Annotated in this window: 106 protein-coding genes, 4 tRNA genes and 1 pseudogene (2 of these 111 cut by a window edge); 102 read left to right on the top strand and 9 right to left on the bottom strand. The window is 67.0% G+C overall.

Annotation, left to right across the window (positions count from 1 at the left end; translation table 11 throughout):
- The 5 genes from hutI to O9271_RS13915 all read left to right on the top strand — a co-directional run.
- A protein-coding gene (hutI, locus tag O9271_RS13935) for an imidazolonepropionase (RefSeq protein ID WP_298270821.1) crosses the window boundary here: on the top strand, positions 1 to 33 show its end. 1149 nt of this gene lie to the left of the window's left edge; 33 of the gene's 1182 nt are visible here — the last part of the coding sequence; the start codon falls outside the window, past its left edge; it ends in the stop codon at positions 31 to 33.
- Between the two features lie 81 nt (positions 34 to 114).
- A complete protein-coding gene (locus O9271_RS13930) occupies positions 115 to 2715 on the top strand; it encodes a tetratricopeptide repeat protein (protein WP_298270818.1) in 2601 nt (866 codons plus the stop codon).
- Positions 2712 to 3716, top strand: coding sequence for a polyprenyl synthetase family protein (locus O9271_RS13925; RefSeq protein ID WP_298270815.1), 1005 nt, complete (start codon positions 2712 to 2714; stop codon positions 3714 to 3716). The genes O9271_RS13930 and O9271_RS13925 overlap by 4 nt, the downstream gene beginning before the upstream one ends.
- Positions 3717 to 3757: 41 nt before the next feature.
- On the top strand, positions 3758 to 3994 hold the full coding sequence (locus O9271_RS13920; RefSeq protein WP_298270812.1) for a DUF4321 domain-containing protein: 237 nt from the start codon (positions 3758 to 3760) through the stop codon (positions 3992 to 3994).
- A gap of 11 nt (positions 3995 to 4005) precedes the next feature.
- Positions 4006 to 4260 carry a twin-arginine translocase TatA/TatE family subunit gene (locus O9271_RS13915; RefSeq protein ID WP_298270809.1) on the top strand — a complete coding sequence of 85 codons (255 nt, stop codon included), beginning with the start codon at positions 4006 to 4008 and terminating at the stop codon, positions 4258 to 4260.
- 153 nt (positions 4261 to 4413) lie between these two features.
- Here the strand turns inward: O9271_RS13915 and O9271_RS13910 are convergent, their stop codons facing one another.
- A complete protein-coding gene (locus tag O9271_RS13910; protein ID WP_298270807.1) occupies positions 4414 to 6246 on the bottom strand; it encodes a peptidyl-prolyl cis-trans isomerase in 1833 nt (610 codons plus the stop codon).
- Positions 6247 to 6522: 276 nt separating this feature from the next.
- Here O9271_RS13910 and O9271_RS13905 point away from each other — a divergent pair, with 276 nt between their 5' ends.
- The 23 genes from O9271_RS13905 to hflX all read left to right on the top strand — a co-directional run bounded on the left by O9271_RS13905 (position 6523) and on the right by hflX (position 33293).
- Positions 6523 to 8841: a tetratricopeptide repeat protein gene (locus tag O9271_RS13905; RefSeq protein ID WP_298270805.1), complete on the top strand. Its 2319-nt coding sequence runs from the start codon at positions 6523 to 6525 to the stop codon at positions 8839 to 8841.
- Positions 8838 to 9278, top strand: a complete 441-nt coding sequence (gene aroQ, locus O9271_RS13900; protein ID WP_298270802.1) for a type II 3-dehydroquinate dehydratase — start codon at positions 8838 to 8840, stop codon at positions 9276 to 9278. Before O9271_RS13905 ends, aroQ begins: the two co-directional genes overlap by 4 nt.
- A 17-nt stretch (positions 9279 to 9295) precedes the next feature.
- On the top strand, positions 9296 to 10405 hold the full coding sequence (locus O9271_RS13895; RefSeq protein ID WP_298270800.1) for an aminopeptidase P family protein: 1110 nt from the start codon (positions 9296 to 9298) through the stop codon (positions 10403 to 10405).
- Between the two features lie 51 nt (positions 10406 to 10456).
- Positions 10457 to 10960: an acetyl-CoA carboxylase biotin carboxyl carrier protein gene (gene accB / locus O9271_RS13890; protein ID WP_298270797.1), complete on the top strand. Its 504-nt coding sequence runs from the start codon at positions 10457 to 10459 to the stop codon at positions 10958 to 10960.
- A gap of 11 nt (positions 10961 to 10971) precedes the next feature.
- On the top strand, positions 10972 to 12150 hold the full coding sequence (locus tag O9271_RS13885) for a PilT/PilU family type 4a pilus ATPase (RefSeq protein ID WP_298270794.1): 1179 nt from the start codon (positions 10972 to 10974) through the stop codon (positions 12148 to 12150).
- A gap of 71 nt (positions 12151 to 12221) precedes the next feature.
- On the top strand, positions 12222 to 13580 hold the full coding sequence (gene accC, locus O9271_RS13880; protein WP_298270791.1) for an acetyl-CoA carboxylase biotin carboxylase subunit: 1359 nt from the start codon (positions 12222 to 12224) through the stop codon (positions 13578 to 13580).
- A gap of 46 nt (positions 13581 to 13626) precedes the next feature.
- Positions 13627 to 13866, top strand: a complete 240-nt coding sequence (locus tag O9271_RS13875) for a hypothetical protein (protein WP_298270788.1) — start codon at positions 13627 to 13629, stop codon at positions 13864 to 13866.
- 32 nt (positions 13867 to 13898) lie between these two features.
- The gene (locus O9271_RS13870; protein WP_298270785.1) at positions 13899 to 16238 is read left to right on the top strand and encodes a DNA translocase FtsK; all 2340 of its coding nucleotides are present in this window, start codon (positions 13899 to 13901) and stop codon (positions 16236 to 16238) included.
- 171 nt (positions 16239 to 16409) lie between these two features.
- The gene (locus O9271_RS13865) at positions 16410 to 19352 is read left to right on the top strand and encodes a TonB-dependent receptor (protein ID WP_298270783.1); all 2943 of its coding nucleotides are present in this window, start codon (positions 16410 to 16412) and stop codon (positions 19350 to 19352) included.
- Between the two features lie 149 nt (positions 19353 to 19501).
- Positions 19502 to 20275, top strand: a complete 774-nt coding sequence (locus O9271_RS13860; RefSeq protein ID WP_298270780.1) for a glycerophosphodiester phosphodiesterase family protein — start codon at positions 19502 to 19504, stop codon at positions 20273 to 20275.
- Positions 20276 to 20381: 106 nt separating this feature from the next.
- Positions 20382 to 20747, top strand: a complete 366-nt coding sequence (locus O9271_RS13855; RefSeq protein WP_298270777.1) for a YraN family protein — start codon at positions 20382 to 20384, stop codon at positions 20745 to 20747.
- A gap of 134 nt (positions 20748 to 20881) precedes the next feature.
- Positions 20882 to 21925: a recombinase RecA gene (gene recA / locus O9271_RS13850; RefSeq protein WP_291261803.1), complete on the top strand. Its 1044-nt coding sequence runs from the start codon at positions 20882 to 20884 to the stop codon at positions 21923 to 21925.
- Positions 21926 to 22045: 120 nt separating this feature from the next.
- The gene (locus O9271_RS13845; RefSeq protein ID WP_298270774.1) at positions 22046 to 22714 is read left to right on the top strand and encodes a regulatory protein RecX; all 669 of its coding nucleotides are present in this window, start codon (positions 22046 to 22048) and stop codon (positions 22712 to 22714) included.
- A 48-nt stretch (positions 22715 to 22762) separates the two neighbouring features.
- The gene (alaS, locus tag O9271_RS13840) at positions 22763 to 25546 is read left to right on the top strand and encodes an alanine--tRNA ligase (protein ID WP_298270771.1); all 2784 of its coding nucleotides are present in this window, start codon (positions 22763 to 22765) and stop codon (positions 25544 to 25546) included.
- Complete coding sequence (locus O9271_RS13835) at positions 25543 to 25920, top strand: hypothetical protein (RefSeq protein WP_298270769.1); 378 nt, start codon at positions 25543 to 25545, stop codon at positions 25918 to 25920. The genes alaS and O9271_RS13835 overlap by 4 nt, the downstream gene beginning before the upstream one ends.
- Before the next feature lie 30 nt (positions 25921 to 25950).
- Positions 25951 to 26694 carry a CpsB/CapC family capsule biosynthesis tyrosine phosphatase gene (locus O9271_RS13830; protein WP_298270767.1) on the top strand — a complete coding sequence of 248 codons (744 nt, stop codon included), beginning with the start codon at positions 25951 to 25953 and terminating at the stop codon, positions 26692 to 26694.
- A 20-nt stretch (positions 26695 to 26714) separates the two neighbouring features.
- Complete coding sequence (locus O9271_RS13825; RefSeq protein WP_298270765.1) at positions 26715 to 27302, top strand: SIS domain-containing protein; 588 nt, start codon at positions 26715 to 26717, stop codon at positions 27300 to 27302.
- Positions 27299 to 28054 carry a glucose 1-dehydrogenase gene (locus tag O9271_RS13820; RefSeq protein WP_298270762.1) on the top strand — a complete coding sequence of 252 codons (756 nt, stop codon included), beginning with the start codon at positions 27299 to 27301 and terminating at the stop codon, positions 28052 to 28054. The genes O9271_RS13825 and O9271_RS13820 overlap by 4 nt, the downstream gene beginning before the upstream one ends.
- The gene (locus O9271_RS13815; RefSeq protein ID WP_298270760.1) at positions 28051 to 29361 is read left to right on the top strand and encodes a hypothetical protein; all 1311 of its coding nucleotides are present in this window, start codon (positions 28051 to 28053) and stop codon (positions 29359 to 29361) included. The genes O9271_RS13820 and O9271_RS13815 overlap by 4 nt, the downstream gene beginning before the upstream one ends.
- Entirely contained in the window at positions 29358 to 29888 is a 531-nt protein-coding gene (locus O9271_RS13810) for a hypothetical protein (RefSeq protein WP_298270757.1), read from the top strand. The genes O9271_RS13815 and O9271_RS13810 overlap by 4 nt, the downstream gene beginning before the upstream one ends.
- Entirely contained in the window at positions 29885 to 31252 is a 1368-nt protein-coding gene (locus tag O9271_RS13805) for a replication-associated recombination protein A (RefSeq protein ID WP_298270756.1), read from the top strand. The genes O9271_RS13810 and O9271_RS13805 overlap by 4 nt, the downstream gene beginning before the upstream one ends.
- 207 nt (positions 31253 to 31459) lie before the next feature.
- Entirely contained in the window at positions 31460 to 31912 is a 453-nt protein-coding gene (locus O9271_RS13800; RefSeq protein ID WP_298270753.1) for an LEA type 2 family protein, read from the top strand.
- The gene (hflX, locus tag O9271_RS13795) at positions 31893 to 33293 is read left to right on the top strand and encodes a GTPase HflX (protein WP_298270750.1); all 1401 of its coding nucleotides are present in this window, start codon (positions 31893 to 31895) and stop codon (positions 33291 to 33293) included. The genes O9271_RS13800 and hflX overlap by 20 nt, the downstream gene beginning before the upstream one ends.
- 50 nt (positions 33294 to 33343) lie before the next feature.
- On the opposite strand, the gene O9271_RS13790 is transcribed toward hflX, so the two are convergent.
- The 3 genes from O9271_RS13790 to rfaE1 all read right to left on the bottom strand — a co-directional run bounded on the left by O9271_RS13790 (position 33344) and on the right by rfaE1 (position 34678).
- Positions 33344 to 33417, bottom strand: a tRNA-Val gene (locus O9271_RS13790).
- A 119-nt stretch (positions 33418 to 33536) separates the two neighbouring features.
- Positions 33537 to 33610: transfer RNA gene (locus O9271_RS13785), tRNA-Ile, on the bottom strand.
- A 72-nt stretch (positions 33611 to 33682) separates the two neighbouring features.
- Positions 33683 to 34678 carry a D-glycero-beta-D-manno-heptose-7-phosphate kinase gene (gene rfaE1 / locus O9271_RS13780; protein ID WP_298270748.1) on the bottom strand — a complete coding sequence of 332 codons (996 nt, stop codon included), beginning with the start codon at positions 34676 to 34678 and terminating at the stop codon, positions 33683 to 33685.
- A 47-nt stretch (positions 34679 to 34725) separates the two neighbouring features.
- On the opposite strand from rfaE1, the gene O9271_RS13775 reads away from it, so the two are divergent.
- From O9271_RS13775 to rsmA, 24 genes are all read left to right on the top strand, one after another.
- Complete coding sequence (locus tag O9271_RS13775; RefSeq protein ID WP_298270745.1) at positions 34726 to 35682, top strand: DMT family transporter; 957 nt, start codon at positions 34726 to 34728, stop codon at positions 35680 to 35682.
- A gap of 63 nt (positions 35683 to 35745) precedes the next feature.
- A complete protein-coding gene (locus tag O9271_RS13770; RefSeq protein ID WP_298270743.1) occupies positions 35746 to 36849 on the top strand; it encodes an asparaginase in 1104 nt (367 codons plus the stop codon).
- Between the two features lie 85 nt (positions 36850 to 36934).
- Positions 36935 to 37549 carry a carboxymuconolactone decarboxylase family protein gene (locus O9271_RS13765; protein ID WP_298270740.1) on the top strand — a complete coding sequence of 205 codons (615 nt, stop codon included), beginning with the start codon at positions 36935 to 36937 and terminating at the stop codon, positions 37547 to 37549.
- Between the two features lie 28 nt (positions 37550 to 37577).
- On the top strand, positions 37578 to 38600 hold the full coding sequence (gene obgE, locus O9271_RS13760) for a GTPase ObgE (protein WP_298270737.1): 1023 nt from the start codon (positions 37578 to 37580) through the stop codon (positions 38598 to 38600).
- A complete protein-coding gene (gene dprA / locus O9271_RS13755; protein WP_298270735.1) occupies positions 38581 to 39459 on the top strand; it encodes a DNA-processing protein DprA in 879 nt (292 codons plus the stop codon). The genes obgE and dprA overlap by 20 nt, the downstream gene beginning before the upstream one ends.
- On the top strand, positions 39456 to 40610 hold the full coding sequence (gene hemW, locus O9271_RS13750) for a radical SAM family heme chaperone HemW (protein WP_298270733.1): 1155 nt from the start codon (positions 39456 to 39458) through the stop codon (positions 40608 to 40610). The genes dprA and hemW overlap by 4 nt, the downstream gene beginning before the upstream one ends.
- Before the next feature lie 49 nt (positions 40611 to 40659).
- A complete protein-coding gene (gene hrcA / locus O9271_RS13745; RefSeq protein ID WP_298270731.1) occupies positions 40660 to 41706 on the top strand; it encodes a heat-inducible transcriptional repressor HrcA in 1047 nt (348 codons plus the stop codon).
- Positions 41707 to 41900: 194 nt separating this feature from the next.
- Entirely contained in the window at positions 41901 to 43034 is a 1134-nt protein-coding gene (gene dnaJ, locus O9271_RS13740) for a molecular chaperone DnaJ (RefSeq protein ID WP_298270729.1), read from the top strand.
- Entirely contained in the window at positions 43027 to 43887 is an 861-nt protein-coding gene (locus O9271_RS13735) for a 50S ribosomal protein L11 methyltransferase (RefSeq protein WP_298270728.1), read from the top strand. Before dnaJ ends, O9271_RS13735 begins: the two co-directional genes overlap by 8 nt.
- Complete coding sequence (locus O9271_RS13730; protein ID WP_298270726.1) at positions 43860 to 44657, top strand: RsmE family RNA methyltransferase; 798 nt, start codon at positions 43860 to 43862, stop codon at positions 44655 to 44657. Before O9271_RS13735 ends, O9271_RS13730 begins: the two co-directional genes overlap by 28 nt.
- Positions 44654 to 44995, top strand: a complete 342-nt coding sequence (locus tag O9271_RS13725) for a histidine triad nucleotide-binding protein (RefSeq protein ID WP_298270724.1) — start codon at positions 44654 to 44656, stop codon at positions 44993 to 44995. Before O9271_RS13730 ends, O9271_RS13725 begins: the two co-directional genes overlap by 4 nt.
- Positions 44996 to 45185: 190 nt before the next feature.
- A complete protein-coding gene (gene rpsU, locus O9271_RS13720; RefSeq protein ID WP_026850684.1) occupies positions 45186 to 45374 on the top strand; it encodes a 30S ribosomal protein S21 in 189 nt (62 codons plus the stop codon).
- Entirely contained in the window at positions 45371 to 45835 is a 465-nt protein-coding gene (locus O9271_RS13715; RefSeq protein ID WP_298270723.1) for a GatB/YqeY domain-containing protein, read from the top strand. Before rpsU ends, O9271_RS13715 begins: the two co-directional genes overlap by 4 nt.
- Before the next feature lie 33 nt (positions 45836 to 45868).
- Entirely contained in the window at positions 45869 to 48301 is a 2433-nt protein-coding gene (locus tag O9271_RS13710; protein WP_298270721.1) for an endonuclease MutS2, read from the top strand.
- Positions 48302 to 48349: 48 nt separating this feature from the next.
- Positions 48350 to 50317, top strand: a complete 1968-nt coding sequence (gene dnaG / locus O9271_RS13705; RefSeq protein WP_298270719.1) for a DNA primase — start codon at positions 48350 to 48352, stop codon at positions 50315 to 50317.
- Between the two features lie 3 nt (positions 50318 to 50320).
- Entirely contained in the window at positions 50321 to 51034 is a 714-nt protein-coding gene (locus tag O9271_RS13700) for a hypothetical protein (protein ID WP_298270717.1), read from the top strand.
- Positions 51035 to 51111: 77 nt separating this feature from the next.
- Positions 51112 to 52902, top strand: coding sequence for a single-stranded-DNA-specific exonuclease RecJ (gene recJ, locus O9271_RS13695; RefSeq protein ID WP_298270715.1), 1791 nt, complete (start codon positions 51112 to 51114; stop codon positions 52900 to 52902).
- 5 nt (positions 52903 to 52907) lie between these two features.
- Positions 52908 to 53429, top strand: coding sequence for a 16S rRNA (guanine(966)-N(2))-methyltransferase RsmD (rsmD, locus tag O9271_RS13690; protein WP_298270713.1), 522 nt, complete (start codon positions 52908 to 52910; stop codon positions 53427 to 53429).
- Positions 53426 to 54001, top strand: coding sequence for a pantetheine-phosphate adenylyltransferase (coaD, locus tag O9271_RS13685; protein ID WP_298270702.1), 576 nt, complete (start codon positions 53426 to 53428; stop codon positions 53999 to 54001). Before rsmD ends, coaD begins: the two co-directional genes overlap by 4 nt.
- Positions 53998 to 55023 (top strand): phosphate acyltransferase, encoded by a 1026-nt coding sequence (locus O9271_RS13680; protein WP_298270699.1) that lies wholly within the window; start codon positions 53998 to 54000, stop codon positions 55021 to 55023. Before coaD ends, O9271_RS13680 begins: the two co-directional genes overlap by 4 nt.
- A 21-nt stretch (positions 55024 to 55044) precedes the next feature.
- Positions 55045 to 55377, top strand: coding sequence for an STAS domain-containing protein (locus O9271_RS13675; RefSeq protein WP_298270696.1), 333 nt, complete (start codon positions 55045 to 55047; stop codon positions 55375 to 55377).
- 110 nt (positions 55378 to 55487) lie between these two features.
- The gene (locus tag O9271_RS13670) at positions 55488 to 55898 is read left to right on the top strand and encodes an ATP-binding protein (protein ID WP_298270693.1); all 411 of its coding nucleotides are present in this window, start codon (positions 55488 to 55490) and stop codon (positions 55896 to 55898) included.
- Complete coding sequence (locus O9271_RS13665) at positions 55895 to 57529, top strand: SpoIIE family protein phosphatase (RefSeq protein ID WP_298270690.1); 1635 nt, start codon at positions 55895 to 55897, stop codon at positions 57527 to 57529. The genes O9271_RS13670 and O9271_RS13665 overlap by 4 nt, the downstream gene beginning before the upstream one ends.
- Positions 57530 to 57536: 7 nt before the next feature.
- Positions 57537 to 58412 carry a 16S rRNA (adenine(1518)-N(6)/adenine(1519)-N(6))-dimethyltransferase RsmA gene (gene rsmA, locus O9271_RS13660; RefSeq protein ID WP_298270687.1) on the top strand — a complete coding sequence of 292 codons (876 nt, stop codon included), beginning with the start codon at positions 57537 to 57539 and terminating at the stop codon, positions 58410 to 58412.
- Here rsmA and O9271_RS13655 read toward each other — a convergent pair whose 3' ends face one another.
- Entirely contained in the window at positions 58413 to 59057 is a 645-nt protein-coding gene (locus tag O9271_RS13655) for a redox-sensing transcriptional repressor Rex (protein ID WP_298270685.1), read from the bottom strand. It abuts the gene before it with no gap.
- A 107-nt stretch (positions 59058 to 59164) separates the two neighbouring features.
- Between O9271_RS13655 and O9271_RS13650 the strand changes: the two genes are divergently transcribed.
- The 17 genes from O9271_RS13650 (at position 59165) to recN (ending at position 76418) form a co-directional block, all read left to right on the top strand.
- Entirely contained in the window at positions 59165 to 60088 is a 924-nt protein-coding gene (locus O9271_RS13650; RefSeq protein WP_298270683.1) for a 3'-5' exonuclease, read from the top strand.
- Positions 60085 to 60984 (top strand): MBL fold metallo-hydrolase, encoded by a 900-nt coding sequence (locus tag O9271_RS13645; protein WP_298270680.1) that lies wholly within the window; start codon positions 60085 to 60087, stop codon positions 60982 to 60984. Before O9271_RS13650 ends, O9271_RS13645 begins: the two co-directional genes overlap by 4 nt.
- A 228-nt stretch (positions 60985 to 61212) precedes the next feature.
- Positions 61213 to 61773, top strand: coding sequence for a translation initiation factor IF-3 (gene infC, locus O9271_RS13640; RefSeq protein WP_343213919.1), 561 nt, complete (start codon positions 61213 to 61215; stop codon positions 61771 to 61773).
- A gap of 79 nt (positions 61774 to 61852) precedes the next feature.
- Complete coding sequence (gene rpmI / locus O9271_RS13635; protein ID WP_291266561.1) at positions 61853 to 62050, top strand: 50S ribosomal protein L35; 198 nt, start codon at positions 61853 to 61855, stop codon at positions 62048 to 62050.
- Positions 62051 to 62062: 12 nt separating this feature from the next.
- The gene (gene rplT, locus O9271_RS13630) at positions 62063 to 62434 is read left to right on the top strand and encodes a 50S ribosomal protein L20 (RefSeq protein WP_291261044.1); all 372 of its coding nucleotides are present in this window, start codon (positions 62063 to 62065) and stop codon (positions 62432 to 62434) included.
- A gap of 108 nt (positions 62435 to 62542) precedes the next feature.
- A complete protein-coding gene (gene pheS, locus O9271_RS13625) occupies positions 62543 to 63553 on the top strand; it encodes a phenylalanine--tRNA ligase subunit alpha (RefSeq protein ID WP_298270677.1) in 1011 nt (336 codons plus the stop codon).
- Positions 63550 to 65985, top strand: coding sequence for a phenylalanine--tRNA ligase subunit beta (pheT, locus tag O9271_RS13620; protein ID WP_298270674.1), 2436 nt, complete (start codon positions 63550 to 63552; stop codon positions 65983 to 65985). The genes pheS and pheT overlap by 4 nt, the downstream gene beginning before the upstream one ends.
- Positions 65975 to 66415 carry a hypothetical protein gene (locus tag O9271_RS13615; protein ID WP_298270671.1) on the top strand — a complete coding sequence of 147 codons (441 nt, stop codon included), beginning with the start codon at positions 65975 to 65977 and terminating at the stop codon, positions 66413 to 66415. Before pheT ends, O9271_RS13615 begins: the two co-directional genes overlap by 11 nt.
- Entirely contained in the window at positions 66412 to 66723 is a 312-nt protein-coding gene (locus O9271_RS13610) for a cell division protein ZapA (protein ID WP_298270668.1), read from the top strand. The genes O9271_RS13615 and O9271_RS13610 overlap by 4 nt, the downstream gene beginning before the upstream one ends.
- A gap of 190 nt (positions 66724 to 66913) precedes the next feature.
- Entirely contained in the window at positions 66914 to 68500 is a 1587-nt protein-coding gene (gene rny, locus O9271_RS13605; RefSeq protein ID WP_298270666.1) for a ribonuclease Y, read from the top strand.
- Positions 68490 to 69386 (top strand): bifunctional 5,10-methylenetetrahydrofolate dehydrogenase/5,10-methenyltetrahydrofolate cyclohydrolase, encoded by an 897-nt coding sequence (locus tag O9271_RS13600; RefSeq protein WP_298270664.1) that lies wholly within the window; start codon positions 68490 to 68492, stop codon positions 69384 to 69386. The genes rny and O9271_RS13600 overlap by 11 nt, the downstream gene beginning before the upstream one ends.
- A 13-nt stretch (positions 69387 to 69399) precedes the next feature.
- A complete protein-coding gene (gene xseA, locus O9271_RS13595; protein WP_298270662.1) occupies positions 69400 to 70653 on the top strand; it encodes an exodeoxyribonuclease VII large subunit in 1254 nt (417 codons plus the stop codon).
- Positions 70650 to 70871 carry an exodeoxyribonuclease VII small subunit gene (gene xseB, locus O9271_RS13590; protein WP_298270658.1) on the top strand — a complete coding sequence of 74 codons (222 nt, stop codon included), beginning with the start codon at positions 70650 to 70652 and terminating at the stop codon, positions 70869 to 70871. Before xseA ends, xseB begins: the two co-directional genes overlap by 4 nt.
- A gap of 5 nt (positions 70872 to 70876) precedes the next feature.
- Positions 70877 to 71797 carry a polyprenyl synthetase family protein gene (locus O9271_RS13585; protein WP_298270888.1) on the top strand — a complete coding sequence of 307 codons (921 nt, stop codon included), beginning with the start codon at positions 70877 to 70879 and terminating at the stop codon, positions 71795 to 71797.
- Positions 71798 to 71870: 73 nt separating this feature from the next.
- Positions 71871 to 73763, top strand: a complete 1893-nt coding sequence (gene dxs, locus O9271_RS13580) for a 1-deoxy-D-xylulose-5-phosphate synthase (RefSeq protein WP_298270656.1) — start codon at positions 71871 to 71873, stop codon at positions 73761 to 73763.
- A complete protein-coding gene (locus tag O9271_RS13575) occupies positions 73763 to 74632 on the top strand; it encodes an NAD(+)/NADH kinase (RefSeq protein ID WP_298270653.1) in 870 nt (289 codons plus the stop codon). Before dxs ends, O9271_RS13575 begins: the two co-directional genes overlap by 1 nt.
- Before the next feature lie 28 nt (positions 74633 to 74660).
- On the top strand, positions 74661 to 76418 hold the full coding sequence (gene recN, locus O9271_RS13570) for a DNA repair protein RecN (protein ID WP_298270650.1): 1758 nt from the start codon (positions 74661 to 74663) through the stop codon (positions 76416 to 76418).
- Here recN and O9271_RS13565 read toward each other — a convergent pair.
- Positions 76394 to 77962 (bottom strand): hypothetical protein, encoded by a 1569-nt coding sequence (locus O9271_RS13565; RefSeq protein ID WP_298270647.1) that lies wholly within the window; start codon positions 77960 to 77962, stop codon positions 76394 to 76396. The genes recN and O9271_RS13565 overlap by 25 nt on opposite strands.
- 222 nt (positions 77963 to 78184) lie before the next feature.
- On the opposite strand from O9271_RS13565, the gene O9271_RS13560 reads away from it, so the two are divergent.
- From O9271_RS13560 to O9271_RS13505, 12 genes are all read left to right on the top strand, one after another.
- On the top strand, positions 78185 to 80032 hold the full coding sequence (locus O9271_RS13560) for a hypothetical protein (RefSeq protein WP_298270644.1): 1848 nt from the start codon (positions 78185 to 78187) through the stop codon (positions 80030 to 80032).
- Positions 80033 to 80101: 69 nt separating this feature from the next.
- Positions 80102 to 80174, top strand: a tRNA-Gly gene (locus tag O9271_RS13555).
- A gap of 125 nt (positions 80175 to 80299) precedes the next feature.
- Positions 80300 to 80383: transfer RNA gene (locus O9271_RS13550), tRNA-Leu, on the top strand.
- A gap of 235 nt (positions 80384 to 80618) precedes the next feature.
- Entirely contained in the window at positions 80619 to 80846 is a 228-nt protein-coding gene (locus tag O9271_RS13545) for a hypothetical protein (protein WP_298270642.1), read from the top strand.
- A 98-nt stretch (positions 80847 to 80944) separates the two neighbouring features.
- Positions 80945 to 81937: a M20/M25/M40 family metallo-hydrolase gene (locus tag O9271_RS13540; protein WP_298270639.1), complete on the top strand. Its 993-nt coding sequence runs from the start codon at positions 80945 to 80947 to the stop codon at positions 81935 to 81937.
- Entirely contained in the window at positions 81934 to 83010 is a 1077-nt protein-coding gene (gene asd / locus O9271_RS13535; RefSeq protein ID WP_298270638.1) for an aspartate-semialdehyde dehydrogenase, read from the top strand. The genes O9271_RS13540 and asd overlap by 4 nt, the downstream gene beginning before the upstream one ends.
- Positions 83007 to 84362: a lysine-sensitive aspartokinase 3 gene (gene lysC / locus O9271_RS13530; protein WP_298270636.1), complete on the top strand. Its 1356-nt coding sequence runs from the start codon at positions 83007 to 83009 to the stop codon at positions 84360 to 84362. The genes asd and lysC overlap by 4 nt, the downstream gene beginning before the upstream one ends.
- On the top strand, positions 84359 to 85084 hold the full coding sequence (locus tag O9271_RS13525; protein ID WP_298270634.1) for a dihydrodipicolinate reductase C-terminal domain-containing protein: 726 nt from the start codon (positions 84359 to 84361) through the stop codon (positions 85082 to 85084). The genes lysC and O9271_RS13525 overlap by 4 nt, the downstream gene beginning before the upstream one ends.
- Positions 85081 to 85983 (top strand): 4-hydroxy-tetrahydrodipicolinate synthase, encoded by a 903-nt coding sequence (gene dapA, locus O9271_RS13520; RefSeq protein ID WP_298270632.1) that lies wholly within the window; start codon positions 85081 to 85083, stop codon positions 85981 to 85983. Before O9271_RS13525 ends, dapA begins: the two co-directional genes overlap by 4 nt.
- A 39-nt stretch (positions 85984 to 86022) precedes the next feature.
- A complete protein-coding gene (locus O9271_RS13515; protein WP_298270630.1) occupies positions 86023 to 86874 on the top strand; it encodes a 2,3,4,5-tetrahydropyridine-2,6-dicarboxylate N-succinyltransferase in 852 nt (283 codons plus the stop codon).
- Entirely contained in the window at positions 86871 to 88862 is a 1992-nt protein-coding gene (gene aroA, locus O9271_RS13510; protein ID WP_298270628.1) for a 3-phosphoshikimate 1-carboxyvinyltransferase, read from the top strand. Before O9271_RS13515 ends, aroA begins: the two co-directional genes overlap by 4 nt.
- A gap of 178 nt (positions 88863 to 89040) precedes the next feature.
- Positions 89041 to 90855, top strand: coding sequence for a 30S ribosomal protein S1 (locus O9271_RS13505; protein ID WP_291261021.1), 1815 nt, complete (start codon positions 89041 to 89043; stop codon positions 90853 to 90855).
- Between the two features lie 307 nt (positions 90856 to 91162).
- On the opposite strand, the gene O9271_RS13500 is transcribed toward O9271_RS13505, so the two are convergent.
- The gene (locus O9271_RS13500; protein ID WP_298270626.1) at positions 91163 to 91702 is read right to left on the bottom strand and encodes a hypothetical protein; all 540 of its coding nucleotides are present in this window, start codon (positions 91700 to 91702) and stop codon (positions 91163 to 91165) included.
- A 463-nt stretch (positions 91703 to 92165) separates the two neighbouring features.
- Between O9271_RS13500 and O9271_RS13495 the strand changes: the two genes are divergently transcribed.
- The 4 genes from O9271_RS13495 to O9271_RS13480 all read left to right on the top strand — a co-directional run bounded on the left by O9271_RS13495 (position 92166) and on the right by O9271_RS13480 (position 97151).
- Entirely contained in the window at positions 92166 to 93704 is a 1539-nt protein-coding gene (locus O9271_RS13495; protein WP_343213918.1) for an acyl-CoA carboxylase subunit beta, read from the top strand.
- 8 nt (positions 93705 to 93712) lie between these two features.
- Positions 93713 to 95251, top strand: a complete 1539-nt coding sequence (gene accC / locus O9271_RS13490; protein WP_298270621.1) for an acetyl-CoA carboxylase biotin carboxylase subunit — start codon at positions 93713 to 93715, stop codon at positions 95249 to 95251.
- 62 nt (positions 95252 to 95313) lie between these two features.
- Positions 95314 to 96648, top strand: coding sequence for a TRAM domain-containing protein (locus O9271_RS13485; protein ID WP_298270619.1), 1335 nt, complete (start codon positions 95314 to 95316; stop codon positions 96646 to 96648).
- Positions 96645 to 97151, top strand: coding sequence for a biotin/lipoyl-containing protein (locus O9271_RS13480; RefSeq protein WP_298270617.1), 507 nt, complete (start codon positions 96645 to 96647; stop codon positions 97149 to 97151). The genes O9271_RS13485 and O9271_RS13480 overlap by 4 nt, the downstream gene beginning before the upstream one ends.
- Positions 97152 to 97199: 48 nt before the next feature.
- On the opposite strand, the pseudogene mscL reads toward O9271_RS13480, so the two are convergent.
- Positions 97200 to 97532, bottom strand: a pseudogene (gene mscL, locus O9271_RS13475) (large conductance mechanosensitive channel protein MscL); the annotation flags it as partial.
- A 316-nt stretch (positions 97533 to 97848) separates the two neighbouring features.
- On the opposite strand from mscL, the gene rplM reads away from it, so the two are divergent.
- The 11 genes from rplM (at position 97849) to O9271_RS13420 (ending at position 106638) form a co-directional block, all read left to right on the top strand.
- Complete coding sequence (gene rplM / locus O9271_RS13470) at positions 97849 to 98298, top strand: 50S ribosomal protein L13 (RefSeq protein WP_291261013.1); 450 nt, start codon at positions 97849 to 97851, stop codon at positions 98296 to 98298.
- Entirely contained in the window at positions 98298 to 98687 is a 390-nt protein-coding gene (rpsI, locus tag O9271_RS13465) for a 30S ribosomal protein S9 (RefSeq protein WP_298270612.1), read from the top strand. The genes rplM and rpsI overlap by 1 nt, the downstream gene beginning before the upstream one ends.
- A 147-nt stretch (positions 98688 to 98834) precedes the next feature.
- Complete coding sequence (rpsB, locus tag O9271_RS13460) at positions 98835 to 99785, top strand: 30S ribosomal protein S2 (protein ID WP_298270610.1); 951 nt, start codon at positions 98835 to 98837, stop codon at positions 99783 to 99785.
- Between the two features lie 165 nt (positions 99786 to 99950).
- Positions 99951 to 100832, top strand: a complete 882-nt coding sequence (tsf, locus tag O9271_RS13455) for a translation elongation factor Ts (protein ID WP_298270608.1) — start codon at positions 99951 to 99953, stop codon at positions 100830 to 100832.
- A gap of 6 nt (positions 100833 to 100838) precedes the next feature.
- Complete coding sequence (gene pyrH / locus O9271_RS13450; RefSeq protein WP_298270606.1) at positions 100839 to 101588, top strand: UMP kinase; 750 nt, start codon at positions 100839 to 100841, stop codon at positions 101586 to 101588.
- Positions 101585 to 102136, top strand: a complete 552-nt coding sequence (gene frr, locus O9271_RS13445) for a ribosome recycling factor (protein ID WP_298270604.1) — start codon at positions 101585 to 101587, stop codon at positions 102134 to 102136. Before pyrH ends, frr begins: the two co-directional genes overlap by 4 nt.
- 52 nt (positions 102137 to 102188) lie before the next feature.
- Complete coding sequence (locus tag O9271_RS13440; protein WP_298270602.1) at positions 102189 to 102941, top strand: isoprenyl transferase; 753 nt, start codon at positions 102189 to 102191, stop codon at positions 102939 to 102941.
- 13 nt (positions 102942 to 102954) lie between these two features.
- Positions 102955 to 103818, top strand: coding sequence for a phosphatidate cytidylyltransferase (locus O9271_RS13435; protein ID WP_298270600.1), 864 nt, complete (start codon positions 102955 to 102957; stop codon positions 103816 to 103818).
- 26 nt (positions 103819 to 103844) lie between these two features.
- On the top strand, positions 103845 to 105002 hold the full coding sequence (dxr, locus tag O9271_RS13430) for a 1-deoxy-D-xylulose-5-phosphate reductoisomerase (protein ID WP_343213917.1): 1158 nt from the start codon (positions 103845 to 103847) through the stop codon (positions 105000 to 105002).
- Positions 105003 to 105007: 5 nt separating this feature from the next.
- Entirely contained in the window at positions 105008 to 106195 is a 1188-nt protein-coding gene (rseP, locus tag O9271_RS13425; protein WP_298270595.1) for an RIP metalloprotease RseP, read from the top strand.
- On the top strand, positions 106192 to 106638 hold the full coding sequence (locus O9271_RS13420) for a hypothetical protein (RefSeq protein WP_298270593.1): 447 nt from the start codon (positions 106192 to 106194) through the stop codon (positions 106636 to 106638). Before rseP ends, O9271_RS13420 begins: the two co-directional genes overlap by 4 nt.
- Positions 106639 to 106868: 230 nt before the next feature.
- Here the strand turns inward: O9271_RS13420 and O9271_RS13415 are convergent, their stop codons facing one another.
- On the bottom strand, positions 106869 to 108464 hold the full coding sequence (locus O9271_RS13415) for a serine/threonine-protein kinase (RefSeq protein WP_298270591.1): 1596 nt from the start codon (positions 108462 to 108464) through the stop codon (positions 106869 to 106871).
- A gap of 137 nt (positions 108465 to 108601) precedes the next feature.
- Here O9271_RS13415 and rpsO point away from each other — a divergent pair, with 137 nt between their 5' ends.
- From rpsO to mreC, 6 genes are all read left to right on the top strand, one after another.
- Positions 108602 to 108862: a 30S ribosomal protein S15 gene (gene rpsO, locus O9271_RS13410; protein ID WP_026850731.1), complete on the top strand. Its 261-nt coding sequence runs from the start codon at positions 108602 to 108604 to the stop codon at positions 108860 to 108862.
- An 81-nt stretch (positions 108863 to 108943) separates the two neighbouring features.
- A complete protein-coding gene (locus tag O9271_RS13405) occupies positions 108944 to 111145 on the top strand; it encodes a polyribonucleotide nucleotidyltransferase (RefSeq protein WP_343213916.1) in 2202 nt (733 codons plus the stop codon).
- Positions 111063 to 112409 carry a pitrilysin family protein gene (locus O9271_RS13400; protein WP_298270587.1) on the top strand — a complete coding sequence of 449 codons (1347 nt, stop codon included), beginning with the start codon at positions 111063 to 111065 and terminating at the stop codon, positions 112407 to 112409. The genes O9271_RS13405 and O9271_RS13400 overlap by 83 nt, the downstream gene beginning before the upstream one ends.
- 27 nt (positions 112410 to 112436) lie before the next feature.
- Positions 112437 to 113549 (top strand): alanine dehydrogenase, encoded by a 1113-nt coding sequence (gene ald / locus O9271_RS13395; RefSeq protein WP_298270585.1) that lies wholly within the window; start codon positions 112437 to 112439, stop codon positions 113547 to 113549.
- A 206-nt stretch (positions 113550 to 113755) separates the two neighbouring features.
- The gene (locus tag O9271_RS13390; protein WP_291260999.1) at positions 113756 to 114793 is read left to right on the top strand and encodes a rod shape-determining protein; all 1038 of its coding nucleotides are present in this window, start codon (positions 113756 to 113758) and stop codon (positions 114791 to 114793) included.
- 40 nt (positions 114794 to 114833) lie between these two features.
- Positions 114834 to 115343, top strand: partial view of a rod shape-determining protein MreC gene (gene mreC / locus O9271_RS13385; protein WP_298270583.1) — the 5' portion only. The gene runs 573 nt beyond the window's last position; only the first 510 of its 1083 coding nucleotides appear in the window; its start codon is at positions 114834 to 114836; the stop codon falls past the right edge of the window.

Genomic DNA, 115343 nt, shown 5'->3' with positions numbered 1-115343 from the left:
ATGGACGGCCGTGCTTGTCACGTGACGCCCTGAGCCGTAGATAGCTCAGGATCGGCGCATCCCCACGGCGCTGTTTTGTGACCTTTCCCGCTACCTGGAGATCCACTCGAACTCATGTCCAACGCCGCGAAGCACCGAAAGAAGGCGGCTGAGTTCGAGCAGCTCAAGCAGATCGACCGCGCCATCGCCGCTTATGCGAAGGCGATCGAGGAGAGCGAAGCTGCCGGAGGAGAGGTCGATGTTGCTCTCTACAACAAGGTCGGCGATCTGGCCCTGCGACAGGGCCGTGTGCCTGACGCGCTGACGTATTACGAGCGCGCCGTTGAGCACTACGCCACGTCGGGGCTGTTCAACAACGCCATCGCGCTCTGCAACAAGATTCTCCGCAATGCGCCCGGCCGCGCCAACGTGTATTTCACACTTGGTCGCATTTCGGCACGCAAGGGGCTGCGCGGCGACGCCACGCGCAACTTCCTCGAGTACGCGACGCGCATGCAGCAGGACGGGAGAATCGAGGAGGGGATTCGCGCACTCGCCGAGGTCCTCGATCTCATGCCCGAACTCAATGACGTGCGCACGATGGTCGAGGAGCTGGCCTCGCGCTCGGGTATTGCCTTGCCAAGGCGCAAGACGCCCCTGCGAAACGAGCGGGTCGCAACGCCCGTGGCATCGCCCTCAGTCCGGGAGCAGAAGTCGCAGGATCTGGTCTTCCTTGACGTCGAGTACAGTGGCCCGAAGCATACGCCGCCGCGCGGGGCACGTGTGCCCACACCAGCGCTCATCAACGTGGTGCCACCGCCGGCGCCAACGGACAGCGTGCCGGCTGAGCCCCTTGGCACCCGAAGCCTGTTGCCGGCCCCCGGGCTCCCCTTGCTCGATACCAGTGAGCGCGTGCCTGTGCCGCCGGTCGTCGACGAACCGATCGAGACGCTCGAAGGGCTCGCGCCAACGGCCGAGAGTGAGCTGGAGTTCACCCCCCGTGGCACCGTAGAGCCGCCGGTGCCCGATGGTCTCGAGGCCAACGGCGACGTCGCGCAGGGCGCCGCGACGTCACTCCTCGATGGCTTCACGCTCGATGACGCGCTCGCGCCGTCCGGGTTCGACGCTGCCCCCGTGATCGAGACGGAGCCGACGATCGACATAACGTGGATCGTCCCACCGGAGCCGGAGTCCGAGGTGGCGCAGCTGGCCGGCGTGGTCAGCGATGACGTTGTTGATGCCGCGAACGACCCCGGGGTGGTCCAAACCATCTCCACGGAGTTCCCGCCGTACGTGGAGATGGTGGTGCCCGCAGCGGATCCCACGCCGCCGCCTCTCGTGGCGATCGAGCTGGAATTCATTCCGGAGCAGTTGCCCCCGGATCGCCCACCGTACCGCCTCGATCCGCACGACTTCATCCTTCCCGGGGAGCTGCCCCCGCTGCGCCTCGACGACACGGTCGTTGAGGCAGGACTTCAACAGGCGGTCTCGGCTTCACTCGCCGCCGCCGCTGACGCCCCGGTCGTGCCGTCTCCCGCGTCCGAGTCGGCGGTGGTTTCCCTCGACGTGCTGCCTCCCGCGGTAGAGCTCACGTCGCAGGCCGAGATGGCGAGCACGGCCGATATCGAGCGGGGACCCGCCTCGGAGCCCGCCGTCGAGATCGACGCGGAGGCGGAGGGGGAGCGCCCGGGCACCAGTCGTGGGGTCGGGGTGACACCGTCGCTGCCGATTGCGGCGGTCGCCGAAGCGGCGCAAACCGTTGCCTCCTCTCGGCGCGATTCATTGCGCGTGGCGGTCGGGCGTATGCCTAAGAACTGGCTGCTCCGTCGCCGGCTTGCTGAGGCGCTCTTCGAGTCGGGCGAGCGTGATGCCGCCCTGCACGAACTCGAGACGGCGCAGCAGGGCTTGTTTAACGACGGGGAGTTCGTGGCGGCCTCGGATATTGCCGAGGAACTCGTGCAGGTCAGTCCAGACCGCGTCGGGTACCACCAGAAACGGGTCGAGCTGGCGGTGCGCAGTCACGACCAGCAGTGGCTGCGCATCGCCTATCTTGACCTGGCTGATGCGCTGGTACGTCTGGGGGAGGAGGGACGGGCGCGCGCCGTATATGCGCGTGTGCTCGAAATCGACCCGTACGACGATCGAGCCCGCGCGGCGCTCGGTGCGGCGGCGCCCCCACCCCCCGCACCGGTGTCGCGGCCCGAAGCGCGGTTCGTGGATCTTGCCGACTGGCTGAGCGACGACGACGCGCCAGCCGACACCCGCATGCGGATGCGGGAGCCGGCGATCAGTGGCGACGAACAGGCCGATTTCGATGCGCTGCTCAGGCACTTCAAGGAGGGGGTCTCGCGTTCCCTCGGAGAGGACGATTTCGAGAGTCACTACGACCTTGGTGTGGCCTACAAGGAAATGGGGCTGCTCGACGATGCGATCGCGGAGTTCCAGAAGGCGCTCCGCAGTCGTGCGCACCGGTTGCCGGCATATGAAGCCCTCGGGCAGTGTTTCGTGGAGCAGGGCCGCTTTCAGGTGGCGGCTACGGTACTCTCCCGGGCGCTGTATGAGCCGGGGCTCACCGACGACCAGCGGGTGGGGGTCCTCTACCTGCTCGCATATTCCTGCGAGGCACTGCAGCGCAAGGACGAGGCCCGTAGTTATTTTCAACGCGTGTACGCGACCGATATCAACTTCCGTGACGTGGCCGCCCGCCTGGCGGCTCTCGAGCAGGCGCCCCGATGACGCTGAGTACGCGGACCCCGTCCGCGCTGGCGGCGGCGCTGCGCGACATCCAGGCGCCCGTGCGCCCCGATCTCGAAGCCGTGGGGCAGGAGCTGTGGCGCATCGTCTCTGCCGACGTGCCGCTCGTGCAGAATGTGCAGGAGCATCTCATGGGTATGAAGGGGAAGCTCTTCCGCCCCACCCTGCTGCTGCTCTCCTCCAGCGTCGACGGGGAATCGCCGCGGAAAGCCGTTACCTTCGCGGCCATCATCGAGCTCATACACCTCGCCACGCTCGTGCACGACGATGCGGTCGATCACTCTGTCCTGCGGCGAGGCATGCCGACGCTGAACGCACTGTTCAGCCACCAGGTCTCGGTCATCATGGGCGACTATCTGTACTTGCGTGCCCTGCGGGAACTCGTGACGATCGGTGACCTTGAGGCGATGCGGGCCATCACCTTCGCGTCCAACGAAATGACGCTCGGTGAGATTCGCCAGCTTGCGCAGTACGATGCGTTGTCGTTCAGCGAGAAAGACTATGAGACCCTCATTCGCGCCAAGACTGCCGCCCTGTTCATGGCGGCATGCGATGTGGGAGCCCAGTGTGGTGCGCCGCAGCATCGCGAGGCGCTTTCCCGCTTCGGTGAGCGCCTCGGCATGGCGTTTCAGGTGGCTGACGATCTGCTCGATTACACCGAGCAGCAGGAGATGACCGGTAAGCCCAGCGGGCTCGACCTCAAGGAACACAAAGTCACCCTGCCGCTGATTTCCGCCCTCCGCGAAATGCCCGCTTCGGCGCGCGCGCGCGTGGACGCCCTGTTCGAATGTGCGGAGCCCGAAGAGGAGGCCATCGCCGAAGTGGTGACCATCGTACGGGAGCACGGTGGCCTCGACTACGCGCGACGCCGTGCCGATCAATACTCGCGCGAGGCGGAGGAGGCCCTGGCGGAGCTGCCCGAGGGCCCCTCCAAAGCCTCACTGCTCGATGCCATCGGGTACGTCGTGGAGCGGCGCTGGTAATGGCCAAAGGACCGTCGAAGCACCGTCCGTTTTTTCATCTCATGGTGCTCGCCTCGGGCTTCGTCAGCGGAGGTCTGCTCACCCAGGTGGCCCGGCGCTTCCTCCCCGCCGGGGCTGTCAAGGAGTTCCTCACGACGGGGGTGACGCCGGCCGTTGGGCCACTTCCCGTGGATCTGATTATATTGAAGTTCGCGGTTGGACCAGTCGCCCTGGATGTCTCCCTGTTGAGCCTCCTCGGGGTATTGATCGCTTACCTCATCGCGCGGTCCCTCTTCTAGGAGCGTTTCCCATGGGTCTACAGAATTTCGGTTTCATGGAGATCATGATCATTCTGGTGATCGTGCTCCTCCTCTTCGGAGCGAAGCGCATTCCGGAGATCGCAGGGTCGCTCGGCAAGGGAATCAACGAGTTCAAGCGCAATCTCAGCGACGCGCAGCGCCAGATCACCGAGCCCCCCCGTGCGGAGCAGCAGATTGCTCCCGGTACGCCGGTGACGGCCGCGCGCGAGGAAGAGCGTCCGGAGCCCAAGCGCCTCATGCAGTAAGCCGCCGCACGGTCGGCGGATCGGAAAGGGCACCGCCTCGGCGGTGCCCTTTCTTGTTTCTTGGCAGTGGCTGTCAGGCAGTTGCGAGCACCCCAAACAACAGAACGCCCCCGCGAGCTCTGCTCGCGGGGGCGTTCGTTGCGTCAACGGAGGTCAGCTATCCGACTGCCGACGAAGCTGCGACAGCACCTCGGCGCGACGATCGTCCACCTTTACGCTTTCGCGCAGCCCGGTGAGGTATTCGTCAACTTTCTGCTGACGAAGCGACTGCAGGTATTGCTGGCGCTGCACGCTCTTCTCCGCTTCGAACGCTTGGCGGTTGGCGGTCGTACGGGCATCGACGCGCAGCACGACCATGGCATCGGGCGCCACGAACGGGCCGGCGACCTGACCAACGGGGGCGGCAAACGCCGCGCCAACCGCCGCCGAGAACTGGCCGAGCCCCGGTACGGCATCGAGCCGCGTGAAGGGAGACGACTTTTCCACCGTCAGGTTGCGCTGGGCCGCCGCCGCATCCAGCGTCAAGCTCCTGGCGGCCTGCAGGAGCTGCTCACCCATCGGCCGGAGCTTCTCAATCCGCTTGTCCCGGGCGAGGCGACGACGAATGTCCTCCTTCACGTCGGCGAGCGGCGCCTGGCCGCCCTTGGTGAGGGAGTCGAGGCGCGCGAGGTAGTACGCCTCAGGCGAGTCGAACAGATCGCTCGTTTCGCCGGGACGTACGCCAGAGAAGGCCCATGCGCTCACGCTCGGCACATACCGGCCGGCAAACGACAGCGGCTCCTTCTCCACCGCCACGACGCTGGCGGCGGTCAGCCCCAACTGCTTGGCCGCCTCATCGAACAGCTTCGGGTCTTCCTGGCTCCCGGCCTTGGCTGCCAGGGAGTCGGCCCGACGGTCGGTGCGCGTGGCGCTCGCATCGCTCTGCGCGATGTTGATGAGGATATGCCGGAGATCCAGCGTGTCCCCCTGTCGAGAGTCGACGCGGATGATGTGCCAGCCGAAGGGCGTGAGCACCGGCTGCGAAAGCTCCCCGGGCTTGAGCGCGTAGGCCGTCTCCTCGAACTTCGGCGTAAACCGGCCACGGCCCCCCTTGCCCAACACGCCACCGTTCGCGCCCGACACCGAGTCCGCCGACGAACGCTTGGCCACGTCCTCAAACTTGGCGCCCCCCACGATTTCGGCGCGCACTGCGTCGATGCGTGCCTTGGCATCGGCGGAATCGGCCGCCGTGACTGCGCGCGGTACCGTCAGCAGCGACACCACGGCACGCCCTGGGCGGTCGAAGCGCTTCTTGTTCCTTGCGTAGAACGACGAGATCTCGGCGTCTGTGACAGTGACGGCCGTGTCCGTGAGGCTGCCGGGGCTCAACGCCACATAACTCACGGTGGCGCTGTCATGCCGGTCCTGATACACCTGCCAGAGCCGTTCGTCGGAGATGTAGGCACCGCTGGCGATCTGGTCGAACAGCTTCTGCTTCGGGATCTCATTGCGGTAGTACGCCTCGAGACCAGCCAACGTCCCCGACTGGCGCGCCATGGGGCTCGACAGGAACCGTTGATACTTCTGCATGTCGAAGCGGCCGTCCGTCTGCAGGTCCGGCGACTGCAGGACCTGCGGCGGCGGAGCAACTCGTGCCGCCTGAAGGATTTCGTCGTCAGTAACGGAAATGCCCCGACGCTTGTACTCCTGCTGCAACAGCAGCTCCGTCACCAATTCGTTGAACGCCCGCTCCTCGAGCTGCTGGCGTTCGTCGAGCGTGATGGTACTGCCGGTCTGCTGCTGCCGCTCCTGCTCGAGCGCCGTGACGGCGTTCTGCCACGTGGTGAGGAGGATCTCCTCGCCGTTCACGGTGGCGATGGACGTGGTCGTGGTGACCGGTGCGCGACCAGCCAGCCCCGAGGTCTCGTACAGCAGGAAGCTGCCAACGAACGCCACGATCAGGATGATCCAGATGTACTTCGCGGCGCTCCGCATCGATTGCAGCACGGGGCGTGACTCCTTCGGTCGGGAAAAGCGGGCAAACGGAAAGGCACACGCACCTCCCTGGAGACAGGCGTGTGCCACAGAGTCCGGAAACCTAGCCAGCGCGTTCTCATAAAGGCAAGACACGCCAGCACTTCCCGTCACTGTTTCACGATTGACTTCCCAGGCCTCACGGGCGAAGAATTCCATCTTCGCCAACCCTGCGCAAAAGCACCGCGGCCATGCCGCCGGTGTGACAGGGGGCAGGCCGCGGGATACCACCATGAGGGCACCGCACGGATGAGCACCGCCGCCCGGATCGAAGAACTCCGGAAGAAGTTCGATGAAAACCCGCGTCGCTACTTCGCGCCGCTGGCGAACGAACTCCGGAAAGCTGGGGACCTGACGCAGGCCATCGCGCTGTGCCGCGAGCACCTGCCGAAGCAGCCCGGCCACATGAGTGGGTACATCGTTTTCGGGCAGGCCCTGTACGAAAGCGGCGCGCTCGACGAGTCGCGCGCGGTCTTCGAGCAGGCCCTGGCGCTCGATCCAGAGAACCTGATCGCGCTGCATCATCTCGGCCATATCGCCAAGCAGCAAGGGGACACCCCCGCCGCCCGCCGTTGGTACGAGCGCTCACTCGAGACCGATCCGTTCAGCGACGACATCGCCCTGCAGCTGGCGTCGCTGGCCACGCCCGTCCGCTCCCAGCCGGCCGTGCCGACGCCTGCCGTCGCGCCCCCGGCGGTGCCTGCCGAGTCTGGCCTACCGGGTGAGCGGGAGCCAGCCTTCCAGGACACGGGGGACGGTCAGCCCCAGCTCATCCTGGGGGGCAGACCCACGCCACCGATTGGCGACCAAGCCATCAGTGCGCTGCCGCCGGCCCCCACCTCCGACGTCTCGATGGGGGCAGTGGGCTTTGCCATGGTCAATGCCAGTCTGCGCCCACCCGAGAACCCGGAGCCCATCGATCTTGCTGACGACGCGGAGGTCCCGGGGCTGGCCGTTCCCGATGCGGCCCCGATGGCGCCGCCGGCCTCGGACGATCCGTTCCGCTTCGGCGAGGCCAGCGAGGTGGAGCAAACGCTCGACTCCGCATCGGTCGAACCGGTCGACTTGGAAGCGGCGTTCGAAGAGGGGCTGGTCGCGGCGGGATGGCCCGATGCCGACACGCTCGCCCCACGGTTGCCCACGCCGCGTTCCACGGCCGCGGTGCCGGTCGACGTGCCAGCGGCGGCGGCGGAGGCCTTCGGTCGCGAAGTCGGGGATCGCGTACCGGTGACGGTCCCGCAGCCTGAGCCCGATGTGTACCTCGGTGAGGCCGACCTGCAACCATCGGCGGCGGCCGACGCAACGTCCGAGCGGCCGGATTCACAAACCGTCGGGCTGGAGGCGCTGGCGGAGCCCGACCCCGCGGAGACGTTCGAGGTCGTTGCGGTGGTCGAGACGCTGGAGGTCGAAGCAACCGAGCTCGTCTGGGTGAGCACCGATGCGCCGGCTGAAGCCAGCCCGGTGGCGGCCGTCGATGAGGTTGACGACCTGACGGCCGAGGCGGATCTGCCAGGGGACCTCCCGTGGCTTACGGCGTCCCGCACGCCGGTGGCCGAGGTCTCCGCCATCATGCAGGCGCTTGAAGATGATGCGCGGGCCAGCGGGGAGTCCGAGGACGTATCGGTGTCGTTTTCGCGCCCTGCCGATTCGCTCCCCCTCCCGGTGGCCTCGCAATGCGAAAGCGAGGCGGAAACCAGCTTCGTGGGCGTGACCCCGGATACCGCAGGCGAGTTCGATCATGCTGTCCCGGAAGCCGGTCAGGGACCGACGGCCACACCGGCCGGTAGTGTCCCGGCGTTCGTGACCGAAACAATGGGGGAGCTGCTCGTCGCGCAGGGGTTCGTTGACCGTGCCGTCGAGGTATACGAGGAGCTGGTGCGTCGTCGCCCGTATGACCCGGTGCTGTCGGCGCGGCTTGCTGAGCTGCGTGAGCAGGAAGCGCATGCGTTGCCGCTGGCCCTGTATACGGCGCGTGAACGGTATGCAGCGCTCGCGACGCGTCGGGTGGTTCGTCGCACGCCGGTACCGGCGCCTGTGGCCGTCGCCTCGCCGGTCATGCCGCGCCGCACGCCATCTGTTGCCGCGCCGGCAGTGCCGACCCCCCGGTCGGTCCCGATATTCGTCGTCCCGTCGGCGTCCACTCCAGCCCAGGGTGCCGATGAGTCCCTCGCGTCGCTGTTCGGCGCCCCGACGGTGCTGGCCGATGACGCCGCCGCGCACACGTTGGCCAACGCTTTCGCGCCTCAGCCTTTGGAGGTCGAGTCCCCGGTGGGTCGCTTGTTCGGTCACAGTGACGCCCCCCGCGCGGCGACACCCGGGTACAGCGCGGCACGTGCGGTGACCCCTGCACGGCCAGCTACGCCGCTGTTGGCGGCACGTACCGACAGCGCGTCGTCGGATTTCAGCTTCGATCGGTTCTTTCCGGATCCTGCCCAGCCACGCGGGCACACCCAAGACAGTGGCCCCGCCTCAGGTGAGGGGACCAGCGCGGCAGCGCCTGGTGCGCCGGGCGCCGGCAGTGATCTCGCCCAGTTCTCCCAGTGGCTCAAGGGGTTGGGGGACGTGTGATCATCGGCGTACTGAACGGTCCCAATCTCAATCTGCTCGGCACCCGTGAACCGGCGATCTACGGCACCACGACCCTCGACGAGATCGTCGCGCGTTGCGGTACTGTGGCGGCCGACCTCGGTGCTGAGGTGCGGGCTTTTCAGTCGAATAGTGAAGGGGCGCTCATCGACCAGCTGCACGCGTGGCGCGGTGTTGCCCACGGTGTCGTGATCAATGCCGGGGCGTACACGCACACCAGCATCGCGCTCCGCGATGCACTGGCGGCCACGAATCTACCGTTCGTCGAGGTACACCTGTCGAACATTTATGCCCGTGAGCCGGAGCGACGGTACTCCGTCCTCGCGAGTGGTGCCATCGGCCTCGTCTGCGGCCTCGGTGCCAGTGGATACGAGTTCGCGCTCCGCGGACTCGTCCAAACGTTGCGAAGCCGGAGCTGACCCGATAGCATCGCGCGATGCGCGCTGATGCCGTTTCCCCCGTTGATCGTCGCCCGGCACGCGTGGCGGCCCTGCGCGATGCGCTCGCTCGCGCTGACCTCGACGCGCTGCTGGTGACGGCGCTGCCGAACATTCGCTATCTCACGGGGTTTGCGGGCAGCAGCGCGTTGCTGCTGGTTACCCCTCTGGAGTGCGTGCTCTTCACCGATTTCCGCTATGCGGCCCAGGTAGAGGAGGAAGTCGGTGGGTTCGCTTCCGTGCGCATCGAGTCCTCCAGCCTGTGGTCCGGGCTCTGGCCGGTGATCGCTGGCAGTGCGGGCGTCGAGCGCATCGGATTCGAATCGGCGAATCTCCTGCATCGGGACTTCGCCCGTCTTCTTGAACAGGGGGCCCGCTGGCACTGGCGCCCTACCACCGATGTGGTCGAAGCGCAGCGTGCCGTCAAGGATCGCGACGAGGTGGCAACCATTGTACGGGCCGTGGAGGTCGCGGAACGGGCGCTGGGGCGGACCCTCGAGCTGCTGCGCCCCGGCCTGCGCGAGACGGCCGTGGCCGGTCTCCTTGAACACCATCTCCGGGACCTTGGCAGCGAGGCGTTTCCCTTTCCATCGATCGTGGCCTCCGGCCCGCGCTCGGCACTTCCGCACGCGCGCGCCGGCGATCGGGTGCTCGAGACGGGCGATCTCGTACTCCTCGATTTTGGTGCCGTGCGCGACGGGTACTGCTCGGATATCACCCGCACGGTGGTGCTTGGCCCGGCCACCAGCGCACAGCGTGAGTTGTACGCGGTGGTGCAGGAGGCCAATGCGCGCGCTTCGGGTGCGATTCGGGCCGGAATGTCCGGGATGGCTGCAGATGCGATCGCGAGAGACTACATTGACGCCTGCGGATATGGCGAGGAATTCGGGCACTCGCTGGGCCATGGCATTGGCCTCGACGTGCATGAAGCCCCGCGCCTGTCCAGGACCGCAGACGCACCGTTGGCCGCCGGCATGGTGGTGACCATCGAACCGGGCATCTATGTGCCGGGGTGGGGTGGGGTGCGTATCGAAGACGACGTTGTGTTGACGGACGATGGCCGGGAGGTTCTCACGAGCTTTCCGCGCCATCTCATCGAAATCGCCTGATCTCTGCACGGCGGCCCCGGGTCGCTGTGCATTCTCCAGCCTTTCCCGCCCATGATCGACCTGCGCTACGTGAAGAAGCTGATCGAGATGCTCGACGGCTCCACGGTGGATTCCATCGAGATCTCCTCGGACAAGGGGATGAAGCTCCGCATCTCGAAGAGTCCGCACCAGCGTGCCGCGGTGGCCATGGCGCCGGCGCTCCCGGCCCCGGTCGCCGTCGCGGCCCCCGCCGTGTTGCCTGCCGTGGCGGCCGCGCGTCTTGCCGAGGAGGGGGGAACAGCGGTGCCGAAGGCCGAGGCGCCGAAGTCCGCGGCCCTCGAGATCAAGTCGCCCATGGTGGGGACGTTCTACGCGGCTCCTGAGCCGGGTGCAAAGCCGTACGTATCGGTCGGCGATCGCATCAGCAAGGGGCAGATCGTCTGCATTATTGAAGCGATGAAGATCATGAACGAGCTTGAGTCCGAATTCGACGGCGTCGTGCGCGAGATCGGTATCGCCGACACCCACGCCGTGGAGTACGGGCAGGTGCTCTTCCGCATCGATCCGACCGGCTGAGACACGATGACATGACGATGGTCTCCGGCGCGGCGCCCGCCGCCGTCACCAGTGCGGCCCCGGCAACCGGGCTCGACCTGAAGGCCGCGTTGCAGCGCATGGTTCGGGAAGGCGCGTCCGACTTGCATCTCAAGGTCGGACGGCCGCCCACACTGCGGTTGCACGGAGACCTCGTTGCACTCGAAATGCCGCCCATGCGGCCCGAAGAGTTGCGGGCCTTGGCCGAGCATCTCCTGCCGCCGGCCCAACTGCGCGAGTTCGTGGAGGCACGCGAAAGCGATTTCGCCATCAATGTGCCGGGGATCGGGCGCTTTCGTGTGAACGTCTATCAGCAGAAGGGCACCGTGGCGTTCGCCATGCGTGCCATCGCGCACGCCGCGTCGAGCATGCGCGACCTCAACCTGCCGCCGGTGCTCGAGCACATCGCAATGCGCCCGCGTGGCCTGGTGCTCGTGACCGGCGTGACCGGGTCGGGCAAGAGCACAGCGCTCGCCGCCATGATCCAGTACATCAACGAGCGCCGCGGCGCCAACGTCATCACGATCGAAGACCCGATCGAGTTCGTGCACCGCGATGTGCGCTGCCACATCAACCAGCGCGAAGTCGGCACCGATACCGCTTCCTTCTCCCAGGCGCTCCGACGGGTGTTGCGGCAGGACCCCGACGTGATCATGATCGGCGAAATCCGCGATCTGGAGACGCTCGAGGTGGCGCTCAAGGCGGCTGGCACGGGGCATCTGGTGTTCTCCACGCTGCACACCACCGACGCGACGCTGACGATCAATCGCGTCCTCTCGTTCTATCCGCCGCACCAGCAGAATGAGGTGCGATTCGCGCTGGCGAACGCCCTGTCGGCGGTCGTGTCGCTCCGCCTCGTGCCGCGCGCCGACCAGCCGGGGCGCGTTCCTGCCTGCGAAATCCTCGTGAATACCGAGGCGGTCCGTGATCAGATCCGCGACCTGTCGGCATCGCTCAATATTCCGGACCTGATCAAGGCAGGCAGCGTCGCGTACGGCATGCAGAGCTTCGACCAGTCGCTCATGAATTGGTACTCACGCGGGATCATTTCGTACGAGAACGCCCTGTTCAATGCCACCAACCCCGCCGAGTTCGCGTTGCGGGTGCGGGGGGTCGACGGCGCCAGCGATACCTCCTTCTCGGGCTTTAAGCCGGGGAGCAACGCCGCCTGAGCGGCCTGGAATTACCCCCGGAGGCGCTGTAAAGGGCTGGCGGTCGGGACGTGACCTCGCCACCATAGGGGATGTTCAAAAAGGTCCTGATCGCCAATCGCGGGGAAATCGCACTCCGCGTCATCCGTGCGTGCCGTGAACTCGACATCCAGACAGTCGCCGTATACTCGGAGGCTGACCGCGAATCGCTGCACGTGCGCTTTGCCGATGACGACGTCTGCATCGGTCCACCTCCCGGTCGTGATTCGTATCTGAAGATTCCGCGCCTCATTGCCGCCGCGGAAATCACGGGGGCGGACGCCATTCACCCGGGGTACGGTTTCCTCGCCGAGAACGCCGAATTCGCGGAAACCTGCCGGGCCTCCGGTATCACGTTCATCGGCCCCACGCCGGACCAGATCCGCGTCATGGGCGACAAGGCCTCGGCGCGGCGTGCCATGCAGGAGGTGGGGGTACCGATCGTTCCTGGCACGCCAGGACCGGTCGAGGATCCTGAGGAAGCCCTGGAGTTCGCGCGGCAGATCGGCTTTCCCGTCATCATCAAGGCTGCCGCCGGCGGTGGGGGCAAGGGCATGCGCGTCGCTCGCGATCCCGACGACTTCCTCCGCTCGTTTCAGCTGGCCCGCTCCGAGGCGCTCTCGGCGTTCGGTAACGGCGATGTGTACGTCGAGAAGTTCCTGGAGCGTCCGCGCCACGTCGAGTTTCAGGTGCTGGGCGATACGCACGGCAATGTCATTCACCTGGGAGAGCGCGACTGCTCGGTGCAGCGCCGGCATCAGAAGCTCATCGAGGAAGCGCCCTGCCCGGTGATGACGCCGGAGTTGCGCGAGCGCATGGGCGAGGCCGCGACCCGCGGAGCAAAGGCGATCAACTACGTGGGAGCCGGCACCATCGAGATGCTGCTCGACGAGGATGGCTCGTTCTACTTCATGGAGATGAACACGCGCATCCAGGTGGAGCATCCGGTAACGGAGCAGCTCACCGGCGTCGATCTCGTGAAGGAACAGATCCGTGTGGCCGCCGGGCTCCCCTTGTCCGTAAAGGAGCTGCCCCCCTTCCGCGGCCATGTGATCGAGTGCCGCGTGAACGCCGAAGATCCCTCGCGCAACTTCCAGCCGTCGCCAGGGAAGCTGGAGGTGTTTCATCAGCCTGGTGGCCCGGGAGTACGAATCGATACGCACGCGTATGCCGGCTACACCGTGCCGCCGTTCTACGACTCGATGATCGCCAAGCTCATCGTGCAGGGGGCGACGCGCGAGGAGGCGCTCAAGCGCATGCAGATCGCTCTCGAAAGCTTCGTGATCGAAGGCGTCAAGACCACCATGCCATTCCTCGCCCGCGTGATGCAGCACCCCGATTTCCAAGCGGGGAGGGTGCACACCAAGTGGTTGGAGTTCGAGGGGGCCGGCTTGCTCAAGGAGCCGGGCTGAGTGCGCCTTGCCGTGCTGCTCGGCGAGGCGCCGGTCGCCTCCGCCGATGTGGCTGATCGAGTGGTCGTGGTCATCGCTGTCCTGCGCGCGGGTGGCAGAACTCGTCGGGCGCCCGTTCGTGGGTGGCATCGCCAGTGTGGCTCATGAGGCGGCGCCCGCGCGCTCGCTCATCAGCGCCGGTTTCGAGGCGGATGTGCAGGCCTGCCTCACCCTCGACCACTTCGAGCGCGCCGTGCGTTATCGTGACCGGCAACTGCAACTCGACGCGATGATCGCGCCGCGCTGACGCGCGGGCATCGGCGCACCACCGGAGAATTGATGGAACGACACCCTTTGCGGCGGGAACTTGGGGCGATCGGCCTCAGTCTGCTGGCGGTGTTCCTGGTGGGCGCCCTCGTCTTCCAGCGCAGCACCACCGCCCTGTGCTGGGACGCCACCGGCCCCTTCGGCCCTGCCGGAACGGTTGCCCGCTGCACGCTGGTCGCGGCCGTGGGCGTGCCCGGGATGGTGATCATCGCGCTCGGCTCTCTCGTGGTGGCCCTGGCCATGTTCGGGCGCATCAGGCGTGCCGATGATGCGAGTGACTGGACGGTCCTGTTCGCCGGAACGGTTACCCTGGTACCGGTTGCCATTGGTCTGGCGCAGGGCGGTGATCCGCTGAGCAACGAGGCCGCGGGCCTCTGGGGAACCTTTGCTGCGCACTACCTCCGCAAGGGGTTGGGGGCTGCCGGTGCGTGGATCGCTTTCCTGCTCGCCACCAGTGCCCTGACGGTGGCCACCTTGCGATGGAATCCCATCCGCCTGTTGATTGGCCCGGTTGTGCCCCGTGAAGCGAGTGCGTCGCCCCCGGCGGCGGGGTACGCGCCAACGCTCGCCGAGCGGCTGGCGCCTGACCCGGAGGAGATGCCCGCTATCGACCCGGCGCTGGCGCGCGATGTGCTCTCGGCCCCCCCGTCCCGGACAAAGAAGGGGGCGGTGGCCGCCGAGGAGTCGTTCGCCCCGCCGACACCTGAGGGGAAGGAACGGCGGGGCCGGAAGGGGAAGGAAACGCGGGATGAGGTTGTCGAGGCGGCACTGGAGCAGGGGGCAGAGCCCGCGCTGTTCAGTGAGGATCTTCCGGGAACCGATCTGCTGTCACCACCGCCGCCACGCAATGCCGATCTCGGCCGACGTGAACTGGATCTGGCGGGCGAGAAGCTCATGAACACGCTGCGCACCTTCAAGGTGGACGGCGAACTGGTGGGGCGCACGACAGGGCCCACGGTCACGCAGTTCGAAATCGAGCCGGCCGCGGGCATCAAGGTCCGGCAGATCGCCGCCCTTGCCGACGATCTGGCGCTGGCGATGCGTGCGCCCAGCATTCGCATCGTGGCACCAATCCCGGGGCGCGGTGCTGTCGGGGTGGAGGTGCCCAACCCGTCGCCGGAAATGGTGGTGTTGCGCGAAGTGCTGGAAGCCCCGGAGTTCCGATCGGCGCGTGCGGCACTGCCCATCGCCCTGGGCAAGGATCTCGAGGGCCGCCCCGTGCTTGCCGACCTGGCCAAGATGCCCCACCTGCTCATTGCCGGCGCCACCGGTTCAGGTAAGTCGGTGTGCGTGAACACGATCATCACGAGCCTCGTCTATCGGCATACACCGCGCACGCTGCGCTTCCTGATGGTCGATCCCAAGATGGTCGAACTCAGCGTGTACAACGCACTGCCGCATCTCCGGCACAGGGTCATTACGGACAATCGGGATGCCGCGGCCGTGCTCAAGTGGGCGGTCATGGAGATGCAGGATCGCTATCGCCTGCTGGAGGCGAATGCGTGCCGCAATCTCCAGGAGTTCAACAAGCGGGTGACATCGCACGCGACCGGTGAAGGTGCGCCCGTGCTGAAGCCGCGCAATCCGGAGGTCGCATTTGAGGACCGCACCTATGGCGGTGGCATCCTGCCGTACATCGTGGTGGTCATCGACGAAATGGCGGATCTCATGATGACCGTGCAGGGGGAGGTCGAGACGCCGATTGCCATGCTGGCGCAGAAGGCGCGCGCCATCGGCATCCATCTCATCCTGGCCACCCAGCGCCCGAGCGTGAACGTCATCACGGGGCTGATCAAGGCGAATTTCCCCTGCCGGATTGCCTTCCGGGTGGCCTCGCAGGTGGATAGTCGCACCATCATCGATGGGGCGGGCGCTGAGTCGTTGCTTGGAAACGGCGATATGCTGTTCATTCCGCCGGGCAAGTCCGAGGCCTCACGCCTGCAGGGGGCCTACCTGTCGAGCGAGGACACGGAGAAGCTGCTGCGGTGGTACGATGACGCGCGGCTGCGAATGGAGGCCGATGCGGCGGGGGGCGTGCCAGCGGAGCCCGACATCCTCGAAGCCGTGCGGGCACAGGAGGCCAAGGCGGCGGGCGAGGGGGAGGACGATGATGGTGGGGGCTCGAACGAGCGTGACGCGCGATTCCGAGAGGCGGCAGAAGTGGTGATTCAGCATCGGCAGGGGTCCACGTCGCTGTTGCAGCGCCGGCTCAAGATCGGGTATGGCCGGGCGGCGCGCATCATCGACCAGCTGGAAGCGGCTGGCGTGCTCGCGCCCTCGGAAGGTGCGGCGCGCCCGCGGGACGTCTTGGTCGGGCCCCAGGACCTCGACCGGATCTGCGGCGTGGAATAGCTGAGGCCGTTAAATCGCCCGCGCGGGTATTGACTCATCCCGCCGCAACACTCGACATTGTGACTGACCGTCGGTCCCATGGCGCGTTTGACCTTCGGACTCCCTCCCTTGCGCGTGACCGTTTGCGCGCGCGCCGACCCTCGTTGTCTTTCCTCCCTCTCGAGGTGTGAGATGTACCAGTTGCTCCGACGCAGGCTGGCGGCGGTGGTGTTTGCCGTTGCCGCGGCGACCGTCGTGACCTCCCCCCTGGCAGCCCAAGGCGGTTCCATTTCCGGAAAAATCACCGACGCTTCCACCGGGCGGCCCATCGAGAACGTCGGCATCAGTGCCGAACTGGCCGCCGGCCAGCGCTATGGAGCCGTTTCCGGCGCCGATGGCAGCTATCGGATCAATAACCTGCCCAACGGTACCTACACGGTGTCGGCGCGCCTCATCGGGTACGAGCGCAAGTCCGTCACCAACGTTCGCCCCGGCCAGACCGTGGATTTCGCGTTGGCGCAGGCCACGACGACACTGTCGCAGACGGTGGTGACCGCCAGCCGTTCGCGTCCCGAGAAGGCCCTCGATGCGCCGGCGCAGATTTCGGTGATCTCGAGCGAGCGCATCGAGGAACGGCCGGCGGTTACGGTCGCCGATCACCTCATGGCGCAGCCCGGTGTGAACATCAACAAGGGTGGTATTGCGCAGGCCAACATCGTGTCGCGCGGTTTCAACAACGCCTTCAGCGGTTCGATGCTGATGCTGCAGGACTACCGCTTCGCCGGCGTCCCGTCGCTGCGCGTGAACGTGCCGTTCCTCTTCACGGGGACGAACGAGGACATCGACCGCATGGAGGTGCTGCTCGGCCCCGCGTCGGCGCTGTACGGCCCGAACAGCGGCAACGGTGTGCTTCACGTGATCACCAAGTCGCCCTTTGCCTCGCAGGGGACCACGGTGAGCCTCGACGGCGGCGAGCGCTCGGTGCTCCGGGCCGGCCTGCGTCATGCCAGCAAGCTGAATGACAAGATGGCGTTCAAGCTGTCCGGCGAGTACATGCGCGGCAACGATTGGGAATACAACGACCGGTCCGAACCCACCGTGTTTCCCGCGACCGGGGTTCCTGCCAGTCGGGCCGGCCGGCCGAACGCCCGCGACTTCAGCCTCGAGAGGACCAGTGGTGAAGCACGCTTGGACGTGCGGCCAGCAGATGGCGTCGAGGCCATTACCACGGTGGGCTACACCAGGGTCGGCAACGCCATCGAAATGACCGGCGCCAACGGGTCCTCCCAGATCCGCAACTGGACGATGCTCACCGCCCAGCAGCGATTCAGCTGGAACCGGCTTTTCGTGCAGGCGTTCCTGAACTCCAACAACGCGGGCAACGAGTCCGCGACCGACGATCGCGGCACCTTCCTGCTCCGTTCGGGACAGCCCATCGTTGACCAGTCACGTGTGATGGCGGCCCAGCTCCAGCATGGATTCGACGTCGGCAAGAAGCAGACGTTCACCTACGGCCTCGACTACATTTTCACCAATCCGCGCACGGGGAACACGATCAACGGGCGCAACGAAGATGTGGACAACGTCACGGAGTACGGGGCCTATATCCAGTCGTCCACCAAGCCGATCAAGCAACTCGAACTGGTGCTGGCCGCGCGCGGGGACGGCAACAACGTTATCGAGGGGCAGTTCTTCTCGCCGCGGGCAGCGCTCATCATCAAGCCCACCGAGTCGCAGAACATCCGCTTCACGTACAACCGGGCGTTCCAGACCCCGGCAAACTTCGCTTTCTTCCTCGATCTCGTGCAGGCCCGGAACATCGGTGGCTCTGGCTACGACGTGATCGCTCGCGGGAACCCGCCCAAGGAAGGGTGGCAGTACAACCGCAGCTGCGGCTCGGCGAGCGCCTACAGCGGTTTCTGCATGCGGTCGGCTTTCGCCAGTCAGGGGAACTTTGTCGGGGCATCGGCTGCGGCGGCGTTCCCTGGGGCGGTGCAAGCGCTCAGCCCTCGCCTCGTCCCCGGGATCGCCCAGGCGCTGTCGGCCAATTTCCCTGCGGCCGTTGCGCAGCAGCTGGCCGCTGGGGCCGTGCAGTTTCTCGGCACCCGGACGCCCACCAACGCCGACCTCGCGACCCGTGTCTCGTACCTGACCAGTGCCACCGTCCCGGTCGATCCCGCCAGGCTGACGGACATTGCCCCTCTGGCCGCTGCCTTCAACAACACGTTCGAGGTGGGCTACAAGGCGATCATCAAGGACCGGGTCCGCCTCGACGCCTCGTTCTGGTCCCAGGAGCGCGGCGACATCGGCACCCCCGCTGCCTTGTCGACTCCGAATGTCTTCTTCGGCAACCCGCAACAGCTGGGCGGCTACCTCGGCCAGCAGTTGGGCGCCTACTTTGCCCAGGCGCTTGCCGGCGTCGTCCCGGCGGCGCAGATCCCCGCGACGGCGGCGGCACTGGCGTCGGGTGTGGCCTCGGCGCTCACACCGAGCGTGGCGGCGGTCCCGCTGGGTGTCGTCACCTTTGCAAACGGCAACAGCGCCCCGAATGCCGTGTATGCGACCTATCTGCCCGCCGCCAGCGGCGGGTCCAGCATCTGGGTAAACGGGTTGGATCTGGCGGCTGAAGTCGTGGCCTCCGATCTCCTGACCTTCGACTTCATGTACAGCTGGCAGAGCCGGACTATCTTCGACGGCATCAACGGGGGGAACAACCTGCCGCTGATGTCCAATTCGCCGGGTTCGCGCGGCTCGATCGGGGCCCGCTACAGTAACACGTCGAACGGCATCGGGCTCGAACTCCGGACCCGCTACAACGAGTCCTACCAGGTCAACTCGGGCGTGTACGCGACCGGCTTTGCCTTCCCAATTGCCGCCGGTCAGGTCGGAGCGACCCCGTCGGCCTCCGGTGGAGCGGGTCGGTGCTCGCCTGCTCCGGCCGGGACCTTTTGCTACGAAAGCGTACCAGAGGCGTTCCAGGTCGATGCCCAGCTCACCAAGCGGTTCACCCTCGGGGACCAGAAGCTGATGTGGTCGCTCAGCGGACAGAACGTGTTCAACAACCGCGTGCGCACGTTCCCGGGCGCGCCGGACATCGGTCGCATGCTCATGACGCGCATCCAGTACACCTTCTGATCCGGGCCCGTTGAGCCCGGGGAAGTCGGGGACAGGGTACGCGTCCCCTCACATCGCGTCGGTGTGAGTTGCAGCGGGGTGGTCCCATTGGGGCCGCCCCGTTTGCGCGTCCTCGTGTCACTGCGCCCTCCGGCACATTAGCTTTGAACATGCTGTTGCTCGACCTCAATGCCCGGCCGGTGATCGGTCATCGTGGCAACCGGGCGCACGTACCGGAAAACACGTTGGAGAGTCTGCTCTCGGCCGTGGCGGTCGGCGCGGATGCGCTGGAGTTCGACGTGCAAGTGACGCGCGACGGCGAACTGGTGCTCCTGCACGATCTCACCCTCGATCGCACGACGGATGGGGCGGGGGCGGTGGCCGGCTACACGGCGGCCGAGCTGCGCGGCGTGGATGCCGGCGCCCGCTTCACCTCCGACGGTCGTCACTTCCCGTGGCGAGGGCGGGGGCTTCGCATTCCCCGCTTCGACGAGGTCATCGAGGCGCTGCCGCGCGACCTGCCCCTGATCATCGAGATCAAGACGCCAGCGGCGACGGCGGCGCTCGCCTTGGCGATCGAACGACACGGACTGGCCGGGCGCGTGATCGTGGCGGGATTCGACCCCGAGAGTACGAGGCCGCTGCGTGGTGCGCCGTTGGCGTTGGGGGCCAGCACGCCAGATGTGGCCGCACTGCTGATACCGGCGCTCCTCCGTCGGCCCATCGCCCACCCCTGGTTCCACGCGCTGTGCATTCCGCCGTGGCACCGCGGGATCCCGGTGCCGGTGGCCACGCTGGCCCGGACGACACGACCCCATGGCGTGGCGACGCATGTCTGGACCGTCAATGACCCGGCTCAGGCGCGTCGCCTCTGGGCGAGCGGCGTGCAGGGCATCATCAGCGACGATCCGGCGCGCATCTTGGCGGTCCGCGGCGAACGCTGAACGGGCACCGTATACCCGTGCGCCGCGGACGGTGCGGTGCGTCGCGGGGGTAGGGGCGCCGCAGGAATGGTGCGGCAATTGTCAGAGGGGCCATGTACCGTGAGGCATGACGAAAGCGCGGCAGGATCTCGGGCTGCTGGGTGAACGCATCGCGGCGCGATGGCTCATTCGGTCGGGGTGGGAGCTGGTGGCCCATCGGTTCCGCTGCGGCCACCGGGACATCGATCTCATCATGCGCCATGGGCATGTGGTGGCGTTCGTCGAGGTCAAGGCTCGGCGTGGTCCGGCGTTCGGGTCACCGCTCGAGGCGGTGCACCACCGCAAGCGGAATCAACTGATACGTTCGGCCATGATCTGGGCGGACCGGTTCGGGACATCTTCGCTCGAATACCGCTTCGACGTGGTCGGCGTGCTGGTTCTCGGTCGTTCTGTCCGGGTCTGTCACGTGCCAAACGCCTTCCAACTGTCCTGAATCCGGTCGAATTCAGGAGTTGTCCACATCGCGCTTTCTTCGTAGTTTATTCGGGTCTTGGTCCTGTTCGCGTTCTCCCTAGATTCTCGCGAGCCAGGGCATGGCAGCTTCCACCCCTTACCACGGCGGTTCACATGGCGGGTTCGGTAATCACAGACGACAAGCGCAAGGCCCTGGCGCTTGCGGTTGCGCAGATCGAGAAGAGCTGCGGCAAGGGCTCCATCATGCGGCTGGGGACCGACGCCAAGGTGCGCGTCGAGTCCATCCCGACCGGAGCCATCAATCTCGATGCGGCCATCGGCGTGGGCGGTATCCCGCGGGGGCGCATCACCGAGATCTACGGCCCCGAGTCCAGCGGCAAGACGACGCTCTGTCTGCATGTTGTGGCCAATGCGCAGCGCAACGGTGGCGTTGCCGCCTACATCGATGCGGAGCACGCGCTCGACACCGAGTACGCGAAGAAGCTGGGCGTGGATGTCGAGAACATGCTCATCTCGCAGCCTGACACCGGTGAGCAGGCGCTCGAGATCTGCGAGATCCTCGTGCGCTCCGGTGCGGTCGACGTCATCGTGATCGACTCCGTGGCAGCGCTGGTGCCTAAGGCGGAAATCGAGGGCGACATGGGCGACTCGCACGTGGGCCTGCAGGCCCGGCTCATGAGCCAGGCGCTGCGGAAGCTTACGGGGGCGATTGCGCGTTCCAAGGTGTCGGTGGTGTTCATCAACCAGCTGCGCGAGAAGATCGGCGTGATGTTCGGCAACCCCGAGACCACGACTGGCGGCAAGGCGCTCAAGTTCTACGCGTCGCTGCGCCTCGACATTCGCCGAATTGGCCCGGTGAAGGAGAAGGAGGATGTCATCGGCTCACACGTGCGTGTGAAGGTGGTGAAAAACAAGGTGGCGCCGCCGTTCAAGCAGGCCGAGTTCGACATCATGTACGCCGAGGGGATCAGCCATACGTCGCTGCTGGTGGACATCGGTGTGGAAGCCGGAATCATTGACAAGTCCGGCGCGTGGTACAGCTACGGATCGCAGCGCATCGGACAGGGGCGTGAGAATGCCAAGTTGTTCCTCAAGGACAACCCGGTGCTCATGGCGGAAATCGAGGAAAAGGTGAAAGTGGTGCTCGGTGTGAACGCGCCGGCGCCGACCGGCGGAGCTGACGAGGGAGAAGACTGACCGCAGTTTCTTCGCGCGGCTGGATGCGCAGGAATGCGGGCCGAGGGGTCGCTCGCGGTGGGAAGTGGTGCCCGGATCACCACGGCTCATCGTGAGTAGCCCCTCGGCTCTTTTCTCCTTATGGAACAGTCTCCGTCGCCGTCACCTCATGTCACCGCGCTCCGGGAGTCGCCGCGGCGCCCTGGCCGCTTCTTGCTGACCCTCAGTGATGGGCAGCAGTTCCTCGTACCGGCCGGGGTACTTGCCGACACCGGCGCCGTGCGGATTGGGGCGCTGATGGCGGCCGAGCTCCTGGGGCGTCTGCAGCATGAGCACGCCGTAACCTCGTTGGCCGACTGGGCGCTGGACGCGCTCGCTCGCGGCCGACGCACCCGCCGCGAACTCGAGTTGCGCATGCGTCGACGGGAAGGCACAGCAATGCAGGTGCGGGAAGCGCTTGATCGGCTCGATGCGGCCGGCCTGCTCAACGACGAATCCGTTGCGCAGGCCGAGGCCGCGTCGCGACTTCGGCGGGGGGAGGCGCCGGCGCGCATTCAGCAGCGGCTGCGGCGAAAGGGCGTGGCGGCGCCGCTGGTGCACGAGGCCGTGGTCAGTGCCATGCACGACGACGCGTTCGATGAGGACGCGGCATGCCGCGCGGCGGCCGAGAAGCGGGCGCGGACGCTCGATACGACCGATCCCGTCGCGGCGCGCCGCAAGCTGCAGGGCTTCCTGCTGCGTCGGGGCTTTGCCGCCGGCATTGCCGCGCGCGTGGCGCGATCGGTGCTGGATTCACGACGCGCAGGGTAAGGACGGGGCGTTTCAGTCGCACCCCAAGTCGGCTATATTGCAGGACTTATGCTCGCTGCCGATATCCGCGCCCGATTCCTGGCCTATTTCGCGAAGAATGGCCATGCCGTCCGCCCGAGCTCCGCGCTCGTGCCTGCCGACGATCCGACCCTGCTGTTCACCAACGCCGGCATGGTGCAGTTCAAGAAGGTCTTTCTCGGCATGGAAGAGGCGCCCGACGGGAAACGTCGGGCCACCACGTCACAGAAGTGCGTCCGCGCCGGCGGCAAGCACAACGACCTCGAACAGGTCGGGCACACGGCGCGCCACCATACGTTCTTCGAGATGCTGGGCAATTTCTCGTTTGGCGACTACTTCAAGCGAGAGGCCATTCGGTTCGCGTGGGAGTTCGTCACCGAGGATCTCAAGATTCCGCGTGAGCACCTCCGGGTAACCGTCTTCCACGAGGACGACGAAGCGCGACAGCTGTGGAAGGAGGAAGCCGGCCTTCCGGACAACCGCATTTACGGTCTGGGCGCGAAGGACAACTTCTGGCAAATGGCCGACACCGGTCCCTGCGGCCCGTGTACCGAGATCTACGTCGATCTCGCGAAGATGGCCGCTGACTGGGCGTTCCCGGCCGATGCGTCCGGCGAATGGACCAACACCGACCTCGTGGAGTACTCCCTCGATGCCTTCGTCGAAGGTGCCGAGGCGGGGCGCTTCCTCGAGATCTGGAATCTCGTGTTCATGCAGTTCGACCGGCAGCCGGATGGTACGCTGGTACCACTGCCGCAGCCGTCTGTGGATACCGGCGCCGGGCTCGAGCGCATCGCCGCGGTGATGCAGGGCGTGACCAACAACTTTCACACCGATGGCTTCCGGCCGCTGATCACCAAGGTGGAGGAGATTGTCGGCATCAAGTACCCCTACCGCCCGGGAGTCGGGCTCGGCAAGGCCCACGATGCGTCGGGGAAGGAAATCGATCCGGCGTCGTTCCGCGTGTTGGCCGACCACGCGCGTGCGGTCGGGTTTCTGCTTGCAGATGGGGTGTTCCCCAGCAATGACGGTCGCGGCTACGTGCTCCGTCGCATTCTGCGACGTGCGGTGCGGCATGCCTGGTTGCTGGGTCGTCGCGAGCCGACGCTCGTGCATGTGGTCGAGACGCTGATCGAGTCGATGCGCGATACGTATCCGGAGTTGCATGTGCGCCGCAAGCATATCCTCGAAACCACGAGGGCGGAGGAGGAGCGGTTCCTCGCGACCATCGATGCCGGGATGACGCGCTTCGAAGAAATGGCGCCGGAGAGCTCCACGCAGGGTTCGTCCCGGATCCGCGGCACCATCTCCGGCGAAGACGCCTTCCGCCTGTACGACACCTTCGGCTTCCCGATCGACCTGACCGAACTGATGGCGCGAGAGCGCGGCTATCTGGTCGATATCTCCGGCTTCGAGCAGGCGTTGGCGGCGCAGCGAAAGCAGTCGCAGGAGGAGCGCAAGTCAAAGCAGTTGACCGTAAGCGCCGACGACTTTGCCGATCCGACGCAGTGGACGCACGATCAGCAGCATGCCGAAGCACTCGGGCGTTTCGTGGGATACGAGGTGATCGAGGTCGACTCGGTGGTCACGGCGGTGCGTCAGCTCGCCGACGGACGCATTGCCGTCATGCTGCGCGAGACGCCGTTTTACGCGGAATCCGGTGGTCAGGTCTCCGATCAGGGGGAGATCCGCGGCGAAGGGTGGTCGGTGTCGGTGACCGAAGTGCGCAAGATGGACGGGCGCATCGCGGCAATTGGCACTGCCACGGCCGATGTCACCTTCGGGCGCGCGCACGCGTCGGTCCCGCGCGAACGGCGCAAGGATACCGAGCGACACCACACGGCAACACACCTGCTGCACGCGGCGCTGCGCAAGGTGTTGGGTGAGCATGTGCACCAAGCGGGGTCGCTCGTTGCCCCCGATCGCCTGCGCTTCGACTTCACCCATCACGGTCCGGTAACCGCCGAGCAGTTGGCGGCCATCGAAGCCGATGTGAATGCTGGCGTATGGGCCTCGGCGCCCGTCACCATTCAGGAAGAATCGTACACCGACGCCGTTGCCCGGGGCGCGATGGCGCTCTTCGGGGAGAAGTACGGCGACGTCGTGCGCGTGGTGGAGATTCCCAAGCTCTCCGTTGAATTGTGCGGCGGCACCCATGTGCGCAACACGTCGGAAATCGGACTCGTCCGCATCGTCAGCGAAAGTGGCGTTGCGGCAGGTGTGCGCCGTATCGAGGCGGTTGCCGGTCCGCGGGCGTTTCACTTCATGGCCGACCGGGAGCGTGCGCTGCTGCAGGTGGCGGCGCGTCTCAAGGTACCCATGAGCGGGATGACGTCGGGGGGCGAACAGATCGAGAAGAAGCTCGATGGCCTGCTCGACGAGCGGAAGCAACTCGAGAAGCGTCTCGAGGACGCCGTGCGCGGGGGCGCGCAGGGGGGCGGGCTCGCGCAGCAACTCGCCGCCAAGGCCACCGACGTGGCGGGCACCCGGCTCGTGGCATCGCGCGTCGACGTCCCTGATGCGAAGTCGCTGCAGGCGCTTGGCGACGCCGTGCGCGAAGCGCTCGGCAGCGGTGTGGCGGTATTGGGAGCGGCGCTTGCCGACGGCAAGGGGGCGCTCCTGGCCGTCGCCACCGACGACGTGCGCGAGCGTGGGCTGCGGGCCGACGCGATCGTGCGAGAGGTGGCGGCCACCGTTGGCGGACGCGGCGGTGGGAAGCCGCACATGGCGCAGGCTGGCGTGGAGCTGGCACAGCTTGATACCGCGCTGGCCGCTGCCAACGAGATCGTGTCGCGCCTGGCGGACGCGAAATGACCGTGACCGTGACGGGATCGGCGTCGAACGCGACCGGCACGGCACAGGCGCTGACGGTCGGTGAGTGGATGGCACGTATGGACCCGGTACCGCCCCCGGCGCTGCACGGGCGGCTGTGTGAGCTGGTTGCACCTTGGGCCGCGCTCCCGGTGCAGGAGGTGCCCGAAGCCTGTCTCAATGCCGGGGAACGACTGCTCGATGCACTGCTCACGTCGGGGTCCACCTCTCGAGCCACCGCGCTCGATCTGCTGGCCGTCGATGCCCTGGTGACCTACGCCTTTCAGGCAGCCGCTGACGATCCGGCACGCTTGGAACAGCGGGCCGCACGGGCGATGGCGCGCATCGCGGCATTGCCGGCAGCGCTTCAGGAATAGTGGGCACGTGAACCGGAACGGGAGGCGGTCGTGATCGACATTCATTCCCATCTCCTCCCTGGTGTCGACGACGGATCACCGTCGTTCGAGGTCTCGGTGTCGGTGCTCCAGCGATTTGCGGAGCAGGGCGTCACCACGCTGGTGTGTACGCCGCACCTCAGTGCCAGCTATGCCGCCGAGGCGCCGATTCAGCAACACCGGGAGCTGCTCGCCGAATTGCAGCGGCGGGCGCCGGCGGGCCTCGTATTGAAGCCGGGGTGGGAGATCATGCTCGACACCCCCAACATCGACCTCACCGCGAGGGAACTGGCGCTGGGCGGCTCGCGTGCCGTGCTGGTGGAATTCACGCGAGGTGGCCTGCCGCGAGGCGCGACGGCTGAGTTGCGGCGTCTGGCACGCAGTGGGTTGACGCCGGTGCTCGCCCACCCTGAGCGGTACTTCGGCTGCACGCTCGACGCGGTCCGTGAGTGGCGGAAGATCGGGGTGGTCATTCAAACCGACGCGTCGATGCTGATGGGGCGGGGGGCGCCATCGGAATTGGCGCGCGAGATGCTGGCGGCCGGTGTCATCGATGTGCTGGCTTCGGACAACCACGGTGACGCGCGTTCGCTCGCCAGTGCCCGGGAATGGCTCGAGGCGCACGGGGCGGACGAGCAGGTGGCGTTATTGACCCACACGAATGCCGCATGCGTGCTCAACGACGAAGACCCTATTCCCGTCCCTCCGTTGCGCGCCGGACTCCTCGATCGCGTCAAGCGATTTTTCCGCCGTTGACCTCTTCGCCACGCCGCCTCATGACGTCGTCGGAACAGCACGAACCCGTCGGTCCTCTCCTTGCTGCCCTGCGTGAGCTCGCCGCAACGGCCGAGCGCTCCGCCATGCAGCTCGAAGGGGAGATTGCTCGTGCGCTGGGCATGGTGCAGGACACTGTGGCACGCGGGGGCACGCTCTTCTTTTGCGGCAATGGCGGCTCGGCTGCTGATGCCCAGCATCTGGCCACAGAGTACGTGGTGCGCTACATGCGCAACCGCCGAGCCTACCCGGCCATCGCGCTGACGACCGACAGTTCACTGCTCACTGCCGCGGGAAACGATTTCGGTTTCGATCAGGTGTTCGCACGGCAAGTGGAAGCGTTGGCGCGCTCCGGTGACCTGCTCATCATCCATTCCACGAGTGGTAATTCGCCCAATGTGCTGCTTGCGGCCGATGCGGCACGGCAGCGGGGCGTTGCAGTGCTGGCCTTGAGTGCGAAGGATGGCGGCGCGCTGCGTGCACGTGCCGATCTGTGCATTGTGGTGCCTACCGATCGGACCGATCGCGCGCAGGAGATTCACCTGTGCATTCAGCATGCGATCTGCGACGCCATCGAGGCCACGCTGTGATTGACCTCACGGGGAAGAAGGCACTGGTCACGGGCGGCGCGCGCGGGATCGGTGCCGCCTGTGCGCGGCTGCTTGCCAGCGCCGGGGCCGATGTGGCCATCGCCTACCGCTCGCGCGCCAGCGAGGCGGCACAGCTCGTTGATGAGTTGCAGGCGCTTGGCCGTAACGCCGTGGCCTTTCAGGGGGATCTCGCCACGCGCCAGGCCAACGACGCTTTTGTTGCCAATGCCGTCGAGCGCTTCGGGCACGTGGACATTTTCGTGGGCAACGCAGGCGTGTGGCCCGATGTCGCGGTTCCGGTGGAACAGTTGGACGATGCCCGATGGCACCACACCGTGACCACCAACCTCGACGGCATGTTCTTCGGTGCCCGCGCCGCAATTCGCCACATGGGCGCAGGGGGGCGCCTGATCTTCATCTCGAGCACGGCCGGACAGCGCGGGGAAGCGGGGCATGCCGACTACGCCGCCTCCAAGGGGGCGATGATTTCCTTCGTCAAGTCACTGGCTGTAGAGCTGGGGCCGCGCGACATCACGGTGAACAGCATCGCGCCGGGGTGGGTGGACACGGAGGCGGTGACGCGCCCATTCGCCGCCGAGGGGCGGGGGCGCATCGAAGCGAGCATCCCGCTCGGGCGCGTCGCCAGCCCGGCTGACATCGCGGGACCCGTGCTCTTTCTGGCCAGCCCGCTGGCGCGCCACATCACCGGTGAGATTCTCAATGTGAACGGCGGGAGCGTGCTCTGCGGGTGACCCCATCGCCTGCGGCTCCCTTGCGCCCGCCGGGGCAGGTCGTCGAGATCGCCCGCACACTGCAGACGGCGGGTTTCGAAGCCTGGTGCGTGGGTGGGGCCGTGCGTGACGCCCTCCTCGGCCTCGCGCACCTCGATTGGGATCTCGCCACCTCGGCGACCCCTCCGGAGGTGCGGCGGCTGTTCAAGCGGACCGTGCCGGTCGGCATCGAGTTCGGCACGATCGGCGTGCTCGATCGCGAGGGGCGCATGCATGAGGTGACGACGTTCCGGCACGATGTGAAGACGGATGGGCGCCACGCCGAAGTGCAGTTCGGTGCCTCCCTCGACGAGGATCTCGCGCGGCGCGACTTCACCATCAATGCCATCGCCTTCGATCCGATTGCGCGCCGTCTTCATGATCCGTTCGACGGACGCGCCGATCTGGCCCGGGGAGTGGTGCGCGCCGTCGGTGACGCCGAAGCGCGCATGCGGGAGGATCGACTCCGGGCCCTGCGCGCCATTCGATTCGCCGCACGCTTCGACTTCGCGATCGATCCACCCACGTGGAATGCAATCGTGGGGAGTGCGCCGCATCTGACGCGGCTGTCGCCGGAACGGGTCCGGCAGGAGCTCGACAAGACCATGGAGCAGGTCCGTCGTCCCTCCATGGCACTGCGCCGATGGCGTGAGTCCGGCGCCTTCGCGTCGCTGGTACCGTCGCTGGCTCATGTGCCCGATGACGTTCTGCGTGCGATCGACCTCTTGCCGATACCCGGTCCTGCTACGCGACCGTTGCGCAAGGCGCTGCGCTTCGCGGCGCTGTTCAGCCATGGCGGTGGTGATGAGGCGGCGCGTGCCCTGCGGGCGTTGCGCGCTTCCAATCACGATACCGCGATCATCAGTACCCTCGTCGAACGCTGGTCCCGGCACGGGGCGGTGGTGGGGGCGACGCTGGCATCGGGCACGTTGCCGTCCCCAGAGGCACTGCGGCGTCTGGCGTCGTCCGTGGGGCGTCTTCGGGTGGGTGCCTTCGTGCGATTGGCTGCGGCGCGCTGGGGCGCGGGGGTGGCCAGCGTGGATCCGAGGCTGGTCCGGCGATTGCACCGCACGCTCCACGACATTGCCTTCCGCGCACCCCTCGAAGTGGCCGATCTTGCCATCGATGGCGATGACCTGCGGCAGGCCGGAGTGTCGGCGGGGCCGGCACTTGGGCGGTTGCTGCAGCGGCTCCTCGACCTCGTGCTGGCGGATCCGGCAATCAACCACCGGGATGTGCTGTTGGCGCGGGCGCGGAGCATGCTGCACGAGGATGGAGCGCCGGCGTGACGGAGCCGTCAACGCTGGTACGGCATGAGCGGTCACGCTTTCGCGGAACGGACGAGTGGTTCGTGGTTGTGCGGCAGCCTGAACTCGTGGCGATTCGCGTCTTCGCCACGGCCGAGCGCATCGTCGAGTGCTGGCATGCACTCTCCCTGCACCTGGACCCCGCCGTAGACGTGCACATCCACGACCTCCGCTCCTCACGTCGCTGGTCTGGTGGCCTGCTGGCACTGCCCGATGTCCGGGAGGCGATGGGACGCCTGCGTCTGCCACTGGCTGCGTACGGCGGCGTGGAGCTGTCGCTATTCACCGATAGTGACCAGCTCACGCTGACTCCGGAGATGCTGCTCGTGATTTATGCGCGCACGGATCGCTGGACCTATCTGCTCGATGGCCTCGGACTACTCGAGCGCCCTGACATGGCCGTACCAGTGTGGCTGCCGACGCGCGACCTGCTGCGGCCGGACACACAGCTCGCTCATGCGCTCCACGCGGCGGCCGATCGGCTGCGGCTGACCGAGACCGAGTTGTGAGCCGGAGCGCGGGAAAGCCCGGGCCAGCTGGCGCGTCGCTGTTCGCCGCATCGGTGCGCATTGAGCCGCTCGCCGCCCGCATGCGCCCGGAGCGGCTCGAGGACGTCGTTGGTCAACAGCATCTGCTGGCCGTCGGGCGCCCGCTCGGCGACGCCATTCGCAACGGCACGGTAGGCAGCGTCATTCTCACCGGCCCGAGCGGCACGGGAAAGACAACTGTGGCCAGCCTCATTGGGCGGTACACGGCGCAGACGGTGATCGTGCTCAACGCCGTAACCGATGGCATTCCCCGCCTGCGGGAGATCGTGGTGGATGCGGAGCGTCGTCTGGAGAGCGAGGGGCGCCGAACGCTGGTGGTGGTGGACGAGATCCATCGTTGGGCGAAGTCGCAGCAGGACGCGCTGCTCCCGCACGTCGAGCGCGGCATCATTTCCCTGTGCGGGGCCACAACCGAAGTGCCGGCGTTCGCGGTGGTTGGCGCGCTGCTGTCCCGCTGTCGTGTGTACGCCCTGCGGCCGCTTGCCGCCAGCGACATCGAGATGCTCATCGGCCGGGCGCTCGCCGACACCGCCCGGGGGGTGGGAACGCGGCGACTGCAGATGTCGCCCACCGTCGTTGCCTGGCTCGCGGAGCAGAGCGACGGGGATGCCCGTCGGGCCCTCGGCGCGCTCGAAGCGGTTGCCACGACCCTTGTCGATGGCGAGGAAGTGACCGTCGACGCGCTCAGCGCCTCGTTGGGAGTGCGTGTCGTGGCGTACGATCGGGTCGACGTCGATCGCACCGCCATCATGTCGGCGTTCCACAAGTCCTGTCGCGGCTCTGATCCGCACGCCGCACTGTACTGGCTGGCGCGGGCACTCGTCGCCGGGGAAGACTCTCAGCTGTTTCTGCGGCGCCTGGCGGCGATCGCCACCGAAGATATCGGTCTTGCCGATCCGGCCGCGCTGGGGATCGTCATGCATGCGTGGGAGGCGTATCGCCGGCTTGGCCCGGCCGAGGGGGAACGCGCCGTGGCGCAGGCCACCGTGTATTGCGCCACGGCTCCCAAGTCGAACCGGCTGCATCTGGCGTGGGCGGCTGCGCGCGAGGCGGCGGAAGCGACCCCCGCGCTCCCCGTTCCCGCGCACCTGCTGAACTCGGAGATGCATCTGCGCGCGGATGAGGCACGCCGCATGCCGTATCAGTATCCCCACGACTTCCCCGACGCCTTCGTGCCCCAACCGTACCAGCCGGCTGAACTGCAGGGGCGTGTGTACTACGAGCCCGGGGCGTTCGGAGAAGAGAAGCGCATTGCCCAGCGCCTGGCGTGGTGGGCCGATCGAGGTGGTCCGCCCACTCGCGATGACACCGCCAGCAGCCGTTGACGCGATGACGGCAGCGATAACCGCTCGGCGATCGCTTCAGGCCGGTCGGGAACTCGAGGGTGCCATCGGGTACCACGGGGAGATGGCGCGGGCTCTCGGCGTGGCCGCGTCGGTTTTCCATTCTTTCACCATCGGATGTGACTCGTGATGTCTTTCTCGGCTTCGGCCCCCACTAGGCGCTGGTGGAGATCGGCGGCTCGCGGGCTCATGATGGGCGCTGTAGTCGCCGGTGCCACGGGGTGTGCGGCGCTCGGACGTGCCACCTTTCAGGAGCCCGATGTGCAGCTCCGCGAGTTCACCATTACCGGGCTCGGCCTCACCGGTGGCAGCGTCGATGTGGTGCTGTCGGTGTACAATCCCAATGGCTACAAGCTCGACGCCATCAGGATGACCTACCTCGTGGACGTAGACTCGGTCAAGCTCGGTGAAGGTGCGCTGGACAGCCGGTTCGTGGTGCCGGAGAAGGACTCCTCCATTGTGCGCCTGCCTGTCCGATTCACCTACGCCGGGCTTGGCGCCGCCGGACGGGCGCTTCTGCAGTCGGGCACGGTCAACTACCGCGTGCGCGGGGATTTCTCGGTGGGCACGCCGCTGGGCAACTTCACACGACCGTACGATCGACGCGGTCGCTACTCCTCGGTTGCCGGAAACGGCAAGTAGATTCTTCCGAGTCATTTCACACCGGTCTACTGCCATCAGTCGCGAGCCAATCAATCTCACGCCCCCCGTCGAACGGGCGATCCTCGTCAGCGCGCCATTCAAGCGCGGTGGTGCCAAGCATTACGTGGACGAGCATCTCGAGGAGTTGGCGCGCCTTGCGGACACGGCCGGTGCGCAGGTGGTGGGCACGCTCACGCAGCAACTCGACCGACCGCACCCCGGTACCTACCTCGGCAGCGGCAAGGTCGAAGAACTGAAGCAGCGCATTCAGGAGCTGGGGGCCACCCTCGTCATCTTCGACGACGAGTTGACGCCCGCGCAGGGCAAGAACGTGGAGTCGGTGGTGCGGACGCGAGTCATGGATCGAGCAGAGCTCATTCTCGACATTTTCGCGACGCGCGCGCGCTCGAGCGAAGCCCGCATGCAGGTGGAACTCGCGCAGCTCGAATATCTGTTGCCGCGCCTGACCCGCCTGTGGACGCACCTCGAGAAGATGCGTGGTGGTATCGGCATGCGTGGACCCGGCGAAACGCAGCTCGAGACCGACCGACGCCTCATCCAGCATCGCATTCGCATCCTCAAGGAGCGGCTTGCCGACGTCGAGCGCGCGCGTGAGGTGCAGCGCCAGGGGCGGCATGCACATTTTCGCGTGGCGTTGGTGGGGTACACCAATGCCGGCAAGTCGTCGATCCTGCGGCATCTCGCCAACGACGGCCTGGTGTTCGTGGAGGATCGTCTGTTCGCCACACTCGATCCGCTCACGCGCGAGGTCGACATTGGCGATGGCTACACCGTGCTGCTGACCGATACCGTCGGCTTCATCCGCAAGTTGCCACACCACCTGGTGGCATCGTTCCGTGCCACGCTGGCCGAGGCGCGCGAGGCCGACCTCCTCCTCCACGTGATCGACGCGAGTCATCCAGCATGGGAGGAGCAGCGCGATGTCGTGGACGGCGTCCTGAACGATCTCGGCCTGTCGTCACGTCCGCTCACGTACGTGATGAACAAGATGGATGCGGTACCGGCGGAGCAGCTGTCGGCGGTGCGCGAGCGTGTGGCGAACCTCATGCCGAACTCGCTGTTCGTTTCCGCCGTTGCCGACGGCGGCCTCGACACACTGACCAGCTCCCTCCGGTCCAGCCTGCGCAGCCTGCGCCCGATTCTGGAAGTGCACATCCCGGCCTCCAACGGGCGCCTCATTGCAGAGGTGCACCGTGATGGCGAGGTCCTCGAGCAGCGGACCGAGGAGGAGATGCTCGTGCTGCGGGCGCGTCTCGACGAGCGCTCGATTGGGCGGCTCCGCCATGCGGGGGCGCGCGTGATTGTCACGCAGGCCGGTATGCGGCCTGCCGCACCTGTTCCGGCCGTCTCTCTCCCCTGAAACGACGAACGGCCAGGCGATCCTGGGGATCGGCTGGCCGTTCGAACGAGTGGGCGCGCAGGGACTCGAACCCCGGACCTCTGCTGTGTGAAAGCAGCGCTCTAACCAGCTGAGCTACGCGCCCGTTTCCGTTCCCGTATTCAGGAGACGGATCGAAAACGTAATCGGACAACTCTGGTGTGGGAAGCCCCACGGAACAGACTCGCAGATAACGCACACCGGCCGTACGGCGCCGGCTATCGATGGTCCGGGTGGGACTTGAACCCACGATCGATCGATTATGAGTCGACTGCTTTAACCGACTAAGCTACCGGACCGGTGCCACACGCCGGGGAATGCGCGCGCGCCACACTGTATTCTCGATCGATGGCGCGTCCGACGCCAGTCCGTCATGGCACGCCGTGGAGGGCGTCGAAGGCGTCCAGCACCTCCTCGGGGGTCACGGTGGCGGCGCCCAGCTTGCCTACCTCGACGCCGGCGGCATAATTGGCCACGACGGCTGCCTCGAGGGTGCTGGCCCCCGCTCCCAGCATGGTGGCGAGATACGCCGTCACCGTGTCGCCTGCACCAACGACGTCGTATACTTCGCGGGCCGTGGTGGGGACCCGGTGCACCACCCCGTCGGCCGACACGAGGGCCATGCCACGTTCGCCGAGGGTCAGCAGAAGGTGTTCCACGCCCAAACGGGCGAATGTGTCCGGCAGGGCGGCCGGGTGGTCGAGGTCGACCGCGGCTCCCAGGGCGCTCTCGAGTTCGCGCCGGTTGGGCTTGAACACGGTGGCGCCGCGATACGCGAAGAAGTTCCTGAACTTGGGGTCCACGACCACAGGCAGCTTGCGCGCGCGGGCGAGCGCGATGGCCCCTTCGATGACCGCCGGGACCAGCACCCCTTTGTTGTAGTCCTCCAGTACGAGCGCCGTGGCTTGGGGCAGTGCACGCTCGATCGCCGACAGCACGCGGGCCACCTCCTCGGGGGCGAGATCCGCGTCGTCCTCTTCATCGAACCGCACCAGCTGCTGCGAACGCGCCATGACGCGTGTTTTTGTGGTGGTTGGCCGGGGGACCGTGACGAGGGAGCGCGATTCCATGGCCCCCGCGTCGAGCCGCTCCCGAAGCGTCGCGCCGGCCCGATCGTTCCCCACCACGGCCACCAGATCACACCCAGCGCCAAGAGCGGCCACATTTTGCGCGACATTGGCGGCGCCGCCCAGCGCCAGCTTGCGGTCACGCACGCGAACGACCGGTACCGGTGCCTCGGGCGAAATTCGATCGACGTCGCCACGCAGGTACACGTCGAGCATGGCATCGCCCACGATCACGACATGCTGCTGCCGGCCCGCCGCGAGCAGTGCCGCGAGGCGCTCGCGTTGAATGAAGGGGGTCATCCGGGAAAAGTAAGCGGTTCGAGGATTCCGTCAGTAGCTTGGCTGGGATGATCGCCCCCGTCATGACTCCCGCCCCGGATGCCGCAGCATCCCGGCGCGCCTCACCACTGGTGGTGCTGGCACTCTCGCTCGTCGGCATTTCCTTTGCGGCGCCGCTCATTCGTCTGTCGAACGCCGATCCGCTGGTCATCGCGACCTGGCGGCTCGGTTTCTCGATGATCATCGTGGCGGCCGCGCTGCTCGTGACCAAGGGGTGGCGCGAATGGCGCACACTGGCACGTCGCGAATACCTGTTCGCCACCGGGGCAGGGGTACTGTTGGCGATTCACTTCTGGTCGTGGAATGCATCGCTCCGCTACACGAGCGTGGCGGCGTCCGTGGCCCTCGTGAATCTGCAGCCGGTGATTATCGCGGTCATCAGTGTGCTGTGGCTGCAGGAGCGTCCGTCTCGCGGGCAATGGATCGGCATCGTGTTGGCCGTGGTGGGCGCGCTCATTGTGGGGGTGGCCGACGTGCCGGGCGGTCTCGCGGCGATCGGCCCGGCGCTGCTGGGTGATGGGTCGTCGGGATCACGGGCACTGTTCGGTGACCTGCTGGCGCTGCTCGGTGCCGTCACCGCTGCCGGCTATTACCTCATCGGTCGGCGTATCCGCCAGCTGCTGGGGCTCTGGCCCTATGTGGCCCTCGTGTACGGAGCCGCCTTCGTGAGCTGTCTGCTCTTCACGCAGTTGGCCGGGAAGCCCCTGCTTCCGCAGCCACCGCGTGAGTTGGCCATTTTCGCCGGCCTTGCCGCGGGGCCCATGCTGCTTGGCCATACGGGGATGAACTGGGCGCTGGGGCACCTCCCCGCCTTCATCGTGAATCTGACGACCCTGGGTGAACCCATCGGGGCCACCATCCTCGCCGCGCTTCTACCGGGCATCGCCGAGGTGCCGGGGGGCGCGACGGTACTGGGCGGGGGCCTCGTACTGACCGGGGTACTGCTGGCTGCCCGTCGCGCCTGAAGGTTTCGTCGGCGAACCGCCCCAACACCCGGTTCCGCGCACGGCCGGGGTTATCTTGTTCGAGTGTGGATTCCTGATTCTTTCGATGTTGGCTCCGGCGGGGGGGCGCCCTCCGCCGGGATCGGCAATGGGTTCGGGCCACCGCGTCAGACGCGGTCGCTCGACGTCATCGTCACGCGGGGCGGTGTCGTGGAGTCGCGCCACCGGGTACACGCGGCGGTCGTCTCGGCTGACGGAACGTTGGTCGACGCGGCACGGGACCCCGAGCTCTCCGTGTGGTGGCGCTCCTGCGCCAAGCCGTTCCAGGTCATGCCCTTCCTTCGCAGCGGTGGTTTTGACGCCGTCGGCTGGGGCGTGGAGGAACTGGCGTTGGCGTGCGCTTCCCACGGGGGGGAGCCGGAGCATGTCGCGGTGGCAGCGCGCATGCTCGCCACGCTCGGCCTCGAAGAGGGTGACCTTGCCTGCGGCCCGCACGACCCCTTGGCGAGCCGCGGCGTACGGCTCGCCCGCGAAGCTGGGGTGCGTGCGGGCCGATTGCACAACAACTGTTCGGGCAAGCATGCCGCCATGCTCGGCCGCGCCGTGCAGCTGGGCGAGTCGACCGCGGGGTACGAACTCGCCCAGCACCGCGTGCAACGCGATTGTCGGCACGCCGTCGCGCAGTGGTGCGGGCTGGCCCCTGAACGTCTCCATGTGGGCGTCGATGGATGCGGCGTCTCGGTGTTCGGACTGCCGTTGGCCAACATGGCACTGTCGTACGCTCGTCTCGTGCAGGCGGCCGCGGAAGGCGACGGCGCGAGCCGCCGTGTCGTGAGCGCCATGACCTCGCACCCGTTTCTGGTAGGCGGCACCGATCGTTTCGACACGGTGCTCATGGAGGCGTGTGGTGGCAACGTGGTCTGCAAGATCGGCGCCGAGGGCGTGCATACCTTCGGCATCGTCGATCGCGGCCTCGGGTTTGCGCTCAAGGTCGAAGATGGGGCACCGCGTGCGCAGTACCCCGCCGTGCTGGCACTGCTCGCCGCCTACGACGCGCTTCCCAGCTCGCTACCGGAAGCCGTGCGGGAGTACGGGCAGCGCGCCGTCCGCAACACACGCGGCGAAGTGGTGGGGATGGTGCGCGTGGCCGACGGCGATGTGGGCGATCTGGTGGAGATGGCGCCATGACGCGCCCGGTCTCCGTGCACCCGCTCCGCGTCGCCATGATCCGCCCGGCAGGAAATCGATGATACAACCATCCGACGAGTCGGTTATGCTGGACTCACTCGACGACGAGACGGCGGCGCTGGTGTACCTCGCCGCCGTGCTGGCCGGCGGGAGCGAAGCTCAGGTTCGCGCCGCACTCGCGCAGGCAGTCGGGACGGTGCGCGCGGTCTGGGTGGAAGAGCTCATTTTGCAGACGTACCTGTTCGCGGGCTTTCCGCGCGCCCTCAACGCCGCACGGGAGTGGCGTCGCATCAGCGGCGTCGCGGCACCCGAACGGGATACGTTTGCCATCGATGATTCCTCCGAACGGCAGCGCCAGGGTGAGGCGACGTGCGCGACCGTGTACGGGCGCTTCTACGACCGGTTGCGGGTGAACATTCACGATCTGCATCCGGCGCTGGATCGATGGATGGTCGAGGAAGGGTACGGGAAAGTGTTGTCGCGCGCGCCGCTCGATCTGGCGCGCCGCGAGTTGTGCGTGGTGGCCGCGTGTGCCATCGCCAGGCAGGATCGTCAGTTGCACTCGCACCTCCACGGGGCGCTCCACGCGGGCGCGTCGGAGGCAACGGTGACCGCGGCGCTGCAGGTTGTGTCGCCGCTGCTCGATGCCGAAGACGTGCGCCGGTACCACGGGTTGTGGGCACGCGTGCTTGGCAAGTGATTCACATACCGTCAGTCCAGGACGTCTCATGTTCGTCGATCGCGTACTTGTAAAGGTGGAGGCCGGAACCGGCGGCTCCGGACAAACTTCGTTCCGGCGGGAGAAGTACGTGCCCATGGGAGGGCCGGACGGCGGCGATGGCGGTCGTGGGGGTGACGTCATCGTGCGCGCCGACCGCAACCTCACCACGCTCCTCGATTACACCTATCGCGATGCGTGGAAGGCGGAGCGTGGCCAGCACGGGGAAGGCTCCAACCGTACGGGGCGTTCCGGGGAGGATGTGATCCTGCCGGTCCCGCCGGGCACGGTGATACGGGATGCCGACGGCAGCGAACTCATTGGCGAGGTCATGGAGCACGGCGACACGCTCCTCGTGGCCAAGGGAGGTCGCGGCGGGAAGGGCAATGCCTTTTTCGTCACCGCGACGCACCAGTCACCCCGTGAGTGGCAGCCAGGGGAGGAGGGGCAGGTGCGTCGGCTCGAGTTCGAGCTCAAGCTCATCGCCGACGTGGGGCTTGTTGGGCAGCCGAACGCCGGCAAGAGCACACTGCTTTCGGTCATTTCCGCCGCCCGCCCCAAGATCGCTGACTATCCCTTTACCACGCTGTCGCCCAATCTCGGGGTCGTGCCGTTGAGCGACCACCGCAGTTTCGTTGTGGCCGACATCCCCGGCATCATCGAAGGCGCGCACGAAGGCAAGGGCCTCGGGTTGCAGTTTCTCCGGCACATCGAGCGTACACGTCTGCTGGCGTTCCTGATTCCCATCGATGCCATGGACTGGCAGGCCGAGTTCGACCAGCTGCGCCACGAGATTGCGGCGTACTCGGAGGAGTTGGCCAACAAGCCCTTCTGCGTGGTCTTCTCCAAGCTCGATCTGCTGGGGGAGCACTACATTCCGGACATCGAGGCGGAGGGAGCCTTCGGCCGGTACGCGATCAGTGGGGCGGGGCGCATGGGGCTCGACACGATGCTCGACGGTTGGTGGCGGCAGCTACTGGCCATGCGCGCCGAGGCGCTCAAGCCGGAGCAGGATGCCCAGCTCCTCCCCTGACGACGCACGCTGCCTCGCGCCGGAGCAGCGGGACTATCCGGGGCGCCTGCGGGAGCTTGCGTCGCCGCCGAGTCAGCTCTGGGTGCGCGGGACCCTCGTCACGGCGGAACCGCCCGCAGTGGCCATCGTGGGGACGCGGCGAAGCACGCCGTACGGGGAGCGCGTGGCGCGTGCCATTGCTGTGGCCTGCGCCCGCGCGGGCGTCTGTGTGGTGAGTGGCTTGGCGCGCGGCATCGACGGGGCGGCGCACGTTGGCGCCCTCGATGCCGATGGCCGGACGGTGGCGGTACTGGGGACGGGAATCGACCAGTACTACCCGCGGCAACATCGGGCGTTGCAGGAGCGCATCGCACGCGACGGCTTGATCATGAGTGAGTTCGGTCCCGGGGATGCCGGTCATGGCGGTGCCTTCCCGCTGCGGAACCGGCTCATTGCGGCTCTCGCCGACGTGACGGTGGTGGTCGAGGCGCCCGAAAGCAGTGGGGCGCTCAACACGGCGCGGTATGCCCGTGAACTGGGGCGTACGCTCGCCGTCGTCCCGCACAACATCGACAGTGTGAGCGGGCGCGGGTGCAATCGTCTGCTGCGCAGCGAACACGCGGAGCCCATTCTGGCTCCCGACGACGTGCTAGCCTTGCTCAATTTGGCCGCGACGCCGAGCGTGGGGCTGACCCTCGATGGCGACGCGGCGCTCTGCTGGCACGCGCTCACCCGGGGGGCCGGCGATGCGATGACCATCGCCCGTGACACCGGCCTGTCGTTGCGCCAGGTGTCGGTCGTCCTCGCGATGCTCGAGATCGACGGGCTCGTGTGCTTCGACGCGGCCGGGCAGGTGCGCCCGTCGCCCGGGGTCGCATGACGTCGCGGCATGCCGCGCGTGGGCGCTACGAGCATCTGTATCTGCACGTCCCGTTCTGCGCGCGGCGGTGCAGCTACTGCGACTTTTCCATTGCCGTGCGACGCGAGGTCCCGTGGCAGCAGTACGCGCGCTCCATTGCGCGCGAGTGCGAGATCCGTCAGGTCGGGGATCATGCGGGTACGCTGCGTACGGTGTATCTCGGCGGCGGGACCCCCTCGCGGCTTGGCCCCGAGGGCGTACGCGCCACGATGGAGGCACTGCGCACGCACGTACGCTGGCGCGAAGACGCGGAAATCACGCTCGAGGCCAACCCGGAGGACGTTACCGCCGATGCGGTACGGCAGTGGCGGGCGGCAGGCATCAATCGCCTCAGCATAGGCGTCCAGAGCTTCGATGACCTGGTCCTGTCGTGGATGCACCGGGTCCACGACGCCGCCGTGGCGCGCCGGGCCGTCGAGGCCGCGCGGGCCGGGGGGATCGGTTCGGTATCGCTGGATCTCATTTTTGCCACCCCCGATCGCCTTGCTCGTGATTGGCGTGCCGACCTGCAGCAGCTTCTGGCCCTCGAGCCGGAACATGTCTCGCTCTACGGGCTGACCGTGGAACCGCACACCCCCTTGGGCCGCTGGCACGAGCGGGGGCAGGAACAGGAAGCAACGGAAGAGCGCTACGAACAGGAATTCCGCACCGCGCACGAGGAACTCGAGCGCGCGGGCTATGAGCATTACGAGGTGTCCAACTTCGCGCGCTCCGGGCACCGGGCGCAGCACAATAGCGCCTACTGGAGCGGGGTGCCCTACCTCGGGCTGGGGCCCTCGGCGCACGGATACGACGGGGCGGTTCGCCGGTGGAATATCGACGCGTTCACCGCGTGGGAACGTACCGTCTCCCAACTCGACGACCCGGTGGGTGGCGAGGAACGGCTCACGGACGAGAACCGCATTGCCGAGGCGGTGTACCTCGGGTTGCGGACCATCGATGGGTTGTCCATCAGTGTGGCCGAGCAGCGTCACGTGGCCACCTGGGTCGAGGCCGGGTGGGTTGAGGTGCATACTGATCGGGGTGGGGCACGCCTCGTGTGCGCGCCGGAGGGGTGGATGCGTCTCGACGCTCTCGCCGCCGACTTGACAGCGTTTCGAAGCGCTTCGTAGGCTTCGCTCCACACGCCTCGCGATGGGGCAACGATCCAAGGGATGCGAGATGGCGCACAGCAGTGAGCTCTCCGAGCGGGAGCGGCAGGTCCTGGAGGCGGTGATTCACAGCTACGTGGCCACGGCGGAACCTGCCGGGTCGCGCACCCTGTCGCGTCGCTTCGGACTGGGGATTTCCCCGGCGACCATTCGCAACACCATGAGTGATCTCGAGGAGAAGGGCTTCCTCTTTCACCCTCATACCTCCGCCGGCCGTATTCCCACCGACAAGGCCTACCGGACGTACGTGGACTCGCTCATGCGGGTGGACCCGTTGACGGGAGACGAGCGTCGGCGGCTCGCTGAGGACATTCAGGGCGGGGGCTCGGCGATCGAGAACATCCTGCGTCGGGCGGCGCAGTCTCTCGGTGTGCTTACCCAGGAGTTGGGAGTCGCCCTTGGCCCGCGTCTCGATCGCGCGGCCCTGCGTCAGGTGGAGCTGGTGCGCGTCTCGTCTGATCGCCTCCTCATGGTGCTCAGTCTCAGTGGCGGGGCCGTGCGGACCATCTTCGTCGAGGTGCCCGGCATCATTGCCGACGAAGCGCTCATCGGGGTCACGATCGTGCTCAACGAGCGACTGGCCGGCCTGACGCTCGACCAGGTCCGCACCTCGCTTGCCTCGCGACTGCGTGACGTGGCGACTACCCCGCAGGCGGCCGAGCTGCTCAACATTTTTGTGCAGGAGGGAGAGCAGGTCTTCGGGCGGGCCGCGGCGGATCCCCTTGATACGGTGGTGCTTGGGCAGCCGTCGCTCCTGGCGGACAAGCCGGAATTCGCCAGTGGCGAGCGATTGCGTCAGTTGATCGAGCTCACCGAGACCCGCCAGCAGCTCGGGCGGTTGCTCGAGACGCGCGGAGGGGGGCCAGGCATCTCCATCACCATTGGCAACGAGCACGGCGACCCGCGCCTGGAGCCTTTCACGGTCGTGACCGCCGAATACAACGCCGGGTCGCTGAGCGGAGTGATTGGGGTCATCGGTCCCACGCGCATGCCGTACGACAAGGTCATCGCGCTGGTCGACCACACCTCCCGCCTGGTCTCGAATCTGCTCTGCTAGGAGGGCTCCCGGCGCCGGGACAGGCTGCCGGGACCTATCGGTGCCCCGGCTGGGTTAGGTTATCCGGATTCTGTCTGCCGATCGGGCGTCGTACGGGAGCCGCGGCTCCGGTCGCGGTGCCCGCTCCGCGCTTTGTCCCGGCGCCGCCCCCCTGGCGTCGTGCCGGGTTTTCGCAGCACTCGCTCGACACCATCATGGCTGATTTCTACGCGGTCCTCGGCGTACCGCGCGACGCATCCGACGACGACATCAAGAAGGCGTATCGCCGGCTGGCGATGCAGTGGCATCCCGATCGCAATGGCGGTTCGAAGGAGGCCGAAGAGAAGTTCAAGAGCATCACGGAGGCTTACGACATCCTCCGGGACGCGCAAAAGCGCGCCGCCTACGACCGGTACGGTGAGGCGGGGCTTCGGGGGGGCGGAGCCCAGTCTGCCTACCAGCACGTGGACCTGTCCGAAGCGCTGAACATCTTCATGCGCGACTTCGGCGGCTTTGGCGATCTGTTCGGCGCGGCCGCTGGTGGCAGGCGCTCCGGCCCGCGCAGCGGTCAGGATGTCAAGCTGGCATTGCCGTTGACGCTCCCTGAAGTGGCAACGGGCGTCGAGAAGACGGTGACGCTCAAGGTGCTTGAAGTCTGCGAACCGTGCGAAGGCTCCGGCTCCGAGGCGGGCAGCAAGCCTACCACCTGCGGTACCTGCGGCGGCGCGGGAGAGGTGCGGCGTGCACAACGCTCTTTCTTCGGGCAGTTCGTCTCGGTGGCACCGTGTCCCACCTGCGCCGGTGAGGGCGTTGTGGTGTCTAATCCGTGCAAGAAGTGCCGCGGAGAAGGACGCGTCCGTGCGGAGCGCACGCTCAAGATCACGGTTCCGCCCGGGGTGGCCACCGGACAATACATGACGCTACGGGGGACGGGAAATGTTGGCCCGCGCGGTGGCACCCGCGGTGACGTGTTGGTGGTGTTCGAGGTCGAGGATGACGAGCGCTTCGAACGCGACGGCGAAGATCTGTTCTGCGAAGCATTGGTGACGTATCCGCAGCTGGTGTTCGGCGCCGAGTTGAAGGTGCCGGGTGTCACCGGCGACCTGTCGCTGCGCGTGCCGCCGGGCACCCAGAGCGGCGCGGTGTTTCACCTCCGCGGACGCGGCTTGCCGCGGGTGAACGCGTCGGGAACGGGCGACCTGCACGTCAAGGTGCAGCTTTGGACACCGCAGTCGGTTGAGGGAGACGAGAAGCAGCTGATCGAGCGTCTGGCCAGCATGCAGGGCCAGGCACCCGAACGGCGGGAGAAGGGGTTCTGGTCGAAAATGAAGGAAGTGCTTGGTGCCTGATCATTCGTCGGCTTCCGCTGCCGGACGCTGGATCAGCGTACGGGTGGTTCCGGCCAGGGACCCTGGCGCGCGTGCGGCCTGTCTTGGAGCGCTCTTCGCCGTCGGGGCCCAGGGGGTGCACGAAGATGGGCCATCGTTGGTCACGCACTTTCCGCCCGGGACCGATCTCGAGGCCGTACACCGGGCGGTGACGGAAGCGGACGAACTGGCCGTGCTGGAAACCTCGCCGGTTCCTGACATCGACTGGACGGAAGCCTGGAAGGCGCGCATTACCTCCCACCAGCTGGGCGCGCTGACGGTGGCACCACCGTGGCTCAGTGCGGAGCTCGATCCGCGCACATCGATCGTCATCGAGCCCGGTATGGCCTTCGGAACGGGGGAGCATGCCACCACGCGGGGCGTCGTGCGGCTGCTGCCGCGTCAGTTGACGCCGGGCGCTGTGGTGGCCGACCTGGGGGCCGGGAGCGCCGTGCTGTCGATAGCCGCGGCGAAACTGGGTGCCGGGCGGGTGTATGCCATTGAGCTCGACGCCGACGCCATCCCCGACGCCGAGCGGAACGTGGCGCGCAATGGCGTGAGCGATCGGGTCCATGTGTTCGAAGCCGACGCCGGGGTACTGCTGCCGCTGGTGGCGCCGGTCGATCTGGTGCTTGCCAACATCATTTCATCGGTGCTCATCGAGCTGCTGCCGGCGATCGCGGCCGCCCTCCGCCCCGGCGGCACAGCCATTCTCAGCGGCATTCTGCTCGAGGAACGCGAGACGATGCAGCAGGTGCTGGCGGCTCACGGGTGGCGCCTGCTGGACGATGATGCGGAGGACATCTGGTGGTCGGTCTCGATCGCACTGGCGTAGCCGCCGGACGGCCGCAGTTCGTTACCGCGAGCGCCTTCGGTGCCGGGAGCATGGTGGCACTCGACGAGGCCGCCGTGCGTCATTTGCGCGTGCTGCGGCTGGGGCCGGGGGCCCTGGTTGGGGTGCGCGACGGGCAGGGACTGGTCGGGGAGGGGATCGTCGTCCAGGTCACCAAGAGCACGGCGCACATTGAAGTCGCGTCGGCGCAGCGCGTCGAGCCGCTGCCGCCGGTGCACTTGCTGGTGCCGGTTGCCGATCGGGATCGCATGCTGTGGCTGGCGGAGAAAGCCGCCGAACTGGGGGCGACGAGTTGGCGTCCGGTCCTGTGGCGGCGCTCGCGCAGCGTCTCTCCGCGGGGAGAAGGGGTCGGCTTCCAGGGAAAGGTCCGTGCCCGCATGGAAGGCGCGCTGGCGCAGTCGGAGGGCGCCTGGCTGCCGCAGCCTTTTCCCGAGGCCAATCTGGAGCGGGCGCTGCTCGCCGCGCCCCCCGGCGACCGGGTGGTGCTGGATCCCGACGGCGCGCCATTTGTTGGAAACGCATCGGCATCGCTGACGCACCCGCTCGTCATCGCGGTCGGCCCCGAGGGCGGGCTCGAGCGTGACGAACTGGCGCTGCTAGCCGGGGCCGGTTTCCGTCCGGTCAGCGTTGGCCCGACCATCCTGCGCTTCGAAACGGCGGCCGTGGCCGCGTTGGCGGCGGCGCGCATGGTGTTCGGTACGGCACCGTCATCGTTTGCGGAAACTCAGCCCGAACCTCTGGAGGGGACGTGACCGACTCGTGTCTGTTCTGTCGTATAGCGGCGGGTACTCTGCCGGCGACGATTGTGGCCGAAAACGAGCTCGCCGTGGCCTTCCGGGACCTGCATCCGCAGGCACCGGTGCATGTGTTGGTCATTCCGCGGGCGCACGTGGACTCGCTGGCGGCCGCCTCCGACGCCGCACTGCTGGGGGACACGATGGCCTTGGCCGCGGAAGTGGCCCGCCGTGAGGGGGTCGTCGACTCGGGCTATCGTGTCGTCACCAACGTGGGGCGCGATGGGGGGCAATCGGTTGGACACTTGCACCTGCATGTGCTGGGTGGGCGTGCGCTCGGCTGGCCGCCCGGGTGATTGGCGGGATCCCCTGTGGCCCCGGGAAGTGGGGCGCCCCCTCACCATCTGCTGCGCCGACAAGTCCTCCCGGTTGTGCGCTTGACCGTGGAAGCCGGGGCGTCTAGCATTAGAGGCTGGCCCGAAAAGGGCCGATTTTCTCATTCCTGCACACGTCGCGACGCTGTCGCGATCACAACCGAGGTTCAGTTTGTCGGAAGTCATCATCCACGAGGACGAAAACTTCGAGCGTGCGCTCAAGCGCTTCAAGAAGAAGTGCGAAAAGGCCGGCATCCTGTCCGACCTGCGCAAGCATCGTCATTACGAGAAGCCGTCGGAGCGCCGCAAGCGCAAGATGAACGCGGCTGTCCGTAAGAATCGCCGCACCCGGAACGGGTGAGCAGTCCCGTGGACGCCAGTGGCGGTAGGCTGCTGGCGCAGCTGCAGGGAGATCAGGCGGCCGCCCGGCGGGAACAGCAGAAGGATCGCGTGATGCTGCTTGGCATGATCGTGTCCGAGGTCAGAAATCGCGAGATCGAGCTGCGCCGGGGCGCCACCGACGATGATGTCATCGACGTCATCCGCAAGGGAATCAAGAAACGGCGTGAATCCGTCGAGCTCTATGCCAGGGCGGGTCGCACCGATTTGCGTGACAAGGAGCAGCAGGAGGTCACGCTGCTCGAGGTCTACCTGCCCGCGCAGGTCGACCCCGCCGAAATCCGGGCGGCCGTGCAGCAGGCCATTGCCGCTGGCGCCGCCAACGTGGGTGCGGTCATGGCCCGCGTCATGCCCGCCTTCAAAGGGCGCGTTGATGGCAGTGTCATCAACGCCGTGGTGCGCGAGGAGCTCGCGCGCTCTTAACGCCGGCACGAGCCGGCTCGCCAGCCGGACTTCATGAACGCGCACGCGCTCGGCATTCTCGAGTTTCCTCGCCTTTTGGCGTACGTGGCCGGACGGGCATCGTCGGCCCCCGGGGCGGCGGCGGTGCGGGCACTGGTTCCGCGCACCGACCGCGAATGGATCGAGGCCGAGCACGCGCGGGTGAACGCGGTGCGCGCCCTCCTGGTGTCGGAGCTTGGGTGGCCCACGGAGAGCATCCCCGACCTCGGCGAGGCGCTCAAGCGACTGCGCATTGCGGGGCTCACGTGGACCGCCCTCGAACTGCTGCAGGGGGCCACCCTGTTGCGCTCGTCGCGGCGCATGCGGGAAATGCTGCGCGACCCGCGCCGGCCGGCCATCGTGCTGGCCTACCTCACGAACTACGCGCAAGCCCTCATCGACCTGCGGGCGCAGGAAGAGGCCATTGCGCGCGCCATCAGTGACGATGGCACCGTGCGCGATGACGCCTCACCGGCCCTCCGCCGCGTCCGCCGTGAGCTGCGGCAGGCCGAGGGCGAACTCGTGCGGCTGCTCGAACGCGAGATGGGCAAGCTCGAGACGCATCATCAGGTCAGCGACCTCTCCATCACCATGCGCAACGGCCGCTGGGTCATTCCCATGCGACGCGAGGCCAAGGGATACGTGGGCGGCATCGTGCACGACAGTTCGGGCACGGGTGCGACGATCTTCGTCGAGCCCCCGGTGGCCGTGGAATTCGGGAATCGGGTGCGTGAACTCGAGATCGAGGAGCAACGCGAGGTGGAGCGCGTGCTGCGCGACCTCACCGAGGCACTGCACCCCTATCACGAGGCGATCGGTGCGGCCTTCGATGCACTGGTCGCCCTCGACAGCCTCTATGCGCGGGCGCGTTACAGCCTCGACGCCAACTGCGCTCCTCCCGCCTTCGGCGCCCCCGCCGAGGGGGTGTGTATCGTCGACGGGCGGCATCCCTTGCTGCTCGCCAAGGGCGTCCCCGTCGTGCCCTTCGACCTCACCTTGCACCCCGACGAGCGCACCCTGCTGGTGTCGGGCCCCAACACGGGCGGCAAAACGGTGCTGCTCAAGGCCACCGGGCTGGTGTGCATGATGGCACAGGCCGGTGTACCGGCCCCCGTTGGTGCCATGAGTCGGCTGCCGGTGTTCGACAATGTGCTGGCCGACGTGGGCGACGAGCAGAGCATCGAGGCCAGCCTCTCCACCTTCAGCGCCCACCTCAAGAACCTCGCGGAGATCCTCCAGTCGGCCACCCCGGCATCGCTCGTGCTCATCGACGAGCTGGGCTCGGGGACCGATCCCGCGGAAGGTGCCGCCCTCGGCGGTGCCATTCTCGAGACGCTGACGCGGCGCGGCACGCTCACAATGGCCACCACGCACCTCGGCCAGCTCAAGCTGCTCGCCTCCGATGTGGCAGGCGTGGTCAACGCGTCGCTGCAATTCGATGCGGTCCAGCTGGCGCCAACCTACCGTCTGCTCAAGGGTATCCCCGGACGCAGTTACGGGCTGAGCATTGCGCGCCGTCTGCAGCTGCCCGAAGCGGTCATCGCGCGTGCCGAAGAACGGTTGCCGCAGGGTGAGCGCGACCTGGCGGTGCTCCTCGCCGATGTCGAAGCGCGTGAGGCGCTGCTGGGCGAGCGTGAGCAGCTCGTGCAGCGCGAGAACGAGAAGGCGCGGGCACGCATGGCCGCGGTGAGCGATCGCGAGCAGAAGGTTCGCGAGCAGGAGCGTGACGCGGAGCGGAAGGCGCGCCAGGAAGCGCGACGCTACCTGCTCGACGCGCGCGGACAGGTGGAGCGCGCCATTGCGGAGATCCGGGCACGTGCCGCCAACGCCGCGGCAGATTTCGACGATGCGGCACGCACCACGCGGCGCGCCATTGAGGAGGCGGCCGCTGCCCAGAGCCACGCGCTCGAGGCGGCTGAGCAGCGCGCGGCGCGCGGACGCGCGCGTGCCGAAGCGCGCAAGTCGGGGGCGGCTCCGGTTCCGGTCGCCCGGTCCGCACCATCACGCCCGCTGGCCGCAGGGGATCATGTCCTGGTCTCGACGCTCGGGGACAAGGCCGGGCGCATCGTTTCTGTTCGCGGAGACGAAGCCCGCGTGACCGTGGGGTCGCTGTCGCTGACCGTACCCCTCTCGGCGCTGACACGGACGAAGGCCGCACCAGTGGCCACGTTCAAGCTGGCATTGGGGGACATCGCGGAGGTCGAACCGGTGCGCGAGGTCGATGTGCGCGGGCTGCGCGTGGACGAGGTGGACGATCAGGTGCTGCAGGCCCTTGATGCGGCCATCCGAAATGACCTGCGCGAACTCCGCATCATCCACGGCAAGGGCACCGGGGCGCTCCGCGCGCGTGTCGGCGAAATGCTCAAGAAGGACACCCGCGTCACCGGCTTCCGCCTTGGGGCCTGGAACGAAGGCGGGGACGGCGTCACGGTGGCGGAGCTGGCGTAGAGCCGGTTGATTCGGGTATGCACCAGGCGCATGGGGGGCGTGGGACTCGTGATCGCTGACGAAACTGTGGAACGGGTGCGTCAGGCGGCGGACATCGTCGAGGTGATTGGCGAGTTCGTCCCCCTCAAGCGTTCGGGAGGGACGTGGCGCGGGCCCTGTCCCTTTCACCAGGGGAAGAACGCCAACTTCTCCGTCTCCCCGTCGCACAGCAGCTATCACTGCTTCGTCTGCCACGAAAGCGGTGACGTGTTCACCTTCATCCGCAAGCGTCTCGGTCTCGACTGGCCGTCCGCCGTGAAGTACATCGGTGAGAAGGTGGGGATCGAGGTCGTCGACACCCCGCGTCGGGCGCAGGCGCCCGATCCGAACGCGCCCAACTACGAGGCGCTCGCCGCGGCGGCGGAATGGTTCCAGGGGCAGCTGCGGGACGAGCAGACTGGGCGTGCCGCGCGCGAGTACCTCGAGTCCCGCGCCCTCGACCCGCACGCCTGGCATCGTTTCGGATTGGGGTTTGCCCCGCGTGATCCGCAGGCGCTTCGCCGTCACCTGCACGCGCTCGGGGTGGATGACGCGCGCCAGCTGGAGTGTGGCATCCTCGTGCATCGGGAGGGGGAGGGGGAACCACGCATCCGCTTTCGCGGGCGCGTGATGTTTCCCATACAGGACGAACTCGGCCGCTATGTCGGCTTCGGCGGCCGCGCCATGGGCGACGAGCAGCCGAAGTATCTCAACAGCCCGGAGTCGCCGGTCTTTCAGAAGCGCCGCACGCTGTACGGGCTGCACACGGCGAAGCAGGCCATGCGCCGGGTCTCGCGGGCCATCGTGGTCGAAGGGTATCTCGACGCTATCCGCCTGTCGCTGGCAGGCCTGGAAGAGGTGGTGGCCCCGCTCGGAACGGCGCTCACCGAAGAGCAGGCGCAACTGCTCACCCGGTACACCGCGAACGTGTTCCTCCTGTACGACAGTGACGAGGCCGGCCAGAAGGCCACCTTTCGCTCGGGGTTGGAGCTGCTGCGGGCGCGAGCGTCTGTTCAGGTCGTCAGTCTGCCGGACGGGGAGGACCCCGACAGCTTCGTGCACGAGCACGGCCGGGCGGGGATGGAGGCGCAGTTGGGCAATGCCATCGACCTGTTCGATCGGCAGGTGCAGCTGCTCGAGCGCCGCGGGTGGTTTACCGATCTGCGACATCGCCGAACGGCCATCGACAAGTTGCTCCCCACGATCCGGGCCGCGAAGGAACCGCTCACGCGGGACATGTACCTGGCGCGTCTGGCCGACGTCACGCACGTCGACAAGGGAACGCTGTCGGCCGAGGCCGATGCGCTGCCGGACGCGGGGGGGCGTCGTCATGCGGGTCGACCGGTTGGTGGGGCGGCGTGGGGGGAAGGCGCCGACGAGTCCCTGCGCCAGGGGCCGCCGGGTGACGAGGTGTGGGCGGGGGGCGGGCGTGAGGATGAGCCGGCACCGTTGCCGCCTCCGCCGGCCGAACAGCGCCCTGCATGGACCCCGCGCCGGCGAGGATACAAGCAGGGACCGGAATGGCAGGCCACCACCGTGCCGCCGCGCCCACGACGCGACGAGCCGGTTGAACGGGCGCTGGTGCGCGCCATGATGGTCGAGCGCGGCGTGGCCGAACGTGTCGCGGAGCGGCATCCCCCCGACACCTTCCGTGATCTGGCGTACCGTGAACTGTTCGACGCGCTGCTGCACGCGCCGCTGGAAGACGACCTCGAACAAGTCGCGGAACGCCTGACCTCGGAGACCTTGCGGGTCTTGCGTGAACTCACAGAGGCAGGCGCCTTCGATGTCGTCGCCGCCGACATCGGTCTCAGTCTCTCCAAGCTCGACGTGCGCGTGCTGGAACGGCGGGTCGATGAATTGCGTGTGGCCATGCGCGGGGCCACCCGCGAGGAGCACGACACGTTGATGCGGGAACGGCTGGAGCTGGAAGCGGAGATTCGACGACTGATGCCGATGCGCTCCCCGCGTGGTCGGCCGAAAGCTGGGGGGACGTGACCCGTGGTGCACGGTGATCTCGAGGCGCTGCTCGCGGTGCAGGCCCATGATGACAGGATCCGCGACATTGAAGCCCGGCGCGATGCCCTTGCGCCTCGGCTGACCTTGCTGGACGCGACGCAGAAGCGGGCGGTCGAAGAGGTCGCGCGCACGGAGGCGGCGCTCGAACGCGAACTGACCCGTCAGCGCCTGCTCGATCGGCGTCTGGCCGAAACACGAACGCTGCACGAGCGTGCCGCGGCGGAGCTGGCGGCGGCGGAACGACTGCAGGATGCCACGACGGCGGCGGCGCGCGTGGAGGCCACGCGTCGGGCACTGACCGATGGCGAGAGCGAGGCACTCACGATGGCGCGCCGGGTAACCGATCTGCGCACCGCCCTGTCGGCGCATCGCGAAGTACTGGCGCAAGTCAGTGTTGATCAGGGAGCCGCGCGCGACGAGTTGGAGCGCCAGCGTGCCAGCATCGATGCCGAACTCGCTACCGAGCGCGCCCGCCGACAGCTCGCCACATCCGCGGTGACGGTGGGCCTGCTGGCCAAGTATGAACGGGTCGCGGCACGACGCCGCGCGGCCGCACTGATCGAGGTTCGCGAGAATTGCTGCAGTGCGTGCGACACGGCCATTCCCCTGCAGCGCCGTGCGATCATGTCCACCGGTACGGTGATCGAACCCTGCGAAGAGTGCGGCGTGTTGCTGTACCAGCGCGCCAGCGCCTGAGCGCTGCGCGCGAATCCCCGCCGCGCTCCCGCCTCTCGCTCCTGCCCCTCGCTCGAGCGTCGGCGTAGATTGCCAGTGTGTCTGCTCCCCCATCACTCGGCGCGTCCGTGAGCGCCTTGGCCAAGGTCACCGCCTCGTCGCCGGGCGTGGCGCCGTTGCGCCCGGCGGCCCGCTGGGTGCCTGTTGCGGCTCCCGCACCCGACACCGTCGCTCGGCTGCAGCAGGAACTCCTGCTGCCTGCCGACGTGTGTCGGCTGCTTGCCGCGCGCGGATATGCGGCCCCTGACGCGGCGAAGCGGTTCCTGCGCCCGCGACTCGACCATGTCGAAGCGCCCGGGGTCTTGCACGATGCCGCGCGCGCCGTGGCGCGCATGGCCGACGCGGTACGCCGACAGGAGGTCATCTTCGTGCACGGCGATTACGACGTGGACGGGATGTCGTCGACGGCGCTGCTTACTCGCGTGCTGCGCGGATGCGGTGCCCGCCACGTGGTGCCCTTCGTGCCCAATCGCCTGACCGACGGATATGACCTGGGCGCGGCTGGCGTGGCCGCCGCGCGGGCAGCGAGGGCGACGCTGGTCGTGACCTGCGACTGCGGCACGAGCGCGCATGGCGCCGTGGACGACCTGATGCGCGGCGGGGTGGATGTCATCGTCACCGATCACCACCTCCCGGGACACGGTATGCCGCCGGCGTATGCGGTGTGCAACCCGCGTCACCCTGCCTGCGCGTCGAGCGACAAGGATCTCGCGGCAGTGGGCGTTGCCTTCAAGCTGGCATTGGCGCTCTGCGAGACGCTGGGCGTGCCTGTGTCACTGGCGCACCGTCAGCTCGATCTGGTGGCGCTCGCAACGATTGCCGACGTGGCTCCCCTGCGCGGTGAGAATCGCGTGCTCGTGCGCTACGGGTTGAAGCTGCTGGCCGAGACCACCCACCCCGGGTTGCGGGCGCTCATCCGGTCGTCAGGGCTCGAAGGCAAGGCGCTCACCGCCGGGCGCGTCGGCTTCGTGCTGGCGCCGCGGCTCAACGCTGCGGGGCGCATTGCCGATGCCAAGCTCGGGCTGCGTCTGTTGCTGGCCGAGCGCGAGGACGAAGCCAACGCGATCGCGCGCGAACTGGAAGAGCTCAATCGCGCGCGCCAGGAACTCGATCGGGCGGTACTCGACGACGCCCTGCGTCAGGTCGAGCAGCCGGTGGCGCGCGACCGGTTTGCGCATGTCCTCCATCGGGAGGGCTGGCATGCGGGGGTCATCGGGATCGTGGCCTCGCGCATTGTGGAGCAGACGGCACGACCGGCGGTCCTCGTGGCGGTCGAGCACGGGGTGGGGAAGGGCTCCGGGCGCTCCATCAGCGCTTTCGATCTGCACGCGGCCCTCGGCGAGTGCGCCGATCTGTTTCAGCGCTACGGCGGGCACCGGGCAGCGGCCGGCCTGACCATGGACGCGAGGCAGTTGCCGGCGTTCGTCGAGCGATTCGATGAAGTGGCGAAGCGGCAGCTCACCGTCGACGATCTCGTCCCGGTGTTGCGCGTGGACCTCGACGTACCGCTCGATGACATTGGCGAGGATCTCGAGAAGCTGCTCCGTCACTTCGAACCGTTCGGTGTGGGCAACCCGGCCCCGGTCTTTCGTGCCACGGGCGCGCGACTCGCCTGCGCACCGCGCAAGATCGGCAGCGACGGACTCAAGTTCCTCGTCGAATCCCGGCGCGGTGACCTGGAAGCGGTGGGGTGGGGCATGGCCGAGCGAGCGGGCGGCTTCGATGTCGCCCGGGCCTTCGATCTGGTCTTCAAGCTCGAGCGCGATGAATATCGCGGCGTGTCGCGGCTCCAACTGCGCGTGGCGGACGTTCGCCATCCAGGAGAATAGGCGGCATGCGCATCATTGCCGGCCGCTGGAAGGGGCGTCGTCTCGCGGCCCCCCCCGGAGATCTGGTGCGTCCCACAGCGGACCGGGTGCGCGAAGCGTGGATGAGCATGGTGCATCCGCTGCTGCCCGACGCGCGGGTCCTCGACCTGTGTTCCGGAAGCGGCGCCCTTGGGCTCGAGAGCCTCTCGAGGGGGGCGGCACACTGCGATTTCGTCGAGCAGGCGCCACGTGCCCTCAAGGTGCTTCAGGCAAACCTCGACGCGTTGGGCGGGCACAGCGGTGCCGTCATCCACCGGGGCGAAGCGGTTCATTTCGTTGAACATCTGCGCCCGGGCAGCTACGACGTGGCGTTCGCCGACCCACCGTACGCCAGCGACACGGCCCGCCGACTGGCCGAGCAATGGCTCGCCGTCCCTTTCGCTGCCGTGTTCGCTGTTGAACATTCGTCATCGGTGGCACTTCCGACCATGGGAGAGACCCGACGATATGGGACAACCGCCCTGACCTTTTTCCGCCTCGACTCGTGAACCTCGACACGGCCGTTCCGGCCGACCGCGATCGTCCGCGCGGCCCGCTCGTCGCGCTGTACGCCGGCTCCTTCGATCCGGTCACCCACGGGCACGAAGATCTGATCAAGCGAACGCTGACGTTCGCCGATCACCTCATCGTGGCGGTCGCCAACAACATGAACAAGCAACCGCTCTTCACGGTTGACGAGCGCATGGCCTTCATCCACGAGTGCACCAATGGCGATCCGCGCATCCAGGTGCGGTCGTTCAGGGGCTTGCTCGTCGAGTTCGCCCGGGAGGTGGGTGCGCGCGTCAATGTGCGAGGGCTGCGCGCGGTCAGCGACTTCGAGTACGAGTTTCAGATTGCCCTCATGAATCGGCACCTCTATCCCGACCTCGAGACCGTCTTCATGACCCCGTCGCTCGACACCACGTACATCAGCTCGAGCATGGTGCGGGAAGTGGCCAAGTTCGGTGGCGACGTCTCGGGATTGGTACATCCGATCGTGGGGCAGGCGCTTGTGACGCGCTATCGTGAACAGGGATTCGGGCAAGCAGCCCCGCCGTCGCCCAGTGGTCCGGTGGCATGAGCGATCGAGCGGAGTCTGCCGCGCCGACCCATGCGGCGAGTGACTTTCTGGCGTCACTGCATCGGCGGGCGGCGCCAGCGCGTCGGACCATTCTGTTCCCGGAAGCCACGGATCCGCGCACGGCATCGGCGGTCCATCGGCTGCACCAGTTGGGGAGTGTCACGCCGGTGCTGGTTCGCCGAGGCGACGCCCCGACAGGCGTCGTTCCGGCCGGTGCCGTCATCGTGGATCCGCTGGAGGATCCGCGAGGAGCGGCGGTGGTGGAACACCTGCTGGCGCGGCGCGGCAGCCGCGGTCTGATGCGGGAGGATGCCGAACGGCTGGCCCGTGACCCACTCTACTTCGCCGACTGTCTCGTGGCACTCGGCGAAGCTGATGGCTGTGTGGCTGGTGCGGTACACACCACGGCTGACGTTCTGCGCGCCGCCCTGTGGACCATCGGTGCGGCCCGCGGCGTGAGAACCGTGTCGTCCGCCTTCTACCTGTGTGTACCGCCGTTTCGCGGGAACGAGGGCGAAGTCCTCACGTATACCGATTGTGCCGTGGTCCCCGACCCAACGGCGCGGCAATTGGCCGACATTGCGTTGGCGGCGGCAGCCGATCGTCGGCGCATCGTAGGCGACGAACCCCGCGTCGCGTTCCTGTCCTACAGCACCATGGGGAGCGCCGACGGTCCGTCGGTAAGCAAGGTGCGGGAAGCGGTGGCGATCGTGCGCGCGGAGGCGCCGGAACTCGTCGTTTCCGGTGAGTTGCAGGTCGATGCCGCGCTCATCCCGGAACTGGCTCGCCGCAAGGCATCCGGAGAACCGGCCGCGGGGGTGGCCAATGTGCTGGTCTTCCCCTCCCTCGATGCCGGCAATATCGCCTACAAGCTCACGCAGCGACTGGGCCATGGCATTGCCATCGGCCCCATCCTGCAGGGACTCGCCAAACCGTGCAGTGACTTGTCTCGGGGGGCGACAGCCGACGACATTGTGCATGTGGCGGCGGTGACGGCCCTGCAGGCCGCCGTAACTCCGTAGTCCCTCACTCCCGAGCCAGGCATGAGCTTCGCACTTTCTCGTACAGACGACACCGTGGTGGTCACGGTGGAGGGTCAGCTCGTCGTGACGAACCGGCAGGAGTTCAAGCAGGCCGTCCTCGATGCCGCGGATCAGGGGGCTCGCCTGGTGGTGGTGGACTTCAGCCATTCCGGCTACATCGATAGCTCGGGGCTCGGTGCGCTCGTTTCCCTGAGCCGCCGACTGCGGGAAGGCGGTGGTGACCTGCGGCTGGTCGGGCTCAACGAAGACCTCCGGACGCTCTTCGAACTCACGCGGCTCGACGCCCTCTTTCCGCTGTACGCCACGCTGGCTGACGCACTCGGGGGCCGCTGAGGTCAGTGGCGACGCGCGCACCTCACCGCAGCACCGGTATCCGGCATGAGCGGCGTCACGATCCAGCCACGGCCTCGGCTTCGCCGGTCCGCAGTGGGGGAGGGGCGCGCATGATGCGGCAGTGGACGCTCACGTCCGAGCTCGGCCACATCGGGCCGGTGGTGGAGGCGATCGTCGCCATGTGCCACGACGCCGGGTTCTCGCCGCGGCACTGTCGGCTCAACGTACCGGTCGCCGTAACCGAAGTGCTGGCCAATGCCATGATGCGGGGGAATGCCGGCATGGAGGAGCGACAGGTACTCGTGGTGGTCGCGCTGGTTGCCGACGAGTTGGTGGTTGACGTGACGGATGAGGGTGACGGGTTCGACTTCGAGCTCGTTGCACGCACCCCGGATGACGAGGGGTGGCTCGATCGGGAGGACGGACGGGGGCTGTTTCTCATGCGCCAGCTCATGGATCTGGTCGAGAATCATCGCCTCGACGCCGGACATCGCGTTCGCCTGGTCCTGCGCCGTACATGACAGAGGTCGCCGCCCTCCTGGCCGCATTCCGCGAGGCCACCGGGCGAGAGGCCGCCATCTGGGAGCGCCGCGAGGGATCCGTGACGCCCTCTCTGCTTGGCGCCTCGTCCGCGGCATTTGGTCAACGCACGGTAGCCGGCGCCACCGCCTGGGATGTCGCCACGTGGGCGCGCTCCCACGCGCTGCACGCGCAGTTGGTGACCACTGGCGACAGTGTCGGATGGCTCTTCGTTGAGCCGGGGCACGCGGCCGACGCCGATCGCCTGCTCGGACGTCTTCTACCCGTGGTGCGGCGCCTCACGCGTGAGCGCGATGGCGCTACGCGCGAGCTCGTTGAGCGGTACGAAGAGATCAATCTGCTGTACGCCATTGGCGAGTTGCTCGGGAGCTCGACCTCCGTCGAGACGATCGCCGACACCCTGCTGGTCGAACTGGCCACCACGGTGGGGGCTAGGCGGGCGGTCTTCCTGCAGACCGATCGGCAACTGGGGGCGCTCGTTCCCATTGCCACCATGGGCCTGGGCGATCGTTCGTATGCGCCGGTGCCCCTCGATCATCCGGAGCACATTGCGGTCCGTGCCTTCCGGTCTGGCAGCGCTTGCACCGAAGACGGGCTGGCGGCCGCCGCCGGCGATCCGATCCTGGCTGGGCAGGGCGCGCCGTTGCTGGCGGTCGCGATTACACGCCCCAGCACCGGCGTGGGCATCACCGGGACCTTCGCCGTGCCGACACGGCGCGGGAACGAAGGCGGCACCATTCCGCTGGGCGTCCTCGTACTGGGCGGACGCGATCACGGGGCGCCGTTCACCGCCGGTGACCGCAAGCTGGCGGTTGCCGTGGGCACGCAGCTGGGCACGGCCATGCACAACGTATCGCTGGTGCGCGCAGCCGTGGAGCGACAGCAGATGGCGCGTGAGATGAAGCTGGCCAACGAGTTGCAGCTCAAGCTCTTGCCAAATCCACGCGTGGTGCTCCCCGAGGCTCGGGCCGCGGCCCGCGTAGTCGCGGCGGAGAGCGTCGGCGGCGATTTCTTCCTGCTGGCGCGTCTCGACCAGGCGCGCACGGGGGTGCTGATCGGCGATGTCTCGGGGCATGGCTACCAGTCGGCTCTCATCATGGCGCTGGCCCTCAGTGCCGCCGGCATTCATATGCAGGCCGCGTTCGATCCCTCGATTGCTCTCGAGGCGGTGCAGCGCAGCCTGCGGGATGAGCTGGAGAGTACCGAGATGTCCATCTCCATGTGCTATGCGGTCATCGACACCCGAGCGGGTGAATTGCGCTACGCCAACGCCGGCCACCCCCATGCGTTCGCCATGAGCGCCGACGGGACATGCACCAGGCTGGGGGCGGTCACGCCGCCGTTGGGCTGGTGCGAGGATACCATTGAAGAGAGCGTCATGACCTGGAAGCCGGGGAACCGGCTGGTGTTCTTCACCGACGGGGTAGTCGACGCGCGCAACGAGGCGGGGGACCGACTCACGGAGGAGGCGGTGCTGGCGACGCTTGTCCAAGTGCCGCGGGAGGCGACCCCGGACGACATCCTCTCACGCGTATTCACCCATCTGGAGACCCACGTGGGCCACACACCGCTGCGCGATGACTGTACGGTAGTCGTGGTGGATCGCCCGTGAGGCGGGCGTGAGCCGCCCGACCTCAGGCGGGGGGCGTCGACCACGAGGGCCCGGCGCCACACCGCGTCCGCCCTCGCAGCTGCCCGCGCCCCGGAAGCGATTCGGACAGCATTTCCTGCACGATACAAGGGTGCTCGACGCCATTGCCGACGCGCTCGGCGATGTGTCCCAGCGCACGGTGGTCGAGATCGGTCCCGGCCGAGGCGCGCTCACCGACCGTCTCGTGGAGCGGGCCGGCCGTCTCGTGGCAATCGAGGTGGACCGGGATCTCGTGCAGCACCTGCGTGCCCGGTACAGCGGGCGGGCCAATGTGGAAATCATCGAAGGTGATGTCCTCGCAACGAATCTCGGCGAAGTCGCCGGTGGGCCCTTCGTGCTTGCAGGTAATGTTCCGTATTACATTACCACCCCTATCATATTCCATGCGTTGGCGTTACCTCGTCCCGACGTCGCGGTTTACCTTGTTCAGAAGGAGGTGGCCGACCGCATGGCCGCCCCGCCCGGTGACAAGATCTATGGTGCGCTGAGTGCCAACCTGCAGGCCTTTGTCCAAGTCGAACTGCTGCGCAAAGTGCCGCCGGGGTCGTTCAATCCACCGCCGGCCGTGGACAGTGCCGTGGTGCGGGTGACGCCGAACGACGCCGTGGTTGTCCCGCGTCAAATGGAAGCGCGGTATCGCAGTTTTGTGCTCGCGGCATTCGGCCTGCGGCGCAAGCAGCTGCTTCGCGTGGTTCGGACCGTGGGGGCGCTCGACGCTGAGCGGGCGCTTGCGGTCGTGCACGCGGCGGGGCTTGATCCGGCGGCGCGCCCGGAAACCCTTGGCCCCGCCCAGTTTTCGGCGCTGGTTCAGGCGCTGGCCGCGTCAGCGGCCAGCAACGGCTGATCAGGCCGCACCTTCGTCGAGGTAGCCGGGGTTGGAGAGCGCGAACGAGAGGCCTTCCAACTCCATCGCCATGTTCACGCTCTTGAGGTTCACGTGCGCTGGCACGGTGATCTGCGCCGGCGCAAAGTTGAGAATGGCGCGGACGCCAGCGGCCACCAGCCGATCGACAACGGCTTGCGCGCCCTCGGCCGGGATTGCCAGGACGGCAATGGGGGCATCGAGGCGGGCCAGGTCTTCTTCAAGCGCGTCCATGGGGCGCACGATGGATTCTCCCCACGGCTGTCCCACTTTGGCCGGGTCGTTGTCATAGACCCCGCTCACGGTGAATCCACGCTGACGGAAGCCGCGGTAATTGGCGAGCGCCGCGCCGATCTTGCCGGCGCCGATAATGAGCACCCGCCACTCTCGCTGCAGCCCCAGAATCTCCCGCAGGTGGGCCGTGAGCTCATGCACGGGGTAGCCAAGGCCGCGCTTGCCGAACGACCCGAAGAACGACAGATCCTTGCGCACCTGCGCCGGCGTGGTGCCGCACAGGTGAGCCAGTTCGTCGCTGGACGCAGTTTGCTGGCCGCGCGTATCCAGATCCTCCAGATATCGGAGGTACATCGAGAGCCGGCGGACGGTTGATTCGGCGATGCGTTTCACGTAGGAGCGCGAGAGCTTGTGAAAATCTTCACAAAGATAGGGGAAACGTAGGAGGTCGCCCGCACCAAAACCAGCGGGGCACGTGGTCCTGTTGCTATCTTGTGCCGGTGAGTGCCCCTCTCCCCCCATTCGGCGCGACGGTTGCGCCGCGCCCCACCACGCTCTCTGCGCGTGCCGGGCATCTGCTGGCGGCAGGGCCGCTCGACGTGGTGACGCTCATGTGTCGGGTCTGTCAGGTGCAGCGGCTGCACCCTGAGGCAGCCGAGCGGATGGCCCTGGCTCTTCTTGGCGGCAAGCCCGAGTTTCAGCGGCTCCCCAGCGGTCACTGGGCGCTGTCAGCGCACGGGAGCGCTCCTGGGGCAGGGGCGAGTCCCGCCGCGCCTCGGCTCGCGGACATCGCCTTTGCGGTCGTCGATGTGGAAACCACCGGCACGCAGGCCGCGAGCGGCGACCGCATTACCGAGATCGCCATCGTACAGGTGCGGGGCGGGGACGTGGCCGAGGTGTTCAGTCGGCTCGTCAACCCAGGTCGGCCCATTCCCCCGTATATTACGGCGTTGACGCAGATCAGCTGGGACATGGTGCGCGATCAGCCGCCGTTCGCCGAGATTGCCCCCCTGGTGATGGAGCGTCTCGCCGGGGCGGTGTTCGTGGCGCACAACGCCGCCTTCGACTGGCGTTTCGTGGGGGAGGAGTTGCGCCGGGGGGCCGGGCACGTGCTGTCCGGGCCCCGCCTCTGTACCGTGCGACTCGCGCGCAAGCTGCTCCCCGACCTGCCAAGACGGTCGCTTGATCACCTTACGCGCTACTTCGGCATCGAGATCGAGGCGCGCCACCGCGCCGCCGGCGACGCCCTGGCCACGGCGCATGCCCTCTGCCGCATGCTGCGTGTTGCGGAACAGGAGGGGTATCACACGTGGCACGATCTGGAGCAGCTGCTCGCCCCGTCGTCGGTACGCCGCGCTGTCTCTGCCCGGGATCGCCGCCGCCGTGCCTTTCCGCTTCCTGCCAGTGAGGACAACATCGCGTGAACGACCGGTTACCCGCGGGGTTTCCCGCGCCCCTGCTCGAAACGCGCACCGTCGGCCGTCTGACCGTACACGCCATCCAGGCGGGCGGGCAGCAACTCGACGGCGGGGCCATGTTCGGTGTGGTTCCCAAGACGCTCTGGTCGCGGCGTCTGGAGGCGGATGAGAAGAACCGTATCCCGCTGGGGATGCGCTGCCTGCTCATCGAACACGATGACGGGCTGTTGCTGCTCGATACCGGATTGGGGAACAAGGAAAACGCCAAGTTCCACGACATCTACGGTGTCGAGAACCGGGGGGAAGACGATCGGACCGCCCTCGAAGATGGACTTCGCGCCGCCGGGTTCACCGCGGACGACGTTTCGCTGGTCATCAACACGCATCTGCACTTCGATCATGCTGGTGGCAACAGCTGGCGCGCGCCGTCCGGTGAGGTGCTGCCGACGTTTCGCAGGGCGCGCTACCTCGTGCAGGCGGGCGAGCTCGACTATGCCGAGCACACAAACGAGCGCACGGCCGCGAGCTATTTCCCCGCCAACTGGCATCCCGTGGTGGTTGCCGGGCAGCTCGACGTCGTGCGGGGGGAGCAGGAGGTGCGGCCCGGCATCACCGTGCGTCCGACCCCCGGGCATACGCCGCACCATCAGAGCGTGATCATCCGATCAGGTGGGGAGACGCTGTGCTTTCTGGGTGACCTGATCCCCACAAGCCATCACCTGCCACTGCCGTGGATTATGGGGTACGATGTGGAGCCGCTGGTGACACTCGAGTCCAAGCGGGCGCTATTGGCCCAGGCGCTGCGCGAAGAGTGGTTGCTGGTATTCGAGCATGACGCCCACGTGGGTTTCGGGCGTTTGGCCCACGACGGCAAGTCGTACCACCTGGTCGCGGCAGGCTGAGGGGCGGGGGGTTGACCTTCGCCGCGGCCTGTCTAGCTTTCACCTGTTGTTGTTGCACCACACATTCGAGAAGCGGATCGGCATCGATGCCGCTCCCACCCTTCGGCCCTCGTTTCCGGCATCGGCTCGGCGAGGTGTGCTGCTGGAGTCCATCGGAACGGCCGGCAAGGCACGTGCACGCGAGGTGCGCGCGTCTTTGCTTATGGGCGTGATCGACGCGGGCTCCAAATCGGGGTCCGCGTTTCTGTTTCTTCTACCGGAGTACGCACTATTCAGGATTCGACGAAGCGTCCGCCACGGGTGAACCGGCAAATCCGGATCAGTCCTGTCCGCGTGATCGGTGCCGATGGCAGCCAGCTGGGAATCCTCGAAGTGGACGCCGCACTGTCCATGGCGCAGGAGCTTGGGCTCGATCTCGTTGAAGTGGCGGCGGCGGCTCGGCCTCCCGTGGTCCGCATCATGGACTACGGCAAGTTCAAGTTCGAACAGGCCAAGCAAGCCCGACTCGCGAAGAAGAAGCAGCACGTGATCCATCTCAAGGAGGTCAAGTACCGCCCTGGGATCGACGATCACGACTTCGACACGAAGACCCGCCATGCGCGGCGCTTCCTCGAAGAGGGCAACAAGGTGAAGGTGACGCTCATGTTCCGCGGCCGTCAGATCGCCCACCCCGAGCTGGGCAAGGCGGTGGTCGAACGGGTCTCGCAGGAACTCGCCGACCTCGCGAAGGTCGAGAGCGCCCCCACCATGGAAGGGAAGTCGATGACGATGATTCTCGCGCCGAAATGATCACCGGCCGGTGATCGGCGCCTGATTCGAGAACACACCGCCCCACATGGTGGCGGTTGACCGCTGACGTGAGCAAATCATGCCGAAGATGAAGACCCACAGCGGCGCCAAGAAGCGCTTCTCCGTGACGGGATCGGGGAAGGTGCGGCGCCTGAAGGCGTACAAGAGCCACATCCTGACCAAGAAGGACGCCAAGCGGAAGCGCAATCTCCGTCGCCCGGCGATCGTCGAAACGAACGGCGAAGTCAAGCGCATCAAGCGTCTCATCCTGGCCTGAGGAACTTCCACTATGCCACGCGTCAAGTCCAACGTCGTTCGTCTCAAGCGCAAGAAGCAGATCCTCAAGCACGCCAAGGGCGCCTTCGGTGGCCGCTCGAAGTTGTGGAAGGCCGCCAAGGAAACCGTGGAGCGCGGCTGGCGCTACGCGTACCGCGACCGCAAGAACAAGAAGCGCGACTTCCGCCGTTTGTGGATCATTCGTATCAACGCGGCGGCGCGCCTGCACGACATGTCGTACAGCGCCTTCATCAGTGGCCTGCATGCAGCCGGCCTCGAAGTCGATCGCAAGGTGCTCGCCGATCTCGCCGTGCGTGAGCCCGAGGCGTTCGCCGCAATCGCCGAACAGGCGCGTAAGGCCCTGGAAGCCAAGGCCGCCGCGTAAGCACGCCGCTTCACACTCGGCACGCCACACGCTGGGCCGTGCGCGTTAAATTGAAGGGCCGGCGTCGAAAGATGCCGGCCCTTCGTGCTCCCGTTTCCCATTCCTGTCGTGATCATCTCCGATTACCTCGCCCAGGCCGACGCCCTCGCGCAGGAGTGCCGCGCGCTGCTCGACGGGCTCGAGCCCGGCACGCGGCTCGACGTCGCCAAGGGCCAGCTCAACGCGCTCAAGGACCAGCGCCTCGAGGCGCTGCAAGCGGCGCTGCGCGCCCTGCCGGCCGAGGATCGGCGGACCGCAGGCGCCGCCTTCAACGCGCTCAAGTCGTCCATTCAGGACGCCCTCGACGGCTTTGCGGCACAAATGACAGCGCGGGGCGCGGGCGCGTTCTTCGACGGATCCATGCCGGCCCGTCTCCCATGGCGCGGATCGCTGCATCCGGTCACGCTGGTCATTGACGAGATTTGCGACATCTTCCGCGAGCTGGGCTTCACCGTGGCCCTCGGCCCCGAAGCCGAAACGGAATGGTACAATTTCGGTGCGCTCAACTTTCCCCCCGACCATCCGGCGATGGAGCTGCACGATACGCTCTATCTTGGGGACGACACCCTGTTGCGCACGCACACGTCGCCCGTGCAGGTGCGGACGTTGCAGCGCTTCGCGCCGCCGGTGCGCGTGCTGGCACCCGGGCAGGTGTATCGCCGCGATTTCTTCGATGCCACTCACGCCCCTGCCTTCATGCAGCTCGAAGGACTCGCCGTTGACGAGGGCATCAGCTTTGTCGATCTCAAGGCGACGCTCGCAGAGTTCGCGCGGCGCTTCTACGGGGCCACGCGGCGTGTGCGCTTTGGCCCGTCGTACTTTCCGTTTGTCGAACCTGGCGCCCAAATGGATGTCGAGGTCGATCTCGGTGACGGCAAGGGGCTGCGTTGGGTGGAAATCCTGGGATGCGGCATGGTGCACCCCAACGTCCTCGATGCGGCCGGGGTGGACAGTGAACGCTTCACCGGGTGGGCATTCGGCATGGGGCCTGCCCGCATCGCCATGTCGCGCTATGGCGTCAACGACATCCGTACGCTGTACGATTCCGACATCCGCTTTCTGGAGCAGTTTGCTCGATGATCGTTTCGCACGAGTGGATCAAGCAGTTCGTCGCGCACGAACTCTCCGCCCCGGACGTCGGCGAGACCCTCAGCCGTCATTGCGTCACCCTCGACCGCATCGAAATGCTGGGGGCGCATCTCTCGGCGTTCGTGGTGGCGCAGGTGGTCGAGGCCGGTCGGCACCCCAATTCCGATCATCTGTGGGTCACCAAGGTCGATGATGGCAGCGGCACCCTCCTCGACGTGGTCTGCGGCGCGCCCAACGTGGTGGCAGGGCACAAGTATCCCTTCGCGCGCTCCGGCACGGTCATGCCCGGAGGGCTCAAGATCGAGAAGCGAAAGATCCGGGGCGAAACGTCGAACGGCATGCTGTGCTCGGCCCGCGAACTGGGGCTGGGTGACGAGCACAACGGCATCCTGACGCTCGATACGGAGGCGGCGCCCGGTTCTCCGCTGCTCGACGTGCTGGCCCTCGCCGATGCCCGCCTCGATCTCGATGTGCTGCCGAATCGTCCCGACCTGCTGTCGCACCTTGGCGTGGCGCGCGAAGTGAGTGCCATTACCGGGGTACCGCTGGGCGCGGTGCCGGCAGAGCTGAGCGCCCCCCCGTCGTCGCTTGTCGCCAAGACGGGAGTCGCGGCGGTGCAGGGGGAGTACGCCGCGGTGCGTGTGGAGGACGCACGCGCCTGCCCGCGCTATGTGGCCGTGATCATCAAGGGCGTCTCGGTGGGGCCAAGCCCCGCTTGGCTCACGCAGCGCCTCGAGGCGATCGGTGCCCGGAGCATCAGCAACATCGTCGACGCCACCAACTACGTGCTGCACGGTTTCGGACAGCCGGTGCACGCCTTTGACCTGGCCACGCTGGCGGAGCGCCAGATCGTGGTGCGCGCCACGCGCGCTGAAGAGCGTATCGTCACGCTGGACGGCACCGATCGCCCGCTGGCGACGGATACCGTCTGCATCTGCGATGCGGACGCGCCGGTGGCACTTGCCGGCGTCATGGGTGGACAGCGCAGCGAAGTCACCGCATCCACGACCGACGTCCTGCTCGAAGTCGCGGTCTTCGAGCCGCGGTTCGTGCGGGCAGTTCGCAAGGCGGTGGGGCTCAATACCGATGCCAGCTATCGCTACGAGCGAGGCATCGACGCGGGCAACACCCAGGACGTGGCCCGTTTGGCGGCGGCGCTCATCACGCAGGTGGCCGGTGGTGAGGTCGTCGAGGTGCTCGACGTGGGAGCGGCACCAGTCGCGAGAGCGGCAGTGTCGCTGCGTCCCGCCAGGCTGGCACGCCTCCTTGGCATGACCGTTCCGGTTACCGAGATCACGCGGCATCTCGAAGCGCTCGGGTGCATCGTCGCCGGCGATGGTGACACGCTCGCCGTCCAGCCGCCGTCGTGGCGGCATGATCTGCTGCTCGAGGTGGACCTGATCGAGGAAGTGGCTCGGCTGGTGGGGTTTGACGCGCTCCCGGACGAGTTGCGACCGTTCCGACCCGGATCGGCGCCGGATCATCCGATGCACCTCGCCTCTCGTCGGGTGCGCGATGTGCTCGTGGCCGCGGGGCTTGCCGAAGCCCGACCCATGCCCTTCACCGCCACGGGTGACGAGGCGTCGCCGCGGGTTCGCAATCCGCTGGCGGAGGATGAGCCGTTTCTTCGGGCATCGATCCTCGACACGCTGGCCCGTCGGGCCGAGTACAACCTGTCGCGCATGCAGGGTAACCTGCGCCTCTTTGAAATCGGCAACGTGTTTCTGCCTCGAGCCGCCCGACTGCCGCGGGAGGAGCTACGTATGGGGGCGCTGCTCATGGGCACGCGCCGTCCGGCGCACTTCACCGAGCCGGCGCCGCCCGCCTTCGACGCCTGGGACGCGAAGGCGTTGGCCGAGAGCGCAGCGCGTGCCGCCTTCCCCGGGCGTACGGTGCGCATGGTGGCGGTAGAGGGAACGCCCGCCTGGCAGGTGGAGGTCGATGGGCGCGGCACCGTTGGTATGGTGCAGGCGGTCACGCTCGATCGTCCCGCGTGGGCGACCGAGGCCTGGGGCGTGGAACTGTCCCTCGGGGTGCTCTCCTCCGAGGATGTGGCTCCGCATGGCACGCACGCGCATGCCCCCGCCGAGCGGGAGGGTGGCGCCACCATCACGGTTCGTGTGTCACCGCTTCCCACGACACCAGCCGCCGAGTTCGACGTGGCCTTGCTGGTCCCCGATGCCCTGGCGGCGGCGACGGTCGAGCACGCCATCGTCACGGCAGGAGGCGAATTGCTGGAGCAGGTGCAGCTCTTCGATGAGTTCCGCGGTGCGGGCATTCCGGCCGGTATGCGCAGTCTGGCGTGGCGGCTGACCTGGCGGCATCCGGAGCGCACGCTGCGCGACAAGGAGATCGAAGGGCGACGGGCCCGTCTGCTGGAGCTGCTCGAAAAGGACCTGGGGGTCCGTCCGCGTGCGACCTGAGACCGCCGCGTTTCGCGAGCTGGACACGCTCGTCCGCAACCTCAGTGACCAGTTGGCGGGATTCCGCCGTCGGGCACTGGCAGCGGAGTCGCGTACCCGCGAACTCGAGCAGATCCTGGCCGGCATGACCGGCAAGCTGGACGAGGTGCGCCAGCAGATGGAGGACACCCAGGCATCCCGGGACGCGGCGGTGGTGCAGGCGAAAACGCTCGAGGCACAACTCGCGGCCGCCCGCGGGGAGGTGCAGCGCGTGCAGGCCGCCGTTGCCGAGCTATCGGCCAAGGCCACCCCCGAGGCGAGAGACCAGGAGCTTGCCCGCGAAAATGAGCGACTGAAGGCCCGGCTTGGGGAGGCGCGCGAGAAGGCGACGCAGCTGAGCGAAAAGGTGCGATTCCTGCGCCAGCAGATCGGACTGGGGGCCGACCGATGATCGAGCCCAAATCGGTGGTCAAGGTTCGCATCATGGGCGAGGAGTACACGTTGCGAACAGAGGCCTCGCCCGAACATACCCGCCTGGTGGCGGAGCATGTGGATCGGACGATTCGCACCATTCTCAGCGGCAGCTCGACCATGGAGACCCACAAGGCGGCCATTCTGGCTGCGCTGCAGTTGACCGACGAACTCTTTCGGGAACGGTCGGCGATCGATGGATTGACCGCTGATCTACGCCAGCTGGCCTCCGATATCCGGCCGCTGCTGCCCCCTGCCAAGCGCGGCGAGGAACCGGGGGCCGCCTAGCGGGTGGGCCTGTTGCGGGCCCTTCGGCCCTCCCGTACTATCTGGGAAGTGGCGCTCGATGAAGCCGGGCAGGCCGAGGTGCGCGCGTGGTCGCGCGACCTCGCCGACCTGCCGGCGTCGACGCTGCAGACCGATAGAGTGAGCGGCTCACGATCCAACCCGCGCGGCGCGCGGTGGAGTATAGATCCCCATGGGAGAATTCCCACTTGCAGCGCTCCTGGGCGCGGCGGGCGTTGTCGCGGCCGTCCTTGGCTTCGTGTTCGGACGGCGGTCCGGGCGTGCCATCGAGGTCGCTGCCCAGCAGCGCGCCAAGGCCACGGCGGAAGACACAGCCACCCGCATTCTCGACGAAGCACGTCGGGAAGCGGAGACGATTCGCAAGAGTGCCGCCGTGGCGGGACGTGAAGAAGTGCTTCAGCTGCGCGAGTCCCTCGAGCAGGACCTTCGTCAGCGTCGCGGTGACATCGAGCGTGAGGAAAAGCGTGTGCAGGATCGCGAGGCGCAGGTTGACCGTGCCCGCGAGTCGCTGGAGGGGCGGGAGCAAGAGGTGCAGCGCCGTGCACAGGAGTGCGTTGGGCGTGAGCAGGCCACCACGGCCCGTGAACAGGAGTTGGAGCGCCTGGTCGGCGAGGAACGACGGCGGCTCGAGCAACTCGCCGGGCTGAGTGCCGAGCAAGCGAAGGCTGAGCTCGTGCGGCGACTCGAAGACGAGGCCATGGCCGATGCTGCCAGCCGCCTGCGCGAGATTCGCGAAACGGCCAAGCGCAACGCCGAGCGGGAAGCCAAGAAGATCGTGGCGCTGGCCGTCCAGCGCGTTGCCGCCGAGACAACGGCCGAGAGTACGGTGTCGGCGGTGTCGCTGCCGAACGATGAAATGAAGGGGCGCATCATCGGCCGGGAGGGGCGCAACATCCGCGCGTTCGAGTTGGCCACCGGTGTGGACGTTATCATCGACGATACGCCGGACACCGTGGTCGTGTCCTGCTTCGATCCGGTACGCCGCGAGACCGCGCGGCTGGCGCTGGAGAAGCTGGTGAGCGACGGCCGTATTCATCCCGGGCGCATCGAAGAAGTGGTGGTGAAGGCGCGCAAGGAGGTCGAAGCCGCCATCATCGAAACGGGTGAGCAGGCGGCCTATGATGTCGGGGTGGCCGGCCTCCATCCGGAGCTCGTCAAGCTCATCGGGCGCATGCGGTGGCGCACCAGCTACGGGCAGAACATCCTCGCGCACAGCAAGGAGGTGGCGTGGCTGGCGGGGATGATGGCCGCCGAGCTGGGACTTGATGTCCAGCTGGCAAAGCGGGGCGCGCTGCTGCACGACATCGGCAAGGTGCTCACGCATGAGCATGAGGGCACGCACGTGCAGCTCGGGGTGGAGGTCGCCACCAAGTACGGTGAGAACCCGCTCGTGGTCAACTGCATCGCGGCACACCACGATGATGTGCCGCACGAAAGCGAAGTCTCGGTTCTGGTCCAGGCGGCCGACGGGATCTCGGGCTCACGCCCCGGCGCCCGCCGGGAAGCCTTCGAGACCTATGTCAAGCGGCTCGAAGGGCTCGAACGCATTGCGGCGAGTTACCGGGGGGTGGAGCGCGTGTTCGCCATTCAGGCTGGACGTGAGGTGCGTGTGGTCGTGACGCCCGAGCTGGTTGACGATGCCCGCATGACGGCCATAAGCGAAGAAATCGCGCGCCGTATCGAGTCGGAATTGCAGTACCCGGGCCAGATCAAGGTCGTGGTCATTCGCGAAAGCCGGGCGGTGGACTTTGCGCGCTGAGCTGATCGACGGCAAGGCAATTGCCGAAGTGATTCGTCTGGAGGTGGCGGCCGATGTCGCCGCCTTGGCGGCGCGTGGGGTGGTCCCGGGGCTGACCGTGGTGCTTGTGGGAGACAACACTGCCAGCGCCACGTACGTGGGGGCCAAGGAGAAGGCCTCGAAGGCGGCGGGCATGCGCGGCGAGACACTCCGGTTGCCGGCCAGCACCACGCAGGCGGAATTGCTGGCGCTGGTCGAGCGGCTCAATGCGGACGCCGGTGTACACGGCATCCTGGTGCAGATGCCGCTGCCGTCGCACATCGACCCCGACACGGTGATCCGGCACATCCTGCCCGAAAAGGATGTCGACGGGTTTCATCCGGTCAACGTGGGCAAGCTGCTCATCGGCCACACCGACGGGTTTGTCTCGTGCACGCCGGCAGGGGTAATCGAATTGCTGGTCCGCAGTGGCGTCGAGACGCGCGGGGCGGAAGCGGTGATCGTGGGACGCAGCAACATCGTGGGGAAGCCCATGGCAGCGCTGCTGGTGCAGGGCCGGGCTGGTGGGGACGCGACGGTAACCGTGTGCCACAGCCGCACCGTGGATCTGGCCGCTCATACGAAGCGTGCGGACATTCTCATTGCGGCCATTGGTCGCGCCGAGATGATCACGGGGGACATGATCAAGCCTGGAGCCGTCGTGATCGATGTGGGAATGAACACCAAGCCCGACCCCAGCACGAGCAAGGGGACGCGCCTGTGCGGCGATGTGCACTTCGAGAGTGCCGTGGAAGTGGCCTCGAAGATTACGCCGGTCCCCGGCGGCGTTGGTCCGATGACCATTGCCATGCTGCTGCGGAACACGGTGCGCGCCGCCGAGCGCACGGTGGCCGCGACCGCACCGTGAGGCTCCGCTGACGATGGCGACAGGTCGCGCCAGCGGGTACCGATCGACGGCGGGCGCCGACGTCTCGCCCGGCAGTTCTCCGGAGTCGGCCATCGCGGTGCAGACACTCACGACGGCGGCCAGGGACCTCATCGAAGGCGCGTTCCCGGCGCTTTGGGTTCGGGGTGAGGTGAGCAACTTCAAGGCGCACCGCAACGGGCACTGGTATTTCTCGCTGAAGGATGAGCAGGCGCAGATCAACTGCGTGATCTGGTCCTCGGCCACACGCCGCATCCCGGCACCTCCCGATGATGGCATGCTGGTCAGCGCCCTGGGACAGATGACGGTATGGCCGGTGCGCGGGGATCTGCAATTCTCCGTCCGGGCGCTCGAGGCGGCCGGCGACGGATTGTGGCGCAAGGCACTCGAGCAAACCCGCGCTCGGCTCGAGAAGGACGGCCTGCTCGATCCGGCGCGCAAGCGTCCCCTGCCCACCTTTCCTCGTCGGATTGCCGTGATTACCAGCCCCGACGGCGCGGCGATGCACGATATCATCACGGTGACCCGAAATCGCAGTGCCGATGTCGCGTTGGTGATCATTCCGGCGAAGGTGCAGGGGGAGGGGGCGCCGGAATCGCTGGTGGCGGCACTGGCCCAGTTGGAGCAATGGGGCGGCGCCGATCTCCTGATCATCGGGCGTGGTGGCGGATCGCGCGAGGACCTCTGGGCGTTCAACGACGAGCGGGTGGCGCGTGCGCTGGCCGCGTGCCCCATTCCAACCGTGTCGGCCGTGGGCCACGAAACCGACATCAGCATGTGCGATCTCGTGGCCGACGTACGGGCCGCCACTCCCTCAGCGGCGGCCGAACTCGCGGTGCCGTCGCGCCGGGAGCTGGTCGCGCGGGTCGACGCGTTGGCGAAACGGCTTGCCGCGGCGGCCACGCGCCGGGAAGAGCGTGCGGTTTCGGCGCTCCAGCAGGTGCGTAAACGCCTAAGTCTGGCAGCACAGCGGGTGGTGGAGCGTCGGCACAGCCAGCTGGAGCGGTTGGCCGGCCAGCTGGATGCCCTGTCTCCGCTCAACACCCTGGCGCGCGGTTTTGCGGTAGCGCGAACGCCCGGGGGCGCTACTTTGAGCAGTCGGGAGCAATTCGTGCCGGGAACGGCGTTCGACTTGTGGCTGCGCGATGGAATCGTCGCCGCCACGGCCAACGCGGTACGAACACTGCCCGACGGCCCGGACTCCGCCGACCGCTTGCACATCGCGACACCCAACACTCCCCTGTCATGACCGAGCTTCCCTTCGAGCAGTCACTGGCGCGCCTCGAGGACATCGTGCGCGTGCTCGAACGGAACGATCTGGATCTGGAGCAGGCGCTCCGCCTGTTCGAGGAGGGAATCGGGCTTCTGCGCAGCGCCGGTTCCGCGCTGAAAGCCGTGGACGCGAGGGTGCAGCAGCTGGTCGAAGCGGCCGATGGCTCGTTCTCGGTCGTCGATTTGGGGGCGTGACGTCAATGACTGCGGCAGGAGGCCCGGGCATATCCGAAGACACGTCCCGCAGCTTTGCGGCCGAACGCGTCGCCGTGCAACGGGCCCTCGACGGTTTCTGCGCGCGCTGGTTGGAGGACGTCGCGCCTCTGACCGCGGAGGCCATTCGTTACGCACTCCTCGGCGAAGGCAAGCGCCTGCGGGCCGTGCTCTTGCTCGAGGCCTATCGTGCGTGCGGCGGTACGGGCGACGCGCTGGATCTGGCCGCCTCGGTAGAAGTTGTGCACGCGTACTCGCTCGTCCACGACGACCTGCCTTGCATGGACGATGACGATGTCCGTCGCGGTCGGCCCACGGTGCATCGTGTGTACGGGGTGCCCGTGGCGACCGCCGCCGGATTGGCGATGGTGCCGCTTGCCGCGCGCTGCGCCTGGCACGCGGCCAAGGCCATGGGGCTCGGCGACGAGACCGCGGCGGACATTGTGCGCGATCTGATGGGCGCCTCCGGTGCGGGGGGCATGATCGGGGGCCAGTTGCTCGACCTCGAGGGCGAAGGGGTGCAGCTTACGCTCGAGTCGCTCGAGCGGGTGCACCGTCTCAAGACTGGTGCGCTGATCATGGCGTCGGTCACGCTGGGGGCCCGCGCTGCGCTCGCCCCGTCCGGGCGCCGGGCAGCACTCGCCCGCTATGGGGCCGCGATCGGCCTCGCGTTCCAGATCGCGGATGACGTGCTCGACATCACCGCGACGACGGATCAGCTCGGCAAGACGGCGGCTCGTGATCTCGACCTCAACAAGAGCACCTATCCCGCCCTTCTCGGCGTCGAGGGAGCGATTGAACGGGCCGTTGCGTTGGTCGAGGACGGGTGCGCGGCGCTTCAGTACGAGGGATTGCTGACGCCCACGCTCGAACAGTTGGCCCGCTACATCGTCGAACGTCGGTCGTGACCGTCGCGCCCGTCGCGCTTTCCCGCATTCTGTTCTCGCCTGACCGCGGTTCTCGCATACTTCCCAGTCTCCCATGTCCCTACTCGAAGGCATCCAGTCTCCAGCCGACGTGCGTCGCCTGTCCCGCGATGAACTGCGTACGCTCTCGCAGGACATTCGTGATCGGCTGATCGATGTGTGCTCGCGCACCGGCGGACACATTGGCGCCGGACTCGGCGTGGTCGAACTCACCGTCGCGCTGCATGCCGTCTTCGACACGCCGACCGACCAGATCGTGTGGGACGTCGGCCACCAGGGATATCCGCACAAGCTGCTCACCGGGCGCAACGATCGCATGGAGACGCTGCGTCAGGAGGGCGGCCTGTCGGGCTTCCTCAAGCGCACGGAGAGCGAGTACGACGCGTTCGGCGCCGGGCACGCTGCTACCGCCATTTCGGCGGCGCTCGGCATGGCCGCGGGCCGCGACGTGATGGGGGAATCGTTCAAGGCCGTGGCCGTCATCGGCGACGGGTCGCTCGGATCGGGGCTCGCCTACGAAGGGCTCAACAACGCCGGCCACTCCGAGCGCGACATCATCGTCGTCCTGAATGACAACGAGATGTCCATCGCGCCGAACGTGGGAGCGATGCACAAGTATCTCACCAGCATCCAGCGCAATCCGCTCTACAACCGACTGCGTTCGCGCATCGGGGAACTGGTGGACCACGCTCCGCAACCGTTCCAGTCGGCCGGCACGTTGTTGCGGAAGTGGGAAGAGAGCGTGAAGTCGTTCCTCACGCCCGGCGTGCTGTTCGAGGAACTCGGGTTCCGGTACTTCGGCCCCATCGACGGACACGACATCGACGCGCTCATGGACACCTTCGCGGCGGTGCGGGACATGAACACGCCGCGCCTCGTGCACGTCATCACCCAGAAGGGCAAGGGGTTCCCGGCCGGGGAGCACGGCGAAAAGTGGCATGCACTGCCGCCCGGGCACGATCCGTCCACGGGCAAGCAGCTCACCGTGTCGGCCGGCAACCCGGCCTATACGGCGGTGTTCGGCAAGGGCCTGGTCGAGCTCGGTGCGGAACGTCCGGACATGGCGGTCATTACGGCGGCGATGCCCGGCGGAACCGGAACGGCACCCTTTGCCAAGGCGTATCCGGCCCGCTTCTTCGATGTGGGCATCGCCGAAGGTCATGGCGTCACGTTCGCTGCCGGTCTTGCCACGCGCGGCGTCCGCCCCGTGGTGACCATCTACTCCACGTTCCTGCAGCGCGGTTACGACAACATCATTCACGACGCCGCGTTGCAGAAGCTGCCCGTGATCTTCGCGATGGATCGTGCCGGCCTGGTGGGAGAAGACGGCGAAACGCACATGGGGCTGTACGACATCCCGTACATGCTGACCGTGCCCAACATGACCGTCGCCGCGCCCAAGGACGGAACGGAGATGCTCGGACTGCTGCGGGCCGCTGTGGAGCACACCGAGGGCCCCTTCTGTTTCCGCTATCCGCGCGACGCGTCTCCCGACGTGCCTCTCGCCATGTCGGAAATCGCGGCAACTCCGTACGGAACGTGGGAAGTCCTGCGCAAGGGGCGTGATGTGGCCATTCTCGCCGTGGGAACCATGGTCGGTACGGCGCTCGCCGCTGCCGAAGCGTTGGCTGCCGAGGGGCTGGAGGTCACCGTGGTCAATTGCCGGTACCTCAAGCCTTACGACGAAGTCACCCTCGCCGCCATCCTCGCCGACCACTCGCACATTCTCACGGTCGAGGAAGGCGTCGCCACCAACGGTTTCGGCGCGTACATGGCCGCCATCATTCACCGGCAATCGCCGCACGTTCGCACGGCCGTGCACGGTGTGCCCGACAAGATCATTTACGCCGCACCGCGCAAGAAGCAGCTCGCGTCGCTTGGCCTGGATGCAGCCGGCATTGCCGAGCGCGTGCGGGCATTGCGCGATTCCGAAGCACTCGCCGGCTGATGCGAGTCGGCGTCATCGGTCACCGGGGGTACGTGGGGCTGCCGGCCATTCTCGGGACGCTGCTCGACATCGCTCCCTCGTTGGGGCTCACTCTCGCGTTCGAGGACGAGCTCTGGGACATCGCCGAAGAAGGGGAGCGCCTGGGGGCTCCCGCTTCCGTGCAGGCGCTGTTCACGCTCGGTGGCGATGGGACGCTCCTGCGTGGTGCTCGGTGGCTGGACGGACACACGGTGCCCATCCTTGGCATCAACCTCGGGCGCCTCGGCTTTCTCACGAGCTGCAGCGGGGCCGATTTCGAGGAGGGTGTGCGTCGCTTCGCCCGCGGCGACTTCATGTCGGAGCCGCGCATGGCACTCGAGTCGTGTGCGCTCGACCGTGAGGGAGCGGAGCGGTGCAATTGGCGCTCCCTCAACGACGTCGTGCTGCATAAGGGCGGGTTCGCGCGCGTCGTGCGATTCACCGTATTCGTGGACGACGAGCCCATCGGTTCCTACTCCGCAGACGGGCTGGTAGTCTCCACGCCCACCGGCTCCACGGGCTACTCGCTTTCGGCCGGTGGTCCCATCGTGGTACCGACCGTGGAAAGCATCGTGCTCACCCCGGTGTCACCACATACGCTGGCCATGCGCCCGCTGGTGCTGCCGCCGCAGGTCGAAGTCAAGGTGCGTGCAGATGATGGGCCGGAAGAGCTTCTGGTAACGATCGACGGGCAGGTGGGTACTACCTTCACGGGTGGGGAGACACTCGTCGTGCGCCGTGCCGGCCTCCCGGTGCAGATCGTGCGCTTTCCCGGCACGACTTTCTTCACGCGGTTGCGTCGCAAGCTGGGATGGGGCGGACTCTCCGAGCGCGACGGCGACACCGTCTGACGTCGTACGTTCTCCAGCGGGGCCTCTCATGCTCGTCGAACTCCGCATTCGCAATGTTGCCGTCATCGACACGGTAACCCTGCCGCTGGAACGCGGCCTGAATGTCCTGACCGGCGAAACCGGGGCAGGGAAATCCATCATCATCGGGGCGCTGGGCATGCTGCTTGGCGAACGGACCGCCGCCGACCGTGTTCGCAGCGGGACCGATCGGGCCACGGTGGAGGGGGTCTTCGATGTGAGTGCGCGTCCGGAGCTGCGCGCCCTGCTCGACGAGCGCGGCATCGACGCCGACGAACAGCACCTCGTGCTCAAGCGTGAAGTCGGCACCAACGGTCGCTCACGGGCATGGATCAACGGGTCGACCGTCACAGCGGCAGTGCTGGCCGACATCGGGGCGCGCCTGGTGAGCGTGCACGGCCAACATGATTCGCGCCAGCTGGTCGATGTCGATCACCAGCGCGAACTGCTGGATGCCTACGTGCAGGCCACGGCGGCGCGGCGGCGCGTCGCTGATGCGCACGCGCAAGTGGTCGCGCTGCGTGCGCGGGAGCGGCAGCTCGAACAGCGCCGGTCGGAGGCAACGCGGCGTGCCGACTACCTCCGCTTTGTCGTTCGCGAGATTGACGAGTTGCAACCCACCCCGGGGGAGGACGAGGCACTCGATGCCGACATTCGTCGGCTGTCGCACGCCGAAGAGCTGCAGGGGCTCGCCGCGCAAGCGGCCGCCGCCATCACGGGAGACGAGCATGCCGCCCTTGTGCGACTGGGCGCGGTGCGACGGGCATTGGTATCGCTGACCCGCATCGATCCCACGATGGATCGACTCCAGAGTGGATTCGATGCGGCGGTGTATGCGTTGGACGAACTCGCCGCCGAGCTCACCGAGTATGCCGAGGCGGTGGAAGCGGATCCACAGCGGCTGCGGACTCTGGAGCGCCGTCGCGACCAGCTGGTGGGGCTCATGCGCAAGTACGGTCCCACCATCGACGACGTGCTCGCGGAGGGCGCGCGCGCCCGATCCGAGCTGGAGTTGGTGGACGGGGGGACGCTCGACCTCGCGGCTATTGCTGACGCGCGCGCTGGCGCGGAAGGGGCCTTCGCCGAAGCGTGTGCCGAGCTGACGCGCTTGCGCGTCGGGGGGGCCAGGCAGTTCGAACGCGCCGTATCCGAGCTGCTCCCCGATCTGGGCATGCGCGAAGGGCGTGTCGAGGTGGTGCTCACCCCCCTCGATCAGGGCTCGGCCACGGGGGCGGAGACCGTGCATTTTGTGGCCATGCTCAATGCGGGCGTGGAGGCGCGGCCGCTGTCGCGCATTGCCTCGGGCGGTGAACTGTCGCGCGTCATGCTGGCCCTCAGCACGGTGCTGGCCCGACTGCAGCAAGTGCCAACGCTGGTGTTCGATGAAGTCGACGCCGGGGTCGGCGGCGCGGTCGCGTGGCAGGTCGGGGCCCTCATGCGTCACGTCGCGTCCCATCACCAGGTCCTGGCCATCTCCCACCTGGCGCAGATCGCGGCTCGCGCGCACCACCACATCGTGGTCCACAAGAGCGCCGTGGGAACGGTCACGACGTCAGATACGGTGGTGGTGACCGATGAGGCACGCATTGTGGAGATCGCGCGTATGCTCGGCGGCGACGCCGATCGCGAAGTCAGCCGTGCGCATGCCCGTGAGCTGCTGTCGCGAGGCGCCGACGACATGCTGCCCGCAGTGGCCGGGGTGAGCGACGGCTCCCCGCCACGCGCCGCTACGCCACGCGGCGGTCAGCGGCGCGGGAAGCCGGTGTAGACGCGCAGTTCCAGCCGGTCGGTGGAGATGGCGGGCGTGAGGGCACCGCTTCCCGAAAGCGGCGCGGTGTGAGTGTAAATCACTTCGGCGGGAAAGCGCGATCGGCCGCGTGCATAACTGGCCAGCGTCGAGAAACTGAAACCCAAGGCGGCAGCGTTCACGGTGCGGGAAGCGACCGTCAGGCGCGGGCCGTCGGCCGCATTGTAGAGATCGCTACCCCAGTAGCGCAGCAGATAGGCCGCCGAGACCCCGAAGAAGTCACCAATCGCCACGCGCGGCGCCAACTCGATCTCGAAACGATTGCCCAAGGTGCGCTGCGCCTGGGTGGCCGCCACCGGTGCCGAGAAGGTACCGGCCTCGTCCCGCAGGGGCGTGAGGATTGCCACCTGATCGGCCAATGGCAGCACGGCACGCACGGTGGCACTCATCCACGCCCACCGATTGAACAGCACATCGGTAGTGCTCCGCGCCAGCAGCGCGTTTGCCCCGTCGCCGATCGGCACGTCGAAGGCGTCGTCGGTACGATCGGCCCCTGCGGTACCGAAGCGCCACCCAAGCGTCACATTGCTGCGGACGCCCCTCCCGGGGGTGAGGAGCCGGCGCAGCTGATCGGCCTTGAAGCTGTCGACCAGCAGGAGCGAAGCGGTCAGGTCGACATCTCCAATTCCGGCCCGCCGGGTGTCGCCGAGGCGGCCATACCCAACGCCGAACGAGCTGTCGGAGGCAACCGTGCCGATGCTACCGGGCCCCAGGATGACGGTGGCCGCGGCTGGTTGGGCCGATGCCGGAATGGCGGTAATGCCAAACGCGCCGAAATCCGTACGCAGGGCACCGATCCCGGAGACGACCGCCGTATGCAACGCCGATCCGTTGAGTGGCACGACAGGCGCCCCACCACGGGTCGCGTCACCATACACGGTTACGAGATGCGTGCGGGTCGCCGCTGCGCGCGACACGAGCGCCTGGGCGCCCGCAGGATTGGCACGGATCGCCGCGCACTGCTCTTCGGTGGGCGTGCTGCAGCGAGTAATCTCCGCGGCGAGCGCGGCACGCGCTGCATCGATCTGCCCCACCAGGGCCCCGTTCGCAGCGCGAGCGGTGGCCCCTGTGCTCAGGAAGGCCGGGTTGCGCCCGACGTTGGCACCGGTGCCCGCGCGGTTCAGTACGAGCTGGGAGGCATCACGCGACTCCACGTACGGCACCAGCAGCCGCAGCGAGAGTCGGCGCGTAACGCCATAATCGACAGTGATGGGGGCCACGCTCTGGCGCACTTCACCGCGCGCTTCAAGCTCCCCGAGCGATAGCGCGAAGGCCGAGTTGCCGGTAAGCGCTCGAATACTGGCCTGCACGGGCGTCAGTTGGGGCAGCTGCGTCGTGCCGAACGCATTGGTGGCCAGCCCGCCCAGGAGCGCGAGGCGTCCAGACGTCGAACCGGGCGCGAAGACGGCCCGATAATCGTTCCACAGCCCGCCGACGAGAAGCCGATACCCGCCACGCGGTATTGGAATGGCGTCATCACCAATGCCGGCTACCGCCTGCGCCATGCCCGTTGAGGTGCCGCCCAGCGTGCACGCCGCGTATGACATGACGGCGGCCCAGCGACGCCAAGGTCGACGGCGGTCGGGCAATGCTGGGCGGGATGGCCTGGCGGGCAGACGGGTCATGCAGGGCGCGTCGGGTGAGCAGGGGAAACCGGCTAGATTACACCGATACGTGGCACCTTAGTCCGGCGGGGATGGCTCGTCAACGAAAGACGGCATCTGCCGGTGACAATACTCCCAACGCCGCGCCGTGATCCGTCGGTGCGTCAGGAACTCATGCGTCCGATTCCTTCAATCCCGTGGCAACTCACGGGCAATCATTGGCTCTCCCTCCCGTGCATCAATCCCATGGACGGCGCGATTCACGCCGTCGGCGTGCTCCATCGCGGTGCACGCGCTGCCATTGAGGTAGCGGGATCTGCCGACTTCGTTTCCGGCGAGGGACAGCCACTGCTGCGCCCGGTCGTGCGGGTCCAAGGCGAGGTCCGCGCGCTGGCCGCCGAGGGGATCGCCTGGGAACGCGCCGTGGGGTGGCTTCCCACCTTCACGTGTACGATCGGCACGCTGGTCGTGCGCGGTACGATTTTCGCGCCGTATGGGCGCGACGCCGACATCTCGGGCGCGGTGTACACGTTGGCCGTGGAGAACCGTGGTGCGACCGATGTGTCGCTGGAGGTCGCCGTCGAAGGCACCTTGGGGCATCGGCAGCAGCGTGTACGCACCCCCCGGCCGTTCGATGACGAGCATGTGGTCAGCCTCGGTGAGGACGAGGTCATCCTGCTTGAAGGGGCGGCGATTCCGGGACTGGTTGCGGTCGCCATCGGCAGCGACGGGCCGGCCACGGTGGAGGTGGAGCAGGGGGCATCCCATGCACCGCGGGCCTTTGCCATTCGGCGCACGCTCAGTGCGCCCGCAGGCGGCTCAGTGCAGACGGCGTTCTATCTCGCCGTTGGTCCGGAACGCGATGGTGCGCAGGCCACCGTAAGCGTACTCCGCCGTCGCGGATGGCGGGCACTGCTCAGCGCCACGCGTGAAGCCCTCACGGCGCTGGAACAGACGACCGGGAACGAGGGCATCGACCGGTTGCTCAACCGCAACCTGCTGTTCTCCTATTTCTATGCGGTGGGTCGCGGTCTCGACGACGCCCACTACTACCTGTTGCGGTCGCGCGCCCCGTGGCACTCGATGGGATGTACGGTGCGCGACTGGGAAGCGCTCATGTGGACGTTGCCGGCCATTCAGCTGGCAGATGGCGGCCTCGCGCGCGAACTGCTGGTCCGTGCCTGTGAACTGCACGGCTATGCCCCAGGGCAGGGAGTGCACTACTTCGATGGCACGCTCTTCCAGCCAGGCTTTTGTGTGGAAGGGCCGGCGGCGTTTGCCATCGCCACGGACCGCTATATCCGCGACACGGGTGACGACCAGATCGTGGAGGACCCTGTGGTGGCGGACACCCTGTATCTCAGCCATGATGACCTCGTGGCGCGGCGCGACGAACGGATCCCCCTCTACTCCACGGAGGTTACCGCAGGGGGCGCACCTGCCGCCTTCCCGTTCACGTTGCATGGCAATGCGGCCGTGGCTCTCGCGCTCGACGTATTCCGCCGTACCCTCGATGAGGACGCCGCCGCTGCGGTGGAGGACCCGGCAGCCGTTCGGGCAGCAATCCGTCGTCACTTCGCCGTGGACCGGGGGGACAAGGCGCGTCTCGCGACCGCGGTCGACCTGGCCGGCGGAACGGCGCTCGCGGACGATCCGTCGGGATCGCTGCTCTGGCTGCCGATGTATGACGCCATGGATCGTGAGGATTCGTTGTTTCGGCGAACCGCACGCGCGGTGCGGCCGGAGTTGACCGGCGATACCGTCCTGCTCCTGCAGATCGCCCGGCTTCTGGGGCCGGAGGGGCAGGAGGTGCTCGGCTGGTTGCGGCGGGCACCGCTGGACGGGGGGATCGCCTCCGAAGTGGTGGATGCCGAAGGGCGAGCGGTCAGCAACGGCGGAGATGCCGCGCTGGCGGGGCTGCTGGCCCACACGCTGTGGTTCGCCGGCCACGCGCTGGGGCTGCGCGATTAAGGCGGGTGCTTGTCCACCGACCGACTCGAGACTAGACTCCTTGCGTCGCCCGGCATATGCCGGGTGTATGCGGGAATAGCTCAGTTGGTAGAGCACAACCTTGCCAAGGTTGGGGTCGCGGGTTCGAGTCCCGTTTCCCGCTCTGACCACAGGTGGTCGGGAGCAGTGACAGTCTGCGACAACGGGAGCGCCACCGCGCTCCCGTTTCGTCTTCTTGGCGGTGCCGGGGCGCGCCAGACGGCGCGATCCCGATGACGCCGGGGGTGTACCCGGATGGCGAAATCGGTAGACGCGAGGGACTTAAAATCCCTTATCCGCGAGGGTGTGCGGGTTCGAGTCCCGCTCCGGGTACTTCGTGGCGCATGGCTTGGTCACCCGCCACGTACAATGCGCCCCAGGCCGGCGCGCCCGTCTGGTTGTCGGCTCGTCGATACGCCGCCGTGAAGGCCGGTCGATCCCCCCGCCGATCCCCCTCGCGAAACGGGTGGTGCAGATCCACGCCTGCTCCAATGCCGGTCCGACTCACGCTTGTGGGCGTGCGTCGGTAGTTTGCGACTGTTCCTCTCTCCCCCTTCCCGGAGCGGTTGTGCGTACGGTGTCGGACAAGCAGGGTACTACCTGGATCTGCCTCGAGTTGCCGGAAGTGCCGGTGGAGCAGCGCGATGTCGCCGCGGCCCTGGGTACGGCGCACGTGGCCATCGAGTGCAACTCCGGTGCGGACCGCGTCATCGCGCTCGTGCCTCCGGGGTGGGATGACGACATGGACGACGCAAGCCTGACGCAGGTGATCCGCGAGCATCTCGCCAGGCAGTAGCGGCGCGCTGGCCGACCGCTGTGCGGCCTTCGCCGCGCGCCAACCCGCACACCAGCGCGGGGGCGCGCCAACACGTCGATTGCCTGTATCTTGAGTCCATGTCCGACGTCGTCACACTCGCCACGGAACTGCTTTCCATCGAATCGACCACCGGCCGCGAGCGGGACGCGGTCGATTGCGTTTCGCGCTGGTGTCTCTCCCATGGCTGGACCGTATCGCTGCAGGAAGTCGAGCCAGGGCGCTCCAATCTGTGGGCTACGCGCCGTGGTGGCGGGGTCACCCTGTCCACGCATCTCGATACGGTCCCCCCGTTCGTTCCCCCCCGTCTCGAAGGCACGCGGCTGTATGGGCGCGGTGCCTGTGATGCCAAGGGAATTGCGGCGGCCATGATGGTGGCGGCCCAACGACTCGCGGAGGCAGGGGAAGACCGCGTCGACCTGCTCTTTGTGGTGGGGGAAGAGAAGGGGTCGCCCGGCGCGCGCGCCGCCAATCGTCTTGCCCCCACGAGCCGGTATCTTGTCAACGGCGAGCCCACGGAGAGCAAGTTGGCAGCCGGGTGCAAAGGGGCGCAGCGCGTCATTGTCCGTGTCCGCGGGAAGGAGGCGCATTCGGCCTATGCACATCTGGGGGAAAGCGCCCTCGAGGCCATGCTCGACCTGCTGCCGCAACTGCGGGCGCTCTCGCTGCCCACCGATCCCGTGCTCGGCGTAACCACGTACAACATCGGCGTCCTGCGTGCAGGCACTGAGGCCAACATCGTCCCGGGACTCGCGGAAGCCGAGATCATGATTCGGCTCGTCGGCGACGTGGAACCGGTGCGTGCGGCGTTCACGGCATGGGCAGCGGATCGGGCCGAGCTGGTGTGGGGGTCGCACATCCCGGCCCAGCGGTTCCAGACCATCCCCGGTTTCGAGGTGGAGCCGGTGGCGTACACCAGTGATATCCCGCTGCTCGATCGCTGGGGCACACCGCTCCTCTTCGGTCCCGGCTCCATCCATGTGGCCCACACGCCGATCGAGTACATCGATGTGGCGGAACTCGAGGCGTCGGTTGACGCCTATGTTCGCATCGTTCGCACCCTGCTCGCATGATTCCCACTTCTCCTCGCTGGCCTGTCGCGGTACTTGGCGCGACGGGCGCCGTCGGTCAGGCGTTCATTCGTCTGCTCGACGCGCATCCCTGGTTCGATCTCGTCGACGTTGCCGCCTCCGAGCGCAGTGCGGGGAAGCGCTACGGTGACGCCGCGCGCTGGCTCGAGGGCCGCATGCCGGCCAGCGTTGGTGCGCTCACCGTGAAGAACTGTACGCCGGACGAGATCGCCGCACCCATCGTCTTCTCGGCGCTGGACTCCGGCGTGGCCGGCGAGGTGGAAGCCGCCTTCGCGCGTGCCGGTCGCCTAGTGTTGTCGAACGCCAAGAACTACCGCATGGCCGACGACGTGCCGCTCGTCATTCCCGAAGTGAATGGTGATCACCTGGCCCTGCTCGATCGTCAGCGTGCGCAGCGGGGATGGCGCGGCGCAATCGTGACGAACGCCAACTGCGCCACGACGGTCATGGCGGCTGCGCTCGCGCCCCTGCATGAGGCGTTTACCGTGACCAAGGTCTTCGCCACCACGATGCAGGCGGTCTCCGGTGCCGGCTATCCGGGCGTGCCCTCGCTCGACATCCTCGGCAATGTGGTGCCGTTCATCAACGATGAGGAACCGAAGATCGAATCGGAACTCAACAAGTTGTTGGGGCGCTACGACGGTGAACGCATTGTCTTGGCCGACATCGTGACCAGCGCGCACGCCAACCGGGTGCCCGTGGAGCATGGGCACACCGTGTGCATGTCGGTGGCCTTCGCCACCAGGCCGACCCCCGAACAGGCGCTGGCCGCGTTACGCTCGTGGCGTGGACATGAGGCGGTGCACGGACTGCCATCCGCCCCCGAGCACGCCCTTATCGTGCGCGACGAAGCCGATCGCCCGCAGCCGCGTCGCGATGTCGACGCGGGGCGCGGCATGTCCACCACCATCGGTCGGGTGCGGGCGGACACCCTGTTCGATCTCAAGCTCGTGGCCATGTCCCACAATGTCGTACGCGGCGCCGCCGGGGGGTCGATCCTCAACGCCGAATTGCTGGTGAAGAGCGGTCGCCTCGCGGAGCTCGCCCGCCCGTGATCGTCTGCAAGTTCGGTGGCACCAGCGTGGCCGACGCGGCGGCCATCACGCGCGTGGTTGACATCATTGCCGCCAAACGGGGGCAGCAGCCGGTCGTGGTGGTCTCGGCCCTTGGTGGCGCCACCAACATGCTGCTCGACATCGCCAACAAGGCGGCTGGCGGTGAATTGCTGTCCGCACTCCAGCTCATCGAACAGCTGCGCGATCGCCACCTCCGCGAGGCACGCACCCTGCTCGATGGTTCGCCTGACGCCGATGACGTGGCGGTCGAGGTGGGCGCCACCTTCGACGAACTCGCCCATCTCGCCGAGGCGTTCAAGACGCTTGGGTATCTCACGCCGCGATCGCTCGATGCCGTCGCGGCTATCGGCGAGTTGCTCTCCTCGCAGATTGTCGCGGCCGCCTTCCGCGCCCGCGGTTTCGATGCGGTCTGCGTGGACGCGCGTGACGTGATGCGCACCAACGATTTCTTCACGAAGGCCGAGCCGGACGTCGAGGAGATTGCGCGGCTTGCGCAGGAACGCCTCGTGCCCCTTGTGCTCCAGGAACGGATCCCGGTCATGGGCGGCTTCGTGGGCGCCACGGCTGCCCGTGTCACCACCACCCTTGGCCGCGGCGGTTCCGACTACTCGGCTTCGCTCGTGGGGGCGGCCATTGATGCCACGGCCATCGAGATCTGGACCGACGTGGATGGCATGCTCACGGCGGATCCCCGCATCATTCCAGAGGCGCGCCTCATCGAGCGCATCAGCTTCGACGAGGCCGCGGAATTGGCCGCCTTCGGGGCGAAGGTGTTGCATCCGGCCACCATCGCGCCGGCGGTGCAATGCGGTATCCCGGTGTACGTGTTCAACTCGCGCAACCCCGCCGCGAAGGGGACCATGATCGCCTTCGATGCGCCGCGACTTCCAGTCCGGGCCATTGCCGGCAAGCGCGCGACCACCATGGTCAAGCTGCGCTCATCGCGCATGTTGCTCGCCCCCGGGTTTCTGCGGCGGGTTTTCGAGGTGTTCGAGACCCACCGCACCTCGGTGGATGTGGTGACCACCTCCGAAGTTTCCGTGTCGGTGACGCTCGACGATGCAACGAATCTTGGCGCCATTCTGCAGGATCTCGCGGCATTCGGTGATGTGTCGGTGTCGCCGCGGGCCGGACTGCTGGCGATCGTCGGTGCGGGAATTGCCGACGGGAGTCAGGCCATTGCGCAGGCGCTCGCGGCCCTTGGCCCCATTCCCGTGCACATGGCGTCGCTGAGCGCCACGGGCATCAACTTCACGCTGGTCATCGACGATGATCAGGTCGTGGCGGCCATGCAGCGACTGCACGCGACCTTCTTCGAGCAGCCCACGTGACCCTGATTGCGGCGCGACCGGTGCGGGTGGCACTGGTGGGGATGGGACGCATGGGACGCGCGCTCGATGCGCTCGCCGCCGAGCGGAGCTGCGAGATCGTCGCGCGGCTCGACTCTGCCGAGATGTCGCGTGGTCTTTCGGCTGCGGATCTCCACGAGGCGGAGGTGGCGATCGAATTCACGACCCCCGCGTCGGCGATCGCCAATACCACGGCGCTGCTTGCCCTGGGCTGTCCGGTGGTGGTGGGCACGACGGGGTGGAATCACGAACTGCCCGTCTTGGAGGCCGCCGTGCAGCAGCATGGCGGTCGGGCGCTCTGGTCGCCCAACTTCTCGGTAGGGGTGCAGCTGTTTCTCTCCATCGTGGCGGACGCGGCGCGGCGGGCCCGCGAGGTCGCCGGCTTCGATCTGCACATCGTGGAGACGCATCACGCCGCCAAGACGGACGCGCCCTCAGGCACCGCCATGGCCATTGGGGAGCGGGTGGAGGACGGTCTCGGGCGCGCCGTGCCCGTATCCAGTATTCGCGTGGGGAGTGTTCCCGGTACCCACGAGGTGCTGCTCGATGCGGCCTTCGAGCAGATCTCCCTGCGACATGAAGCCCGGGACCGGCGAGTGTTTGCCGATGGCGCGCTGGCGGCGGCGCGCTGGCTCGCCTCACCGAGGCTACCTGCCGTCTACACCATGCGCGACGTGCTTGCCCCAACGCCATCCCTCACATGAACGCCTCCCGGTCCACCACCCTGCTGCACGGCTGCGGTACCGCCATTGTGACGCCGTTCACGGTGTCCGGCGCCGTCGACGAGGCCGCGCTCCGGGCGCTGGTGGAATGGCAGGTGGGCGCCGGCGTGCATATGGTGGTACCGTGTGGATCCACCGGTGAGGCGGCCACCCTCACCCCTCTGGAACATCGCCGGGTGGTGGAAATCACCGTCGAACAGGTGAACGGCCGCATCCCGGTCGTCGCAGGCGCGGGGTCGAACGATACGCAGCGCGCCATTGCCACATCGCGGGAGATGCAGGCCATTGGGGCCACGCACCTGCTGCATGTGACGCCGATGTACAACAAGCCACCTCAGCGGGCGCTCATTGCGCACTTCCGGGCCATCGCCGATGCCTGCGACCTGCCGATCGTGCTGTACAATGTGCCGGGGCGTACGGCGGTCAACATGGAAGCGGCCACAACGCTGACGCTCGCGCAGGATCCGCGCTTCGTGGCGGTCAAGGAGGCCAGCGGAAGCCTGTCGCAGATGGCGACCATCGTTCGGGAGCGCCCGTCGGGCTTTGCCGTGCTCTCCGGCGACGACAGCTTCACGCTCGCGCTCATGGCGCACGGCGGAGAGGGCGTCATCTCGGTGGTCTCGAACGTGGCGCCGGCGCGCATGGTAGCGCTCTGCGAAGCCATGAGCCGTCAGGAGTTGCCACTGGCACGCCAACTCGATGCCGCGCTTGCCCCGCTGGTGGATGCCTGCTTCGTCGAATCGAATCCCATTCCGGCCAAAGCGATGCTGGCCATGATGGGACGCGTGCAAGATGTCGTGCGTGCTCCCCTTGTGCCGCTCGCCGATGCGCTCCGCGCGTCGGTGCGTGACGTGCTGGCGCAGGCGTCACTCCTCTCCTGAGTACTCCTCTCCGCCTACTACACCCGGGTCGCTCTGCTCATGGCACTCTCCGTTGCCGATCTCGAAGCGCGTTTCAACGATCCTCTCCTGCTCGACAGCGGCGCGCCGTTGGTGCACGACGCGCAGCAGCTGTTCGACACGGCCATGGCCCATCTCGAGCGCGGCGATATCCGGGCCGCACGTCGTGACGATGATGGCAACTGGCATGCGGTAGCCTGGGTCAAGCGGGCCATTCTGCTCGGCTTTCGCATTGGACGCGTGACGGAGATGTCGGCGGCTTCGCCGTTCAGCTTCACGGACAAGCACACGTATCCGCCGCGTGAATTTCGGCTCGAGCACGGGGTGCGCATCGTGCCGGGCGGCTCCACCGTGCGGCGCGGCGCCTACCTGGCGCCGAACGTCGTGTGCATGCCCCCCATGTATATCAATGTCGGGGCCCATGTGGGACGCGGGACCATGGTCGATTCCCACGCGCTGGTGGGCAGTTGTGCGCAGATCGGCGAGCGGGTACACCTGAGCGCCGCGGCGCAGATCGGGGGTGTGCTCGAACCCATCAACGCCTCCCCGGTGGTGATCGAGGATGACGTGATCGTGGGCGGGAACTGCGGCGTGTACGAGGGCACGGTGGTTCGCAGCAGAGCCGTGCTGGGGGCCGGCGTCATTCTGACGCGCGGGACGCCGGTCTACGATCTGGTGAAGGAAACGGTTCATCGGGCCACGGGCGACCACCCGCTGATCATTCCGGAAGGGGCGGTGGTGGTGCCGGGGGCGCGCCGGGTGTCGTCGCCATTCGGCGAGGCGCAGGGGCTGTCGTTGCAGACACCGGTCATCGTGAAGTACCGTGATGACAAGACCGATGCCGCTACGGCGCTGGAGGCGTGGCTGCGTTGAGTAGCCTGCCCCGATTGACGGTGCAGGGCACCGTGCGCGCGCCGGGGGACAAGTCCATCAGCCACCGCGCACTCATATTCGCGGCCATGGCCGATGGCCCCTCCCGCATCCGCGGCATCCTGCCGTCGGGCGACGTGCACGCGACGGCCGCGGCGCTGCGCGCCATGGGAGTGGATCTGCCCGCCCTCAGCGAGGACTTCGTCGTGCGGGGGCGCGGGTTGGCCGCGTTGCACTCTCCCGAAGGCGCCCTCGATTGCGCCAACAGCGGAACCACCACGCGACTCCTTGCCGGGCTCATGGCCGGGCTGGCTGGACGAGAGGCCCGATTCGAGGGCGACGCCAGTCTCAGCCGTCGGCCAATGCGACGTGTCGCAGGGCCGCTCACGCAGATGGGCGCTCACATTCGGTTCGAGGGCCCTCCGGGGCATGACGGCCTTCCCCTGCGTGTGCAGGGCGCGCCACTCACGCCCATTCGATACGTCAACAGCCACGCCAGTGCGCAGGTCAAGGGCGCCCTGCTTCTGGCGGGGCTCGCGGCTGGCGTGGAAGTCACGGTCGTGGAGCCGGTGCGATCACGCGACCACAGCGAGCGCATGCTGCGCGCGCGCGGCGTGGCGCTCGAGTGTACCGACACCGGGGTCACGCTGGCGGCGGGGCAGCGGGTCCTCCCAGTCGACGTCTCCGTACCGGCCGACCCCTCCTCGGCCGCGTTCTTTGCCTGTCTGGCTGCGCTGGCCGACGACGGCGAGCTTCGGATCGAAGACGTCTGCTGCAATCCGACGCGCACCGGCGCGTTTGATGTCCTGCGACGCATGGGGGCCCACGTGCGTGTCGAAGATGAGCGGGACGTGGGTGGGGAGCGGCTCGGTACCCTCATCGTCCAGCCCGCACGTCTGGTGGGTACCGAAATTGGCGGCGCCGAGATCCCGCGCTGCATCGATGAGCTGCCCATGCTTGCCTGCCTGGCGTCACGAGCCGAGGGCGTCACCGTTATTCGTGATGCCCAGGAACTGCGCGTCAAGGAGAGCGACCGCATTCGGGCTGTCGTGGACAATCTCCGGGTGCTCGGGGTGCAAGCTGAGGAACGTCCAGACGGCTTGCGCGTGGTCGGCTCCTTGCGGCCACTGACTGGCCACGTGGTCACGCACGGTGATCACCGTCTGGCCATGGCCTTCGGCGTACTGGGGGCGCTGCCGGGGAATCACCTCACCATTGACGACCCCGGGTGCGTTGCCGTGTCGTATCCCGGCTTCTGGCGGGACCTGACGGCGGCCACGTCGCAGCGATCGTCGGTCGCAGTGAGCGGCAGCCCGTACACTCCGCTCGTAATAGCGATCGATGGGCCAGCGGCGTCCGGCAAGAGTTCCACGGCGCAGTGGGTGGCAAAGACACTCGACGTCCGTCATGTCGATTCCGGCGCCTTCTATCGGGCGCTTGCCTTTCTCGCGGTCGAGTCGGGCGAGCCGCCCGAGCATTGGACCGCGGAGTCACTGTTGGGGCGAGCCTCCCGGATCAGCTGGCGCTTGACCGAACGGTCGGTGCTCCCCCTGGTGGACGGACGTGATCAGGACGAATCGCTCCGGGGCAGCGCGGTGACCAAAACGGTGTCGCGGGTCGCCGCGATGCCTGCGGTGCGCGAGTGGGTGAACGGGCAGGTGCGGGCCGCCGGAGCCGCGGTGGATGTCGTGGTCGACGGCCGGGACATCGGAACGGCGGTGTTCCCGGCCGCCCAGCTCAAGGTGTTTCTCGTGGCGGACACCTGGGAACGCGCCCGTCGACGCCTCGTGCAGCGGCTTGGACGGCGCCCAACCGATGCCGAGATCGCCGAAGAGGCCGAGGCGCTCGTGGCGCGCGACGCGCAGGATGCGACCCAGAGCGCTCCTGCTCGCGATGCGATCACCATCGACACCACGACCGTCACGCAGGCGGAACAGGTGGAGCGAATCGTGGCGCTCGCCAGGGCAGCGCGAGAACGGCTGAGGCGCTGACGTTGGCACCACCCGGAGCGGATCGCTTCCCGGGGCTTGGGCCGAGTGGCGGGTTCCTCGTTGAGTGGGCTTGTAGCCTCCTCCCGCCCCCCCTATGTTTCGGGGTTCCGGTGTTTCCCTCTTCCCCTCATCTCGGCGCGGCGAGTGCAGTTCCGCGATTCTGGAGAAATCTCACCGTATGAGCACTGAACTGAGCCCCGAGCTCGCCGCTGAAATCGCCGCCGCCGAAGAAGCGGACCTCAACGACGATGCGCCCGTGTACGGCAAGCTGACGGCGCGCGAAAAGCGCGATCTGCAGAAGAGCCAGCTGCGCCCCCTCGCGAACCGCCGCCCTGAGCTGTACGAAGAGGACGAGTTCACGTCCGACGAGTACGAGCGCATGCTGGAGCTGTACAACGGCACGCTCGCGTCGATCGAAGAAGGGGAAATCGTCAAGGCGCACGTTCTCGAGATTCGCGAGAACCTGGTCGTGCTGGATATCGGCTTCAAGTCCGAAGGCACGATCCCGCTCGAAGAATTCAAGGACATGCCCGACCTCAAGGCGGGCGACGAAGTTGAAGTCCTGCTCGAGCATCTCGAGGATCAGGAAGGCTCGGTCGTCCTGTCCAAGAAGAAGGCCGACTTCATGCGCGTGTGGGAGCGCATCCGCGTAGCCTACGAGAGCGACCAGCCGGTCGAGGGCACCCTCGTCAAGAAGATCAAGGGTGGCGTGGTCGTTGACCTCATGGGCGTCGACGCGTTCCTCCCGGGCTCGCAGATCGCGCTGCGCCGCGTGCCCAACATCGACGAGCTGCTGGGACAGAAGTACGAGTTCAAGATCATCAAGCTCAACAAGCGTCGTCGCAACATCGTGGTGTCGCGTCGCGTGATCCTCGAGACCGAACGCGCGGGCAAGCGCGAGAAGCTCATGAAGGAGCTCGCGAAGGATCAGGTGCGCAAGGGCGTCGTCAAGAACATCACCGACTTCGGTGCATTCATCGATCTCGGTGGCGTGGATGGCCTGCTGCACATCACCGACATGTCGTGGGGCCGCATCTCGCATCCGAGCGAGATGGTCCAGATCGGCATGGAGCTCGAGATCAAGGTGCTGGATATCGATTGGGAGCGTGAGCGCATCTCGCTCGGCCTCAAGCAGCTCCAGAGCTACCCGTGGAAGGACGTGGCCGCCAAGTACCCGGTGGGGACGCGCGTCAACGGCAAGGTCGTGTCGATCACGAACTACGGCGCGTTCATCGAGCTCGAGCCCGGCATCGAAGGCCTCGTGCACATCTCCGAGATGAGCTGGACGCGCAACGTCCGTCATCCCTCCAAGATCGTGTCGATCGGCGAAGCTATCGAGGCGGTGGTGCTCAAGGTCGACGAGACCGAAGAGAAGATCTCGCTGGGTATGAAGCAGACCGAGCAGGATCCGTGGGTTATCTTGCCGCTCAAGTACCCGGTGGGTACCCGTATCAACGGCAAGGTGCGCAACCTGACGTCGTTCGGCGCCTTCGTGGAAATCGAGCCGGGCATCGACGGCCTCATTCACATCTCCGATATGTCCTGGACCAAGCGTGTCCAGCATCCGTCGGAAGTGGTGAAGAAGGGTGATGCGGTGGATGTGGTCATCCTCAACATCGACAGCGAAAACAAGCGTATCTCGCTCGGCCTCAAGCAGGCCGAGGAAGATCCGTGGCTGCGCATCGGTGAGACCTACCCGGTGGGCACCGAGCTCCCGGGCAAGGTCGTGCGTCTCATGGACAAGGGCGTGGTCGTCGATCTCGGCAACGACATCGAAGGCTTCGTGCCGGTCAGCCAGCTCAACCCGGAAGGCACGGTCACCAATCCCGCGGACTTCGCGTGGGAAACGATGAACCTCGTCATGCGCGTGCTCGAGGTGGATCCCATCCACCGCCGGATCGTGCTGGCCGTGACGTCGGTGCCGGAAGAGCAGCCGCCCAAGCCCGCCGAGCCGAGCAAGGTGCACAGCTCGGAAGACGAACTCGGGCTGTAATTCACCGCGATTGCGCAGCGTAGGGCGGACGGCCCCGGCATCCTCAGGATGCCGGGGCCGTCGTGGTTTCGGTGCAGTGAGGACACACCAGGTGGACACGATTCCTGTGCCAGCTCGACGAACCTCGCGCTCGTTACGCAGTCATTGTCACTGCCGCACGTGCTGGTGACCTGGTTTCTCCGGCAGAGACAGTCGCCGTAACGACATGGGGCGTGAATTCCTCCAGGGGGGTTGCAGCGTTCACGCCCCAATGCCGTGCGTCGAAACGAAGTGTTCCCACAGTGAAACGACCGTAAGCGGAGCGGTGTCAGCGACCCACAATGAGCGGCGAATCGCTGTCTGGCGCTTCCGCGTCTGCTCGTCGTGCCTTCCTCGCCACATCCCTTCGCTGGTGCCCGAGCGAGGCGAAGCCGAATACAGCCAGCAACAGAAAGCCAAAGACGAAAAGCACGCTCACGAGAGCGACGCGGGCCGTCGTCGTCATGAATTGGCCAGCCATCTGCGAGCTCACGATGCTCTTGAGTTCCTGCGCGTCGAGGACGAACAGGACGACCGAGCCCGCAATGCCGAGGGAAAAGAGGGCCGCAAGCGACCCGACCAGACGCGCGAGCCCCCGCCGTTCAAGCGACCGGGCGAGCACCAGGAGCAGGCTGAGCCCGAGGAACGGGAGCAGCAGCACGCTCGACAAGGCGTTGGCGGCGCCAAAGCGCCACTGGATATTGCCGAGCTGAAGGGGCCAGATCTGCGACGCGGCCTGAACGAACGGCACCAGCATGAGGAGCCACGCCGCAAGAAAGAGGGTGCGACGTGCCGGGGCGTCGTCGTGAAGGTCGGGAGAGTCGGACATGGGAAGGACTCAGGGTGGGAAAGCGGTGATCACGTCGGTACAAGGACGCACGCACCCCCTCGCAAGGCACGTTCCAGCGAACCCGGCCGACAGGAGCAACCGGTCGGCGCGCGGCGACCAGCATGTCGGGCGGCGGGAATGTAGCTCGTCGGCCGGTGGAACGCTTCAGTCACCGAAGGCCCCGGCGGATCGCTACACAGATGGCGCTTGGCGAGGCAGCGAAGCAGGTCGTCACCCGCCTCGACTTCAATCCGGCGTAGGTCAACGGCACGTCGGCGAAGGTGACCCTCACGAGCATCAACAAGCCGTAAAGGGGAGGGTCGGGGCGCGGCCGGCGCCCTCCCGACTGGCAGCTTCCTCCATGTAGGCAGGAGGAGCCGGTCGGAATTGGACCGGCTCCTCGTTTTTCGCGTGGCGCGCGCTAGCTTCCCGCGGCATGACCCACTCCACTCCCCCATCGGCTATGCGCGACAGGCTTGAGCGCCTCGCGCTCGCGCGCGAGGCTTCGGAACTCGGCGGCGGTGCCGCACGCATCGCGCAGCAGCACGCCAAGGGCAAGCTCTCGGCACGCGAGCGTCTCGACGTGCTCCTCGACGACGGCTCCTTCGTGGAACTCGATCGGTTCGTGACCTCGCGGACGCTCGGCGAGGGCGAGTCACCCATCTACGGCGATGGCGTGGTGACCGGCCACGGGCGTATCGAGGGGCGACTGGTGTACGTCTTCTCCCAGGACTTCACCGTCTTCGGGGGGTCGCTCTCGGAAGCGCACGCGGCCAAGATCTGCAAGGTCATGGATCTCGCCCTGCGAAACGGCGCACCCGTGATCGGCCTCAACGACTCCGGGGGCGCGCGCATCCAGGAGGGGGTGGTGTCACTCGGCGGCTACGCGGACATCTTCCTCAAGAACACCCTGGCCTCGGGCGTCATTCCGCAGATTTCCGCCATTCTTGGTCCGTGCGCCGGTGGGGCGGTGTATTCACCCGCCATTACCGACTTCATCTACATGGTGAAGGGTACGAGCTACATGTTCGTTACGGGGCCGAACGTGGTGAAGACGGTCACGCACGAGGACGTGACCATGGAGCAGCTGGGCGGGGCCGACACGCATGCCGGCACCAGCGGCGTAGCGCACTTCGCCTGCGATTCGGAGCTGGCCTGCCTGCAGCATATCCGGGAGCTCTTCCGCTACGTGCCCAGCAACAACGTGGACGATCCGCCGCGCGGTGCCGGCCGGGATCCCAGTGACCGACGCGAGGCGTCGCTGCTGGACGTGGTGCCCGACAATCCGAACAAGCCGTACGACATGCGCGAGGTCATCACCCGCATTGTCGACGACGGGCACTTCTACGAAGTGCAGCCGGACTATGCCGCCAACATACTGGTGGGCTTTGCACACCTCGGCGGTCACAGCGTGGGCATTGTCGCGAATCAGCCGGCCGTGCTGGCCGGCGTGCTGGACATCAACGCCTCGCTCAAGGCCGCGCGTTTCGTGCGCTTCTGCGATTGCTTCAACATCCCGCTCGTCACCTTCGAGGATGTCCCGGGGTTCCTTCCCGGTGTGGCCCAGGAGCACGGTGGCATCATCAAGCATGGTGCCAAGTTGCTGTATGCCTACTGTGAGGCGACGGTGCCGAAGCTCACGGTCATTACGCGCAAGGCCTACGGCGGCGCGTACGACGTGATGAGTTCGAAGCACATTCGCGGTGACTACAACGTGGCATGGCCCACGGCGGAGATTGCCGTGATGGGACCGAAGGGGGCCGTGGAGATCCTCTATCGCAAGGAGATTGCGGACGCGGCCGATCCGCAGGCCGCTCTGGACGCCCGCGTGGCCGAGTACACGGAGAAGTTCGCCAATCCCTACATCGCCGCGGCACGTGGCTATGTCGACGATGTGATCGATCCACGGGAGACCCGTCCGCGCCTCATCGAGGCGCTCGCCACCTTGCGTGGCAAGCGTGATCGGAACCCGCCGAAGAAGCACGGAAACCTGCCGCTGTGAGCCGCGCGATGTTCACGAAGATTCTGGTGGCCAACCGCGGCGAGATCGCCCTGCGGGTCATTCGTGCCTGTCAGGAGCTGGGCGTGAAGACGGTGGCCGTGTACTCGGAGGCCGATGCCGGAGCGCCGCACGTGCGGGAGGCCGACGAGGCCGTACTCGTGGGCCCGGCACCGTCGAGCCAATCGTACCTGGTCGGGGAGCGCCTCATCGAGGTGGCCAAGCGGGTGGGGGCCGAGGCCGTGCACCCGGGGTACGGCTTCCTTTCAGAGCGCGCGTGGTTTGCGCGTGCGGTACGTGAGGCCGGCCTGGTCTTCATCGGCCCTCCGGCTGAAGCGATCGAGGCCATGGGCAGCAAGACCGCCGCACGGCAGCTTGCCATTGCCGCCGGGGTACCCGTGGTGCCCGGCAATACCGAAGGCGTGAAGGACGCAGCCGAGGCGCTGGCTATCGCCGAGACATACGGCTTTCCGGTGCTGCTCAAGGCGGCGGCGGGTGGCGGCGGCAAGGGGATGCGCATCGTGCGCACGCCCGACGAACTGGCCGCCGCACTCGACAGCGCTCGGCGTGAGGCACGGAACGCCTTCGGAGACGACGCCGTGTACCTCGAGAAGTACATCGAGGGGCCCCGACATGTGGAGATCCAGGTGCTCGCCGACACGCACGGCAACGTGGTGCATCTGGGGGAACGCGAATGCTCCGTGCAGCGCCGTCACCAGAAGATGATCGAGGAAGCCCCCAGTGTGGCCGTTACGCCGGAGCTTCGGGCGCGCATGGGTGCCACGGCGGTGGCAGCCGCACGGGCGGCCGGGTACGTGAACGCCGGCACCTGCGAATTCCTCCTCGATCGTGATGGGCAGTTCTATTTCCTGGAGATGAACACGCGCATTCAGGTCGAACATCCCGTGACCGAGCTGGTCATGGGACTCGACCTTGTGCAATGGCAGATTCGCGTGGCGGCCGGTGAAGCGCTGCCCTTCGCCCAGAAGGAGTTCACGCCGCGTGGATGGGCCATCGAGTGTCGCATCACCAGTGAGGATCCGGAGAACGGATTCCTTCCCAGTACCGGGCGCATCGAGTATCTGCACCTGCCGAGCGGCCCCGGCGTCCGATGGGACGGTGGCATCGAAGCGGGCAGCGAGGTGGGGCTGCACTACGACCCGATGCTGGCCAAGCTCATCGTCCACGCGCCCACCCGTGCACTGGCCATCGCGCGCATGCGGCGCGCCCTGCACGAGCTCACCATCGATGGGATCGAGACGTCGCGGGGGTTCCATCTGCGCGTCATGGACGATCCCGAGTTTCAGGCCGGCGACATCAGCATCCAGTGGCTCGAGCAGCGGCTTTCGTCGCTCACGGCGCCGCGCACGGATGCGGCGACCTTGAAGCTCGCGGCCATCGCCGCGGCCCTAGTGGCGCACGAAGAGCGCACGGCGGGGCGGACCAGCAGCGCTGACCGCCGCGGTGACAGCGCGTCGTCGTCCAGTGGCGCGCCGGACAGCCCGTCGTGGGTCGCGGAGGCGCGCCGCGAGGGGCTGCGCCGCTCGTGAATCGTCGTTCCCCCCGCGGGCGAGCGGGCACCGGACACCGCCCGACGCGTCTTCCGGAGTCGGTGCAGGTCGTTACCATCGACCGTATCGCGGCCGGAGGAGATGGTGTTGGGCGGACCGAGGGGTTGGCTGTCTTCGTGCCGCGCACGGCGCCGGGCGATGTGGTGCAGGTGGCGTATGTGACCCACGCGCGCCACGGGCGGGGCCGCGTGTTGCAGGTGCTGACCCCGTCGGCCGACCGGGTCGCGCCGGAATGCGTGCACTACGAGCGGGACCGGTGCGGCGGGTGCCAGCTGCAGCACCTGTCGCTGGAGGCGCAGCGCAATGCGCGCCGCCATATCGTCCAGGACACGCTGGCTCGCATTGGGAGACGGACGGTGCCCCTGCCAATGCTCGAGTACGGGGCGGCGTGGGAGTATCGGAGTCGACTGTCGCTCACGTTACGCCGCCGTGGCACCAGCTGGGTTGGCGGCCTGCACCCGCACGACGACGCCACGCGCATCTTCCCGCTCGAGACCTGTCGGATTGCGCATCCCGCGCTCGTGGCGGTGTGGACGGCCGTGCGCGCCGTCCTGCGGGCAGGCGAGGCGGCGTTGCCCGGGGTGGCGCTGCCCAGCGGGGGCGTCAGCCCGGTGGAGATGCTGCGGTTACACCTGCGTCTCGATGCACCCGACGCGGCCGATGCGTCCCCAGGGGTGAGCGTGGTGATCGAGGGGGGGACCGCTTGGCCGGAGGAACGGCGGTGGGCCGATGCCGTACAACAGGCCGACGACCGCATACGCGGGGTCTGGTGGACGCCCGATCGAGTGGCCGACATCCCCGCCACCGCGCGCCCGGTCTCCGAATACGCACCGCAGGCACAAGAGGCGATGGCGTTTGCCCAGGTGAACAACGATTTGGCCGCACGGCTTCGTGAGTTCGTCTTTGACGCTGTGCAAGCGTTCGGGCCAAGCCGCGTCCTTGACGGCTACGCCGGCAGTGGCCTGCTCTCGGCGCGCCTCGCGGCGGCAGGCGTGGCGGTCGTGGCTGTGGAAGCCGATCGGGCAGGGGCAGGTGCCGCGGCGGCGCGATTGGAGGCGCTGGGCGAACAGGCCGCCAGTGCGCGGGTGGTGTGCGACCTGATGGAAGAGGCCGTCGGAACGCTCGACCTGCCAGCGGAGGTGGTGGTGGTCAATCCGCCGCGGCGCGGGCTGCATCCCGATGTGGCGCTGTGGTTGGAGGCACCGGCGCAGCGCGCCGTGCAGGGCATCGTGTACGTCAGTTGCGATCCGGCCACCCTGGCCCGGGATCTGGCGCGCCTTCCCTCGTGGCAGGTGGGGGAGGTGCGATGCTTCGACATGTTTCCGCAGACGGCCCACGTGGAAACCGTGTGTGTGCTGCGACGGGAGATCGCATGAAATACCTGGTGGACATCAACGGCGAACGCCTGACCGTGGAGCTGGACGGCGGCCACGCGACCATCGACGCCGAGCGTGTGGAGGTATCGCTCAGTGCGATACCCGGGACGCCCGTCCGATTGGTGCGGATCGGAGAACAGATCCATCGGGTGGTCGCCCGCCGCGGCGGCGAACGAGGTCGGTGGCAACTCGACCTCGATGGCGCGCGACTGGAGGTCGAGGCGCTGGACGAGCGCATGCGGGCAATCAAGGACCTGACGGCGGCGGCGGCGGTCTCGAGCGGGCCCGCGCCGCTCGTGGCCCCCATGCCCGGGTTGGTCGTGCGGGTGGCCGTGTCCGTTGGCGATGTCGTCAGTGCCGGCCAGGGGCTGGCCGTCATCGAGGCCATGAAGATGGAGAACGAGCTTCGCGCGTCGTCTGCCGGCGTGGTCACGGCGATTCGGGTGACGCCGGGGGAGGCTGTGAACAAGGGGGCCGTGCTCATCGAGCTGGCGGCCCCCTGATCGGTTACTTCCGCCGGGCGCCAGGCGCCCGACTCACCCCTTCGCGGGCTCGTTTCGACGCATGCGGTTCACGCCCTTGATGACCAGGAACAGGGTGAATGCCACAATGAGGAACGTGAGCACCTGATTGAGGAACAGGCCGTAGGCGACGGTGGGCGCCCCGGCCTTCTTGGCCTCCTCGAGGGTGGTAAAGGTGCCCCCACCCACGGTAAGGAACCGATTGGTGAAGTCGATGCCCCCGGTGAGCAGCCCCACGACGGGCATGATGATGTCGCTGACCATGCTGTCGACGATTTTCTGGAACGCGCCGCCGATGACGACGCCAATGGCGAGGTCCATCACGCTGCCCTTCATGGCGAATTCCTTGAACTCCGACACCATCGACATGTTCGACTCCGGGGAGAGGGGTGGGGGCGGCAGCCTCATCGCTACCGTCAGTTGCCGGGCGCACAATGGGGAAGCGCGCGGGGGTGGGCAAGGGGTGCCCTTCATCCAAGGGGCCGGCTGGGCCGTTTGGCACAAGCTCCACGTTGACAGGCACTTCTGAGCTGTGTAAGCTAAGGGTCTGTCCCGTTTTCAGGCACAGGCGCCGGAAGGTGCGCCGTCGTCTGTTTAGAAACCCTTTGTCGGGGGCCGACCCGCGGGCGATGTGTCTCCGGTCCACGGCTTCTCCGCAACACGCACGGATCACGTTAGCATGAAGACCTACAGCGCGACCCCGAAGGATATCGACCGTCGGTGGTACATCGTCGACGCGGAAGGAATGGTCCTTGGCCGGCTCGCGTCGGAAGTCGCGAAGATCATCCGCGGCAAGCACAAGCCCATGTTCACGCCGCACATGGACACGGGTGACTTCGTCATCGTGATCAATGCGTCCAAGGTGCAGGTCACGGGCCGCAAGGCCGAGCAGAAGACCTATTTCAGCCACACCGGCTACATGGGCCACGAGAAGCACACCCCGTTCGCCACGATGCTGGCGAAGCACCCGGAGCGTGTGATCGAGAAGGCTGTGTACGGCATGCTCCCGAAGACCGCACTCGGTCGCCAGGTGCTGCGTCGCAAGCTGCGTGTCTTCGCCGGCGCCGAGCACCCGCACATTGCGCAGAGCCCGGCCAAGCTTTCCTTCTCCACTGCCGAGGCCAAGTAATGTCGGAACAGATCAACGCCGTTGGCCGTCGCAAGGAGGCGGTCTGCCGCCTCTACCTCTCGCCCGGCACGGGCAAGTGGGAAGTGAACGGTCGTACGCTGGGTGACTACTTCCCCCGGCCGACCCTGGTGTCGGCCATTCAGCAGCCGTTCATGCTCACCGACTCGCTCGGCAAGTACGACGTGAAGGCCGTGCTCGACGGCGGCGGCATGTCGGGCCAGGCGGGGGCGGTGCGCCTCGCGGTGGCGCGTGCGCTCGTGAAGGTGGACGAAACGAACAAGAAGAAGCTTCGTGAGTTCGGGCTGCTCACGCGCGATGCGCGTGAGGTCGAGCGCAAGAAGCCGGGCCGCGCTGGCGCCCGCAAGCGCTTCCAGTTCTCGAAGCGCTAAGCAGATGGCGCCGGTGGGGCTCTCCCCGGCGCGCTGCCCAGCATATCTCACACGTGGTCCGAGCCGATGGCGGGTGCTGTGCCTCCAGGCACAGTCGCCATCGGCGGTGACGATCACGGACGACTCCAAACACCCAGGTATCTCATCATGGCCAGTCCGTCCCTCGAGCAGCTGCTCGCCGCGGGCGTCCACTTCGGGCATCAGACCCGACGCTGGAACCCGAAGATGCGCCGGTTCATTTTCGCCGAGCGCAACGGCATCCACATCATCGACCTGCAGAAGACGCTCCGCCAGATCGAACTGGCGCAGAAGCTCGTCCGCGAGGTCGTCCTGCGCGGCGAGAACGTGCTGTTCGTCTGCACCAAGCGCCAGCTCGCGGCCATCGTGCGCGACGAGGCCGCGCGCTGCGGCGGGATGTTCGTAACCGAGCGCTGGCTCGGCGGCATGCTCACCAACTACCAGACGGTCAAGAAGCAGGTCAAGAAGCTGAAGGAGCTTGAGGCCGGCAGCGAAGATGGCTCGCTCGCGAACTACACCAAAAAGGAACAGCTGCTCATGTCGCGTCAGCGCGAGAAGCTGTCCAAGTACCTCTCCGGCATCAAGTCGATGAACCGCCTTCCGGGGCTCCTGTTCATCATCGACTCGAAGAAGGAGCGCATCGCCGTTTCCGAAGCCAACAAGCTGGGCGTGCCGATCGTAGCTATCGTCGATACGAACGCCGATCCGGACCTCATCACGGTACCCATCGCGGGCAACGACGATGCCATTCGGTCGGTGGAGCTGATCACCAAGGTGATTGCCGACACCATCGACGAGGCGCGTCGCGAGGCGCCGAGCCGTCCGTCGGAAGAAGAGCAGGAGACCTACACGTTCTCCAGCGACCGTGGGGCAGAGCGCGCCGATCGTGGCGATCGTGGAGGGCGTGGCGGTGAAAACCGTGGTGGCGGCGACCGCAGTGGCAACAACGACCGCGGTGGACGCCCGCGCCGCCGTCGGGCGAAGCCGGAAGCCATCGCCGCGCGCCTGAAGGGTGGCGACGCCCCCGCCGGCGAGAGTGATGCCGGTGAAGACGCCGGTTCCGCCGACAGCGCCGAGTAACCGCCGACGTTCCGCTCGGTTTCCGATGGCGGTGGCCACTCGCGCTGCTGCCGAGGATGTTGAAACGCGACGCCGCCGGCTCTTCCCGGCGGCGTTGTTGTAGCACAGAGCAGTACCTTCCCAGTACCGACCACGCACACTTCAGCGATAGACAGGGACTCGACGATGGCGATCACGGCCAAGGACGTAGCGGAACTCCGCCAGCGCACGGGCGCCGGCATGATGGATTGCAAGAAGGCGCTCGAGGAGAACAACGGCGACATGAACGCCGCCATCGAGTACCTCCGCAAAAAGGGCATTGCCAAGGCCGAGAAGCGTGCCGACCGCTCCACGAGCGAGGGCATCGTGGGGGGCGAAGTGTTCAACAACGGCGCGTCGGCCGCGCTCATCGAAGTCGCGTGCGAAACCGACTTCGTGGCGCGCAACGAAGACTTCGGCAAGATCGTCACGACACTCCTCGCCCACCGGATCCAGTCCACGGCGGCCGACACCGAGGCGTTCCTTGCCGAGCCGATGACCGGGAGCCCGTCGGAGTCGGTTGAAGAGTACGTGAAGGCGGCGGCGGCGAAGACTGGCGAAGCGGTGAACGTGAAGCGCACGGTGCGCTTCGACGCGGGGGCCAATGGCCAGGTGGGCATGTACCGCCATCACAACGGCAAGCTCTCCACGATCGTGCAGGTGACCGCCTCCTCCCCGGAGGTGGCCAACCACGAGGCGACGAAGGACCTGGTCAAGTACATCGCCGAGCATATCGCGGCGACTGCGCCCATTGCCGTCGACCGCCGCGGTGTGCCGGCGGAGAAGCTGGAGGCCGAGCAGCGCGTGGCGGAAGGGCAGGCCCGCGAAGCGGGGAAGCCGGAGGCCATGATCGAAAAGATCGCGACGGGCAAGGTGGAGGCGTTCCTGAAGGACGTCACGCTCATGCCGCAGCCGTGGGTCCGCGACGCAGCCATCACCATCGCGCAGCTGGTCGCCGACCATGGCAAGAAGGCGGGTGGCGAAATCACGGTGGACCGCTTCGCGCGTTTGCAGCTCGGCGCCGAGTAACGCGCCATGAGCGAATCCGCGACCGGTGCGCTCGCACAAGGCGGGTCCGAACTGCGCTTTCGGCGCATTCTCCTCAAGATCTCCGGTGAAGCGCTTGCCGGAGATCGAGGGGTGGGATTCGATTTCGAACGCATCGGGTTCTTCGCCGACCAGATCGTGCAGGTGGCGCGCATGGGCGTTCAGCTCGGCCTGGTGATCGGTGGCGGCAACATCGTCCGCGGGACGCAACTCTCGCAGATGGGCATGGATCGCGTCGGCGCCGACTACATGGGCATGTTGGGGACCGTCATCAATGCCATGGCGCTGCAGGACGTGCTGGAGAAGAAGGGACTCGACACCCGCGTGATGACCGCCATCCGCATGGAGGAGCTGGCGGAACCCTACATCCGTCGGCGAGCGTTGCGGCATTTCGAGAAGGGGCGCACCGTGATCTTTGCCGCCGGCACCGGCAACCCGTATTTTTCCACGGACACGGCGGCGGTACTGCGGGCCATTCAGATGAAGGCAGACGTCATCATCAAGGCCACGAGTGTCGACGGCGTGTACTCGGCCGATCCCAAGAAGGACCCGAACGCCACCCTGTACGAGACGATCAGCTATCGTGACGTGATGCTCGAGGAACTGCGGGTGATGGACCAGACGGCCATCACGCTCTGCAAGGAGAATCAGTTGCCGATCGTCGTACTCAACCTTCACCGCCCCGGTGCCATCGAGCGCGCCATCAAGGGCGAACGCGTAGGGACACTGGTTTCATGAGCATTGCCCAGATCCTGAAGGACGCGAAGGCCGGCATGGACAAGGCCCTCGACAACGCCAAGCGGGAGTTCTCGAGCGTTCGCTCGGGGAAGGCCTCGCCGAACATGTTGGATACCATCAAGGTCGAGGCCTACGGCTCGCTGCTGCCGCTCAATCAGGTGGCTTCCGTCTCCGCCCCCGAACCCCGCATCCTGCTCGTCACCCCGTTCGACAAGGGGCAGGCGAAGGTGATCGAGAAGGCGATCCGGGAGTCGGAGCTCGGGTTGGATCCGGCTCACCAGAACGGCATCATCCGCGTGCCGTTGCCCAGCATGACGGAACAGCGCCGCAAGGAGCTCGTGAAGATCCTTCACAAGCTCGCGGAAGATGGCAAGATCGCCGTTCGACATGCGCGTACCGATGCGCGCGACAAGATCAAGAAGCTCGACGGCGTGTCGGAGGACGACAAGAAGCACGCCGAGAAGGAGCTGCAGAAAGTGCACGATGATGAGATCGGCCGACTCGAGGCGTTGCTGAAGGCCAAGGAAGCCGAAATCATGGAAGTGTGATTCCGCCACAGCGGATGCGCCGTGCTGTGCTCCATCGTCACCGCCTCAACCCATGATGACTGATACCGAGTCGGATCTGTTGGCGCGCATTCGCGTGCATGGGGCGGTGCCGCGGCACATCGCGATAATCATGGATGGAAATGGCCGATGGGCGCGGGAGCGACACATGCCGCGCCCATTCGGCCATCGGTCGGGCATGAAGGCGGTGCGCGCCGTGGTGGAGGGGTGCCTCGCAGCCGGCGTCGAATGGCTGTCGCTGTTCGCGTTTTCGCAGGAGAACTGGCAACGGCCGGAAACCGAGGTGTCGGCGCTAATGTCGCTGCTCGAGGAGTTCATTGCCCGTGAGGCAGCGGATCTCGCCCGGCAGGGTGTCTGCGTCCATGTACATGGCGATCTTGACCGCCTTAGCCCCGCCGCGGCCGCGGCGATCGATCGGGTGCGGCGGGAAACGTCGGGCGGGGCGCGTCTTGGCCTCAACCTCTTCATCTCGTACGGCGGTCGCGCCGAGTTGGTGCGCGCGGCCCGTCGCCTCGCCACCGATGTGTTGCAGGGGCGGCTGGTACCGGAGGAGATCGACGAAGCGCAGTTCCGGAGTCGGCTCTTCACCGCCGACTGCCCCGACCCGGACCTGCTCATTCGTACCTCCGGCGAGCAACGCCTTTCCAACTTCCTGCTATGGCAGGTTGCCTACGCGGAGCTGTACATCTCCAGCGTCCTGTGGCCCGATTTCGATCGCGCCGCCCTGTACGAGGCGATCTGCGACTTCCAGCGTCGTGACCGTCGCTTCGGACGGGTGACTCCGTAACCCCTGCTGCGTCGTGAACGAACTCGGTCGTCGCGTCCTTGTGGCGCTCATTGGTGTGCCACTTGCCATCGGGATCATCTGGATCGGGGGGGCGCCACTCGCCACCCTGCTCGGCGCGCTCGCCGGGGTCGGAGCGTGGGAGTTCTATCGCCTCGCTCGGGAAGGTGGCGCAACACCGCTCGTCGTCCTCGGCGTGATCGCCGCGGCGCTCGTGCCGATCGCCGTGCACGGTGAGGTGTTGGGGGTCCTGCGCATCCCGCTCTACGCGTGGATTCTTCCCGTGCTGTTCGTGCTGGGCGTCGCCATCTGGTTGCGCGGAGTCGATGGCAAGCCGCTGGGCGCGGCCAGCACGACGGTGTACGGTGTGTTGTATACGGGCGGAACGCTCGCCTTCGGTTATGCACTGCGCTATCACAACTACGCGGTGGGTGATACTGCGGGAGCGTTGGCCGTCCTGTTTCCGGTGGTGCTCACCTGGGCCAGCGACACCGGGGCGTACTTCAGCGGGCGGCTCATCGGCGGACGCAGGCTCATGCCCAGTGTGAGCCCGGGGAAAACCGTGGCGGGAGCCGTCGGCGCGATCGTGGTAACCGTGGCGGCTACCTACGCGTTCGTGCACGGCCTGCTTGTTCCGCGTGCCCAGCTGGCATTTACCCCGTGGGGCCTTGTCCTCTTCGGCGCCGCCATCAGTGTGGTCGCGCAGGTCGGCGATCTCGCCGAGTCACTCCTCAAGCGAGAGGCCGGCGTCAAGGACAGCGGCACACTGTTCCCGGGTCACGGCGGCGTCCTCGACCGCCTCGACTCGCTCTTTTTCGTGCTGCCGGCGGCCTATGCACTGTACGACTGGCTGCTGATTCCCGCGCCGGGGGGGCGATGACCGCCAATTGGATGCAGGATGCCCCCATGGGCCACGCGCCGGCCGCCGAGCCGGTCGGTGTTGCCCTGCTGGGGGCAACCGGCTCAATCGGCACCAGTGCGCTGCGCGTGTTGGCCAGGCAGCCGGCGCGGTTCGTACCGGTCGCCCTCACGGCCAACGGGAACCTTGCGGCGCTACAGGAGCAGGTGGAGCGTTTCTCGCCGGCCTATGTTGGGCTGGTGCAATCGTGCCCCGACGCGCCGGCAACCTGGGGGCGTGGCCCTGATTGCCTCGTCGAGGCGGCCACACGCCCTGAGGCCGCCATCGTCATCAATGCCGTGGTCGGCGCTGCCGGGCTACCGGCCACGCTTGCCGCACTGCGCTGCGGGAAGCGGGTCGCACTGGCGAACAAGGAAACGCTCGTCGTAGCCGGTGACATCGTCACGAGCACGGCCCGCGAACATGGCGGCGAACTGGTGCCCGTGGACAGCGAGCATTCTGCCATTCTCCAGTGCCTGGCCGGACGTCAGCCACACGAGGTCCGGCGGCTCATGCTCACGGCCTCCGGCGGCCCGTTCCGCACGTGGCCCGCCGAACGCATCGCCACGGCCACCCGGAGCGATGCGCTCAAGCATCCGACCTGGCAGATGGGCAGCAAGATCACCATCGACAGCGCCACGCTGGCAAACAAGGCGCTGGAGGTGATCGAGGCGCATCACCTGTTTGGCGTGCCGTACGACCGCATTGACGTCGTCGTGCATCCGCAGAGCATCATACACTCGTTCGTGGAATTCGTTGATGGCAGTGTGCTCGCCCAGATGGGGGTGCCGAGCATGGAGTTGCCCATCCTGTACGCTCTCACCTGGCCGGAACGCGTGCCCGACAGTGGCGTACCATCATTCGATCCGGTCGCGCTGGGCGGCCTCACGTTCGAGGCGGTACGCCACGAGCAGTTTCCCATGCTCGGCCTGGGGATCGCGGCCGGACGCCGGGGCGGAGCGGCCCCGGCGGTGTTCAATGCGGCGAACGAAGAAGCGGTGGCGCAGTTTCTCGCGGGGCATCTGAGCTTTGGCGGTATCGCCGCGCGGGTGGCTGACGCGTTGCAGGAGCTGGGTGGATCCTCTGGCGACACGCTCGACGCGCTGCTCGCGGCCGATGCCGCCGCGCGTCGTCATGTCCGGTCTCGTATTGTGGCGGAGTTGTAGCAACCATGGCCTCACTGTCAGTCTATATCGCGCCGTTGCTGGTCTTCGGCCTTGTCGTGTTCGTTCACGAATTGGGCCACTTCGTGGCTGCGAAGCTGTGTGGTGTATACGCCCCGGTGTTTTCGCTGGGGTGGGGGCGTCGCCTGTTCGGCTGGAAGCGTGGCGAAACGGATTATCGGGTGTCGCTCATTCCGCTGGGCGGCTTCGTACGCATGGCCTCACGCGACGACGATGCCCTGGCGGGGATCGAGGGCGGGGAGGCCGATCGTGGCTCGCTCGAGAGCGTCCCGAAGCAACCAGACGGGGTACCGGCCGCGCTGTGGGATCCCCAGGGAATGGCGCCATTTGGTCCAAAGGCCGTGCCGGCCGAGCGATGGGTAGAGAGCAAGTCCGCGATGGCGCGCATCTTCATCCTGTCGGCCGGCGTCATCATGAACATCCTGCTCACGATGTCGGTAACAAGCGGCTTGTACTACACCTACGGAAACCGCTACGTGCCTGCCGTGATCGACTCCATCGTACCCGGCGCGCCGGCTGCGGCGGCTGGCGTACAGGCCGGCGACCGGATCGTGGCAATCAACGGCGACAGCGTGCGCGCATGGGATGAGGTCCTCGCTCGTGTGTCCCCCGTGACGAGCGGAACCGTACAGTTCGACCTGCTGCGTGGCACCGAGCGTGTACAGGCCATCATTGCGCCCCAAGTGGTGGATGCGCAGGACCCCGTCACCGGGGCGGCCACGAAGGTCGGTCGCGTCGGCATGATGGTTCGCGATTCGGTGGTACGCGAGTCCGTATCGCTGGCGCAAGCGACGGCGAGCGGCACCAAAGCCACGTGGGCCATGGCGCGCAATATCGTGACCGTGCTGGGCGGACTCGTCACCGGTGAGGTATCGGCGAAGAACCTCGGGGGGCCCATCCAGATCGCGCGCACGTCGGTGCAGGCGGCACGCAACGGCGCGGAGACGCTCTGGTCGCTGATCGCGTTCCTCAGTCTGAACATCGCCATCCTCAACCTCGTGCCCATCCCCGTCCTCGATGGCGGACAGATCGTGCTGGTCATTGCCGAGCGCATCAAGGGCAGCACCTTCAGCATGCGGACGCGTGAAGCGTTCGCACGGGTGGGTGTGCTGGCGGTGCTCGCCTTGATCATTCTGGTGACGTTCAACGATCTCCGATCGGTATTCACGCAGTGAGACGTTCGTGCGCGCTGCTGACGATCTCGCTGGCGTTTGTCGGCTGCAGCGTCCGCATGCCGTGGGCGCCTCCGCTGGTGACGTCCCCGAGCGGTCCGGCCCTTCCACGCATTCCGCGTGACGCGGCGCGCTTCGAGATCGACAGCGTCACGGATTCCACGGCCACCTTTCGCGTGCGGGAAGCGCGGTGGGTGCGCAAGGGGCTGCAGAGTTACGTCGTCGATCCCCAGCAGCGCGATGCGCTGGTCGCGCGTCTACGCGTGATCCACCGTGACAGCGCCACCGCCACCGCGCTCGTGACCGGGCAGGTGACGCGGGTCAAGCCAGAGCACTTTCTGCTGGTGGTGCGTCCCAAGGAAGGGTGGTGGCACGAGCGTCGCTTCTGGATGGGAACACTTGTGGGCGCCATCATCGGAGCCGGCAGCGTGGCGGCGGCGCGCTAGCCTCGAGGCGATGCGCACGGCGAGACGACCACCGCCGTTGGCGAGGGCGTGACCGGGCATGGCGCACGCCGCGGCCCGGTGAAAGGCCGAGGCGCTCGAGACGACGGTACCGGGTGCGGCGTGTGACACCGATGGAGGCGGCAGCGTCCCGCATGGTCGCGTGCGCTGCCACCAGTGCCGCGTACCGCGATCGGAGCGTGTCCCGCAGTTCGTCATCGTGTCGCGTCAGGTCAGCTGCACACGAGCTTGCGTGGAACCACGGCCTCCCCGCCGTTGCGATGCACGACCACGGTGTCGGAAAAGACGATGCAATACGGGGCCGAAATACGCATGACGTACTTTCCCCACGGGAGGGAGTACGATTCGACGCTGTCGGCGCGCGTTTCGTATGCACGGCCGCCCTCAACGGGAGCGAACTGAACCCGCGCGTCGCGCGGTTCTACCCGATAGCGTACGACCGCACATCCGCGCACCGGCAGATCGATCGAGAATCGCTGTCCCGCGCGGAGTGCGGTCAGCACGGTATCGCGAAGGGCGGTGCGGCATGTGGTCGGCGCGTCGGGGACGACGGCACGCAGCGAGAGGCGGGGGGAGACCGCCACATCGGCGGACCAGCGTCCGATGCCCACCTGCCGATTGTCGGCGTAGATCACAGCCGAGTCGAGGGTGGTCACCTCGATCCGCACCGTACGCGGCAGTGCGGCCACGGCCCGTTTGACCGGGGTGGCCGCCGTGGCGGGGGTGGAATCGGCCACGGGTGGAACCGGCGGGGGCGAATCGACGGTTACCGGTACGGATCGGGCGCTGTCTGCGGCCACGGCAACCGTGGGGGCCGGGCCGAGGCCGGCGCCGCGAACCTGCCGTTCCCAGGCAATCCAGCCAATGACCCCACCCACGATCACGATGGCCGCCGCGGGCCAAAATCGGCGTGGCGTGGGAGGGGAGACACGGAAGGCGTCGACAGTATTGGAACCGAGGCGTGACAGCCCGGCACTCCCGTCGGGTGCCGTGGGGAGCGCCGCCAGAGCATCTACGAGCTGGACGGCATTGGGTATCCGGTCTGCCGGGTCTTTCGCCAGCAGGCGCCGAACCAGCGCGTCGAACTCGGGGGTGAGTTCCGGTACGAGGTCGCGCGGCGGGCGGGGCGGTGTCTCAATGTGGCAACGGGCCACCGCGTACCAGTCATCCCCCTCGAACGGGAGCTTCCCGGTGGCAGCCCGGTAGAGGGTGACCCCAACCGCGTACAGGTCACTCCGACCGTCGAGTTCCTTGCCCCGCGCCTGTTCTGGGCTGAAGTAGTGCGGGGTGCCCTGGACCTGATTGGTGTCGCCCAGCGACTCAGCCGCCAAGGCACGGGCCAGGCCGAAATCGGCCACGATCGCCTCGCCACCCTGATCGAGCAGGATGTTGTCGGGCTTGATGTCACGGTGGACGATCTGGCTGGCATGTGCCACGGCGAGGGCGGCGGCCATGCCGATCCCCAGGCGCACGACCTCGGGTTCGGGCAGGCGACCCACCAAGGCAAGGCGACGCCCGAGGGTGAGCGGGTAGAGGTCCATGGCCACGAACGCTGCCCCGTCCACCTGTCCCACGTCTCGGACCGTGACAATATTGGGATGCCGGAGGCGAGCCGCCGTAGCGGCTTCCTTGCGGAAGCGGCTTTCGGCGAGGTCTTGTCCGGCGAACTCGGGGCGCAGGATCTTGAGGGCGACCGGGATCTCGAGGTCGAGATCGACGGCCTCGTAAACCCACGAAAAGGCCCCTGTCCCCAAATGGCGGGTGACACGGTACTTCCCGATGGTACGCCCCAGGTAACGTTCTGGCACGGCAGGGTCCTTTACAGGGGGGGCAGAGTCGAGTAAGCTACCGTGCTTCCTGCAATTGCGCGCACAAAACCCGCAGTGAATGTCGCGCACCACTCCGCGCGACGACAGCTCGGATAACGGCTGAGAATACAACGACGATGGCGTTCGACAAGGCTACCACGATCGACAAGTACCGGGCCCACGAAGGGGACACCGGTTCGACCCGCGTACAGATCGCCCTCCTGACGGAGCGCATCAACTACCTGACGGGTCACTTCCGTACGCACGCGAAGGACCATCATGGTCGCCGCGGCCTCCTCAAGATGGTCGGCAAGCGCCGCCGTTTGCTGGACTATTTGAAGCGTACGGACGTGCAGCAGTATCGCACGCTCGTGCAAGACCTTGGGCTCCGCTACTAAGCAGAGATCCGTCACGTCGTCGCGCGGGGGCACTTTTGCCTACCGCGCGATTTGCGTTCTCATGAGGTTACACAGCAGATGATGCATCGAATCGAGCGGACGTTCGCTGGTCGCCCCCTGGTCATCGAGACCGGACGTATGGCGAAGCAGGCGGCGGGTTCCGCAGTGGTCCAGTTCGGCGAGACCATGGTGCTCGCCGCCGTCACCGTGAGCGACAATCAGAGTCCGCTCCCGTTCTTCCCGCTCACGGTCGAGTACAAGGAAAAGACTTACGCCGCGGGCAAGATCCCGGGCGGCTTCATCAAGCGCGAAGGGCGCCCGCACGATCACGAGATCCTCGCGGCGCGCATCATCGATCGCTCGATCCGGCCGCTCTTCCCGGAAGGCTTCAAGAACGAAGTGCAGGTGTTCATCTACGTCATCTCCGCCGATCAGGAGAACGATGCGGATGTGCTCGCGCTCCTGGCGGCCTCGTTTGCACTGAACGCCTCGAAAATCCCGTTTCTCGGCCCCATCGCCGGCGTGCGCGTTGGCCGCGTGCAGGGGCACTGGGTACTCAACCCCACCTTCCAGCAGGTCGCGTTCTCCGACATGGAGCTGGTCGTGGCCGGCTCAAAGGATTCCATCGTGATGGTGGAAGGCGGGGCGCTCGAGGTGTCCGAAGAGGACGTGCTGGAGTCGCTGCGTTTGTCGCACGACGGCATCCGTGAGCTCATTGCCATGCAGGACGAACTGCTCGGCAAGGTGCAGCAGCCCAAGATGTCGTGGACGAAGGCGGAGACGCCGGAAGGCGTGGCGACGAAGGTCAAGGAGCTCGCGGCCGGTCGCATTCGCGAAGCGCTCAACCAGAAGGACAAGCACACGCGCATCGAGGCCGTGGAGCGCACCAAGAAGGAACTCGCCGAAGGGCTGTTGGTTGAGTTCCCCGATAATGCCAAGGACATTCACACCATCCTTGGCGACGTCGAGTACCACGAGTTGCGCGCCCAGGTGCTCGACACCAACCTGCGTGTCGACGGCCGCAAGCCAAACGAAGTGCGTGCGATCACAATCGACAACGGTGTGCTGCCGCGTGCCCACGGGTCGTCCCTGTTCACGCGCGGGCAGACGCAGGCGCTTGTCGCCGCGACGCTCGGCACGGCCAAGGATGCGCAGCGCCTCGACTCCATCAAGGAAGCCGGTGAAGTCACGCGCTCGTTCATGCTGCACTACAACTTCCCGCCGTTCTCAACGGGTGAAGTGCGACCCATGCGTGGCACCAGCCGCCGAGAGATCGGACACGGCAACCTCGCCGAGCGGGCGCTGCAGGGCGTACTCCCCGACTTTGCCGACTTCCCCTACACCATCCGCATCGTCTCCGACGTGCTCGAGTCCAACGGCTCCTCGTCGATGGCCTCGGTGTGTGGCGGCTCGCTCGCGCTGTTCGATGCCGGCGTGCCCATGAAGGCGGCCGTGGCCGGGGTGGCCATGGGGCTGATCAAGGAAGGCAAGAAGTACGCGATCCTCACCGACATCCTTGGCACCGAAGACCACCTCGGCGACATGGACTTCAAGGTGGCCGGTACAAAGGACGGCATCACCTCCATTCAGATGGACATCAAGATCGAGGGGCTCGACCTCAAGATCATGGAGGAGGCCCTGTCGCAGGCGAAGGAAGGCCGCCTGCACATCCTGGGCGAGATGGACAAGGCGCTGGCCACACCGCGCGCCGAACTCTCCAAGTACGCCCCGCGCATTGTCACGGTGCAGATCCCGGTCGACAAGATCGGGGAGCTCATTGGTCCCAAGGGCAAGAACATCCGCGGCATTCAGGAGGAAACCGGCGCCGAGCTCACCGTCGATGACGACGGGACGGTCACCATCGCTGCGGTGGGTGGCGAGAGCATGGAGCGCGCCAAGCAGATGGTCATGGCCATCACCGCTGAACCGGTGGTGGGCGAGACCTACGAGGGCACGGTCAAGACGGTGACGGCGTTCGGCGCCTTCGTCGAAATCATGCCCGGCACCGAGGCGCTCCTCCACGTGTCGGAGATGAAGTGGGAGCGTGTCGAGAAGCCCGAGGACGTGTGCAAGAAGGGTGATCGGGTCACGGTCAAGCTGGTCGATCGCGACGAGCGCGGGCGCCTGCGGTTGAGCATGAAGGCCCTGCTGCCGAAGCCGGAAGGCATGCCCGATGAGCCGCAGGGCGAGCGTCCGCGTCGTGACGACGGCGAGCGCGGTGACCGTGGCGGTGATCGTGGTGGACGTGGTGGACGGAACGGTGGTGGTCGCGATCGGCGCTGATTCTTCGGGCGCTGAGGCGCCCACGCTGCACCGTACGGATCTCCCCAATGGACTGACCGTGCTCTCGGAAGCCGTTCCGGGAGCGCGGTCGGTTGCTTTCGGGGCTTGGGTACGGGCCGCCACGTTGCACGAGCGCCCCGAGGTCATGGGTGTGTCACACCTTCTCGAGCACATGGTGTTCAAGGGGACGCGCGCCCGCAGCGCGCAGGAGATCGCGCTCTCGCTCGAGACACTCGGCGGCGCCCTCGACGCCTACACCGAACGCGAACACACGTCGTATCAGGCGCGCGTGCTCGATGAGCATCTCGAGACCGCCGCCGAGGTCATCGGCGACCTCATCTTCCATCCCTTGCTCCGTCCGGAGGATCTCGCCCTCGAGCGCAAGGTCATTCTGGAAGAGATCAGCATGGTCGATGACACCCCCGACGACATCATCTTCGACGTGCACAATCGTGCGCTGTGGGGCGACCACCCGCATGGGTATGCCATCCTCGGCACCCGAGAGACGGTCAAGGCGCTCGACGTGTCGCACTTGCGCGCGCTGCATACGTCGGCCTATCACCCAGGGCGCGTGGTCGTCGCGGCATCGGGACGGGTGGAGCACGAGCAGCTGCTCCACGTACTGCAGCGCACCGGGTGGCTTGATGAGGTAAAGGGCGATTGCACACCCTTCCCGGTCGATCCCGTCGAAGCGGCGGGGCCGCATGCCGAGCATGTGAAGCGGAAGGACATCGGGCAGGTGCACGTCGTCCTGGGGGGGCCGGGTATCGCCCACGGCGACCCCCGACGCTATGCCTTCGCGCTCATCGACATGTTGCTCGGCGGCGGAATGAGCTCGCGTCTGTTTCAGCGGGTGCGCGAGGAACTGGGGCTGGCGTACAGCGTCCACAGCTTCTCGGGGTCCTACGCCGACACCGGTTCCCATGGCGTGTACCTCGCCAGCGCACCGGACAGCGCCCAGGAGGCGCTGGATGCAGTGCGTGACGTCCTGCGTGAGGTGGCAAGCCGAGGGCTCTCCAGCGCCGAACTGGCGGCCGGCAAGCGGCAGCTTCGTGGACAGTTGGTGCTGTCCATGGAAGGGGTCTCCTCCCGCATGTACCGCGCGGCCACCACGGCCCTGTACGGTGAACCGTACCGTACGATCGACGAGCTTATGGCGCTCGTGGACGCCATTGACGAAGATCAGGTGCGCGAAGTGGCGCGCGACTTCTTCGATCCGGATCGACACATCCTCGTCAGCCTCGGCCCCAAGGCCGTTCGCTGACGAACTCCCCTCAATCCAGAAATCCCTATGCGAATCGGGGTACCGAAAGAGATCAAGACCAACGAGAACCGTGTTGCCCTCGTCCCGGCCGGGGCCGAGGCGCTCGTTGCCGCTGGTCATGAGGTGTTCATCGAAACCGGTGCAGGCATTGGCAGCGGTTTCGAAGACGCGGACTACGTGGGCGTGGGCGCCCAGATCGTGCCCGATGCCGCCACGGCCTGGGGCAAGGCGGAGCTGCTGCTCAAGGTGAAGGAACCGATCGCTTCCGAGTGGCAGTACCTGCGACGCGACCTCACGCTGTTCACGTATTTCCATTTTGCCGCGGATGAACAGCTCACCAACGCGCATCTCGCCAGTGGGGCAACCTGCATTGCGTACGAGACCGTCGAGCTGCCCAATCGTGATCTGCCGCTTCTGATCCCCATGTCCGAAGTGGCGGGACGCATGGCGGTGCAGGAAGGCGCCAAGTACCTCGAGAAACTGTACGGGGGACGTGGCGTACTGCTCGGTGGCGTCCCCGGCGTTGCCCCGGCCAAGGTGGTCATTCTGGGCGGCGGCATCGTCGGCGTGAATGCCGCCAAGATGGCGGCAGGGTTGGGCGCCAAGGTCGTGGTCCTCGACCTCTCGCTCGAGCGCTTGCGCTACTTGAGCGACGTGATGCCGGCCAACGTGCAGCTCGTGCATTCCAACCGCCACAACATCCTGGAGCAGATCAGCACCTGCGATCTGGTCATTGGTGGCGTGCTCATTCCCGGCGCCAAGGCGCCCAAGCTGGTGCGTCGGGCTGATCTCGCCCGCATGCGCCCCGGGGCGGTCATCGTGGACGTGGCCGTCGATCAGGGCGGATGCGTGGAAACGATCAAGCCGACGACCCACGAGAATCCGACGTACACGGTGGACGGCATCATCCACTACGGCGTGGCGAACATGCCGGGTGCGGTCCCTCGGACCTCCACCCTGGCCCTGACGAACGCGACGCTGCCGTACACGCTGCAGCTGGCCAACAAGGGCTGGAAGCAGGCGCTCAAGGACAATGGTGCCCTGCTCAAGGGACTCAACATGTCTTCGGGGAAGGTGACCTATCAGGGGGTCGCCGAGGCCTTTGGTATGCCCCTGACCGAGCCGAGTACGTTCCTCTGAGTCCGTCCCCGCAAATGGCGGTTGTGCGGCCGGTCCTCCCCGGGGCCGGCCGCGTTGCGTTCGGGAGCCGAGGGTGGTGGTGTGCTAGGTCACGATATTCCAATAGCTTGTCCGCTCTGGGGTGAGCCAATACCTTACCATATACGCCTCTCCTGTCATTCAACAGGCGCCACCTGCAGGTGCCGCGCCGCCCCGGTCTCCCTTGGATGTTCTGGCCCTTCAGCAAGACGAATTCGTTTTTTCCGGCGAATGCCATCGCCGTTGACCTTGGCACCGCCAATACGCTGATCTACGTGAAGGGGGAGGGGATCGTGTTGAACGAACCCTCCGTTGTCGCGCTCGATCGGGAGACGAAGAAGATCAAGGGCGTAGGGCTTGAGGCCAAGCGCATGCTCGGGCGCACGCCCGATGGCATCATGGCGGTCCGGCCGATGAAGGACGGCGTCATTGCCGACTTCGACGTGACTGAGAAGATGCTGCGGTATTTCCTTACGCTCGTCATCGACAAGCACGTCTTCAAGGTGAAGCCACGCGTCATCGTGTGTGTGCCGTCGGGGATCACGGAAGTCGAGAAGCGCGCCGTACGTGACTCCGCGCTGGGTGCCGGCGCGAAGGAAGTGTTCATGGTGACGGAGCCCATGGCCGCCGCCATCGGCGTCGGCTTGCCGGTAGAGTCGCCCACCGGCAACATGGTCATCGATATTGGCGGCGGCACGACCGAAATTGCGGTGATTGCGTTGTCGGGTATCGTGAGCGACACGAGCATTCGCACGGGCGGCGACGAGCTGGACATCAGCATCGTGCAGTTCATGCGCAAGAACTATAACCTGCTCATCGGCGAACCCACGGCGGAACAGATCAAGATCCAGATCGGCTCGGCGTATCCGGTTGGCGAAGAGCGGGAGATGGAAGTGAAGGGGCGCGATCTGGTGTCGGGCATTCCGAAGACCGTGCGCGTGCACTCCAGCGAGATTCGCGAAGCGGTGCAGGAACCCATTCAGCAGATCGTGGACGCCGTACGCCGCGCGCTCGAAATCACGCCCCCCGAGTTGGCCTCGGACATCGTCGATCGCGGGATCGTCATGACGGGCGGCGGTGCCTTGATCCGCGGGCTCGATGTGTTGCTGTCGCAGGAGACCGGCCTCCCCATTCACGTCGACGACGATCCGCTCACGTGTGTCGTGCGCGGCACGGGCAAGATCCTCGACGACGAAGAGAAGTACTGGTCGGTCCTCACCACCTGAGTCCCAGCGCGTCCTTTCCCCTCATACCCGCACGACACGCGTGGCACGGAACGTTCGCGGCGAAGGGCGTCTCGACACCGGCTTGGTGCTGGTGTGTGTAACGTTGGCCATACTGGCGTGGCTCTCTCCGCGACGTTCGCGTGAGGAGATCGCAAGCGTACTGCGCGGCACGGTGCTCGCGCCGCTCGTGCGGCTCGAGGCGCGCGCCGCCGGCGTGCGCGCGGCGATCGTGGCGCGCAACGACCTGCTCACCACGCGCGGGCGTGCGGTAGCCGACACGCTGAGTCTGCGCGCGATCAGTGACGAGAACGCCACGTTGCGCAAGCTGCTGGGGCTTTCCGCGCGATTGCAGGAGGGATTCGTGCCCGCCGAGGTGTTGCCCACGCGTGGCGGTGACGAGTTCACAATCAGTCTGACTGCCGGCAGCGACGTCGGTGTGCAGCCCTTCCTTCCCGTCGTCACTGCGGATGGACTGGTCGGCATGGTGGAAACGGTCGACCGGGTCACCAGTACGGTCATCATGTGGGCGCATCCGGACTTCCGCGTGAGC

This window comes from Gemmatimonas sp., from assembly GCF_027531815.1.
Taxonomy (GTDB): Bacteria; Gemmatimonadota; Gemmatimonadetes; order Gemmatimonadales; family Gemmatimonadaceae; genus Gemmatimonas.
Note: the sequence above shows the minus strand (reverse complement) of the source record. Positions and strands in the feature narration are given on the sequence as shown.

What these genes read in the sequence shown, in the direction of transcription:
- O9271_RS13930 (WP_298270818.1), top strand. Translation starts at nt 115, where the DNA reads ATGTCCAACGCCGCGAAGCACCGAAAGAAGGCGGCTGAGTTCGAGCAG.
- O9271_RS13925 (WP_298270815.1), top strand. Translation starts at nt 2,712, where the DNA reads ATGACGCTGAGTACGCGGACCCCGTCCGCGCTGGCGGCGGCGCTGCGC.
- O9271_RS13920 (WP_298270812.1), top strand. Translation starts at nt 3,758, where the DNA reads ATGGTGCTCGCCTCGGGCTTCGTCAGCGGAGGTCTGCTCACCCAGGTG.
- O9271_RS13915 (WP_298270809.1), top strand. Translation starts at nt 4,006, where the DNA reads ATGGGTCTACAGAATTTCGGTTTCATGGAGATCATGATCATTCTGGTG.
- O9271_RS13905 (WP_298270805.1), top strand. Translation starts at nt 6,523, where the DNA reads ATGAGCACCGCCGCCCGGATCGAAGAACTCCGGAAGAAGTTCGATGAA.
- O9271_RS13895 (WP_298270800.1), top strand. Translation starts at nt 9,296, where the DNA reads ATGCGCGCTGATGCCGTTTCCCCCGTTGATCGTCGCCCGGCACGCGTG.
- accB (WP_298270797.1), top strand. Translation starts at nt 10,457, where the DNA reads ATGATCGACCTGCGCTACGTGAAGAAGCTGATCGAGATGCTCGACGGC.
- O9271_RS13885 (WP_298270794.1), top strand. Translation starts at nt 10,972, where the DNA reads ATGACGATGGTCTCCGGCGCGGCGCCCGCCGCCGTCACCAGTGCGGCC.
- accC (WP_298270791.1), top strand. Translation starts at nt 12,222, where the DNA reads ATGTTCAAAAAGGTCCTGATCGCCAATCGCGGGGAAATCGCACTCCGC.
- O9271_RS13875 (WP_298270788.1), top strand. Translation starts at nt 13,627, where the DNA reads ATGTGGCTGATCGAGTGGTCGTGGTCATCGCTGTCCTGCGCGCGGGTG.
- O9271_RS13870 (WP_298270785.1), top strand. Translation starts at nt 13,899, where the DNA reads ATGGAACGACACCCTTTGCGGCGGGAACTTGGGGCGATCGGCCTCAGT.
- O9271_RS13865 (WP_298270783.1), top strand. Translation starts at nt 16,410, where the DNA reads ATGTACCAGTTGCTCCGACGCAGGCTGGCGGCGGTGGTGTTTGCCGTT.
- O9271_RS13860 (WP_298270780.1), top strand. Translation starts at nt 19,502, where the DNA reads ATGCTGTTGCTCGACCTCAATGCCCGGCCGGTGATCGGTCATCGTGGC.
- O9271_RS13855 (WP_298270777.1), top strand. Translation starts at nt 20,382, where the DNA reads ATGACGAAAGCGCGGCAGGATCTCGGGCTGCTGGGTGAACGCATCGCG.
- recA (WP_291261803.1), top strand. Translation starts at nt 20,882, where the DNA reads ATGGCGGGTTCGGTAATCACAGACGACAAGCGCAAGGCCCTGGCGCTT.
- O9271_RS13845 (WP_298270774.1), top strand. Translation starts at nt 22,046, where the DNA reads ATGGAACAGTCTCCGTCGCCGTCACCTCATGTCACCGCGCTCCGGGAG.
- alaS (WP_298270771.1), top strand. Translation starts at nt 22,763, where the DNA reads ATGCTCGCTGCCGATATCCGCGCCCGATTCCTGGCCTATTTCGCGAAG.
- O9271_RS13835 (WP_298270769.1), top strand. Translation starts at nt 25,543, where the DNA reads ATGACCGTGACCGTGACGGGATCGGCGTCGAACGCGACCGGCACGGCA.
- O9271_RS13825 (WP_298270765.1), top strand. Translation starts at nt 26,715, where the DNA reads ATGACGTCGTCGGAACAGCACGAACCCGTCGGTCCTCTCCTTGCTGCC.
- O9271_RS13800 (WP_298270753.1), top strand. Translation starts at nt 31,460, where the DNA reads ATGATGGGCGCTGTAGTCGCCGGTGCCACGGGGTGTGCGGCGCTCGGA.
- rfaE1 (WP_298270748.1), bottom strand. Translation starts at nt 34,678, where the DNA reads ATGACCCCCTTCATTCAACGCGAGCGCCTCGCGGCACTGCTCGCGGCG.
- O9271_RS13775 (WP_298270745.1), top strand. Translation starts at nt 34,726, where the DNA reads ATGATCGCCCCCGTCATGACTCCCGCCCCGGATGCCGCAGCATCCCGG.
- O9271_RS13765 (WP_298270740.1), top strand. Translation starts at nt 36,935, where the DNA reads ATGCTGGACTCACTCGACGACGAGACGGCGGCGCTGGTGTACCTCGCC.
- obgE (WP_298270737.1), top strand. Translation starts at nt 37,578, where the DNA reads ATGTTCGTCGATCGCGTACTTGTAAAGGTGGAGGCCGGAACCGGCGGC.
- dprA (WP_298270735.1), top strand. Translation starts at nt 38,581, where the DNA reads ATGCCCAGCTCCTCCCCTGACGACGCACGCTGCCTCGCGCCGGAGCAG.
- hemW (WP_298270733.1), top strand. Translation starts at nt 39,456, where the DNA reads ATGACGTCGCGGCATGCCGCGCGTGGGCGCTACGAGCATCTGTATCTG.
- hrcA (WP_298270731.1), top strand. Translation starts at nt 40,660, where the DNA reads ATGGCGCACAGCAGTGAGCTCTCCGAGCGGGAGCGGCAGGTCCTGGAG.
- dnaJ (WP_298270729.1), top strand. Translation starts at nt 41,901, where the DNA reads ATGGCTGATTTCTACGCGGTCCTCGGCGTACCGCGCGACGCATCCGAC.
- O9271_RS13710 (WP_298270721.1), top strand. Translation starts at nt 45,869, where the DNA reads ATGAACGCGCACGCGCTCGGCATTCTCGAGTTTCCTCGCCTTTTGGCG.
- rsmD (WP_298270713.1), top strand. Translation starts at nt 52,908, where the DNA reads ATGCGCATCATTGCCGGCCGCTGGAAGGGGCGTCGTCTCGCGGCCCCC.
- O9271_RS13680 (WP_298270699.1), top strand. Translation starts at nt 53,998, where the DNA reads ATGAGCGATCGAGCGGAGTCTGCCGCGCCGACCCATGCGGCGAGTGAC.
- O9271_RS13675 (WP_298270696.1), top strand. Translation starts at nt 55,045, where the DNA reads ATGAGCTTCGCACTTTCTCGTACAGACGACACCGTGGTGGTCACGGTG.
- O9271_RS13670 (WP_298270693.1), top strand. Translation starts at nt 55,488, where the DNA reads ATGATGCGGCAGTGGACGCTCACGTCCGAGCTCGGCCACATCGGGCCG.
- O9271_RS13665 (WP_298270690.1), top strand. Translation starts at nt 55,895, where the DNA reads ATGACAGAGGTCGCCGCCCTCCTGGCCGCATTCCGCGAGGCCACCGGG.
- rpmI (WP_291266561.1), top strand. Translation starts at nt 61,853, where the DNA reads ATGCCGAAGATGAAGACCCACAGCGGCGCCAAGAAGCGCTTCTCCGTG.
- rplT (WP_291261044.1), top strand. Translation starts at nt 62,063, where the DNA reads ATGCCACGCGTCAAGTCCAACGTCGTTCGTCTCAAGCGCAAGAAGCAG.
- pheT (WP_298270674.1), top strand. Translation starts at nt 63,550, where the DNA reads ATGATCGTTTCGCACGAGTGGATCAAGCAGTTCGTCGCGCACGAACTC.
- O9271_RS13610 (WP_298270668.1), top strand. Translation starts at nt 66,412, where the DNA reads ATGATCGAGCCCAAATCGGTGGTCAAGGTTCGCATCATGGGCGAGGAG.
- rny (WP_298270666.1), top strand. Translation starts at nt 66,914, where the DNA reads ATGGGAGAATTCCCACTTGCAGCGCTCCTGGGCGCGGCGGGCGTTGTC.
- xseA (WP_298270662.1), top strand. Translation starts at nt 69,400, where the DNA reads ATGGCGACAGGTCGCGCCAGCGGGTACCGATCGACGGCGGGCGCCGAC.
- xseB (WP_298270658.1), top strand. Translation starts at nt 70,650, where the DNA reads ATGACCGAGCTTCCCTTCGAGCAGTCACTGGCGCGCCTCGAGGACATC.
- O9271_RS13585 (WP_298270888.1), top strand. Translation starts at nt 70,877, where the DNA reads ATGACTGCGGCAGGAGGCCCGGGCATATCCGAAGACACGTCCCGCAGC.
- dxs (WP_298270656.1), top strand. Translation starts at nt 71,871, where the DNA reads ATGTCCCTACTCGAAGGCATCCAGTCTCCAGCCGACGTGCGTCGCCTG.
- O9271_RS13575 (WP_298270653.1), top strand. Translation starts at nt 73,763, where the DNA reads ATGCGAGTCGGCGTCATCGGTCACCGGGGGTACGTGGGGCTGCCGGCC.
- recN (WP_298270650.1), top strand. Translation starts at nt 74,661, where the DNA reads ATGCTCGTCGAACTCCGCATTCGCAATGTTGCCGTCATCGACACGGTA.
- O9271_RS13565 (WP_298270647.1), bottom strand. Translation starts at nt 77,962, where the DNA reads ATGGCGCAGGCGGTAGCCGGCATTGGTGATGACGCCATTCCAATACCG.
- O9271_RS13540 (WP_298270639.1), top strand. Translation starts at nt 80,945, where the DNA reads ATGTCCGACGTCGTCACACTCGCCACGGAACTGCTTTCCATCGAATCG.
- asd (WP_298270638.1), top strand. Translation starts at nt 81,934, where the DNA reads ATGATTCCCACTTCTCCTCGCTGGCCTGTCGCGGTACTTGGCGCGACG.
- dapA (WP_298270632.1), top strand. Translation starts at nt 85,081, where the DNA reads ATGAACGCCTCCCGGTCCACCACCCTGCTGCACGGCTGCGGTACCGCC.
- O9271_RS13515 (WP_298270630.1), top strand. Translation starts at nt 86,023, where the DNA reads ATGGCACTCTCCGTTGCCGATCTCGAAGCGCGTTTCAACGATCCTCTC.
- O9271_RS13505 (WP_291261021.1), top strand. Translation starts at nt 89,041, where the DNA reads ATGAGCACTGAACTGAGCCCCGAGCTCGCCGCTGAAATCGCCGCCGCC.
- O9271_RS13500 (WP_298270626.1), bottom strand. Translation starts at nt 91,702, where the DNA reads ATGTCCGACTCTCCCGACCTTCACGACGACGCCCCGGCACGTCGCACC.
- O9271_RS13495 (WP_343213918.1), top strand. Translation starts at nt 92,166, where the DNA reads ATGCGCGACAGGCTTGAGCGCCTCGCGCTCGCGCGCGAGGCTTCGGAA.
- accC (WP_298270621.1), top strand. Translation starts at nt 93,713, where the DNA reads ATGTTCACGAAGATTCTGGTGGCCAACCGCGGCGAGATCGCCCTGCGG.
- O9271_RS13480 (WP_298270617.1), top strand. Translation starts at nt 96,645, where the DNA reads ATGAAATACCTGGTGGACATCAACGGCGAACGCCTGACCGTGGAGCTG.
- rplM (WP_291261013.1), top strand. Translation starts at nt 97,849, where the DNA reads ATGAAGACCTACAGCGCGACCCCGAAGGATATCGACCGTCGGTGGTAC.
- rpsI (WP_298270612.1), top strand. Translation starts at nt 98,298, where the DNA reads ATGTCGGAACAGATCAACGCCGTTGGCCGTCGCAAGGAGGCGGTCTGC.
- rpsB (WP_298270610.1), top strand. Translation starts at nt 98,835, where the DNA reads ATGGCCAGTCCGTCCCTCGAGCAGCTGCTCGCCGCGGGCGTCCACTTC.
- tsf (WP_298270608.1), top strand. Translation starts at nt 99,951, where the DNA reads ATGGCGATCACGGCCAAGGACGTAGCGGAACTCCGCCAGCGCACGGGC.
- pyrH (WP_298270606.1), top strand. Translation starts at nt 100,839, where the DNA reads ATGAGCGAATCCGCGACCGGTGCGCTCGCACAAGGCGGGTCCGAACTG.
- frr (WP_298270604.1), top strand. Translation starts at nt 101,585, where the DNA reads ATGAGCATTGCCCAGATCCTGAAGGACGCGAAGGCCGGCATGGACAAG.
- O9271_RS13440 (WP_298270602.1), top strand. Translation starts at nt 102,189, where the DNA reads ATGATGACTGATACCGAGTCGGATCTGTTGGCGCGCATTCGCGTGCAT.
- dxr (WP_343213917.1), top strand. Translation starts at nt 103,845, where the DNA reads ATGGGCCACGCGCCGGCCGCCGAGCCGGTCGGTGTTGCCCTGCTGGGG.
- rseP (WP_298270595.1), top strand. Translation starts at nt 105,008, where the DNA reads ATGGCCTCACTGTCAGTCTATATCGCGCCGTTGCTGGTCTTCGGCCTT.
- rpsO (WP_026850731.1), top strand. Translation starts at nt 108,602, where the DNA reads ATGGCGTTCGACAAGGCTACCACGATCGACAAGTACCGGGCCCACGAA.
- O9271_RS13405 (WP_343213916.1), top strand. Translation starts at nt 108,944, where the DNA reads ATGCATCGAATCGAGCGGACGTTCGCTGGTCGCCCCCTGGTCATCGAG.
- ald (WP_298270585.1), top strand. Translation starts at nt 112,437, where the DNA reads ATGCGAATCGGGGTACCGAAAGAGATCAAGACCAACGAGAACCGTGTT.
- O9271_RS13390 (WP_291260999.1), top strand. Translation starts at nt 113,756, where the DNA reads ATGTTCTGGCCCTTCAGCAAGACGAATTCGTTTTTTCCGGCGAATGCC.